At 70.5% G+C, this 89,175-nt stretch carries 67 protein-coding genes and 1 pseudogene; 37 read left to right on the top strand and 31 right to left on the bottom strand.

Going from position 1 to position 89,175, the window contains the following annotated elements:
* Nucleotides 1-96: 96 nt before the first annotated feature.
* Both ACFQV6_RS38140 and ACFQV6_RS38135 read left to right on the top strand, forming a co-directional pair.
* The gene (locus tag ACFQV6_RS38140; RefSeq protein ID WP_378032573.1) at nucleotides 97-621 is read left to right on the top strand and encodes an O-acetyl-ADP-ribose deacetylase; all 525 of its coding nucleotides are present in this window, start codon (nucleotides 97-99) and stop codon (nucleotides 619-621) included.
* Between the two features lie 514 nt (nucleotides 622-1,135).
* Entirely contained in the window at nucleotides 1,136-2,407 is a 1,272-nt protein-coding gene (locus tag ACFQV6_RS38135; protein ID WP_378032572.1) for an alpha-amylase family glycosyl hydrolase, read from the top strand.
* On the opposite strand, the gene ACFQV6_RS38130 is transcribed toward ACFQV6_RS38135, so the two are convergent.
* On the bottom strand, nucleotides 2,401-3,264 hold the full coding sequence (locus ACFQV6_RS38130) for a hypothetical protein (RefSeq protein ID WP_378032571.1): 864 nt from the start codon (nucleotides 3,262-3,264) through the stop codon (nucleotides 2,401-2,403). The two genes, ACFQV6_RS38135 and ACFQV6_RS38130, sit on opposite strands and share 7 nt — an antisense overlap.
* Nucleotides 3,265-3,453: 189 nt before the next feature.
* Here ACFQV6_RS38130 and ACFQV6_RS38125 point away from each other — a divergent pair, with 189 nt between their 5' ends.
* The 3 genes from ACFQV6_RS38125 to ACFQV6_RS38115 all read left to right on the top strand — a co-directional run bounded on the left by ACFQV6_RS38125 (nucleotide 3,454) and on the right by ACFQV6_RS38115 (nucleotide 10,182).
* A complete protein-coding gene (locus ACFQV6_RS38125; protein WP_378032570.1) occupies nucleotides 3,454-4,044 on the top strand; it encodes a TetR/AcrR family transcriptional regulator in 591 nt (196 codons plus the stop codon).
* Between the two features lie 19 nt (nucleotides 4,045-4,063).
* A complete protein-coding gene (locus ACFQV6_RS38120; RefSeq protein ID WP_378032569.1) occupies nucleotides 4,064-4,825 on the top strand; it encodes an MBL fold metallo-hydrolase in 762 nt (253 codons plus the stop codon).
* A 158-nt stretch (nucleotides 4,826-4,983) separates the two neighbouring features.
* A complete protein-coding gene (locus tag ACFQV6_RS38115) occupies nucleotides 4,984-10,182 on the top strand; it encodes a diguanylate cyclase (protein WP_378032568.1) in 5,199 nt (1,732 codons plus the stop codon).
* A gap of 233 nt (nucleotides 10,183-10,415) precedes the next feature.
* Here the strand turns inward: ACFQV6_RS38115 and ACFQV6_RS38110 are convergent, their stop codons facing one another.
* The 6 genes from ACFQV6_RS38110 to ACFQV6_RS38085 are packed head-to-tail and all read right to left on the bottom strand — an operon-like array spanning nucleotide 10,416 to nucleotide 15,831.
* Nucleotides 10,416-11,252, bottom strand: coding sequence for a M15 family metallopeptidase (locus ACFQV6_RS38110; RefSeq protein ID WP_378032567.1), 837 nt, complete (start codon nucleotides 11,250-11,252; stop codon nucleotides 10,416-10,418).
* A gap of 50 nt (nucleotides 11,253-11,302) precedes the next feature.
* Complete coding sequence (locus tag ACFQV6_RS38105) at nucleotides 11,303-12,598, bottom strand: FAD-binding oxidoreductase (protein ID WP_378032566.1); 1,296 nt, start codon at nucleotides 12,596-12,598, stop codon at nucleotides 11,303-11,305.
* A 52-nt stretch (nucleotides 12,599-12,650) separates the two neighbouring features.
* The gene (locus tag ACFQV6_RS38100; protein WP_378032565.1) at nucleotides 12,651-13,136 is read right to left on the bottom strand and encodes an RrF2 family transcriptional regulator; all 486 of its coding nucleotides are present in this window, start codon (nucleotides 13,134-13,136) and stop codon (nucleotides 12,651-12,653) included.
* A 42-nt stretch (nucleotides 13,137-13,178) separates the two neighbouring features.
* Nucleotides 13,179-14,102 (bottom strand): maleylpyruvate isomerase N-terminal domain-containing protein, encoded by a 924-nt coding sequence (locus ACFQV6_RS38095; protein ID WP_378032564.1) that lies wholly within the window; start codon nucleotides 14,100-14,102, stop codon nucleotides 13,179-13,181.
* Nucleotides 14,099-14,674: a sigma-70 family RNA polymerase sigma factor gene (locus ACFQV6_RS38090; RefSeq protein WP_378032563.1), complete on the bottom strand. Its 576-nt coding sequence runs from the start codon at nucleotides 14,672-14,674 to the stop codon at nucleotides 14,099-14,101. Before ACFQV6_RS38090 ends, ACFQV6_RS38095 begins: the two co-directional genes overlap by 4 nt.
* Nucleotides 14,675-14,697: 23 nt before the next feature.
* Nucleotides 14,698-15,831 (bottom strand): AI-2E family transporter, encoded by a 1,134-nt coding sequence (locus ACFQV6_RS38085; RefSeq protein WP_378032562.1) that lies wholly within the window; start codon nucleotides 15,829-15,831, stop codon nucleotides 14,698-14,700.
* Nucleotides 15,832-15,919: 88 nt separating this feature from the next.
* Here ACFQV6_RS38085 and ACFQV6_RS38080 point away from each other — a divergent pair, with 88 nt between their 5' ends.
* Entirely contained in the window at nucleotides 15,920-16,669 is a 750-nt protein-coding gene (locus ACFQV6_RS38080; protein WP_378032561.1) for an SAM-dependent methyltransferase, read from the top strand.
* Here ACFQV6_RS38080 and ACFQV6_RS38075 read toward each other — a convergent pair.
* From ACFQV6_RS38075 to ACFQV6_RS38055, 5 genes are all read right to left on the bottom strand, one after another.
* The gene (locus tag ACFQV6_RS38075; RefSeq protein ID WP_378032560.1) at nucleotides 16,666-18,204 is read right to left on the bottom strand and encodes a heme peroxidase family protein; all 1,539 of its coding nucleotides are present in this window, start codon (nucleotides 18,202-18,204) and stop codon (nucleotides 16,666-16,668) included. The genes ACFQV6_RS38080 and ACFQV6_RS38075 overlap by 4 nt on opposite strands.
* A 211-nt stretch (nucleotides 18,205-18,415) precedes the next feature.
* On the bottom strand, nucleotides 18,416-19,681 hold the full coding sequence (locus tag ACFQV6_RS38070) for a polysaccharide biosynthesis protein (RefSeq protein ID WP_378032559.1): 1,266 nt from the start codon (nucleotides 19,679-19,681) through the stop codon (nucleotides 18,416-18,418).
* The gene (locus ACFQV6_RS38065) at nucleotides 19,645-20,670 is read right to left on the bottom strand and encodes an NAD-dependent epimerase/dehydratase family protein (RefSeq protein ID WP_378032558.1); all 1,026 of its coding nucleotides are present in this window, start codon (nucleotides 20,668-20,670) and stop codon (nucleotides 19,645-19,647) included. Before ACFQV6_RS38065 ends, ACFQV6_RS38070 begins: the two co-directional genes overlap by 37 nt.
* Complete coding sequence (locus tag ACFQV6_RS38060) at nucleotides 20,667-21,449, bottom strand: glycosyltransferase family 2 protein (protein WP_378032557.1); 783 nt, start codon at nucleotides 21,447-21,449, stop codon at nucleotides 20,667-20,669. Before ACFQV6_RS38060 ends, ACFQV6_RS38065 begins: the two co-directional genes overlap by 4 nt.
* Nucleotides 21,446-22,645, bottom strand: a complete 1,200-nt coding sequence (locus tag ACFQV6_RS38055) for a nucleotide sugar dehydrogenase (protein WP_378032556.1) — start codon at nucleotides 22,643-22,645, stop codon at nucleotides 21,446-21,448. The genes ACFQV6_RS38060 and ACFQV6_RS38055 overlap by 4 nt, the downstream gene beginning before the upstream one ends.
* 173 nt (nucleotides 22,646-22,818) lie before the next feature.
* Between ACFQV6_RS38055 and ACFQV6_RS38050 the strand changes: the two genes are divergently transcribed.
* From ACFQV6_RS38050 to ACFQV6_RS38040, 3 genes are read left to right on the top strand one after another with little or no spacing between them, the layout of a single operon-like run.
* Nucleotides 22,819-24,687, top strand: coding sequence for a hypothetical protein (locus ACFQV6_RS38050; RefSeq protein WP_378032555.1), 1,869 nt, complete (start codon nucleotides 22,819-22,821; stop codon nucleotides 24,685-24,687).
* Nucleotides 24,684-26,336 carry a hypothetical protein gene (locus ACFQV6_RS38045; protein WP_378032554.1) on the top strand — a complete coding sequence of 551 codons (1,653 nt, stop codon included), beginning with the start codon at nucleotides 24,684-24,686 and terminating at the stop codon, nucleotides 26,334-26,336. The genes ACFQV6_RS38050 and ACFQV6_RS38045 overlap by 4 nt, the downstream gene beginning before the upstream one ends.
* 38 nt (nucleotides 26,337-26,374) lie before the next feature.
* Nucleotides 26,375-26,539 carry a hypothetical protein gene (locus ACFQV6_RS38040; RefSeq protein WP_378032553.1) on the top strand — a complete coding sequence of 55 codons (165 nt, stop codon included), beginning with the start codon at nucleotides 26,375-26,377 and terminating at the stop codon, nucleotides 26,537-26,539.
* Here the strand turns inward: ACFQV6_RS38040 and ACFQV6_RS38035 are convergent.
* On the bottom strand, nucleotides 26,524-27,705 hold the full coding sequence (locus tag ACFQV6_RS38035) for a glycosyltransferase family 4 protein (protein WP_378032552.1): 1,182 nt from the start codon (nucleotides 27,703-27,705) through the stop codon (nucleotides 26,524-26,526). The genes ACFQV6_RS38040 and ACFQV6_RS38035 overlap by 16 nt on opposite strands.
* Nucleotides 27,706-27,808: 103 nt before the next feature.
* Here ACFQV6_RS38035 and ACFQV6_RS38030 point away from each other — a divergent pair, with 103 nt between their 5' ends.
* From ACFQV6_RS38030 to ACFQV6_RS38020, 3 genes are all read left to right on the top strand, one after another.
* Nucleotides 27,809-29,518, top strand: a complete 1,710-nt coding sequence (locus ACFQV6_RS38030; protein ID WP_378032551.1) for a substrate-binding domain-containing protein — start codon at nucleotides 27,809-27,811, stop codon at nucleotides 29,516-29,518.
* Nucleotides 29,515-34,467 (top strand): alpha-(1->3)-arabinofuranosyltransferase family protein, encoded by a 4,953-nt coding sequence (locus ACFQV6_RS38025; protein ID WP_378032550.1) that lies wholly within the window; start codon nucleotides 29,515-29,517, stop codon nucleotides 34,465-34,467. The genes ACFQV6_RS38030 and ACFQV6_RS38025 overlap by 4 nt, the downstream gene beginning before the upstream one ends.
* A 78-nt stretch (nucleotides 34,468-34,545) precedes the next feature.
* On the top strand, nucleotides 34,546-35,604 hold the full coding sequence (locus tag ACFQV6_RS38020) for a DUF3068 domain-containing protein (RefSeq protein WP_378032549.1): 1,059 nt from the start codon (nucleotides 34,546-34,548) through the stop codon (nucleotides 35,602-35,604).
* A 294-nt stretch (nucleotides 35,605-35,898) separates the two neighbouring features.
* Here the strand turns inward: ACFQV6_RS38020 and ACFQV6_RS38015 are convergent, their stop codons facing one another.
* Together ACFQV6_RS38015 and ACFQV6_RS38010 are read right to left on the bottom strand one after the other, a co-directional pair.
* A complete protein-coding gene (locus ACFQV6_RS38015) occupies nucleotides 35,899-39,429 on the bottom strand; it encodes an SCO7613 C-terminal domain-containing membrane protein (RefSeq protein ID WP_378032548.1) in 3,531 nt (1,176 codons plus the stop codon).
* A gap of 116 nt (nucleotides 39,430-39,545) precedes the next feature.
* Complete coding sequence (locus ACFQV6_RS38010; RefSeq protein WP_378032547.1) at nucleotides 39,546-40,160, bottom strand: MarR family winged helix-turn-helix transcriptional regulator; 615 nt, start codon at nucleotides 40,158-40,160, stop codon at nucleotides 39,546-39,548.
* Between the two features lie 49 nt (nucleotides 40,161-40,209).
* Between ACFQV6_RS38010 and ACFQV6_RS38005 the strand changes: the two genes are divergently transcribed.
* The 5 genes from ACFQV6_RS38005 (at nucleotide 40,210) to ACFQV6_RS37985 (ending at nucleotide 44,864) form a co-directional block, all read left to right on the top strand.
* Nucleotides 40,210-40,665, top strand: a complete 456-nt coding sequence (locus ACFQV6_RS38005; protein WP_378032546.1) for a nitroreductase family deazaflavin-dependent oxidoreductase — start codon at nucleotides 40,210-40,212, stop codon at nucleotides 40,663-40,665.
* A 113-nt stretch (nucleotides 40,666-40,778) separates the two neighbouring features.
* Complete coding sequence (locus tag ACFQV6_RS38000; protein ID WP_378032545.1) at nucleotides 40,779-41,738, top strand: hypothetical protein; 960 nt, start codon at nucleotides 40,779-40,781, stop codon at nucleotides 41,736-41,738.
* Nucleotides 41,739-42,078: 340 nt separating this feature from the next.
* Nucleotides 42,079-42,768 carry a hypothetical protein gene (locus ACFQV6_RS37995; RefSeq protein ID WP_378032544.1) on the top strand — a complete coding sequence of 230 codons (690 nt, stop codon included), beginning with the start codon at nucleotides 42,079-42,081 and terminating at the stop codon, nucleotides 42,766-42,768.
* 83 nt (nucleotides 42,769-42,851) lie between these two features.
* Nucleotides 42,852-43,859, top strand: coding sequence for an intradiol ring-cleavage dioxygenase (locus ACFQV6_RS37990; RefSeq protein WP_378032543.1), 1,008 nt, complete (start codon nucleotides 42,852-42,854; stop codon nucleotides 43,857-43,859).
* A 126-nt stretch (nucleotides 43,860-43,985) separates the two neighbouring features.
* Nucleotides 43,986-44,864 carry an acetyltransferase gene (locus ACFQV6_RS37985; RefSeq protein WP_378032542.1) on the top strand — a complete coding sequence of 293 codons (879 nt, stop codon included), beginning with the start codon at nucleotides 43,986-43,988 and terminating at the stop codon, nucleotides 44,862-44,864.
* 429 nt (nucleotides 44,865-45,293) lie between these two features.
* Here ACFQV6_RS37985 and ACFQV6_RS37980 read toward each other — a convergent pair whose 3' ends face one another.
* Nucleotides 45,294-46,322, bottom strand: coding sequence for a LacI family DNA-binding transcriptional regulator (locus ACFQV6_RS37980; RefSeq protein ID WP_378032541.1), 1,029 nt, complete (start codon nucleotides 46,320-46,322; stop codon nucleotides 45,294-45,296).
* Nucleotides 46,323-46,437: 115 nt separating this feature from the next.
* Between ACFQV6_RS37980 and ACFQV6_RS37975 the strand changes: the two genes are divergently transcribed.
* The 6 genes from ACFQV6_RS37975 to ACFQV6_RS37950 all read left to right on the top strand — a co-directional run bounded on the left by ACFQV6_RS37975 (nucleotide 46,438) and on the right by ACFQV6_RS37950 (nucleotide 53,106).
* Nucleotides 46,438-47,733: an ABC transporter substrate-binding protein gene (locus ACFQV6_RS37975; protein WP_378032540.1), complete on the top strand. Its 1,296-nt coding sequence runs from the start codon at nucleotides 46,438-46,440 to the stop codon at nucleotides 47,731-47,733.
* Nucleotides 47,734-47,864: 131 nt separating this feature from the next.
* The gene (locus ACFQV6_RS37970; protein WP_378032539.1) at nucleotides 47,865-48,644 is read left to right on the top strand and encodes a carbohydrate ABC transporter permease; all 780 of its coding nucleotides are present in this window, start codon (nucleotides 47,865-47,867) and stop codon (nucleotides 48,642-48,644) included.
* Entirely contained in the window at nucleotides 48,644-49,450 is an 807-nt protein-coding gene (locus ACFQV6_RS37965) for a carbohydrate ABC transporter permease (protein WP_378032538.1), read from the top strand. The genes ACFQV6_RS37970 and ACFQV6_RS37965 overlap by 1 nt, the downstream gene beginning before the upstream one ends.
* Nucleotides 49,451-49,517: 67 nt before the next feature.
* Nucleotides 49,518-51,311, top strand: a complete 1,794-nt coding sequence (locus ACFQV6_RS37960; protein ID WP_378032537.1) for a glycoside hydrolase family 127 protein — start codon at nucleotides 49,518-49,520, stop codon at nucleotides 51,309-51,311.
* Between the two features lie 185 nt (nucleotides 51,312-51,496).
* Nucleotides 51,497-51,868, top strand: a complete 372-nt coding sequence (locus ACFQV6_RS37955) for a PadR family transcriptional regulator (RefSeq protein ID WP_378032536.1) — start codon at nucleotides 51,497-51,499, stop codon at nucleotides 51,866-51,868.
* Nucleotides 51,865-53,106: a hypothetical protein gene (locus tag ACFQV6_RS37950; RefSeq protein ID WP_378032535.1), complete on the top strand. Its 1,242-nt coding sequence runs from the start codon at nucleotides 51,865-51,867 to the stop codon at nucleotides 53,104-53,106. The genes ACFQV6_RS37955 and ACFQV6_RS37950 overlap by 4 nt, the downstream gene beginning before the upstream one ends.
* A 69-nt stretch (nucleotides 53,107-53,175) precedes the next feature.
* On the opposite strand, the gene ACFQV6_RS37945 is transcribed toward ACFQV6_RS37950, so the two are convergent.
* Both ACFQV6_RS37945 and ACFQV6_RS37940 read right to left on the bottom strand, forming a co-directional pair.
* Complete coding sequence (locus ACFQV6_RS37945) at nucleotides 53,176-53,670, bottom strand: VOC family protein (protein WP_378032534.1); 495 nt, start codon at nucleotides 53,668-53,670, stop codon at nucleotides 53,176-53,178.
* Nucleotides 53,671-53,739: 69 nt separating this feature from the next.
* A complete protein-coding gene (locus ACFQV6_RS37940; protein ID WP_378032533.1) occupies nucleotides 53,740-55,722 on the bottom strand; it encodes a putative bifunctional diguanylate cyclase/phosphodiesterase in 1,983 nt (660 codons plus the stop codon).
* 108 nt (nucleotides 55,723-55,830) lie between these two features.
* Here ACFQV6_RS37940 and ACFQV6_RS37935 point away from each other — a divergent pair, with 108 nt between their 5' ends.
* The 3 genes from ACFQV6_RS37935 (at nucleotide 55,831) to ACFQV6_RS37925 (ending at nucleotide 62,654) form a co-directional block, all read left to right on the top strand.
* Nucleotides 55,831-56,988, top strand: coding sequence for a branched-chain amino acid ABC transporter substrate-binding protein (locus ACFQV6_RS37935; RefSeq protein WP_378032532.1), 1,158 nt, complete (start codon nucleotides 55,831-55,833; stop codon nucleotides 56,986-56,988).
* Nucleotides 56,989-57,065: 77 nt separating this feature from the next.
* Nucleotides 57,066-59,852 carry an AbfB domain-containing protein gene (locus ACFQV6_RS37930; protein ID WP_378032531.1) on the top strand — a complete coding sequence of 929 codons (2,787 nt, stop codon included), beginning with the start codon at nucleotides 57,066-57,068 and terminating at the stop codon, nucleotides 59,850-59,852.
* 348 nt (nucleotides 59,853-60,200) lie between these two features.
* Nucleotides 60,201-62,654 (top strand): GH36-type glycosyl hydrolase domain-containing protein, encoded by a 2,454-nt coding sequence (locus ACFQV6_RS37925; RefSeq protein WP_378032530.1) that lies wholly within the window; start codon nucleotides 60,201-60,203, stop codon nucleotides 62,652-62,654.
* A gap of 192 nt (nucleotides 62,655-62,846) precedes the next feature.
* On the opposite strand, the gene ACFQV6_RS37920 is transcribed toward ACFQV6_RS37925, so the two are convergent.
* Complete coding sequence (locus ACFQV6_RS37920; RefSeq protein WP_378032529.1) at nucleotides 62,847-63,503, bottom strand: Tat pathway signal sequence domain protein; 657 nt, start codon at nucleotides 63,501-63,503, stop codon at nucleotides 62,847-62,849.
* Nucleotides 63,504-63,738: 235 nt separating this feature from the next.
* On the opposite strand from ACFQV6_RS37920, the gene ACFQV6_RS37915 reads away from it, so the two are divergent.
* From ACFQV6_RS37915 to ACFQV6_RS37905, 3 genes are all read left to right on the top strand, one after another.
* Nucleotides 63,739-64,488, top strand: coding sequence for a TetR/AcrR family transcriptional regulator (locus tag ACFQV6_RS37915; RefSeq protein WP_378032528.1), 750 nt, complete (start codon nucleotides 63,739-63,741; stop codon nucleotides 64,486-64,488).
* A 184-nt stretch (nucleotides 64,489-64,672) separates the two neighbouring features.
* The gene (locus ACFQV6_RS37910) at nucleotides 64,673-65,287 is read left to right on the top strand and encodes a DUF6230 family protein (RefSeq protein ID WP_378032527.1); all 615 of its coding nucleotides are present in this window, start codon (nucleotides 64,673-64,675) and stop codon (nucleotides 65,285-65,287) included.
* Nucleotides 65,277-65,807 (top strand): DUF6114 domain-containing protein, encoded by a 531-nt coding sequence (locus tag ACFQV6_RS37905; protein ID WP_378032526.1) that lies wholly within the window; start codon nucleotides 65,277-65,279, stop codon nucleotides 65,805-65,807. Before ACFQV6_RS37910 ends, ACFQV6_RS37905 begins: the two co-directional genes overlap by 11 nt.
* On the opposite strand, the gene ACFQV6_RS37900 is transcribed toward ACFQV6_RS37905, so the two are convergent.
* The 5 genes from ACFQV6_RS37900 to ACFQV6_RS37880 form a co-directional block, all read right to left on the bottom strand.
* Entirely contained in the window at nucleotides 65,804-66,502 is a 699-nt protein-coding gene (locus tag ACFQV6_RS37900) for a pectate lyase (RefSeq protein WP_378032525.1), read from the bottom strand. The genes ACFQV6_RS37905 and ACFQV6_RS37900 overlap by 4 nt on opposite strands.
* Before the next feature lie 478 nt (nucleotides 66,503-66,980).
* Nucleotides 66,981-67,805, bottom strand: coding sequence for a fumarylacetoacetate hydrolase family protein (locus ACFQV6_RS37895; protein ID WP_378032524.1), 825 nt, complete (start codon nucleotides 67,803-67,805; stop codon nucleotides 66,981-66,983).
* The gene (locus ACFQV6_RS37890) at nucleotides 67,805-68,614 is read right to left on the bottom strand and encodes an amidohydrolase family protein (RefSeq protein WP_378032523.1); all 810 of its coding nucleotides are present in this window, start codon (nucleotides 68,612-68,614) and stop codon (nucleotides 67,805-67,807) included. Before ACFQV6_RS37890 ends, ACFQV6_RS37895 begins: the two co-directional genes overlap by 1 nt.
* Complete coding sequence (locus ACFQV6_RS37885; protein WP_378032522.1) at nucleotides 68,611-69,588, bottom strand: aldo/keto reductase; 978 nt, start codon at nucleotides 69,586-69,588, stop codon at nucleotides 68,611-68,613. Before ACFQV6_RS37885 ends, ACFQV6_RS37890 begins: the two co-directional genes overlap by 4 nt.
* 89 nt (nucleotides 69,589-69,677) lie before the next feature.
* Complete coding sequence (locus tag ACFQV6_RS37880; protein WP_378032521.1) at nucleotides 69,678-70,622, bottom strand: hypothetical protein; 945 nt, start codon at nucleotides 70,620-70,622, stop codon at nucleotides 69,678-69,680.
* A gap of 109 nt (nucleotides 70,623-70,731) precedes the next feature.
* Between ACFQV6_RS37880 and ACFQV6_RS37875 the strand changes: the two genes are divergently transcribed.
* Nucleotides 70,732-71,679, top strand: coding sequence for a hypothetical protein (locus ACFQV6_RS37875; protein WP_378032520.1), 948 nt, complete (start codon nucleotides 70,732-70,734; stop codon nucleotides 71,677-71,679).
* Between the two features lie 161 nt (nucleotides 71,680-71,840).
* Here ACFQV6_RS37875 and ACFQV6_RS37870 read toward each other — a convergent pair whose 3' ends face one another.
* The 3 genes from ACFQV6_RS37870 to ACFQV6_RS37860 all read right to left on the bottom strand — a co-directional run bounded on the left by ACFQV6_RS37870 (nucleotide 71,841) and on the right by ACFQV6_RS37860 (nucleotide 75,724).
* Nucleotides 71,841-72,797, bottom strand: a complete 957-nt coding sequence (locus ACFQV6_RS37870; RefSeq protein ID WP_378032519.1) for a TIGR03885 family FMN-dependent LLM class oxidoreductase — start codon at nucleotides 72,795-72,797, stop codon at nucleotides 71,841-71,843.
* Between the two features lie 219 nt (nucleotides 72,798-73,016).
* The gene (locus tag ACFQV6_RS37865) at nucleotides 73,017-74,183 is read right to left on the bottom strand and encodes a monooxygenase (protein ID WP_378032518.1); all 1,167 of its coding nucleotides are present in this window, start codon (nucleotides 74,181-74,183) and stop codon (nucleotides 73,017-73,019) included.
* 86 nt (nucleotides 74,184-74,269) lie between these two features.
* A complete protein-coding gene (locus ACFQV6_RS37860) occupies nucleotides 74,270-75,724 on the bottom strand; it encodes a glycoside hydrolase family 43 protein (protein WP_378032517.1) in 1,455 nt (484 codons plus the stop codon).
* 186 nt (nucleotides 75,725-75,910) lie between these two features.
* Here ACFQV6_RS37860 and ACFQV6_RS37855 point away from each other — a divergent pair, with 186 nt between their 5' ends.
* From ACFQV6_RS37855 to ACFQV6_RS37845, 3 genes are all read left to right on the top strand, one after another.
* On the top strand, nucleotides 75,911-77,551 hold the full coding sequence (locus ACFQV6_RS37855) for a methyl-accepting chemotaxis protein (RefSeq protein WP_378032516.1): 1,641 nt from the start codon (nucleotides 75,911-75,913) through the stop codon (nucleotides 77,549-77,551).
* 70 nt (nucleotides 77,552-77,621) lie between these two features.
* Complete coding sequence (locus ACFQV6_RS37850; RefSeq protein ID WP_378032515.1) at nucleotides 77,622-77,942, top strand: PadR family transcriptional regulator; 321 nt, start codon at nucleotides 77,622-77,624, stop codon at nucleotides 77,940-77,942.
* Nucleotides 77,936-78,598: a hypothetical protein gene (locus ACFQV6_RS37845; protein WP_378032514.1), complete on the top strand. Its 663-nt coding sequence runs from the start codon at nucleotides 77,936-77,938 to the stop codon at nucleotides 78,596-78,598. Before ACFQV6_RS37850 ends, ACFQV6_RS37845 begins: the two co-directional genes overlap by 7 nt.
* Here ACFQV6_RS37845 and ACFQV6_RS37840 read toward each other — a convergent pair.
* Complete coding sequence (locus ACFQV6_RS37840; protein ID WP_378032513.1) at nucleotides 78,588-79,937, bottom strand: BNR repeat-containing protein; 1,350 nt, start codon at nucleotides 79,935-79,937, stop codon at nucleotides 78,588-78,590. The two genes, ACFQV6_RS37845 and ACFQV6_RS37840, sit on opposite strands and share 11 nt — an antisense overlap.
* A gap of 150 nt (nucleotides 79,938-80,087) precedes the next feature.
* Between ACFQV6_RS37840 and ACFQV6_RS37835 the strand changes: the two genes are divergently transcribed.
* Both ACFQV6_RS37835 and ACFQV6_RS37830 read left to right on the top strand, forming a co-directional pair.
* Nucleotides 80,088-83,825, top strand: a complete 3,738-nt coding sequence (locus tag ACFQV6_RS37835) for a BTAD domain-containing putative transcriptional regulator (protein ID WP_378032512.1) — start codon at nucleotides 80,088-80,090, stop codon at nucleotides 83,823-83,825.
* The gene (locus tag ACFQV6_RS37830) at nucleotides 83,777-84,112 is read left to right on the top strand and encodes a hypothetical protein (RefSeq protein WP_378032511.1); all 336 of its coding nucleotides are present in this window, start codon (nucleotides 83,777-83,779) and stop codon (nucleotides 84,110-84,112) included. Before ACFQV6_RS37835 ends, ACFQV6_RS37830 begins: the two co-directional genes overlap by 49 nt.
* Here the strand turns inward: ACFQV6_RS37830 and ACFQV6_RS37825 are convergent.
* Nucleotides 84,088-85,101, bottom strand: coding sequence for a hypothetical protein (locus tag ACFQV6_RS37825; protein WP_378032510.1), 1,014 nt, complete (start codon nucleotides 85,099-85,101; stop codon nucleotides 84,088-84,090). The genes ACFQV6_RS37830 and ACFQV6_RS37825 overlap by 25 nt on opposite strands.
* A gap of 278 nt (nucleotides 85,102-85,379) precedes the next feature.
* On the opposite strand from ACFQV6_RS37825, the gene ACFQV6_RS37820 reads away from it, so the two are divergent.
* Complete coding sequence (locus tag ACFQV6_RS37820; RefSeq protein ID WP_378032509.1) at nucleotides 85,380-86,768, top strand: hypothetical protein; 1,389 nt, start codon at nucleotides 85,380-85,382, stop codon at nucleotides 86,766-86,768.
* On the opposite strand, the gene ACFQV6_RS37815 is transcribed toward ACFQV6_RS37820, so the two are convergent.
* The gene (locus ACFQV6_RS37815; protein WP_378032508.1) at nucleotides 86,737-87,513 is read right to left on the bottom strand and encodes an SGNH/GDSL hydrolase family protein; all 777 of its coding nucleotides are present in this window, start codon (nucleotides 87,511-87,513) and stop codon (nucleotides 86,737-86,739) included. The genes ACFQV6_RS37820 and ACFQV6_RS37815 overlap by 32 nt on opposite strands.
* A 336-nt stretch (nucleotides 87,514-87,849) precedes the next feature.
* Here ACFQV6_RS37815 and ACFQV6_RS37810 point away from each other — a divergent pair, with 336 nt between their 5' ends.
* Nucleotides 87,850-88,638 carry a hypothetical protein gene (locus ACFQV6_RS37810; protein ID WP_378032507.1) on the top strand — a complete coding sequence of 263 codons (789 nt, stop codon included), beginning with the start codon at nucleotides 87,850-87,852 and terminating at the stop codon, nucleotides 88,636-88,638.
* Nucleotides 88,639-88,840: 202 nt separating this feature from the next.
* On the opposite strand, the pseudogene ACFQV6_RS37805 reads toward ACFQV6_RS37810, so the two are convergent.
* A pseudogene (locus tag ACFQV6_RS37805) lies at nucleotides 88,841-89,175 on the bottom strand (NDP-hexose 4-ketoreductase); the annotation flags it as partial.

The raw sequence follows: 89,175 nt of genomic DNA, 5'->3' as shown, positions 1-89,175 counted from the left end.
TCCTACAACGAAACGACCGCCTGGTCACACCGCACACAACCCGCCGCAGCTTGACATCCAAGAAGCTGGGGTGTCTGACGCGGGAGAGGATGGGTCGTGCGCATCGAGCTGGTCACCGGAGACATCACCGCCGAGCGGGTGGACGCCGTCGTCAACGCGGCCAACTCCTCACTGCTGGGAGGTGGCGGCGTCGACGGGGCGATCCACCGCCGGGGTGGCCCGGCCATCCTGGAGGAGTGCCGCGCTCTGCGAGCCAGCCAGTACGGGCGCGGTCTCGCCGTCGGGCAGGCCGTGGTCACCACCGCCGGGCGGCTGCCCGCCCGCTGGGTCATCCACACCGTCGGCCCGGTCTTCAGCCCCGACGTCGACCGCGGCCCGCTCCTGCGCAGCTGCTACACGACGTCCCTGACACTCGCGGCCGGCCTGGGCGCCCGGTCGGTGGCGTTCCCCCTGATCTCCTCCGGCGTGTACCGCTGGCCGAAAGACGACGCCGTCCTCCAGGCGCTGACGGCCCTGCACGCCGAGCCCACCACCGTGGACCTGATCCGCCTCGTCCTCTTCGACGAGCAGACCCGCCAGATCGCCGACCAGGTCTACCGAACCACCTTCCCCAACCCGTGACACCCAGCTGGCTCTCAGCGGTGCCTTTCGGGCGCGGAGGCCCCGCTGACGGCCAGCTGGGCGGGTCGGCTGGCGTTCAGGGGTGTGTTTCGGGCGGGGAGGCCCCGCTGACGGCCAGCTGGGCGGGTCGGCTGGCGTTCAGGGGTGTGTTTCGGGCGCGGGGGCCCCGCTGGCGGCCAGCTGGGTGGGGTGGCTGGCGTTCAGGGGTGTGTTTCGGGCGCGGGGGCCCCGCTGGCGGCCAGCTGGGTGGGTCGGCTGGCGTTCAGGGGTGTGTTTCGGGCGGGGAGGCCCCGCTCGCGGCCAGCTGGGTGGGTCGGCTGGCGCTCAGGGGTGTTTCGCTCTCCACCGCGGCCGCGGAGACGCCGTGCCCGGCGCACTGTTCACACTGCTGACCCCCACGCCGCATGATCCACCCGGCCATGACCGGCGAGACCCGGCTGGCTGTGAGTGCTGCTTCGGCGGCGCTGCCTCGGCGGGCGTGAGGGGATCGGTGGGCGGGGGCTAGCCTGGGGTGATGCCCTCCTGGACCGATCACGCCATCTGGTGGCACGTCTATCCGCTCGGCTTCACCGGCGCACTGCACGCCGGCCCCGCGCACCGGCTGCCCCGGCTGACCGACTGGCTGGACTACGCGATCGAGCTGGGTGCCAACGGGCTGCAGCTCGGGCCGATCTTCGCCGCTGAGTCGCACGGCTACGACACTGTCGACTACTTCCGGATCGACCCGCGGCTCGGTGACGACGCCGACTTCGACAAGCTGATCACCGCCGCACACGACCGTGGTCTGCGCGTGCTGCTCGACGGTGTCTTCAACCACGTCGGCAAGGGCTTTCCGGTGCCCGATCGGGAGAGCTGGTTGCGGCGTACGGGGACGGGACCCGACGACTTCGCGGTCTTCGAGGGGCACGGCAGCCTGCTCGCCCTCAACCACGACGAGCCGGCCGTCCTCGACCACGTGGTCCGGGTGATGAACCACTGGCTGGACCGGGGCGCCGACGGGTGGCGGCTGGACGCTGCTTACGCCGTACCCCCGAAGTTCTGGCGTGCCGCGCTGGAACGTGTCCGCCCACAGCATCCCGAGGCATGGTTCGTCGGTGAGGTGATCCACGGGGACTACGCGGGTTATCTGCGGGAGAGCACTCTCGACGGGATCACCCAGTACGAGCTGTGGAAAGCGGTCTGGAGCAGCCTCAACGACGGCAACCTCTTCGAGCTGTCGTGGGCGCTCGAACGGCATCAGGAGCTGCTCGCGGCCGGCACACCGCTCACCTTCGTCGGCAACCACGACGTGACCCGGCTGGCCAGCCGCCTCACCGACGAGCGGCACGTCGGTCACGCCCTGGCCGTGCTGTTCACCACCGGCGGTGTGCCGAGCGTCTACTACGGCGACGAGCAGGCCTTCCGCGGTGTCAAGGAGGACCGGGCCGGCGGCGACGACGCGGTCCGCCCGGAGTATCCGGCCGTGCCCGCCGGCCTGGCTCCGTACGGCTGGCCCGTCTACCGCCTGCACCAGCGCCTCATCGGCCTGCGGCGGCGGCATCCGTGGCTCGCGCACGCCCGTACCGCATCAGCGCACCTGACGAACGAGGCCGCCGCCTTCACCGCGACCGACCCGCACGATCCGTCCGCCCGCCTGGTCACGCTGCTCAACGTCGGCGACCAGCCTTACACCTTCCCGATCGACGTGACCGGTCTGCGCGCGGCCGAGACGTCGGCGGAGGGCGCGGACACGGCCACGGCCACGGTACCGGCACACGGCTGGATGATCCTGACCACCGCTCAGTAACCGGAGTCGCGGGGCAGGTCGGGACGGTCCGCTGCCGGGCCGTCGGCGGGCAGCCGTCCGGTGTCGGCCAGCCAGCGCTCGACGAGCGGCCAGTACCAGAGCGACGTACCCGTTTCGGGTGCCGGAAAGGCGGCGTGCTCGGCCCGCCACCGGTCCGCCAGGGACACACCGACCCGGGCCCGGTGCGCGATCTGATGCATGGTCACCAGTTCCGCGTCGTCCTCGTCGCGCTGCTCGGCGCTCGCCCAGACGCTCACCTGCGGCTCCTCCCAGCCGCGGCCGGCCACCCCGGCGAGCAGCGGTGACGCGGCCCGCATCCGGTCGCGCAGGGTTTCGCGGTTGGTCTCGATGGTGTCCCAGACCGCGGCGTTCGCGGCCCGGATGCTGCCGTACTCGCCGATGTGCCCGATCCCGTACGGCCGGGTGCCGACCTCGGCGGACCAGGTGCCGCGCAGCCCGGGTTTCACCGAGCCGAGGGTCATCGAGGTGAACTCGGGAAGCCGGACGGGCCGACCGCATGCGGCGGCCAGGCGGCAGGCGGCGACCACTTCGGAGACCGGTGTCGGCCGCGGCGAGCGGTGCAGGGCCGCCACGTGCACGGCGAGCCGGTCCTCCGGGTCGAGGCGCTGCCACCACAGCTCCCGCACCCGATCGAGCACCTCGTCGACCGCCGGCACGTCCACCGGGCCCGCGCCGTGCGGGCCGGGCCGCCGGGACACCACGCGTGGCGGATCCTGCCGGACCACCGCCGCGGTCATTGTCGTGATCAGATCGATCACGCGCTCGGACACCGTCTCCTCGTCGTTGCCACGTGGTCGCAGGTCAGCCCGTGGATCCAGCGGGGAGGTCATAGTCATCGATCCGCCTCAGTCAGTCACGCCCCCTGGCCTCAGCATGCCCGCACCCGGCCTCCGCGGGTGCCCCGCAGGTGTCGCGACCACTGTCAGGTGTCCGACCGTTCACTCAATGAGACGAGTAGCCTCACTGCTGCATTCGGACGGGGACCGAAGGTATGGACTTTCGGAGGGGACCGGGGGTAATGACGGGTGCCGAAAATCGTTGATCACGAACAGCGGCGCGACGAGATCGTCGAGGCCTATCTGACAGTCGTGGCCCGGGACGGGCTGCCCGCCGCGACGAGCCGCGCCATCGCGGCCGAGCTTGGTGTGGGTACGGGTGCGCTCTGGCACTACTTCGACGGCTACGACGCGGTGGCCGCCGGCGCCTATCAGCGGATCACCGAGCGGACGAACGCGCGGATCGCGGCCGCCACCGCCCAGCTGTCCGGCCTGGACGCGGTGTACGCGATGCTGCGCGAGATCCTGCCGCTGGTGAAGGAGACCGTCGACGAGGCGTACGTCGTTGTCGGTTTCTGGGGCCGCCTCGCGGCCAACGACAAGATCGCTGCCACCCGTGCCGACGTCGACGAGCACTGGCACGACCTGCTCGGACGGCATCTCACCGAGGCGGTGCGGGACGGCCGGCTGATCCCGGCCACCCCGATCGAGGAGGTGATCGACGTGCTCCTGTCCATCGCCGTCGGCCAGCAGGTGCACGCCATCATGGGGTCCGAACTGGCCGAACCGGATCGTCAGATGAAGATGATCGACCACTGTCTGCGACCTTGGCGAGGGTGAGATCGCGGAAGATGGGGTCATGAGTGACTTCAGACTGAACCGCAGGCTGCTCTTCACCGCCGGCTCCGGTGTTCTCGGCGTGACCGTCCTCAATACCGTGACCGGCTGTTCCACGTCGGACGCGACCACTCCCACCACCTCGGCACCCTCGGCTGCCGCGCCGCCCGCCTCGGCACCCGCCGGCGGCGGCAACGGGGTGGTCGGCGACTGGCAGCGGGTGAACCTCTCGTTCGTCTCCGCCTATCTGCTGATCCGCGGCGGCGAGGTCGCGATCGTCGACACCGGCACGCCCGGGTCGGAGACCGCCATCGAGACCGCGCTCAAGGCGGCCGGCACCGGCTGGTCGGCGGTGAAGCACGTCATCCTCACCCACCAGCACGACGATCACGCCGGTGGCCTCGCCGGGATCGCCCCGCTCGTCGGCGCGAAGCTGTATGCCGGGGAGGCGGACATCTCCGGCATCACCGCCGACAAGCCGATAGCCGGCCTGAAGGACGGCGACGACGTCTTCGGCCTGCGGATCGTCGGCACGCCGGGGCACACCCTGGGGCACATGGCGATCTTCGAACCCACGACCGGCGTGCTGGTGGCCGGCGACGCGCTGCGCAACCAGAACGGCCTCGAAGGCGCGGCGCCGGAGTACACGGCGGACATGACCCAGGCGGCGGCCTCGGTGAAGAAGCTGGCCGGCCTCGACGTCAAGGCGATCCTGCCCGGACACGGCGACCCGCTGACCACCGGCGCCGCCGAGGCGCTGAAGAAGCTGGCCGCGTCGCTCTAGGTGAAGGCTCGGGGGACGCGCGATCGTCGATCCGGCGCGTAGCCTCGGATCGAGACCATGTTCCGGTGGAACCGGATGTTCGCGGAAGCGAGTTCGTTCAGATCGGCACGCTTTCAGCCGATCAGCAGAGCGACGCCGGATGCGGAGTGAGTGTGTAGGTGACGGATACAGGACGCGCGCGGCCGGCGGAGTTGACCGACCTCGAGGTGGTCGAGGAACTCGGCCGCGGCGCTTTCACGATGGTGCACCGGGCCAGGCGCGGCGACGACTGGTATGCGGTGAAACGCCCCCTGGCCGACGCGGCCCAGGACCCGGAGGTCCGCGCCGCCTTCCACCGGGAGGCCGCGCTGCTGGCCTGCATCAACGATCCGGGTGTCGTCGGCGTGCACGCGGCGGGCGAGTTCGACGGCGCCCCTGCACTGGTGCTCGAGCATCTGTCCGGCGGTTCCCTCGCCGACCTGCTCGTGAGTGGCCTGATGAGCCAGGAACGGGTGGTCGAGCTGGCCGCCCAGCTCACCCGCGGCCTGGCCGCGGCGCACCGGCTCGGCCTCGTGCACCGCGACATCAAGCCCGGCAACATCATGGTCTCCGGCGGGCGTGAGGCCAAACTGATCGACTTCGGTCTGGCCCAGCTGGGCCGCGACGATCGGGAGAACTCCGAGGAAGCGGTCGGCACCTTCCTGTACGCGCCTCCGGAGCAGTCCGGCATGCTCAAGCGCCCGGTCGACGGGCGCTCCGACCTGTACTCGCTCGGTGTGGTGCTCTTCGAATGTCTCACCGGCCGCCTGCCGTTCGAGGCCGACGACGTGGGCGAGCTCCTCCGCCTGCACCTGGCCGCACCCGTGCCCGACCTGGCCCAACTGCGCCCCGGGATCGACACCGCGCTGGCCGCGGTGGTCTACCGGCTGCTCGCCAAGGACCCCGACGACCGCTATCCGGACGCCGCCGCGCTCCTCGCCGACCTGCGCGACTGCCCCGGCGGCGAGGCTGCCGTGCACCCCGCGGTCGCCGCCTGGCCACTCGTCGGCCGCGACGCCGAGGCCGGCCGGCTGGCCCGGCGCTGGGAACGGGTCCGTGCCGGGCAGGGTGGTGTGGCCGTCGTGCGCGGCGGCCCCGGCTCCGGTCGTACGCGCCTGGCCGCCGAACTCGCCACGCAGGCCGCGGCCGACGGTGTCCCGGTGCTCTGGGCCACCTGCCGCCCGGACGGGGCGTCACCGCTGGCCGCCGCGCGCGAGGCGGTCGAGAACTGGCTCGTCCAGGTCCGCAGGCTGCCCCCGGCCCGGCGTGCCGTCGTCGACCAACAGATCGCCGAGGCCTCGGCGGTCGCCGGGCCCGGCCTGATCGGCCGGCTCTTCGGCGACCTCGGCCCGATGCCCGCCGAGTCGGCCGCGCCGGCCGGCACTCCGGCCGCGGGCGGTGACGAGCACGTCCTGGCGGCGGGTGTGGCGTTCCTCGGCGAGCTGGCCACCCGGGCCGGCGGGCTGGTCGTGGTCATCGACGACGCGCACGAGCTCGACTCCGGCACCCGGCAACTGCTCGGCAAACTCGTTCCCGAGCTGCCCGCCCTGCCGATCCTGGTGCTGCTCACCGCTCCGGACGGAGCCGCCGACCCGGCCGGGGAGCTGGGCGGCCCGCCGTCGCTGGAGGTGACCTGCGGTCCGCTGCCGGCCACGGCGGTCGCCGACCTGATCACCTCCCGGCTGCCCGGCGCGACGGTGGGCGCCGACCTCTCCCGGCACGTCGCCACGCGTACCGACGGGACGCCGCTCGCGGTGGTCAGCTACCTGTTGCGGCTGCTCGACGCCGGTCTGCTCAGCCCGTTCTGGGGGACCTGGCGCCTCGACACGGCCGGCGCCGACCTGCTCCCGGCCACCGCCGGCCTGCGTGACCTGCTCGCCACCCGGCTCGACGGGCTCAGCGGCCAGGACCTCGACTGTCTCGCGACGGCCGCCGTGGCAGGCGCCCGGTTCCGCCCCGAGCCGCTGCTCACCATCGGCGAACCCGACCGGGTCGTGGCCGCGCTCGCCGCCGGTGTCGACCGGCACGTGCTGGAGGCCCGGCCCGGCGGCTGGTATGCCTTCGTCCACCCGCAACTGCGTGACGTGCTGCTGGACCGGATCGGTGAGCAGGACCTGAGGCGGTGCCACGCGGCCCTGGCGGGGGCTCTCGAGCAGCTGCCGGAAGATCTCAGGGACGAGGGTCATGCGTACGCGGTGGCGCGCCACCACCGTCGCGCCGGTGATGCCGTCCCGGCTGCGGACCGGCGTCGCAGTGCCGCCGCGGCGGGCCGCCGGGCGCTCCAGGACCAGGCACCCGCCGAGGCGATCGACTATCTGTCCGAGGCTCTGGCCGGTGATCCCGCGCCGAGCACCGAGATGCTGCATCTGCTCGCCCAGGCGTACCTGCGGGCGTGGCGGTTCGACGAGGCCGACGAGGTGCTGGACCGGGCGCTGGCCGGCGAACCGGACCGGTTGCGCCGGACCGAGCTGCTCACCACCCGGATCGAGCTGCACCACACCCTGTGGGACGACGAGAGCGCCCTGAAGGCGGCTCGCGCGGCGCTCGCCGAACTGGGCCGGCCGTTGCCGGGGCGGGGGCTGCTCGTCCTGCTGTCGACGCTGTTCATCGCGATGGCGGGTGGGCTCGTTCGCCGTACCAAAATCGGTTTTGGAACGGCAACGGGCCGGCGGCGGGAAACGCTCGCCGCACTCACCGCCGTGCTGGACGCCGGTGGCTACGCCGCAGGCGTGGGAATGCGCCTGCGCGAAGCCGGGACGCTCAGCCTGCGGGCGCTGTACGCGGTGAACCGGCTCGGGCCATGCCCGGAGTACGTCCGCATCTACTCGCTGATCGGTTACGTGACGGCGGTCATCAAGTTGCGCGGAACCTCCGAGCGGTGCCTGAACCGTGCGGCCGAGGTCGCCGCGGGGCTCGGCGATCCCGCCCTGACCGCCTACGTGGATTGGATGCGCGGTCTCTCGCTGCTGTTCGGCGGCTACGACGACGGCACCGCCTGGGAGAAGGTGATCACCCGCAACGTCCGCTGGTACTCGCCGGCCCAGCTGATCCCCGGCTACGCCACCCTCGGGCTGCGGTTCCTGTTGCGCGGTTACGTCGGCGAGAGCGAGCGCGAGTTCGAGAAGGCGATGGCGCGGCTGGAACAGCCCGAACAGGCCCTCGGCACCTCGCTCGGCATGCTCAGCGTGATGGTCCCGGCCGGTCAGAGCCGCTTCGGTGACGCGGCCGCGGCCCTCCAGCGGCTGCGCACCACGTTCCCCGAAGGGACCGGCACCCCGGTGCAGCGGGCCAACATGCTCACCGGCGCCGCCTGTCTCCTGCTCGAACAGGGCGAGGTCGGCAGCCAGCTCGAAGGGGTCCTCAACGAGTTCCACGGTCTTGGGCTGCGGACCGCCGACCTGATGCCGCAGCACAAGTGGATCTACGTCTACCAGGCGCACGCCCGGCTGATTCAGCTCCGCTACGCCTCCGACGAGGAACGCCCGCAGCGCTTCGAAGCCGCCCGCAAAGCCGTGCACGCCCTCGGCAAGGTCGGCGGCACCCCGCTGTTGAAGGCCGTACACCAGACCACCCGGGCGTCGCTGTACTACGTCGCCGGCGACTACAAGCGCTGTATCAAAGCCGCCGACGAGGCGGAACGGCAGCTGCGCGTGCTCGACGCCCCGTTCGTCCAGTACGAGGTGTGCCGCATCCGGGCCCGCGCGTTCCGGGCCATGGGCATGGCCAACGAGTCCGACCGGCAGGCCCGGTTCGCGCTGGGACTCGCCGTGTTCCACGGCTGGGAACAGCGGCGCCGGCAGACCCGTACCGAATTCGGTGTCGACGAGGGCGCGGGCACGCATCGGCGTACCGTCGCGGAACGCCGCCCCATCTCCGGCCGTAACCGTCACCTCGACGCGTTGCAGCAGGTCGGCACCGCCGCCGCCACCATCCTCGACCCGCAGCAGCTGGCCCAGGTCGCACTCGACGAGATGCTGCGCATCCTCGGCGCCGAACGCGCCCTGTTCTTCCTGCTCGACGACGCCGGCGAGCCCGTCCGCTACGCCGGGCGGGACGCGAACGGCGACCTCACCGACACCACCGAGTACGGCGCGACCCTCGTCCGGCGCGTCGCCGAGACCGGCGAACCGCTCGTCGTCACCGGCACCGAACAGGGCGCCGCCCTCGGCTCCCGCAGCGCCGTGGTGCACGGCCTGCGCAGCATCCTCGTCGCCCCGGTGCAGTTCAAGGGCCGCCTGGTCGCCGTCGTCTACCTCGACAGCCGCCTCGCCCGCGGCATCTTCACCGACGACGACGTCGCCGTGCTCACCGCGGTGACCAGCCACGTCGCCGTGTCCCTGGAGACCGCCCGCGCCGCACAGCTGCACTCGGCCGTACAGTCCGCCCGCCAGCAGCAGGCCCTCGCCGAGATGCTCCAGGCCACCCTCGCCGAGCTCACCACCATCCTCGAACCCGAACAGCTGCTGCGGCGGCTCGCCACCACCCTCCACACCCAGCTCGGCGCCGACGCCGGCTGCCTCCTCGGCCCCGACGGCGAAGTGCTCGAGGTGCTCGGCGACGCCCCCGCCGAAATGGTCGGAGCCGTGTCCACAGCGATCATGGACGACTTCTCCCTCGTCGAAGCCCCGGTCCTGCTCGACCCGGCGGCAACCGGAGCGCTCCGCGAACGGCTGCTCAACGGTGCACCGGCCGTCCTCGCCGTCCCGCTCCGCGCCCGCGACGAGGGCGCCGGCCTGATCCTGCTCGGCGGCACCAGCCTCGACGACACCAGCCGCCAGGTCGCGGCGGCGCTGGCCACCCAGGGCATGACGGCGTACGAGAACGCCCGCCTGTTCAGCCGCGTCCGCGAACTGGCGACCACCGACGAGCTGACCGGGCAGCACAACCGGCGCCACTTCTACGCCATCGCCGGCGCCCTGGTGCAGGCGGCCTCCCGCAACGGGCGCCAGCTGGCAGCGGCGATGCTCGACATCGACAAATTCAAGACCATCAACGACACGTACGGTCACGGCGTGGGTGATGAGGTCATTCGTACGGTGGCCGCCCGCATCCGCAGCCGGATGCGCCACTCGGACGTGCTCGGCCGTTACGGCGGCGAGGAGTTCGCGGTGGTCCTGCCCGATCACGAGGGCCACGCGGCTGAGCTTGCCGAGCGGATCCGGCAGGCGGTGTCGGCGGAGCCGGTGCAGACGGCTGCTGGTCCGGTGGCGGTGACGATCAGTGTGGGGCTGACGAAGCTCTCACCCGGCGACAGCACTCTGGACGAGTTGCTGGCGCGGGCTGATCACGCCCTCTACCGGGCCAAGGAGTCCGGCCGCAACCGCGTCGTCAGCGGCTGACCCCGCCACCCGGCTGGCTCCCAGGGGTGTCTCGCGGCGCCGGAGGCCCCTCTGACGTCCAGCTGGTTGGCTCGGCTGGCTTCCAGGGGTGTGTTGCGGCGCGGGAGGCCCCTCTGACGTCCAGCTGGTTGGCTCGGCTGGCTCCCAGGGGTGTGTTTCGCCGCCGGAAGCACCTCTCCCGCCCAGCCGGGTTGGGGCGGGCAGGGCTGGGAGACGTGCACGTCGGGAGGGTGTCAGCGGTCGTTCGTACTGAAATGCATGTAGTCCTTCAAGGTTGACCAGCGGCCGCCCCATGCGAACCCGTTCGCCGTGAAGGCGCGCACTGCACCCTTTGCGTGCATCATGCCGGGCCAGTAGTGCTTGCGGGCCAACCACGTCGCGCTGTTCGGTGGGTCCAGGTAGGTGCCGCGGATCATCGGGTTCTGGCGGGGGTTCACGTCGATAGCCCGGCCGTACGAATGCTGTGACCACGTCGTCGTGCCGGCCACATAACGGCACTCGTACCCGCTGGTCAGGACGCTCTTGTCGGTGAGGCCGGGCATGTTGACCGAGGCCGGCTGCATCACCAGGACCGGGAAGCGCCACCGGTAGAGGGCCGCGAACGCCCTCTGTGCGGGCACCGCCAGCGAGCGGTGCATGATCAGGTTGCCCTCGCGGGCGGTGCCCTGGAAGTCGATGTAGCGGACCCAGATCCGGCGGAGGTCGGCTGCCTTGACCGGACACTTCCTGGTGGCACTGCCATTGGCCTCGGTTGCGGTCACGGTCTCCGTGCGGGTCCGCCAGGCAGGCAGCGGCGCGGCCGGAGCGGTCAGCCGGAGCAGCCCGTCGACCTGCGGCCGATAGCCGGGGGCCAGGCCGTTCCAGCGGCGCAGGTCAGTAAGCGTGACGTCATGCCGAGCCGCGATCGTCGCCAGCGTATCGCCGGGCCGGACGACGTGCGCGACCTGCGCCGCGGCGGCAGCGGCAGCGGCGGCGGCAGCGGCGGCGACAGCGGCGGCGGCAGCGGCAGACGGATGGAGGAGGGCGACGCCCAGTAGACAGGCAAGGGCGGCGGAGAGGCGTTGACGCACGGTTAACCAGCGTCCGCGATCAAGCACCGCCCCGCTGCCGAACCACCAATTCAGCGGAGGGGAAGGTCACTCAGGGGAAAGTTGCCGCGCAGCACCGAATGCGGATCCCGCTGCCTCTTCAGCGAACGCAGCCGATCCATGGCCACCGCCCCAAAGGCGTCGCCGGCAGCCTCCTGCGCATTGAGGAAGGTAAACGGCTTCCGCCCGCTCACCGGCAACGCCTTCGCATAGGCCGCCTGCTTGGCCAGCACTCCGGCCGGGTCCGTCGGAAGGCCGAAAAGATACAGCGCGAACGGCTCGGTGAGCGGCCCATGCGGACTGTCGGACGGCTGAGCGAACGCACCGCCGAGATGCCGAATCTGGACGCTGAGCAGCGGCGCGATCGGCTCGGCGAGCAGGGTGGCGGCGACCTCGTCGTCGAAGGCGGTCAGTAGTTCGCAGTGGGAGAGGCCGGCGCTCGGGTCTGTCGGCTCCGCGGTGATCGAGCCGAGTTCGTCGACGGTCATGACACGGCGGGTGTCGGAGAGCGGGGTGGGTAGCGAGTCGAGCGGCGACAGCAACTCGCGGGCGGTGGCTTCGGGGCCCAGGTGGGTGGCGTCGATAGCGATCATGGGCGAGGCGCCGGGGAAGTGCAGCAGATCCAGCCAGACGGTGAGTTCGCTGGGGGCGGTGGCGACGATCCGCCGGTAGGCGTCGACGACGGCGGGCGCGTCGGCCAGGTCCCAGAGGACGCGGCCGCCGTACAGCGAAGGAGCAGCGTGGAGCTTCATCGTGAGGGCGGTGACCACGGCGAACTCGCCACCACCGCCGCGCAGCGCCCAGAACAGGTCGGGGTCGGAGGACACGGTGACCTGGCGCTGGGTGCCGGACGCATCCACCACGTCGAAGGCGATGACGCTGTCGCCGACCCAGCCGTGTGCGCGGCCGAACCAGCTGAGCCCTCCGCCGAGCGCCACTCCGGTGACGCTGACGACCGGTGAACTGCCGGGCAGCCCGGTCAGGCCGTGTGGGGCGGCGGCCGCCTGGAGGCGTCCGGAGGCGACGCCGGCGCCGATCCGTGCGAGGCGGGCGGTGGCGTCGATCGAGAGCTCGTCCAGGCGGCGGGTGCGGATCAAAATCGTGTCTTCGGTACGGCCGGTCGCGCCATGCCCGTTGGCCTGAGTGGTGACGGTGAGCCCGGAAGCCGCGGCGTGCCGGACGAGCGCGGCGACATCGGCGGCATCAGCCGCTTCGACGACGGCTGCCACCGGTTGTTCGATCGCGAGGTTCCACGGGCGCCGGGCGGTGTCGAAGCCGGCGTCACCGGGCAGCCAGACCTGGCCGCGGACGACAGAGGTGAGGTTCATTGCTTCCCCCTAGATCTGGACAAATAATGTCCAGGATTAAGTGCCGAAAAACTCACGAGCGCAGGGCCGTGAATCGATGAGCGGTGTTGCCCGGCGTGGCCGGGTGCTGCTCTTCCACCGACGCTTTGATGTCGGCGAGGGTCACGCCGGCGAGTTCCTTACGCCAGGCCAGGTCGGCTCGTCGCATCGCCTGCGAGATCCGGCAGGCCTGCCGGTAGTCCACGCCCGGATCGGCGCCCGGACCCTTCTTGAGCAGCTCGTTGCAGCGGAACGCCTCCTCCGCGCCCTCGATCGCGACGACCACGTCGAGCAGCGTGATCCGCTCCGGGCCGCGGGCGAGCCGGAAGCCGCCGCGCGGCCCCGGCGTCGAGGTGACGATGCCGGCGCGAGCCAGTGCCTGCATCTGCTTGTTGAGGTACGCGGGGGGCAGCTCGTAGAAGGCGGCGAGTTTCCCGGCCGGAACCGCCTGGTCATCGGGTGACCAGGTCAGGTTGAGGCAGGTGTGTAGCGCCCACTCGACGCCCTCGCTCATCTTCATAACCTGGACACTACATGTCCAGGTTAGTGGAGCGCCAGAGGATCAGGGGTACGGAGCGAGCGCCGGCACCGCGGCCAGCCACTCCCGCGCCAGCACGGGATCCCCGCTGATCTCCACATCGAGGAGCGAAGGCTCACGCCGGTCACCCACCAGCCGGCAGAACTCGACGACGTCGACGGTCACCCCGGCATCGGACTCCGAGACGACGGGACCGGCCGAGACAGGCACAGTCCACCTCCCGCCGCCTTCCCCGGTGAGGTGCAGGCTGATCGACCGGCCGGTCACCACTCTGCCGGTCACCGCCGGCAGCATCCGAACCGCCAGATCAGCCATCGGATGCAGGTGCGACGGCAGCGGCGTGACAGTGGGGCTGCCCGTCGCCCCGGCGATGTCCTCGGTGTGGATCCACGTCTCGAACGCCCGCGCCAGCAGCGCGTCCGCCACCGTCATCCGCCGGCCCAGCTTCACCGTCACCCCGTTGTCCGGCTCGTGCGGCAGGGCACGGCACACCGCTTCGGCCTGCTCCCGCCACGAATCCAGCGACGGTGTGGTCCGGACCGGCAGCCCGAGCGCCCCGGCGACCACCCCGTCCACCTCCATGAGGTGGGCCAGCAGATCACGAACGGTCATCCGCTCATATGCCGCGATCAGCTGCCACTCTCCAGAACCGAGAGCGGAGAGCAGAAGATCAAGGGCGGCAACCTGGGCGGCGTACGGCTTCGCGTAGCCCGGGGCCCGGGGAGCCGGCCGCCGCCGCAGTGGCATCGCCGCGTGCAACCGCTCGCGCAGCCCCGCCGGAGCCGGCGTGAGAAGCGCTGTCGCTGTGGCCCGGAGCGTGTGCGCCTCACCGGTGCAGATCGTGCAGCCGGGCAGATGGGCCTGTACGAGCGACGCCTCCTCCGGCGAGCAGGCGTCCACCGCCCACGCCCCGATGAGCTGGGAGATCGTCTCGTGGTCGTGGTTCATCGGTCCTCCGGGCCGGCAACGTGGTCGCCCATCGTCACCGTCAATCGGCGTAACGCCTCGCGCAGCCGCGACTTGGCCGTGCCCTCCGGCAGGCCCAACTCGGCCGCTACTTCACGGTAGGTCCGTCCCTGCAGATATGCCAACGTGATCGCGCTGTGCAGCGGCTCCGGAAGGGAACCCAGCGCCACCCGTAGCCGATGCGTGGTGTCCGCGTCGGTGACCTGATCGGCGACCGGGTCGCCGCCGCTCAGCGCGTCGGCGCTCAGCCGCGGCGACTGGGTGCCGCGGCGGTGCGCCTCCTCGCGCCGGACCAGGTCCACCGCCCGGCGGTGCGCGATCATCGCGAGCCAGCCGCGCAGGCTGCCCTTCGCCGGGTCGAACGCGAACGGCCGCTCCCAGAAGGAGAGGAACACCTCCTGGGCGACGTCCTCGGCGGCGCGGTCGTTGCGGGTGACCCGGACGGCGATGGTGTGGACGAGTGCGTTGTACTGCTCGTACACCTCACCGAACGCGTCCTCGTCGCCGAAGACGAGCCGATCGCGGAGCCTCGTGTCCTCGTCGGAGACATCCACGTGGCTCACTCTAACCGTGGCGGTCAGGCGACCTCGGGCTCATGTTGTGCCTTTTCGGCGACTTCGTCGGCCGGGTCCTCGCGCGGTGGCTCCGGCGAGTCGCTGAGCTGTTCACGCACATAGGTCCAGAGCACGGCGATCAGGGCCGCCACCGGTACGGCGAGCAGGGCGCCGACGATGCCGTACAGGCTGCTGCCCAGCGTCACGGCGAGCAGCACCACGCCGGCGTGCAGGCCCAGGCCGCGGCTCTGCACCATCGGCTGGAAGACGTTGCCCTCGAGTTGCTGCACCGCGACGATGATGCCGAGCACGATCAGCGCGTCCGTCCAGCCGTTGGACACCAGCGCGATCAGCACCGCGACGAAGCCGGCGAAGAGCGCGCCGACGATCGGTACGAACGCCGCCACGAACGTCAGTACGGCGAGCGGGAGCACCAGCGGAACACCGACGATCCACAGTCCGATGCCGATCGCGACCGCGTCCAGCAGACCGACGAACGCTTGCGACCGTACGAAAGCCCCCAAGGTCTCCCACCCGCGCGCCGCAACGATCGGCACGTCCACGGAGAGCCTGCCCGGCAGTTGCCGGCCCAGCCACGGCAGGAAGCGCGGCCCGTCCTTGAGGAAGAAGAACATCAGGAACAGCGCCAGGATCGTGGTCACCAGACCGTTCACCACTGTGGTGACACCGGTCAGGGTGGCCGTCGCGATGCTGCCGACACTGTTCTGGAGCCGTTCGACGGCGGCGTTCGTGGCCGAGTTGACCTCGTCGTCGCCGATGTTCAGCGGCGGACCGGCGGCCCAGTCGCTGACCGTCTTGATCCCGTTGGACACGCCGGTGGCCAGCTCGGGCGACTCGGACGCCACCGGCGCGACGATGCCGACCAGGATGCCCGCCGCCAGCACCAGGAACAGCACGGTGACCAGCGACGCGGCGAGCGCCGGCGGCCACTTGTGCCGGCGCAGGAACCGCACCGGCGGCCACGTCAGCGTGGTGATCAGCAGTGCCACGACGAGAGGCCAGACGATCGACCACATCTTTCCCAGCAGCCACACCGCCACCCACGCCATGAGCAGGACGAGGATCGTCTGCAGAGAGATGCTCGCGGAGGAACGCAGCGCGGACTTCGACTTCTTCGCGCTCAGAGTGGGGCCCATGTGATCACCCTAAGGAGGTAGGGCACCTGTGCGCGCGCTGAACCGCCGACCCTTGCCCTCCAGCGCCGAATTGAATAGAAATTGATCCATGACCGACCCTGGGTTGGAATCGGACGTGCCGCACGCGGCGCGCATGTGGAATTACTGGATGGGCGGCACCGACAACTTCCCCGCCGATCGGGCCGCCGGTGACGCGGTGGCCCAGGTCTATCCCGAGATCGCGCTGATGGCCCGCGAATCACGCCGCTTCCTGATCCGGGTGGTCCGCCATCTCTCCACCGAGGCCGGAATCAGCCAGTTCCTCGACATCGGCACCGGCCTGCCCACCATGCAGAACACCCACGAGGTCGCCCCCGGCGCCCGTGTCGTCTATGTCGACAAGGATCCACTCGTTCTCACCTACGCCTCGAAGCTCCCGGACCGTGCCACCTATGTGCACGCCGACTATCACGAGCCGGACCTGATCCTCACCGAAGCCGCCAAGACTCTGGACCTCAGTCGCCCGGTAGCCGTCATGTTCATGGGCGTCCTCGGTTACGAACCCGACCTCGACGTCGCCCGCTCCATCGTGTCCCGGACCGTCGCCGCCCTCCCGGCCGGCAGCCACCTGGTGCTCTGGGACGGCACCAACACCACCGCCGCGGTCGTCGAGGGCGCCGAACGTCTCGCGAACAGCGGCGGCGTCCCCTACATCCTGCGCGCCCCGACCGACCTCAAGTCCCTCTTCGGCGACCTCGCCCTGCTCGACCCAGGCCTCGTCCCCATCACCAGATGGCGCCCCGAAGAACCCGCGCCCTCCTACATCGACGCCTACGGCGCCACAGCCCGAATCTCCTAGAGGGCGAGCGCGAACTTCAGGAAGTCGCCGGCGCGGAATTGGCCCGGGACCGGGGCGATCGGTGCGGACGGGCGCCACCGCGGGTTGACGCGCAGGTAGCTGTTCCGGTCCAGGCCGAGGATGCCGATGATGACCTCGGCGACGATGCGCCCGCCGACCGGCCCGAGGCGTTCCCCGGCGTAGGACAACTCCGCCTCCTTGAGGATGTAGAACCAGAGCGGCGCCTTACCCTGCCACCCCGCGTTGTCCGGGTCGGGCAGGCCCAGCTGCGCGTTGGTGAGCGGCGTGACACCCATCCGGGCCGCGACGTCCTGGCCGGCCGGCAGGCCGAGGCGCTTGCCCCGGATCAGGTTGCGTTCGGCGAGCGACGGCGTTCCGTCGGGTACCACGCTGGCGGGCAGGTTGAACAGCGGCAGGGAGAGCTTGCCGTCGATCCGGCGGGCCTGGTTGCGCGGTGTGGTGGGCTTGCCGGGTACGTCGAAGAAGTGCCACCAGTCGATCTCGAGGCGGGACGGCAGCTGGCGGCCGCCGCGCAGGTCGCTGCCCTCGGCGCCGAAGATGGCGGCTGCCGCGGGCGGGGTGGTGCGCTGGTTCAGCAGGTAGCCGGCCCGGATCATGCTGTGCCCGAAGCGGTAGGCGGCGACCGAGTACTCGATCGGCATCATCGGCCGGTTCGGGTTCATCGGCCGGTAGAACTCCTGCCGCACCCGGCCGCGGGTGTCCAGGAAACGGCCCACCACCTCGGGTCCGACGACCTTCTCCAGGAAGTCGTGCACGATGATCCACTGGAAGTGCCAGCGGGTCAGGCGCTGGGCGTCGGCCAGGCTGCGGGCCAGCCGGGTGGACAGGCAGCGGTTGTGGAACTTTGCGAACGCCAGGTGGAGCTGGGAGACGATCAGGTTCTCGTCGTTGCGCGGGTCACCGAGGTAGGCGGCACCGTCGGCGTTGCGGGGCAGGTCGTCGACGCCGTTCGGGTTGCGGACGACCTTCATCCGGGTGCGGTCGGCCTCGTACAGTTGCGGGTCGAGACGCGGACCGCGACCGTAGAGCGAACCCAGGTCGAACTGGGGTGTGCCGAAGTTGGTCAGGCCGCGCGGGTCGGCTTCCTGCTCGGGGAGCGGGGTCCGGTCCAGGGTCATGTCGTGGTCGATGAACTGGCCGAGGAACGTGAAACCGGCCGGGATCCGCGGGTTGTCGAAGTCGGCAGGGTTGGGCCCGCTCGGCTCGCCCATCTGGGCGGCGAGCGACTTGATCAGCTCGTCCGGCGGCGAGAAGGCGGCCTCCCGCTTGAACATCACCCCGAAGCGGCCCTCCCGTCCGCGCCCGGACCGGATCGCGATGTCGTTGCCGCGCATCCCGTAGACCGAGTGTTTCCACTTGAACGGGAACCGCGGGTCGCCGGGGCCGGGGTGGGGAGCGGCGGCGGCGGGAAGAGCGCCGCAGCCCACTGCGCCTGCCGCGGCTACCGATCCGGCCAGCAGCGCACGGCGGCCGATTTCGGGGGTTTCGTCATCGTGCGCGGCCGTATCCACCATTATTGCTCCTCTGGCGTCGCTTGCCCGGTATGAGAAACCGGTGCCAGGGAAGTTAACGGCCGACAGCGCGGGTGCGGCCGGAGTGCGGGCCGTGGCGGCGAATCAGGCCTGGACGGCCTAACCCGTCCCGGCGGCAGACGGCCCTGAAGGGGGTAGTGGCCGCAACCGGCGAGGCGGTGAAACGTTGAAGCCGGGCCCGGACGGGAAAGGCTCAGGCCCGGCGGCTGCGGACCGTCGCGTACGCGGTGGTCGCCAGCGCCAGAGTCGCCGTACCCGCCGCACACCACATGATCGCCGCGAACGTGTGCGGCACCAGCCAGGCAGCCACGACAAGCACCGCTGTCGACACCCACAGCGGTGCCGACGGCCACTTGGCCCCGGCCGCCACCTGCGCGTTGACCAGCACGAACACCAGTGCGTAGAGCGCACCGGTCAGGGCGAACACCGGCGCGTACCGGCCGAGATCGACGTAGTCCTCACCGCCGGCGAACCGGAAGGCCAGCCCGCCGGCCAGCGCGGACGCCAGGATCAACAGGGTGCCGGAGCCGGCGACCAGCCCGATCGACACGGTCAGTGCCCGCTTGCTGCCCTGGGCGAGCCTGGGGAGGGCGAGCACGGTGACCACCTGCGGCGCCCACATCGCGCCCTTGGTGAGCACGGTGCCGACCGCGTAGGCCCCGGAGACGTCCGCCGTCAGCAGGGCGCGGGCGAGGAGCAGGTCGGCGTACGAGACGACCAGCATCGCCAGCGTCGCCGAGCAGGCGGTGATCACCTGTTTCGGCGAGACACCGCGGTCGCCGGGCACCGTGCCCGGTACCCGGGCCACGACGGTCAGCACGGCCGGGATCACCAGCGACACGACGGTGCCGATCAGCACCGAGCCGGTCAGCCCCGCGCCGAGCAGCAGCCCGGCAACCAGTCCGCCGTACCGTCCCGCCGCCAGGACGGCCATGCCGAGCGCGAGCCGCATGAAGCGCTCGTCGCCCTGGAGCTGGCCCAGCCAGCGGCCGGCCACCACGATCGCGCCGGTGTAGACGGCGAGCAGCAGCATCACCGTCGGCGGCAGGTCGAACGCCGGCCCGGCGAGCGGCGTCAGCAGCGCGACGAGGCCCGCGCACACGGCGGCGGTGATCCACCCGACGTGCCGCGCGGTCGAGCCCGGGTTCTTGGCCCGCTGCACGGCCACCGCGATCTGCAGGCCCATGCCGGGCACGCTGGCGATCGCGACGATAGCCAGCACCGTCGCGAGCGCGCCGAGGTCGGCGGCGCTGAGCGTACGGGCGCCGAGCACCGGCACGACGTAGCCGAAGGCGCTGGTGACCGCACTGGCCAGGGCGACCGCCGCACCGGCGAGCCCGATCCTGCGGCCGGCCGACGGCTCCGCGGCCAGCTCGGACAGTTCCTGGGCGGCCGCGGGCGGTACCGGTGAGGAGGACCCGCCTACAAGCGGCCGTCCGCCACTGCCTGAGTGATCCACGGAATCACCTCGTCGAGCATCGCGTCGAGGGTGGTCTCAGCGTTGAAGCCGAGGACCTCTCGCGCTTTGGCCACGTCCGGCACCCGCATCGCCACGTCGTGCGCGAACGGTTCGTCGCTGACGTAGCGGAACGGCACGTCCGGTCCCTTGATCTTGCGCCAGATCAGCTCGGCGAGCTGGAGAACCGTGGTGGACTCGGCCGTCGACAGGTTGAAGTCGTCGTTGCCGGCCGCCTCGTGCTCCATCGCGGTGATGATGCCGCGGGCGAGGTCCCCGCCGTACGTGTAGTGCCGCACCTGGTCACCGGCACCGAGGATGTGCAGCGGATCCTGACCCTTGAGCACCTTCTGCACCAGGTCCGGTACGACGTGCGACATGGCCAGCTTCACGTTGCCGGAGAGCACCTCGGCCTCGCCGAGCGCCCGGCCCTCGCCGACGCCGACGCAGTTGAACGGCCGCACGATGGTGTAGGGCAGCTTGTACTGGTCCCAGGCGGCGCGGGCGTAGTACTCCACGGCGAGCTTCTGGAACCCGTACGACGACTGCGGCGGTGGGATGAGCCGCTGGTCGCCCTCCTTGCTCGGCCACCTGTCGGTCGACTCGAACACCATCGACGACGACACGTAGGTGACCTTCTTCAGCGTCCCGGACCGGTGCGCCGCGATCGCCGCGTCGCACGAGGACGCCATGATCCGCTCGTTCGTGGCGAGCAGGTCGTACGCGTACGCGTGGAAGTAGGAGATGCCGCCGATCATCGCCGCGCCCGCGATGAAGTGATCGCAACCGGTCAGCAGGTCGATGAGCAGGTCGACGTCGCGGGCGTCCCCCTCGACGAACCGGAAGTTCGGGTGGTCGTCGTAGCTGTGCGCCACCGGACCGTACTTCGAGAAGTTGTCCAGCCCGACCACCTCGTGGCCGCGGCCGAGCAGTTCGGAGACCAGGTATCCGCCGATGAATCCGGCGGAGCCGGTCACCAGGACCTTCGTCATGCCGGGGTGCCTTCCTTGTCAGGAACCGGTGCCGTGACCGGCCTCCGGGCCGCCCAGCGGGCGGCGAGTTGTTCGTCCGACAGGCGCCTGCCGAACGCGAAAAAATACCAGCGGAGGTAGCTCGGCATGAACCGGCCCACGTCGAAGTGCGACTCGCCGAGCTGCCGGTCCAGCCAGATCGTGGGGATCTCCGCGACCGGGCGGTGCAGCCGGGTGGCCTTCGCGGTCAGCTCGATGCCGATCTCGAACCCGGTGTTCGACTCGATACCCACAAGACGAACAAAATCTGTGTCGTACGCCTTGAAGCTGTTCGTCGCGTCCCGGGTGCCGACCCGGGCGAACCAGCTCAGCGTGCGTCCCGCCCAGCGCGAGGCCATCCGCTTGAACCGCGGCCCGCCGACCTGCTGCCCACCGGGCATGTAACGGGATGCCGCCGCGACCACCACGCCACGGTCGACGAGCCGGGCGAGGTCGTCGATCTGCTGTGGGTCGTCGCACCCGTCGGCCATCGTCACGACCGCGACCGGTGCACGGGCGGCGTCGATACCGAAGCGGATCGCGTTCGCCGGGCCCCGCCCGTAGGTGTTGAGAATGGTGCGGACCCGCGGATCCTTGAGCGCGATCTCCTTCGCGTAGGGCACCGTGGTGTCCTCGGGCATGTCGTGCACGACCAGGATCTCGGCCGGCAGCAGCACCTCGCGCAGGATCCGCTCGAGGTGGCGGACCACGCCCTCGCCCTCGTTGTAGACCGGAATGACCACCGAGACCCGTGGAATCACACCAGCACGCCCTTTCCGGTCAGGCCCCACATGTCCACCAGCGGTTTCTCGGTCGTGAGTTCCGCGTAGTCCAGGTGCGGCGCCGCGATCACCAGCAGATCGGCCCGTTCGAGCACCTCGTCGAGCGGCAGCAACCGGTCGTCGGCCACGTAGGGATCGGTGCAGAGTGTCTCCCGCGCCTTGAGCGTCAGGATCTTCTTCAGCTTGTAGGCGAGGCTGTCGCGAGGATCGTCGCTGCCGCCCTTGAACGCCATCCCCAGGATGCCGACGGTCATGTCGGCGAGGTTGAAGCGATCCTCCAGCCGGGACACCAGGTAGAGCGGGAGACCCTCGTTGATCAGCATCGCCGAGTGGCCGAGCACGAAGTTGTTCCGGTTGAACGCCGCGAGCTGCATCGTGTCCTTGAGCAGGCACGGACCGGCGGCGAATCCGGGCATCGGCAGGTCGGCGGCGCGCGGGTACTCGAAGGTGACGGCGTGCCGGATCCGGGCGAAGTCGAGCCCGAAGTCGTTGGCCATCATCCAGAACTGGTTCGCCGCCGCGAACTTCAGATAGCGCCAGGTATTGGTGTACAGCTTCGCCAGCTCGGCCTCCTCCGGCTCCAGCCGGACGATCGAGCCGGTCAGGTTCCGGAAGAGCTTCTCGGCCCGGTCCATCGCCTGCGGAGTCCGCGCGGAGACGATCTGCGGCAGCGTGAAGAGCTCGGTCATCGCCCGGCCCTCGGCGATCCGCTCGGGACAGAACGCCACGTCCACGGTGAGGCCGTGCTTGACGAGCAGCTTCTCGGTCAGCGCGGTCACGCCCGGGTAGACCGTGCTGCGCAGCACGATCAGCTGGCCGTCGTGCAGGTGCTCGACGCAGCGCTCGATGGCCCGCGGCACCGCGCCCAGGTCGGGGTTGAGGTGCTGGTCAACCGGGGTGCCGACGACCACGACCACGGCGTCGGCGAGCCCGACGCTCGCGGGGTCGGTGGTGGCCCGCAGGCGGCCGGTGGTGATCGCCTCGGCGAGGGGCTCGGAGGCGCCCTCCTCGGCGAACGGCATGACCCCGCTGTTGACCCGGTCCACGGCCGCGGCGTCGATGTCGTACAGGACGACCGACAGGCCGCGTGACGCGAGCGCGACACCCAGGGGTAATCCGACCCGGCCGCAGCCCCCCACCACGCAAATGTCGACCGCGTTGCCGGGTTGTGTCATGTCGCCTCGCAATCGCGTTCTGGTGCTGGCCCGTGCGAGGTTACTGGCGAGAAACATTCAGGTCTAGTGCTCGTTCAGCCACATGCAGCAACGGGCACCGCAAGCCCCAGGCAAGCGGCACGGGAAGCAAGGTCATCTGCCACTCCGTCGCCAGGTTGTGGCACCCTGCTGTCGTGCCCTTGGCCTCACACCCCGCAACCGACTCCTCGACGCCGCCGGCGGACACCCGGGCGACGCCCTCCATCGGCGTCTCCCTGACGACCGTCGCCGCCGCGCTCATCGTGGTCAGTCTGGCGGCCCGCGCCGCGATCGCCCACCGTGGATACCTGTCGTACGACGACTTCCCGATGCTCTCGCTCGCCGACGCCAACGGGCTCGTACCGGACTACCTGTTCGGCCTCTTCAACAACCACCTGATGCCGGCCGGGCACCTGGTCAGCTGGTTGACGCTGCGGTTCGGCGGTTTCGGCTACGTCCCGTTCCTCGTGCTGCTGGTGGCCGGCCAGGCCGCGGTGAGCATCGCGCTCTACCGGTTGCTGCGGCTCATGCTGCTGCCCGGCTGGACCCTGCTGGTCCCGCTGACGGTGTTCCTGTTCAGCCCGCTGACGCTGGAGGCCACCTCCTGGTGGGCCGTCGGGATCAACATGCTGCCGATGCAGCTCGCGATGATCCTGGCCGTTGGCGCGCAGGTGAAGTACATCCGGACCCGCCGCCCCCGGCACCTGGTGACGCTCGGGCTCTCGGTCGTGCTTGGCCTCGCCTTCTTCGAGAAGGCCATGCTCACGGTCGCGCTGGTCTTCCTGATGACCCTCTGCCTGTACGCACCCGGCGGGCCGATCCGGGCGGTGTGGACGACGATCCGCCGCTGGTGGCAGTCCTGGCTGCTGCTGACGCTGATCTCGGTGAGCTTCCTGGCCACGTACCTCACGATCTCCATCTCGTCGCTGCGCCGCCCGTCCTCGGTCACCGAGGTCGTCGAGTTCGTGACGCAGATGTTCGGGCAGACGCTCGTGCCGGGCCTGCTGGGCGGGCCGTGGATGTGGTTCCCGGCCGGTGACGGCGCCCCGATCACCGCGACGACCGACGCCCTCCGGTGGGTCTCGCTGGCCGTGGTGGTGGCGTTCATCGGGTTCACCATCTGGCGGCGCGGCACCGCCGCCGCCCGCGCCTGGCTGCTCGTGCTCCTCTACACCGCGCTGGTCGCGGGCCTGCTCGGCGCGACCCGGATGGGCTCGGTCTACAGCGCGGTCGCCGGCGCGGTGCCCCGCTACATCGCTGACGTCATGGTGGTCGCGGCGATCGCCATCGGAGCCGCGCTGTGCGGCCTGCGGCGTGACGGGATCGAGGGCGAGGCGCCCGCGGTCCGGCCGGTGCCGGAGTTCCTGGCCCGGCTGCGGCAGCCGGTGCTTGTCGGCGGCCTCGTGGCGCTGCTCGCGAGCGCCGCCCTGACCGGGATCCGGTTCGGTGACGAGTGGTCGCTCAAGGCGGGCCGGGACTACCTGGCCAACGCCCGGGCCGACCTCGCCACGATGCCGGCCGGCACGGTCTTCATGGACGAGCCGGTCCCGGAGGAGGTGGTCGGGCCGCTGTCCGGGCCGTACAACATGCAGTCCCGGTTCTTCGCGCCGCTCGAGTCCGGTCCGGTCTTCGTCACGCAGGCCCGGGAGGTCTCGGTCTTCGACAAGGAGGGCCACATCCGCCCGGCCTGGGTCTCCGGTGTCAAGGCGCGACCGGGTCCGCTGACCGGTTGCGGTTACCAGGTGGGCAAGCGGACCACCCGGATCCCGCTCGAGTCGAGCGTCCCCGCGTACTGGCACGTGGTGCGCATCGCCTACCTCAGCGACCGGGACACCTCGGCGACGGTGCGGATCGGCGTGGAGAAGCCGGTCGGGTTCGACGTGCGGCGCGGCCTGAACGCGATCTTCCTGATCGTCTGGGGCAGCGGACCCGACGTGCAGGTGGACGTCCTCGACAAGAAGTCGAGCGTGTGCACCAACGAGATCGCCGTCGGTGAGCTGAACCCGGTGCCGGTCGGCGGGTGAGCGAGAGGCTGAAGCCGCACGCGATCGCCGCCGGTATCACCGCGGTGGTGCTCGCGCCGCTGGCCCTGCCCGGTTACGTCCTGCGCTACGACATGGTCTTCGTGCCGAGACAGGCGCTGAGCTGGGAGATGATCGCACCGGCCGACGCGCTGCCCCGGGCGGTGCCGCTGGACGCGCTGGTGTCGCTGGCCAACGTGGTCGCACCGGGCTGGCTGTTGCAGCGGATCGCGCTGATCGCCGTCGTGTACCTGGCCGCTCTCGGCGCCGCCCGCCTGGTGCCGTCCGAGCGGACGGTCACCCGTGCGGTGGCCGCGCTGGCGTTCGCCTGGACACCCTTTCTCGCCGAACGCCTGCTGCTCGGGCAGTGGGCGCTGCTTCTTGCGTACGCCTGCCTGCCCTGGCTTGTCATCGCCGCGCGCGACCTGCGCGACGGCCGTCCGCTGGTACTGCCCCGGCTGGTTCTGGCGGCCGCGCCCGCAGCGGTGACGCCGACCGGCGGCCTGATCGCGCTGGTGACGATCGCTGTCCTGCTCCCGCTGCGGTCGCGCGCGACCGTCCTGGCCCTCGCCGCCGTCGCGGCCCTGAACGCGCCCTGGCTGGTGGCATCGCTGAGCAGCGCGGCCGGTGGTCGTTCGGATCCGGAGGGTGTCGCCCAGTTCGCGGCGCGGGCGGAGAATTGGGCCGGCTCCTGGACGGCGCTGGCCGGCACCGGCGGCATCTGGAACGCGCAGACCGTGCCGGCCAGCCGCACATCGGTATTGGTCCCGTTCGTGACGGTGCTGCTGCTGGCGGTCGCCGTGGTCGGGTTGCGGGTGCTGCGCACCCGATGGGGAGGTGGCGCCGACCGGTTGCTGTTCCTGGCCGCGGGTGGGTTTGCGCTGGCCGCGGCCGGTGCCGGTCCGACCGCGCCCCTGCTGGAGTGGCTGGTCGCGCATGTGCCGGGCGGCGGCCTGCTGCGGGACGGGCAGAAGTTCCTGATTCCGTACGCGCTCGCGCTCGCCCTCGGGTTCGCCCTCGGCGCGGAGGCCCTCGCTGAGCGGCTGACCCGCAGGTTCGAGCCGGCCGCCGGGCACGTGCTGTTCGCGGGCGCGCTGCTGCTGCCGATCGTGGTGATGCCGGATCTGGCGTTCGGTGCCGCCGGCGCGCTGCGCCCGGTGCACTACCCGGCGGACTGGGACGAGGTGGCCGCTCGGGTGGCCGCCGCACCGGGCGAGGTGCTGTCGCTGCCGTTCGAGGGCTACCAGCGCTACGGCTGGAACCGCGATGTCGTGGTCCGCGACCCCGCACCCCGTTACCTTGACGCCCCGGTGCTGATGAACGACGCCCTGCGAGTGGGTGCGGTGACTGTCGACGGGGAGAGCCCGCGTGCCGCCACGGCCTGGGCACTTCTGAAGGCGGGCCGCCCCGCCGCCGAACTGGGGGTGCGCTGGGTACTGGTCCGCGGCGCGACCGAGCCCGGTGCCTTGTCCGGACTGCGCCTGGCGTACGCCGGACCCGCTCTCCAACTGTGGGAGAACCCGGCCGTTCCGGCGGGCGTGCGGCTCTCCGCGGCGAGCCGCCGGGTGCCCGCCCTGACAGCTCACATACTCGCCGGTAACATTGTGGTCATAGCTGCTCTCGCACTGCTGCTCGGACGCCGTAGATCGTGATACCGTCCGCGCACCCACGAGTCCGGGGAGGAACAAAAATGGCCAAGTTGGCCACGTTCGTCATCGCTGCCGTCGCCGGGGGTGTCCTCGGTGTCGTCGGTGTTCTTGCGACCGTCGGTGCGGTGAGCCCGTCGGCCGAGCACGTCGCCAGCACGACCGGCACCACGGCCGATCTGGAGAGCTCGGTTTACGGCACTCGCTGACCAGCCGGCTTCGGCTGATCACCGGCGAGTTGTCCGGCGACCACCTGGGAGAAGGCCTCTCCGGCTTTCTCCCAGGTGAATCGGCGGGCGTGTGCCGCGGCCGCCGATCCCATGGCGGTGCGCCGCCGGCGGTCCATCACCAGTGACCGCACCGCACGGAAGAACTCGTACTCGTCCTCGACCAGCACGCCGGTCTCCCCGTCGGCCATGGCATCGGCCACGCCGCCCGCGGACCGGAAAGCCACCGACGGCGTGCCCCGGGCACCGGCCTCGACGATGGTCAGCCCCCAGCCCTCCTTGAGCGAGGGCATCAGCAGCAGCCACGAACCGCAGAGCAGATCGTGCTTGTGCTCCTCGGACACGAACCCGGTGAACCGGACCCGGTCCTCGATCCCCAGGTCGGCGGCGAGCGTGGTGAGCGGCTCGTCCCACCAGCCCTGCCCGGCGACCACCAGCTCGATGTCGGGCAACTCGGTGGAGAGCAGCGCGGTGACCCGCAGCGCGATCTCGACCCGCTTGTGCGGCACCAGCCGGCCGAGCACCATCAGGCTCGGGTTCGGGGTCGGCGGAACCAGCTCGGCGGTGACCTCCGGTGTGCCGTTGTGCACCACCGAGATGCGGTGCCGATCGACGCCGAGGCCGACCAGCTCCTCGCGGGTGGATTCGGACACTGTTATGTATTGGCATCGCCGGTAGACCCGGATCGCCAGCCGCGACTCGATCCACCAGCCGATCCGGGCGACCCGCGGTCCGAACACGACCGGCCACTGCTCGCGGTGCACGTGGTGGACCAGCGCGATCACCGGGCGGCGGGCGTAGAGGCGGCTCAGGAACGGCATGCCGTTGCCGACGTCGATGATCAGATCCGGACGTCCGCGGTGACGGCGGGACAGCTGGCCGATGCCGAGCACGCCGACCAGGTAGACGAGGGCGGCGAACAGGTAGACGGTGTGCCGGCCGCCGCGTCGTATGATCCGCATTCCGTCAGGGTTGGTCTCTTCGGCGAGCGCGTTACCGTACGCCTGGCAGAGGAGGGTGACCTGATAGCCCTTGCCGATCAGTTCCGCGGCGATCCGTTCCAGGAACAGCTCGGATCCACCACCCTCGGGGTGGTGGGTGTCCCTCCAGTTCAGGAACAGGATGTGACCGCGGCATGCGTCCGTCATGGTCTACTCTGCACCCCTACTAGCGAGTACGATTCGCGGTCGCGTCACAGTAGGGCAGCCTTCGGAGTAACCGCAACGGGCGCGTAACAAATGGAGGAACTGCGTGAGCGAGGGGAGCCTTCGCGCGCGACCCGAGTTTTGGCCGGTTGCGCTGCTGAGCGTCGCGTTGGTCGCGGTTCTCGGCGGCTGGGTCGGCGTCACATATCTCGAGCGGACCCGTAAAGATCCGCCGTGCGCCGAGCGGACCACGCTGCGGGTGGCGGCGGCGCCGAGCATCGCCCGCCCGGTCCGCGCGGTCGCCGACCGGCTCGCCGGCCGGCAGCGCTGCCTCGACCTCATCGTCGAGGCGCGGGAGTCGTCGGAGGTACTGCGGACCGTGTCGCGCGCCGCACCGGAGACGCTGGCGGTCTCGTCGTCCGCTTCGGCGGATCCGTCGCCGAGTTCGAGCGCCGCGATCACCGAGGCGCCCGATGTGTGGCTGCCCGAATCCACGCTCTGGCTGCGGCGGGCGCGTGCCGTCGGCGCCTTCCAGGTGCCCGCTGACGGCGTCTCGGTGGCGAACACCCCGATCGTGCTCGCGCTCGACGAGCGCACGGCGACCCGCCTCACCGGCAAACGGGACCTCAGCTGGCCGGCCCTGGTCGCGGCCGGCAAGCCCCCGGTCCCGGTGCTGCTGCCCGACCCGGCGACCAGCCCGCTCGGGTTCGCGGCGCTGGTCGGGATCAAGGGCCTCGCCAAGTCCGACGCGGCCGGAACGGCGAAGATCATGCGGCGGCTCTCCAAGGACACCGTGTCCACGGCGGGCGAGGCCGCACCCGACCCGACCGGCCCCGGCAAGGACGAGACCGCCGTGGTCAGCACCGAGCAGCAGGTTCTGCGCGCCACCACGACCGGCGGCAAACCGCAGGTCGCGGTCTACCCGCCGGCAGCTGTGCCGGGACCCGACTACCCGTACGCCGTCCTGACCCCGGGCGCCGAGGGGCGGGAGACGGCCACGGCGTTGTTGCGCGCCATGCTCGCCGCCGACGGCGCCGCCACCTTCACCGGGTACGGGCTGCGTACCCCCGCCGGTGCGGCGCCGGAGAAGATCCCGGCCGGCACCCAGATCCGCAAGACCGACTACCCGCCCGCCGCCCTGCCCGCCGAGGCCGCGGTCGAGGACCTGCTCAACGCGTGGGGCGGGGTGCACATCAGCGCCCGGATGCTCGCCGTCTTCGACATCTCCGGCTCGATGGCCGCGGCCGTGCCCGGGTCCAGCGAGACCCGGATGTCGGCCACCATCAAGGCCGCGCAGGAGGGCTCCAACCTGCTGCTGGGCACCACCGAGCTTGGTGTGTGGGAGTTCTCCACCGACCTCGACGGCGGCCGCGACTACCGGGAGGTGATCCCGGTCGGCCCGCTCGGCCCGCGCCGCGAAGAGATGATCAAGACGGTGGGCGAGATGAAGGTCAAGCCGAACGGCGCGACCGGCCTGTACAACACGACGCTCGCCGCCTACCGGGACGGCACCCGCAACTGGCGGCCCGGCCGGATCAACATGGTCCTGATCCTCACCGACGGCCGGGACGACAACGCCGACGGCATCAAACGGTCCGAGTTGCTACGTGACCTGCGGAAGATGGTCGACCGGAAACGGCCGCTGCCGATCCTGTTCATCGGCGTCGGGCCGGACATCGACCCCGACGAGCTCAACCAGATCGCCAAGGTGACCGGGGGCCAGGTCGCCCTCACCGCCAAGCCTTCCGGAATCCGGGAGATCTTCTACACTGCGCTCGCCGAATTCAGTTGCCTGCCCCCGGAGTGCCGCCGATGACTGCCGCCCTCCGGGAGCGGACGCCCACCGTGGCTGCCACACCAACCGCCCCCCGACGCTCCTGGCTCGCCGCCGGCGGAGCGCTGCTGCTCGTGGTCGCCGCCTTCGTGCAGCGTCCCGGGGAGACCACGTTCGACACCAAGCTGGACCTCGTCCAGAACCCGCTCGGCTTCATGGCCCGCGCCCTGCACCTGTGGAACCCGTGGGCGACCTCGGGCGAGCTTCAGCAGCAGGCGTACGGCTACCTGTTCCCGATGGCGCCGTTCTTCGCGGCCGGCGACATGCTCGGCATCCCGCCGTGGATCACCCAGCGGGTCTGGTCCGCGCTGCTGCTCTGCGCGGCGTACTTCGGTGTCCTGCTGCTGGCCCGCGCCCTGCGGATCGGCAACGAGGCGGGACGGGTGCTCGGTGCGCTGGCGTACGCGCTGGCGCCCCGGATGCTCACCGAGATCGGGCCGCTCTCCTCGGAGATGCTGCCGGTGGTGTTCCTGCCCTGGGTGCTGCTGCCGCTCGTGTGCGTACGCCGCATCGGTTCCGCCCGCCGAGCCGCGGCCCTCTCCGCCCTGGCCGTGCTCTTCATGGCCGGCATCAACGCCGCCGCCGTGGTGATGGCGCTGGTGCTGCCCGGGGTGTGGCTGCTGACCCGGCGCTGGGACCGGCACCTGTTCTCGCTGATGTTCTGGTGGGGCCTCTGCGTCCTCGGGGCGACCCTCTGGTGGATCGTGCCGCTCCTGCTCTTCGGCGAGTACAGCCTGCCGTTCCTGGACTTCATCGAGTCCTCCGGTACGACCACCGCGGTGACCTCGCTCTTCCAGGCGATGCGCGGCACCAACCAGTGGGTCGGCTACATCGTCCAGGGTGAACCGTGGTGGCCGGCGGGCTGGATCCTCGTCGACAACCCGGGCCTGATGATCGTGACCGCGCTCGTCGCCGCGATCGGCCTCGTCGGTCTCGGCTCACGCGGGCTGCCCGAGCGGCGGTTCCTGGTGTTCGGCGCGCTCACCGGCCTGGCCCTGCTGACCATGGGGTACGTCGGCACGCTGGACAGCCCGTTCGCACCGCAGATCCGGGAGCTGCTCGACGGCCCGCTCGCCCCGCTGCGCAACGTGCACAAGTTCGAACCCGTGCTGCGCCTGCCGATCGCCCTGGGCCTCGCCTACGCCGCCAGCCAGGCCCTCTCCTGGCGCCGCTTCCGCTTCCGGCTGCCCGCCGCCCCCGTGGTCGCGCTGCTGCTGATCGCCGCCGCGGCACCCGCCTGGATGCTGCTGCTGCGCCCCGGTCCCGGCTGGTCGTCGGTCCCCCCGTACTGGAGCCAGGCCACCAGCTGGCTGGCCGACCAGGACGCGCGGGACCGCACGCTCGTCGTGCCGGGTTCCGGCTTCGCCCAGCACACCTGGGGCCGTACCGTCGACGAGCCGATCCAGCCGCTCGCCGACGCACCCTGGTCCACCCGCAACCAGATCCCGCTCGGCTCCGAGGGCAACATCCGGGTGATGGACGCCGTGGAGACCGTGCTCGCCCAGGGCCGCGGCTCACCGGCCCTGTCCGCGTTCCTGGCCCGCGCCGGCTACCGCTACCTGCTGGTCCGGCACGACCTGGACCGGACCGCTACCGGCGCGCCGCCGATTGCCGTGGTACGCCAGGCCATCGCCGGTTCGCCGGGCCTGACGCGGGCCGCCACGTTCGGCCCGCAGGTCGGCGCCGGCGGCACGGCGATCAGCCCGGCCGACGCCGGTGTCTCGGCGCCGGCGATCGAGGTCTACGAGGTAAGCCGGGACGTCCCGGTCGCCTCGGCGACGAGGCTCGCCGACGTGCCGGTGGTCAGCGGCGGCCCCGAGTCGCTGCTGGAGTTGCTGGACAAGGGCCTGATCGACAGCCGGCAGCCCGCGGTGCTCTCCGGCGACGCCGGCGGCAAGCTGGGTGTGCCCGAGGCCGCCGGGCAGACGATCGTCACCGACGGCCTGCGCCGCCGGGAGCTGAACATCGGCCGGATCCGCGACAACGTCAGCCAGACCCTCACCGAGGACGAGGAGACCAGGCAGAAACGCCTGCGCAGTGACCTGATCCCGTTCCCGGCCAAGGGGCACCTCACGGTTGCGGCCTATGAGGGCATCCGTACGGTCGAAGCGTCCAGCGGCACGAGCTTCGCCGACTCGCTCGGCGCCAACGACCCGTCCGCCCTTCCGTTCGCCGCGCTCGACGGTGACCCGGCGACCGCGTGGCGCGCCGACCCGTACCAACCAGCCGCCGGCCAGTGGCTGCAGGTCGAGCTGGAGACGGCGAAACGGGTCAACGCGGTGACCGTCGACTTCGTGGACGACCTGCGGATCTCGGCGCCGGTCTCGATGGTCCGGCTGGTCACCGACCAGGGACCGGTGGACCGTACGGTGCCGGAGACCCCCGGCCCGCACCGGCTCGCCACCCTGCCCGGCCTCACCACGTCGGTACGCGTCATCGTGCTCGCCCTGCGCCAGGGCTACCAGGGCAGCGTCGCTCTGCGGGAGCTCGGCATCCCCGGGCTCGCCGCCGAGCGCGGGATGCGGGTGCCGGCCGACACCTCGGCGACGACAGCGCCGTACTTCTCGTTCCGGCGTGCCCCGCAGCAGCGCGGCGCCTGCTTCCCGAGCGACGGGAAGATCCGGTGCGACCAGTTCCTCGCCCGCACCGGCGAGGAGCCGCTCGGCGTCGACAGGTACTTCACCGCGCCGGTGGAGGCCGCGTACGACCTGCGGCTCACCGCCGTGCCGAAGGACGGCACCCAGGTCCCGCTGGACCGCCCGGTGACCGCCGCCGCGTCGAGCACGCTGACCGGCGACGTCACGGCCGGTGCCCACGCGGCGGTCGACGGCGACCCGGCCACGGCCTGGCTCGCCGAACCCGACGACGACAAGCCGACGCTGCGGCTGGCCTGGACCGGTGCCCGCAGGCTCGACCGGGTCCGCCTGGTCACGCCCGCGACCCCGATCACCGGGCGGCCCCAGCACGTGCTGGTGAGCACACCCGGGCGGCAGGTCGAGGCGCCCGTGGACGGGGACGGCTGGGTGCGCTTCCCGGCGGTGACCACGAACCGGATCGAGCTGACGATCACGTCGGTGTCGAAGGCCGAGGCAGACCCCCGGGGCAACGGCTGGCCGGCACCGGCCGGGATCGCCGAGATCGAGGCGCCGGCCCTGTCCGGGATGCTCACCCCGGCTGCGGGGACCACGCCGCTCGCGGTGCCGTGCGGGCAGGGACCGGCCGTCGAGCTGGACGGCGTGACCTACCCGACCTCGGTGTCCGGCACGCTCGACGACATCCGCGGCGGTCGCGCGCTGCCGGTGACGATCTGCGACGACTTCGCGAGCGAGAACGTGCAGCTCACGGCGGGGGAGCACCACCTGCGTACGGTGCCGTCGGCCGCGTTCGTGGCGGAGTCGGCGACCCTGGTCCGCGACGGGGCGCCGACGACTCCGCCCGCAGTCACGCAGCGGGACGTGAGAATCGAGCGGTGGGAGGCGACCGAGCGCCGGGTCACCGTCGGTGCCGGTGAGGCGTCGCTGCTCGTGGTGCCGGAGAACCTCAACGCCGGCTGGGCGGCCACTCTGGACGGGCAGGAGCTGCGCGCTGTCCGGGTGGACGGGTGGCAGCAGGCGTTCGTCGTACCGGCTGGTGCCGGCGGGGCCGTGACGCTGCGGTTCACGCCGGACGAGCCGTACCGGATCGGTCTGGCGGCCGGTGCCGCCTGCGTGGCGCTCGTGGTGCTGCTGGCCCTGGTGCCCGCTCGCCGCCGGGTGGTGGTCGACCGGCCGCTCGGGCGGGTGTTCCGGGCCGTTCCGGGCGGTGGCGCCTGGATCGTGGTGCCGCTCATGGCGCTCGTGGTCGCGATCGGCGGTGCGGCCGGCGCCGTCTTCCTGCTGGGCGCGCTCATCGTGCGCCAGCTGCGGCCGGGCGCGCTGCCCGGGCTCGCCTTCGCGAGCGCCGGTATCGGCATCGTGGTCGCCGTCTCCGGGCGCCAGCTCGGGCACGGTCAGGAGTGGGCGTACGGGCTAGCCGTGCAATTGGCGATGCTGGCGGCGGTCTGCTGGGTGGCGGCGACCGTCGCGCCCGCGGCCGGCCGCCCCGACGAGAAGGTGCCAGTGAACGAACCGATCATCGAACCGGATCCCGAGCCGTACCGCGCCACACTGGGCCGGTCGGTCGCCCTGTTCCAGGCCTTCCTCGTCGAGCAGAGCGACCCGGACCGGTTCTACTCCGCACTCGCCGCCGACTCGGTACGCCAGCTCCGCTCGTACGTGTCCCTCAAGGGCGCCCGTGTGCTGGACGTGGGCGGCGGGCCGGGCTACTTCTCGTCCGAGTTCCGCAAAGCCGGTGCCACGTACCTCGGCATCGACCCGGCGGTCGGCGACTTCGCCGCGGCCGGCGCCACCGTCAGCGGGATGGTCCGCGGCAGCGGCACCGCCCTGCCGATCCGCACCGGCTCCCTCGACGTCACCTACTCGTCGAACGTCCTCGAACACGTCGCCGACCCGGAGGCGATGCTCGACGAGATGGTACGGGTGACCAAGCCCGGCGGAACGATCTACGTGTCGTTCACGCCGTGGTGGTCACCGCACGGCGGCCACGAGACCGGGCCGTGGCACCTGGTGATCGGCGGGCACCGGGCCCGGCGCCGCTACCAGCGGATCCACGGGCGCGAGCCGAAGAACCGCTACATGGAATCGCTCTTCCCGATCAGCGCGGCGCGCACCATGCGGTGGGCCCGGACCGCCCGCAGGGCCGGGGCCGTCACGGTGATCGATGTCCTGCCCCGTTACCACCCCGGGTGGGCGCGGTGGGTGGCCTCGGTGCCGATCCTGCGGGAGACCCTGACGTGGAATTTCACCGTCGTCCTGCAACGCACGGGTGAGCCCGTTTCAGCAGCCACTCAGGAAGATCTGCTCCAGGTCTCGCTTCCGGAAGTGACTCAGTAGTAACATCCCGCAAGCTCGGTTATTGAAACCCTCTCGAATTTTCTTCTTACCTCGTGTTAATTACCTCGTGGAGGCACTATGAGGTCCCGCGTCCTCGGCTCCGTGCTGTTCGGCTTCGGCGTCCTGGCGTTGGTGTTCGCAGGCGGTCTGGCGTTCGTCGTGGCACCCACGGCGGCGCAGTTGCCGTACGACATGCAACTCACCCAGTCGGTCGCCGAGGCGTCGAACGCACGTTTCCTGCAGATCGCCGACGCCAAGGCGACGGTCGAGACCGGCAACCTGCGCTCGACGGTGACCGTGCAGCCCGACCCGGCCGCGACCGCGAAGCTGGAGGGTGACCTGGACGGCAGCGCCCTCGTGTGGCTGGCCGGTCAGGAGGTCATCCGCACCGACACCAACGAGGTCGTCAGCGCGTACAGCACCTCGCTCGCTGTTGACCGCAAGTCGGGTGCCGCCCAGGAGTGGAACGGGCAGTGGCTGGACACCGGCAACGACCGGGAGGACATCAGCTACTCGGGCCAGGTCTACAAGTTCCCGTTCGGCACCGAGAAGCAGACCTACCAGTACTTCGACCGGGACATCCTGGCCGCGCAGCCGGCCCAGTTCGTCAAGACCGAGGAGATCGAGGGGCTGGAGACCTACCAGTTCACCCAGCAGATCACCGACGCTGAGCAGAAGCTCCCGGCCGACCGCGTCAAGCTCCTGCTCGGCCAGTTGATCCCGGGCGCGACCGACGGCAAGGTCGCCTACAACAACACCAAGACCGTGTGGGTGGAGCCGACCACCGGCCAGTACATCAAGGTCGAGGAGCAGCAGCGCAAGTCGCTCGTCGCCACCGACGGCCGGTCCGTGGAGATCCTCAACGCGGTCTTCACCTACACGAACGACACCACCAAGCGGGCGGCCGAGACGGCCAAGGACAACATCTCCAAGCTCAACCTGGTGGGCCTGTACGGCCCGATCGCGCTCGCCGTGATCGGCCTGATCCTGCTGATCGCCGGCGGCGTGCTGGCGGCCCGCGGCTCGAAGTCCGGCGGCGCCGGCGTCCCGGCCCAGGGCGGCCGTCACGCGGCTCCGTCCGGTGGCGCCAACGACCGCACCGAACCGATCGCCTCCGGCAGTTCCGCGGAGAAGTAACCCCCGCACCCCGCTCCAAAAGAGCCCGCGCCACCACTCGGTGACGCGGGCTCTCCCTTTCCCGGCGCCAATCCCAGCTGGCGCTGAGCGGTGCCTCTCGGGCCGGGACACCCCCCTCACGGCCAGCTGGCGCTCAGCGGTGCCTTTCGGGCCGGGACACCCCCCTCACGGCCAGCTGGTTGGCTCGGCTGGCGCTGAGCGGTGCCTTTCGGGCCGGGACACCCCCCTCACGGCCAGCTGGTTGGCTCGGCTGGCGCTCAGCGGTGCCTCCCGCCCCGAAACACCCAGCTGGGGTTAGGTCATGCGGCCGACGGCGTTGCGGAGGCGCAGGAGGTCGCGGCGGCGTTGCTCCATCGTGGTGGCGATGGCCAGCAGCAGGACACCGCCGAGGGCGAGCGGAACCCAGCGGGGCACCAGGTCCCAGAACTGGACGACCTCGTGCAACGCGATGAGCGCCAGGGCCCCGCTGCCCACCACGACCGGGGCCTGCGAGCGGGCACGCGCTCCGACGATGAGGACGATCAGGGCGCCGAGGCCGAGCAGCAGACGGCGGAGATACTCGGGCTCGTCGGAGGTGCTGTTGCTGATCACGGCGAAGGTGGGCAGGAAGGCGGCACCCAGCGCCGGGCCGTAGGCGACCCAGGACGGCAGGTCCGGGCGTTCGTGGCGGGCGTACCAGCCGACGAGCAGGGCCATCACCGCGGCCGGCAACGTGTAGACCTCGGCGGTCGTCACATCGATCGACTGCAGGAACAACCACCAGCCGATCAGGAGTACGACGGCGGCCGCCAGCGCGTAACGGAAACGGGCACCGCGACTCTCCCGGGGCAGCAACGCCCGGACGACGAGCACGACGGACCAGAGCGTGCAGATCACGGCGGCCTGCCCGGTGCTGCCGGCGAGCAGGAGCGCGACCAGTGCTGTGGAGTGGGCCACGGCTGCCACGGCCGGTGCCTCGCGGGGGCGGCTGCGGGCGAGGAACCCTTCGAGGGCGGCGGCCACGGCCGCGGCGGCGAGAACACTGCGAGCGGTTCCGCCGTCGGCCAGCTCGAAAGTGTCGGCGGCGGTGTAGGCGAGAACGGCCACGGACAGCGTTCCGGTCAACCACGCGGCGATCCGGGCGGACTCGTCCCGGCCGGCCACGCCGATCACGGCGGAGGCGACTACGAGCAGTCCGAAAGCGGCGAGCGTCGCGCCGTGGGTGGGCGTGGACCCGGCCAGCCCGATGACCGTGAGCCAGCCGGACACGGCCACGACCACCGGGAACCAGACGACGGCCGCGGGCAGCAGCAGAGCGGTACCGACCAGGCCGGCCAGGCCGATGATCAGGCTGGACATCGGTACGGCGGGCCAGGGCGCTCCGGCGGCCGCAAGCGCCAATGGAACCGCGACGGCGATCAGCGGCGCGCAAGCCCAGGCAGCGACCCGATAACGCCCCTTAGCACCGGCAACGACTGGAGCACCGGTGGTGAACAGCGCGGCCACCCCGGCTGCGAGAGCGGTGATCAGGACGGCGACAACCGTGGACCAGGCGATCGAGGACGTGGCCGGGACGTCGCCGGACCAGACCGTCCGCAGCTGTTCGAGCGGATCGAGCAGAACCACCGCGAGGTCCGCCCCGGCTGCCACGAACAGCATCACGGCCGGAACGGGAACCGCCACAGCCACCGCGCCGGCGATCCCGGCACGCACCGGCAGCAGTGCGGCGATCAGCAGTAGTGCGGCCGCAGCGTACAGGGCCACCGGATCGTCGCCCGCGAGCGACCACACCGGACTGACGGTGGCGAGCAGCAGGGTCACGGCGGCGGTCGGAATCCCGTACCCGGGAAGCACCCGGACCACCGCATGCGTGACCGCGCCGAGGAGCACGACCACCGCGAAGAGTGCGCGGACCTGCACGTTCGGAGAGGCGTCCGCGGCGATCAGCGCCTGCCACACGGCCGCCGGCACCGCGAGCAGCCCGGCCATCCAGCCGGCCGTCCCGACGCTGACCCGGCGCGGCCCGGAATGCGCGGCCACCGCGATGCCCAGGCCGGCGACGGCGAGCGCGGCGCAGACACCGGCGCCCACCCCCGGATGACCGAGTCCGATTATCAGCGCATGAACCGCCGCGACACCGGCGATGACAAGCCGCACCGCAAGCATCCAACCGGCGGCGGGCGCGGCAGGGGTTCGGGCGGCCAGCGCGAGGGCGACCGTCGCGACGATCACGCCGGCCACGGCGGCGGACCACCAGGTCAGGCCGAACGCCGCGGGCAGCAGGAAACCCAGGACGGCCAGCGTGATCAGGGCCAGGTCGGTGCGGGTCCAGGCCGGGAGGAGCATGAGGTACGCCCCGAGCACAGCGACCGCCGCCACCAGCGGTTCCCACCCCGTTCCGGAGACCGCGGCCGTCCACGACGCGCTGCCGAGCGGATCCGCTGCCAGGACGCTCTGACCGGCACCGATCACCGCCGCACCGGCCACACCGATCGCCGGGACGGCTGTCACCACGTGCGCCCCGATCCACGGGCCCAGGCTGACGTTGTCCGGGAGGCGACGGCGTACCGCCATGACGGCAGCAGTGAGCGCGAGGGCGATGACGGCCAGGGACAGCAGTTCCGCGCCCGGCCACAGCCGGAACGCCGGGCCCGCCAGCGAGACACCGGCCGCGACCACGAGGAACCCGCCGGTGACGGACTGGGCGACGCCGTTGCGGGCCAGCACGGCCACGCCGACGGTGAGCAGGCTGATCAGCATCAGCGCCAGGCCACCGGAGGCGGCACCGGCCGCGTTGGTCGCGGTCAGGACTTCGACGAGCGCCAGGACGGCGGCGAGGGCTGCCGCGGAGCCACCGCAGACGTACGCGACTGTGCCGATCACGTCCGCGGTGAACCGGGCCGTCCGGAGCCGGAGGACGGCGACGTTCAACGCGGTCACGGCGGTGAGGGTGAGGGACCAGCCGACCGGCTCGAAGTCGAGGGAGGCGGCGGCCAGGGGGAGTACCGGCTGGGCGACCAGCAGGGCGGCGATCCGCGGACCGGGCAGGCCGACGAGCCGGCCGTAACCGAGGGCGATTCCGGCGGTGATGGCGCACACCGTGGCGGCGTACATCCGCGGTGGTGAACCGGCGACGCCGAGGAAGTCGACAGCCCAGGCCGCGTACCCGTCGAGCAGGATCATCAGCAGTCCGACGACCGCGAGGGTTTCGGCGGCCGCCGTGAGGCCGCGCCGCACCGCGAACGGAGGCACCGCCAGGATCGCGGCGGTGGCCGCGCCGAGCAGCAGGGCACGCCCGGTGACACCGACCTGGGCCCAGGCCACCGCGGTGAACACGGCCGCCGCGACCACCAGCAGCAGGCCACCGAGCGCGAAAAGCACGTTCTGCACCGTGAGGGTGGTGAGCTTGGACTCGGCCCGGGGCGGCGCCACGGGGAACGGCGGCGCGGCCCGGGGCGGCGCCACGGGGAACGGCGGCGGCGGGGCCTGCGCAGCCGGGCCGGAGCTGGCCGGGACCTGGGCGACCGGGGCGGTCGGAGCGTGTGCGGCCGGGGCCTGCGCCTGGGTGCCCGCGGTCGCGGCCGTGTGTGCCGCGCGGACGGCGTCGTGGACTCGGAAGGCCGCGGCGTTGCGCCGGGTGGTGGAGTCGACGAGGTCCCGTTCGATGCCGGACGCCTCGGCGCGGACTGCCTGCAGGCGCTGATTCAGACCGGCGATCTCCGCGTCCAGCCGGAGCACCTCGAGCGCGTCGGCGTTCGGGCCGCGTCCGCAGGACGGGCACCCCGACTCCGCCGAGGCGACGGTCCCGCAGAACGGGCAGGGATATGTGGGTGGCGCGGGGGTCACGGCAGTCCAGGGGCTAGTGGGGCTGAGAAGACACAGTTTCAGCCACGCCCGCAACTTTTGGGTGACGGCACGGACACGCAATCACCCACGGTGCGCGGCTGGGCGGCTGGGCAGACCTAGGTGCGCAGGGTGCGGATGCGTTCGGCCTGGTCGAGTTGCATGCGGCGGCCGACGCGGAGGAACTCGGTGATCATGGTCAGGTCGGCGGGGGAGTAGGTGGTGAGCAGGCGGTGACCGGCCTCCCCGATCGGACCGTAGATGCGGTCGAGGGTCTCGGCGGCGGCCGGGGTGAGCGTGACGACGGCGCGGCGCCGGTCTCCGGGGTCGACGTCGCGGCGCAGGTGGCCGGCTGCGGCGAGCCGCTGGATGGCAGTCGTGGTGGCTGCGGGGCTGAGCCGGGCGGCCTCGGCGAGAGCTCCGGCGGTCATCGGTCCGGCGGCACCCACCAGTCCGAGGATGCGCAGGTCGGTGCGGTTGACCCCGAGCACAGCGGCAGCCGCGTCGTCGACCTCGTCGGCGGCCGCCCCGAACTCGGCCGCCGCGTCCGCGGCCGCTGAGCGAATCTCGGCCGCATCGGTCGACACCGGCTCCGCCGCGCCGGTCAGTGAGGTGCTGCCCGTGCCGGTTGCGGAGTGGAGGTCCGCGGTGCTGTCAGCCATGGCGGGGGACCAGCGGCCGGTCACCGGTGGCTGGGCCGGTGGGGAGGCCGAGGGAAGCGATTGCTTCGACACTCGAAGGAATATACCCTGCGATAAAGCTTCGATCGTCGAAAGGATTGTCATGGCAGGGACGACGCTGCGGTTGCCGGGGTGGCTGCCGTACGCCAACCGGGTGGTCCGCCTCCTGAACCGGCTGGGCCTGCGGCTCGGCACCATCCACGTGCTCACCGTTCCCGGCCGCCGCAGCGGGGTGCCGAGAGCGACGCCGGTCTCGCCGCTGACGGTGGACGGCCGGCGCTATCTGGTGGCGGGGCTGCCCGAGGGTGACTGGGCGCGCAACGTTCGCGCGGCCGGGCGCGGGGAGCTGGCGGCGGGACGGCGGTCGGCGGAGGTCGCGCTCGTCGAGGTGGCGGATGCGGCGGAGCGGCGTTCGGTGATGCGGGCGTTTCCGGTGGAGGTGCCGGGTGGGGTGCCGTTCTTCGTGAAGCTCGGCTTGGTGAGCAAGGGGGATCCGGACGAGTTCGCGGCGGCCGCGGACCGGGTCGCGGTGTTCGAGATCCGCCCGTCGGCCAGTTGACGCCGGCGACGAATCAAACTCCGGTCGAGGCAGCTTAATACCTGGTCACGGCGCCGGGGAGGGCATTCCTTCGATCCCCGGAATCGGCACTGGGGCGCACCTATGGTGAGGCGATGGGGATTCTGAAAAACAAGGTCGTCGCGTACTCCGCGGGTCTTCCGATCACACTCGCGCTGTCGATCGGCATGGCGCTGCCGATGGCGGTGGCCGACGTCGCGGTGCGTGCCCGTCCCGCCGCCGCGGCACCGGCTCTCCCGGCGGATCTGAAGGACGCGCTCCTGACCGTGAGTGATCTTCCGGAGGGGTACACGGTTCTCGATTTCGACCCGAGTGATTCGCTCGCCTCGTTCATCGATCCCAGCACGACGGGCACCGATCCGTGCCAGGCGCAGAGCGTTGCCGACGCGGAGGAGCCCGCTCCGGACGCCGACGAGATGCCGGCCCCGCCGATGAAGCCGGTCTGGCCCACCACGCCGGACAGGCCCGGCAAGCCCGACAGGCCCGGTAAGCCGAACAAGCCCGGCGACCACCACAGGGACCACAAGTCGAACAAGCCCGACAAGCACCACAAGCCCGGCGACAAGCTCGACAAGCCCGGTGACAAGCCCGGTGACAAGCCCGGGAAGCCGGGGAAGCCGGGAGACAAGCCCGGGAAGCCGAGGCCAGCCCTGCACATGGCCGTCCCGGACATCAGCGGCGCCGGCTTCATCAAGGGCACGGAGGGTCCGGTGCTCATGGAGACCCTCTACGACGCCGGCCGCAAGGAGGCCCGCTCCCTGGTCCGGAACACCCAGGAGGTGCTCGACCGCTGCCCGAACGTCGAGACCGACACCGTACGGATCGAGCAGGAGGAGCTGACCGAGTTCCCGTCGCTGGGTGACCGGTCCGTCGCTACGTCGATGGTCGTCACGGTGAAGAAGGAGGGCTACGAACTCTCCGTCGAGGGCAAGCTCGTCGCCATCGCGGTCGGCGACGTCTACGTCACCGTGGCCCTGGCCGGTCTCCCCGCGCCGACCACCGCCGAACTCAAGAAGATCGCCAAGACCGCGATCCGCAAGCTCGAGAAGGCGTAACGCAAGCGAACGACGAGGGCCGGGACCAAAGCGATTCCGGCCCTCAGTGCTGTCCACCCGACCAGCGGCCACCGGCAACCTTGTGATCAGGCGGATTGGCATCTAACACTCGCGTACTCCGCGCTGTTCTAGGTCTCGGGGCTTTTTGCCCACGGCGCTGTAGATGGCCACGTCCTGGCGTGGGTGCTTCCCTCGTCGCCGAACGGCCGGATGAGCCCGTTCGCACGGAGTCGACCTTACGTTGCCACCGCCGGGCCGGGAACCTAGGATTCGATGAGCATCGATGTGCCTTTCCGGAGTCGAAGCGCTTCGACTCCGGCATCCCCGAAAGGACCTCCGCATGCGCAAGTTCCGTCTTGCCCTGTCGCTGCTGGTCGCCGCAGTCCTGATCGCTGTCGGGCAATCCCCCGCCCGGGCCGCCGTCTGGGGCTCCTCCGACCAGTGGGCCACCTGGAACAACGGTGGCTACACGCTCTACAACAACATCTGGGGCTCGGGCGCCGGCCCGCAGAGCATCTGGGCCAACTCCTACAGCAACTGGGGTGTCTGGGCCAACCACCCGAACACCGGTGGCATCAAGTCCTATCCGAACGCGAGCAAGAGCGTGAACATCCGGCTCAGCTCGCTGCGCAGCGCCAGCAGCAGCTTCAACGTGACGGTTCCGTCCAGCGGGGCGTACACCAGCGCCTACGACATCTGGATGGACGGTCACACGTACGAGATCATGCTCTGGATGAACAAGCAGGGCGCGGTCGGCCCGCTCGGCTCGTTCCAGACCAACGCCACGGTCGGCGGGCACACCTGGGGCGTCTACCGCGGATCGAACGGTGCCAACCAGGTCTTCTCGTTCGTCCGGACCGGCAACACCAACGCCGGCAACGTCGACATCCGGGCGGTGCTGAACTGGATCCGCACCCGAGGCTGGTACGGCGACGTCACGCTGAGCACCATCCAGTTCGGCTATGAGATCACCTCTGCCAGCGGTGGCCTGAACTTCGTCACCAACAGTTACTCGGCGTCCGCGAGCTGACGGTTCTGTCCGGCCGGTCCGCCCCGGGACCGGCCGGACAGCAACTCATGCCGCGGGCACAGCGGGCCCATAGATTGTGGTGCTTGCATGGTGCGGTGAACGAGAACCAGCAACCCGCGACGTATCAGGGCCGGCGCCTTCCGAACCCCCGCGAGGAGGTGTTCGACCAGGGGCTCGGGTTCGACCTCGGCACGCTTGCCGGGCGCCGGCAGGTCCTGCGGGCGTTCGGGATCGGTGCCGTCGCGCTCGGGCTGGCCGCGTGCAGCGACTCGGGAGGCGGCGGCAGCATCGTCTCCGACGGGGAGATCCCGAACGAGACGGCGGGGCCGTATCCGGGTGACGGCTCGAACGGGCCCGATGTCCTGGAGCAGAGCGGCATCGTGCGCGGCGACATCCGGTCCAGCCTCGGCGGGGCCGGTGGTACGGCCGAGGGCGTACCGATGACCCTGGAGCTGACCGTCAAGGACCTGGCGAACGACGGGGCCGGGTTCGCCGGGGTGGCCGTTTATGTCTGGCACTGTGATCGGGCGGGGCTCTACTCGATGTACTCCGAAGGGGCCACCGAGGAGAACTACCTGCGTGGTGTGCAGATCGCTGACGACTCCGGGAAGGTCAGCTTCACCAGCATCTTTCCGGCCTGCTACACCGGGCGGTGGCCGCACGTGCACTTCGAGGTCTATCCCGATCAGGCGAGCATCACCGACTCCAGCAAGGCGATCGCGACGTCCCAGGTGGCGATCCCGAAGGAGTACTGCGACACGGTGTTCCAGCAGACCGGGTACGAGGCGTCGGTGACCAATCTGGCGCAGCTCACGCTGGAGTCCGACAACGTGTTCGGCGATGACGGCGGGGCGAGTCAGCTGGCAACCGTGACCGGGGATGTGAGCAGCGGATATACGGTGGCGCTCGGCGTGGGTGTTGACACTCGGACGCCTCCCGAGGGCGGCGCGGCGCCCGCCGGCGGGGTACCTCCGGGCCGCGGACCCAGCGGGGCGCCGCTGAGCGGTGGGCCCGGGGCGCCTGCGGGCGGTGGGCCCGGGGCGCCTCCGGGCGGCGGGCCTGGCGGGGCGCCTCCGAGCGGCGCGCCCTGATAGATTCTCGCTACGCCGTCGAGCCGGAGAGGAGGTCAGAACAATGTCCGATGTTCTGCGCCCCTTCCGCGTACCGGCGTCCACGCGGAACTGAGTCCGGGGCGCGCGCTGCCCGGAGGTTCCACCATGACTGATCTGGTCGTTCGCCCGCTCACCGCGGGCGAGGAGCAACTGTTCGACTCCATGCCCGACCCGCTGCCCGAGTTGCGGCAGATGAGCTATGCCGACGGTCTCGCCGGTGGCGGCTACCGGCCCGAGCACACCTGGGTGGCCCTGCGGGGCGGCCGGGTGGTGGCCCGGGCTGCCTGGCTGCTGCCACCCGGCGCCGTCGGTGAGCCGTGGCTCGAACGGTTCGAGCTGACCGCCGAGCCGGAGGTCGGCGCCACCCTGCTCGCGGCCGCCCACGAGGCCTTCGGCGGTCCGACGGTCTACTACGTGGCCGCACCTGCCCACTGGCGGCGCCGGCCGGACGTGCGCTCGGTACTCGACGCGCCGATCGCGGCGGCCCGGCTCGCCGGCCTCACCGAGGGTGTCGAACGGGTGCGGCTGAGCTGGACCGGCACGCCGCTACCCGCTCCGTCCGGCCGGTACACGTTCCGGCCCGCCGAGGACGACGAGGAGATTGAGGACCTGGTCGGCCGGATCGCCGTACCGGACGTGCTGACCGGTGCGGAGGTCGCCCGGCTGGTGTCCGGAATCGATCTGGCCCGCGACCCCCTCGGGTGGCTCGGCGGCAAGGGAACCTGGCGGGTCGCCCTCTCCGCCGGCGTGCCGGTCGGCCTGGCCGGCGCGGCGGGCGACGCCTGCTACCCGATGATCGCCTACCTGGGTGTACTCGACGCGGCGGCCCGCAGCGACCTGCTCGCCGACGCGGCCGCCACACTCGAGGCGGGCGGCGCCTACGAGGTGCTCGCCGACGCGGACGCACACCGTGTCGAGATAGTCGCCGACCTGGAACGCCTCGGCTTCCGCCGGGTGCGCTCCCGCGTCGCCTTCACCCCCTAGCCGTCTCACTCCCAGCCGTCTGGCTCCCAGCAGCCGCGCGTTCCGGTCGCGCCGGGCTGCGTTCCGGTCGCGCCGGGCTGGGTTGCGCGTTCCGGTCGCGCCGGCTGTGCACCCTGGCCGCGCCACGCCTGCGGCCGGCCCGGCTGGCAGTCATGAACGTAATGCGAGCGCCATTAGGTACATCGCTGCCAGCCCGCCCGATTCAGCTGGCGGTGATGGACGTTATGAGTGCGCTATTCGGTACATGGCCGCCAGCCGGCCAGCCGAGCGGAGGGCCGGGAGAGGCGGGAGGAGGCGGGGACGGCGGGAGGAGCGGGGACGGCGGGAGGAGGCGGGGACGGCGGGCGGAGGCGGGGACGGTGGGAGGAGGCGGGGAAGACGGGCGGAGCGGGAAGGTGGGCGAGGGGAAGGGGGGCGAGGGGAAGGGGTTCAGGTGGCTGTGGTGGATTCGCGGGGGATGAGGCGGCAGGGGAGCTGTTCGATGCCTGAGCCGAGGGTGCCGTCGAAGGCTGCGGCGAGGCGTTCGGCGGCGACTCGGCCGAGGGTTTCCAGGTTCATGTCGATGCTGGTCAGCGGGGGCCGTGAGCTGGTCGCGAAGATCTCCCAGTTGTCGAAGCCGATGACGGCGACGTCGCGCGGCACCTCCAGGCCCTCGGCGTGGAGGGCGTCGATGACGCCGCGCGCGATCTGGTCGGAGCCGGCGAAGATCGCGTCGATGGCGGTGCGCCGGCCGAGGAGCATGCGGGTGGCGGTGCGGCCCCACGCCTCGGACCAGGCGCCGAAGTAGACGCGGTCGCCGGCCAGTTGCAGGCCGCGGGCGGCGAGTTCGGCGAGGGCGCCGCCGGCCCGGTCCTGTGCCGCGCCGTAGGTGGCGTCGCCGGTGATGTGGGCGATGGTGCGGCGGCCCAGGTCGGCGAGGTGTTCGACGGCCAGGCGGCCGGCTGAGACGTTGTCGCTGACCAGGGAGAGGTCGGCGGGGTCGGCGGACGGGGCGTAGGCGTAGACGACGGGCACCGGCAGGTCGCGGCCGATGGAGGGGCGCGGGTCGGGGCGGGCGCCGACGACGATCAGGCCGTCGACGCGGCGGCTGAGCAGCGTACGCAAGTGGTGTCCCTCGCGGATCGCGTCGCCGCGCGCGTCGCAGAGCAGCACGCTCGTCCGGTCGGCGCCGAAGGCGTCCTCGGCGCCCATCAGGATCGGGATGGACAGCCGGCCCTCGAGGTCGTTGGTGAGCAGACCGACCATGCCGGTGCGCCCGGCCACGAGCCCGCGGGCGAGGGTGTTCGGTGAGTACGCCAGGAGCCCGGCCGCCTTCAGCACCTCGGCCCGGGTCGCGGCCGAAACGTGTTTCCGTCCATTGAGCGCCTTGGAGGCCGTGGCGATCGAGACGCCGGCCAGGCGGGCCACGTCGTGGAGGGTGGCGGGCCGGCCGATCGGGTGCTTTTCCGCAGAGGTCACAACGTTTTCCCCCGTCCCGGTGTGCCAGACACTCACCGTAGCGCCTACGGCACTATTGACCGTCGATGTGACCCGCGTTACCTTGCGGAAAGCGTTTTCGGAGGGGGGATCACCCGTGTCCAAGACCCGACGACTGATCGCCGTCGCCATGGCCGCTGTCCTCGCGGCCGGGCTCGCGGCGTGTGGCGGTGACGCCGAGGAGAACGGCGCCACCGTCGATACCGGTGGCATCGAGGGCACCGACGACGGCACCAAGCTCACCCTGTGGACCCGGGCACCGCTGGAGTCGCAGGCCAAGCTGCTCGTCGACGCCTACAACAAGAGCCACAAGAACCAGGTCGCGCTGACCATCACGCCCAACGACGACTACGTCTCGCGGGTCGGAGCGGCGGCCGGCAGCGGTGACCTGCCGGACCTGTTCGCCGCGGACATCGTCTACGTGCCGAACTGGACCGACGCCGGGCTGTTCGCCGACCTCACCCAGCAGATCAGCCAGCTGCCCTACGTGGACCAGATCAACAAGGGTCATCTGGACGCCGGGACGCTCGACGGCAAGCGCTACGTGCTGCCGTTCGTGCTCGACCTCTCGGTGATGTTCTGGAACAAGGACCTCTACAAGGAGGCCGGCCTCGACCCGGAGAAGGGGCCCGCCACCCTGGCCGAGTTCAAGGATCACGCGCTGAAGATCCAGAAGCTGGGCAAGAAGGACGTGCACGGCACCTACTTCGGCGGCAACTGCGGCGGCTGTGGTGTCTTCACCTGGTTCCCGATGATCTGGGCCTCCGGCGAGGAGGTGATGAACGCCGGCGGCACCGAGTCGCTGCTCGCCGGTGACGCCGCCAAGCAGGTCTACTCGACCTGGCGCGACCTGTGGAGCGCAGGCGCCGTCGACCCGGCCAGCAAGGACGAGACCGGCGCCACCTGGGTCGCCGGTTTCCAGGAGGGCAAGATCGGCGTGATGCCGTACCCGGCGACGCTCCTGCAGACCGCCGACAAGACCGTCAAGGTCGGCGTCGCGGCCCTGCCGGGCGTCAGCGGCGGCGGGTCCACCTTCCTCGGCGGTGACGGCATCGGCATCTCCAAGGACTCGAAACACAGCCCGCAGGCCTGGAACTTCCTCTCCTGGATGATGTCCGAGGATGCCCAGGTCAAGGTGCTCGCCGCCAACAACACCGTGGTGTCGCGGGCGGACCTCGCCGACAACGAGTTCTCCCGTAAGGACCCCCGGGTCCTGGCGATCAACAAGGTCGCGGGCGATCCGGCCAGCAAGACGCCGGTGGCGAAGAACTTCCAGCAGGCCTTCAACGCGGCGGGCAGCCCCTGGGTCAGCCTCTTCCGCGACCAGGTCTTCGCCGGCAACACCGATCCGGCGGCGGGCAACGCCGCGATCACCGAGGTCCTCGGCAAGTGACAACAACGCTCCAGAAGTCGCCCCCGGCGGTGCCGGGGGCGGCCCGGCGACCACCGAGGCGCCGGCGGCAGGCGCTGACGGGTTGGGCGTACGCGTCACCGACTGCTCTCTTTGTTTTGATCTTCTTTGCCGTGCCGGTGTTGCTCGTCGCCCAGATGTCCGTTTCCGATTGGGGTCTGTTCGCCGGCAACCGCGGCCTGAACGCCCCGGAGAACTTCACCGACGCCCTCGATCAGCGGCTGTTCTGGCCGGCCGTCTGGTTCACCGTCAAATACACGGTGATCACCACGGTCCTGCTGATCACGCTGGCGCTGGGCCTGGCCCTGCTGGTTCAGGAGTCGACCCGGTGGTCGGCGTTCCTGCGCACCGCGATCCTGGTGCCGAGCGCCCTCGGCCTGGCCAGCGCGTCCTTGCTCTTCTACGCGCTCTACTCCCCGCAGAGCAGCCCGCTCGGCTTCCTCGGCATCGACTCGTTCCTCGGCACACCGACTCGCGCGCTCTGGTCCACGGTCGCGCTGATCGTCTGGCGTTTCGCCGGCTTCTACATGCTCCTGTTGCTCGTCGCCCTCCAGGGCATCTCCGCCGACGTCTACGAGGCCGCCGAGATGGACGGCGCCGGCCGGTGGCGCGCGTTCCTCTCGATCACCCTGCCGCTGCTGCGCTCGTCGCTGGCGCTCTGCACGATCCTCTGCGTCACCGGGTCGATGCTGGCCTTCGACCAGTTCTACATCCTCACCAAGGGCGGGCCGGACAACAGCACGATGACGATCGTCCAGCTGATCTACAACGCCGCGTTCGCCGGCGGCAACAACCTGGGCGTCGCCGCGGCGCTCTCGATCATCGTGCTCGGCGTGCTGCTGCTGCTCAACGTGGGGCAGTTCCGCTGGCTGCGCGGGAAGGAGGAGAGCTGATGCGGCGGATGCCCTACTACGTCTTCACCGGCGCGTTAGCCGTGCTCTTCCTGTTCCCGCTGCTCTGGGCCGCCTTCGCCTCGGTCTCACCGCAGGGCGGCACCGCGCAGGTGGACGGCTGGGGCTTCGCCAACTACGGCACTCTCGCCGCCTATCAGGCCGGCATCGGCGTCTACCTGGGGAACAGCCTCGTCGTCTCCGGCCTGACCGTCCTGTTCACGCTCACCATCTCGCTGCTCGGCGGGTACGCGTTCGCCCGTTTCCGCTTCCCCGGCAAGAACCTGCTCTTCCTCGTCACCCTGGCCATCCTGATGGTGCCCTACGCGACCCTGCTCATCCCGCTCTACGTCCTGCTCAACCGCCTCGGCCTGCAGAACTCGCTCGTCGGGCTGGCCCTGGTGCTGACCATGTTCCAGCTGCCGTTCGCCACGTTCATGATGCGGATCTCGTTCGAGGCGGTGCCGGCCGAGCTGGAGGAGGCCGCCCTCGTCGACGGGTGCGGCTCGGTCCGTGCCCTGGTCAACGTGATGCTCCCGGCGGTACGCCCGGGCCTGATCACCGTCGGCCTGTTCGCCTTCCTCGCCGCCTGGAACGACTTCATCACCCCGCTCGTGCTGATCAGCGACGCCGACAAGGCGCCCCTGCCGCTCGCCGTCGCGAACCTCCGCCAGCAGGTGATGGGCATCATCGACTACGGCGCCACCGAAGCCGGCGTGGTCGTTCTCGCGCTTCCGTGCATCGTGCTGTTCCTCGCCCTTCAACGGCAGTACATCCGCGGCTTCATGTCCGGCGCACTCAAGGGGTGAAGAGATGAACCAGGACGGACCAGTACGCCCACACCGGCCCCGGTTTCGTCCGGTCGGGCCGGCCCGCGTGCGCATCGACGGCGGCTTCTGGGGTGAACTGCAGGAGCGCAACCGGCACGCCATCCTGCCGCACATCACGCACTGGCTCGACCGGACCGGCTGGCTCCGCAACTTCTCCACCAGCCCCGGCCGGCGACGGGGCCGGGAGTTCTCCGACAGCGAGATCTACAAGTTCCTCGAGGCGCTGGCCTGGGAGCTGGGCAGGTCACCCTCCGCCGAGTTGCAGGCCGTCTTCGACGAGACGGTCGCGCTGGTGGCCGACGCGCAGCTGCCCGACGGATACCTGAACACCCGGTTCGGCCGCCCCGGCCAGGAGCCGCGCTGGTCGGATCTGGAGTGGGGGCACGAGCTCTACTGCCTCGGGCATCTGATCCAGGCCGGTGTGGCCCGCGCCCGTACCGGCCATCCCGACGACCTGCTGGTTCAGGTCGCCTGCCGTGCCGCGAACCTGGTCTGCGACACGTTCGGCGAGGACGGCATCCCCTCGATGGACGGCCACCCGGTGATCGAACCGGCGCTGGTCGAGCTCTACCGGGTCACCGGCGATCGCCGCTACCTCGAACAGGCCCGCCTCTTCGTGGAGCGGCGCGGCCACGGGACGCTGCCCGACATCGAGTTCGGCCGGGCGTACTACCAGGACGACATGCCGGTCCGCGACGCCACGGTGTTCCGCGGTCACGCGGTGCGAGCCGTCTACCTGGCGGCCGGCGCCCTCGACCTGGCCGACGAGACCGGCGACGACGAGCTGCTCGACGCGGTGATGCGGCAGTGGCGGCGCACTGTGGCCCGGCGTGTCTATGTGACCGGCGGCATCGGTTCCCGGCATCAGGACGAGGCGTTCGGCGAGGATTTCGTGCTGCCGCCGGACCGCGCCTACTCCGAGACGTGCGCCGGCGTCGGGTCGGTGATGGTGGCCTGGCGTCTGCTTCTCGCGAGTGGCGATCCAGCCTGCGCAGATTTGATCGAGCGCACCCTTTACAACGTGATCGCTACGTCTCCGGCGGCGGATGGGAAGGCGTTCTTCTACGCGAATACTCTGCATCGCCGGGAGATCGGGGAAATGCCTGATCCGGATCGGCCCAATCCGCGTCCCACGGCGACGGTTCGTGCGCCGTGGTTCGAGGTTTCGTGCTGCCCGACCAATGTCGCCCGTACCATGGCCAGTCTGTCGGGGTATGTGGCTACTGAGGATGCGGATGGTATTCAGCTGCATCAGTACGTTTCGGGGACGGTTGCGGACCGATTCACCGTGATCACCCGTTATCCGGCTGAGGGCGAGATCGCTATTCGGATCGACCGGGAGATTGATGATCCTTGGTCGTTGTCGCTGCGGGTGCCGGAGTGGGCGGGGTCGGGGGCGACGCTGACTGTTGGTGGGCATACGTGGGAGGTCGAGCCGGGGTATGTGACTGAGCGGCGGCGGTGGCGGGCGGGGGATGAGGTGGTTCTTTGCCTGCCTATGGAGCCGCGGTTCACCTATCCGGATCCGCGGGTGGATGCGGTTCGGGGGTGTGTTGCTGTGGAGCGGGGGCCGTTGGTTTACGCCCTTGAGTCCGTGGATGTGCCGGGGGTGGGGAGTGTTGATGAGGTGCGGGTTGATGCTGGGCATCCGCCGGTGATGGTGGATGGGCGGGTTGTTGTTCGGGGGCGGCGGGTTTCTGTGGAGGAGTCGGCGGTTCCCTATTCGGCTCGGCCTTATCGGGTTGTTGGTGAGGATCTGGGGGAGATTCCGCTGGTGGCTTATCATTCTTGGGCAAATCGGGGGCCGTCGACCATGCGCGTGTGGGTTGCCGCCTGCTGAGTGGGTTTTTCTTAGGGTACGGAGATCGAGTTATCTCCTTTCGGATACTTCTTGCCTGTTGTGCCTTTGAGTTTGCTGGGGCTTGACGGGGTTGCTAGTCTGAGATCCAACTAGTTGGGTTTTGGTCATAGCGGGACTTGGGTCGTAGCGGGGCTTGGGTCATAGCGGGGATGGTGAGGACTCGGATGGATGCCGAATCCGGGTGGGTGCGGGCCACGCTCGAGCTTGCTGTTCTGGCTGCTCTCACCGAAGGCGACCGGCATGGTTACGCGCTCGGCAGGCGGCTTGCCGAGCAGGGGCTGGGGAGTGTGCGGGGCGGCGTCCTCTACCCCGTTCTCAACCGGATGGAGAGCGAGGCGACCGTCGTGGCCAGCTGGCATGCGGGGCAGGGCGGCCCGGGTCGCAAGGTCTATGCGATCACCGACACGGGGCGGGAGCGGCTGACCGGGCAACGGACGGCCTGGGTGCGCTTCGCCGCGACCATGAGCCACTTCCTGGAACAGACGTCGAAACAGACGACGGCGCAGGCAACGGAACAGACGACGGAGGCGGGATGAGCAGGTTCGACAGGTGGGAGCGGTCGGCCCGGCTCGAGCTGGCCGAGCGGGGGATCGGGTTCCACGAGGCCAACCCGCTGATCGAGGACGCTCGTGTCTTCCACGTGGAGAGCGGCGAAGATCCGTGGGTGGCGCTGGGCGGCCCGGCGGAGTTCGCCGCGGACGTCGCCGCCGCCTTCCCGGCCGAGACGGCCCGCCGCGACGTCCACGGCAAGACACCCCGCGACTATTTCAGCGACGCCGCGTTCATCCTCGCCTGCTTCGGCGTTCTCGGTGCACCACTGGGCGCTCTCTCGGCCGGCAGCCTCACCATCCCGCTGACCCTCGCCGGCGTGGTCGGAGCCACCCTGAGCGCCCTGTCCGTGCTCGCGGCCGCCATCCCCTCCGCCTCCCGAGCCGCCGGCCGTCCACGCCTGGCACCGTGGGGGATCGTGCTCAGCGGCGTCCTCATCATCGCCGGGGGCACCGCCTTCACCCAGCTGCCGCGCACTCGGGTCGGCGAGCTACCGGTCCTGCTCCTGCTGATCGTCTCCCTGGGCGCGTGCTGGCTACTCACCCGTCCCACTCGCCCATCCGCAGCGACCTCGCCCGGCAACGCCACAGCCCTGCCCGGCAACGCCACAGCCCTGCCCGGCAACGCCACAGCTCTGCTCGGGAGCGACGCGGCCCTGCTTGGGAGCGACGCGGCCCTGCTTGGGAGCGACGCGGCCCCGCTCGGGAGCGACGCGGCCACAGGCGCAGCGCCGGCCGGGAGCGACGCGGCCGCAGGTGCAGCACAGGCCGGGAGCGATCCGGCCGCAGGTTCGACGCCGGCCCGGAGCGGCTCGGGCGGTGATCCCCGTGAGCCGGGTCCATGGTTCGCTCGTCTGGAAGCCGTGCTGATCGGCCGTTTCGATGTGCCGCCATCCCGGGCGGCCGAGCTGGTCGCCGAAGCCCGTGCGCACGTGACCGAGGCGGGATCACACCCGGCCGACGAGTTTCCCTCGCTCGCGGAGTATGCCCGTGACCTGGCCGAGGGCGAACCGGTACGTCAGGGCCCCTGGTGGCGTGGCCCCACGGCAGCACTGCTCGCCACCGTCGCCGTCATCGCCTGGTGGTTGGTGCTCGTTGTCGACGCCGCCCTCGACGGCAAGTGGTGGGTGGCAGTCCTCGGCGCTGTGGCGGGCCCGCTGGCCGGCCGATTCCTCGTCGACCGCTACCGCGCGTGGGCCGGCCGGTCACAGCCGTCCAAGGTCTGAGCCGATCGAAGCCGTCCAAGGTCTGACCGGTGCGCGCGGTCAAGGATCAGGGGGTCAGGGGTCAGAGGGTCAGAGGACCTTGGTGCCGTACATCTCGCCGAGCGGGTCGGCGATCAGCTCGATGCGTGCGCCGTCGGGGTCCTTGAAGTAGACCGAGACGCCGCTGTGAACCGCGTGCTCGACTCCGGCTTCGGCGAGCCGCTTGACCAGCTCGTCCCAGCGGGCCGGGTCCACCGAGATCGCCATGTGGTGCAGGCCGCCGAGTACCTCCGCGTAGGGGCCCAGGTCCAGGCCGGGCAGGTCGAAGAAGGCGAGGAGGTTGCCGTTGCCGATGTCGAAGAAGAAGTGTGACGACCCGGGGTAGTCCCGGTTCTCGATGAGCTCGGTGAGGGGGAAGCCCAGGAGGTCCTGATAGAACCGGACCGTTGTTTCGACGTCGCTGCTGATCAGGGCGGTGTGGTGCAGGCCGCGGGCGGTGGAGGGCTGCCGTTCGCCGGGTGGGCGCAGGTAGGTGTCGCGGATCCGGTGGCGGGCGGCTTCGAGCGGGGTGAGGTCAGTGCTCATGGAGTCTCCCAATCTGACAACCGGCAACGGGTGAACCGGCAACCGGCACCGGCGACCGGGGCGCGGAACTTAATGCGTATCTGACAAGTCTCGGTCGGTCAACGCTGTGCGGGCGACCTCCTCCGCCTGTTCGCACGCGGCGCGGAGGCGGTCGGGCGGGACCGGGCGGCTCAAAGCGAACCCCTGCGCGTAGTCGCACGACATCTCTCGCAGGCGTAGCAGGGTGGCGACCTCTTCCACACCCTCGGCCACCACCCGTAAGCCCAGGTTGTGGCCCAGATCGATCGCGCTGCGGACCATGACCGCGTCAGGGGTGCCGGGTGTCAGGTCACCGACGAACGTGCGGTCGATCTTCAGTTCGCCGGCGGGGAGGCGGCGTAGTTGGGCCAGGGAGCTGAAGCCCGTACCGAAGTCGTCGACGGACACGCTGACGCCCTTGTCGCAGACCTTGTGCAACGCGCGGATCGCCCGTTCCGGGTCGGCCATGATGCTGGTTTCGGTGAGTTCCAGGCGCAGGAGGCCGGGTGGGAGGGCGGCGGCTTCCAGCAGGGCGAGCACATTCGGTACGAAAGCCGCGTCGGACAGGACGCCCGGAGACACGTTCACTGACACGCGCCAGGGGCGGCCGTCGCTGAGCCAGCCGGCCGCCTGCCGTACGGCGAGCCCTAACAGGTGGTAGGTGAGCCGAATCTCCAGGCCCCCGCGTTCGGCGGCCGGTAGGAACGCGGCGGGTGGCAGCAGGCCCTGCCGCGGGTGGTGCCAGCGGACGAGGGCCTCGACCGAGGTGACCTTGCCGTCCGAGAGGCGTACCTGGGGTTGGTAGTGCAGGACCAACTGCCCGTCGGGGTCCTCGCTGTCCAGCAGGTTGCGCAGGTCGCCGAAGATCTCGAGGCGGTCCTGCTGGAGGTCGGCATCAGTGTCGGCGTCGTACACCGACACCCCGCCGCCGTTGCCCTTGGCCCGGTACATGGCGGCGTCCGCGTGCCGGAACAGCTCGTCGCCGACGCCGTGCACCGGCCCGTACGCGACGCCCACGCTTCCGCCGATCGCGGCAGTACGCCCGTCCACCGGGAAGTCCCGCCGCAGCTCCGCGACGAGCGCCTCACCCAGGAGGGCGACTGCGTCGCGGGTGTGGCTGTGCACGAGCGGGATCAGGACAGCGAACTCGTCACCGCCGAGCCGGGCCACGAGCGCGCCGTCGCCGGCCGTCTCGGTCAGGCGGCGGCCGGCCTCCAGCAGCACCTGGTCGCCGGCGTGGTGTCCCATGGTGTCGTTGACGGCCTTGAACCCGTCCAGGTCGATCACCATGAGCGCGGTCTGGTGGCCACCGGTCTCCGCGGCGGCCAGTGCGGATTCCAGCTTCTTGGCGAACAGCGACCGGTTGGGCAGGCCGGTGAGCGGGTCGTGCAGGGCCAGATATCGGCTCTCCGTGGCGTGGTCGACGAGCCGGCGCTGATAGCCGAGCGCCATCTTGAGGATCATCGCCACGAGGATCAGGCCGGTACCGAAGCCGACGGACGTACCGATGAGAAGTTGCACCTGGGTCCGGCGCAGCGCCGCGACCTGGCTCTGCGCGTCGTCGTGGTAGGCGCGGGACACGTCGTCCACGTCGTTCTGCAGCGAGTAGAACGCCGGTGTCACCTCGAGCCGGTCGAGGGTGACCTGGTCGGGATCGCTGTCCGCGACCATGGAGATCAACCGGTCGGCGAGGAAGCGGTAGGTCCGCTGTTCCTGGAGCAGCCGCTGCCCGTCCCGCCGGACCGTGACGTCCGGACTGTGGGCGAGTTCGGAGAGGGTGTCGTCGGCACGCTGGGCGACCTGCTCGAAGCGCTGTTTGACGGCGACCGACGGTTCCACCTCGTAGTGCCGCAGGTTCACCTCCTGCATCGCGATGGCGATCCGCGCCTCGATGAACTGCAGGTCGACGGCGAGGGCCTGGCTCTGCTGGTCGGTGGCCCGGGTGGTGTGCAGGGTCCCCTGGATGACGTAGGCCGCCAGGGCCAGCAGGACGCCCGCGAGGGACGCGGTCATCACCACGCTGCGTCCGCGCATTCGCCTGCTCACGTCAGAGATTTCGGCACCTGCGCGGCTCAGTCAAGCAAAAGAGGCTGCCGGTAGGAGAGGGCTCAGATGACCGCCGGCCGGACCGATACAACTGGCATGCGTACCCGACGGGTGCTGTCCGTGACCGCCATCGGCGCCGTGCTCGCCCTGCTCACGGCGTGCGGAGCCGACGAGCCGGAGACACCCGGGCCGTCCGCCGATCCGGGCACCATCCGGCTGGCCGCGCTCGTACCGCTGACCGGCCGCAGCAGTCATTCCGGCGATTCGATGGTGCACGGCGCGAAGATGGCAGTTGACGAGGCCAACGCCGCCGGGGGAGTGCTCGGCCGGCAGGTGGAGCTGGTCATCGAGGACGACGCCTGTGACCCGGGCACCGCGGTCACCGCCGCCCACAACGCGGTGAAGCGGGACGTCGCCGTCTCGGTCGGCGGTTATTGCAGCAGCGCCGTGGTGCCCACCCTGAAGATCTTCCGCAACGCCGGTATCCCGATGATCATCGCGCAGGCCAACTCCACCGACCTGCTCGAACCCGGCTACGACAGCGTTTTCCTGATCTGCGGGACGGTGGCGGCCGAGGCGGAGTTCGCGGTCGGCTGGATGAAGCGGCTGGGTGGTGACCGGCTGGCCGTGGTGCACGACGGCACCAGCTTCCCGGTCACGCTGGCGGACTCCACAGCGAAGACCGCGAAGCGTACGAAGAAGATGACCGTCGTCGCCGAGCTCAAGCTGAGCCAGGGAGCGCCCAGCTATGCGCGGATCGCCGGCGCGGTCCGGGCCGCCAAGGCCGACATCGTCTACTTCACCGGGTACTACTCCGAGGCCAGCCAGCTGATCAAGGATCTGCGCGGCGAGGGTTTCACCGGCGAGATCGTGGTGGGTGACGGCGCCACCGACGGGCCGCTGCTCCAGGATCTCACCGCGGTCGAGGCCAAGGACGTGTACGGCACCGCGCTGATCTTCCCCGAGTTCATGCCCGGTCTCGCGGAGTGGTCCGGGCGTTATGAGAAGGCTGTCGGTTCCGCACCGGGCCCGTCGACCGTCGAGGCCTACGACTCCGTGAAGGTCGCCCTCGACGCGATCACCCGGGCCGGTTCCCTCGACCGCGAGGCCATCCGGAAGGCGATCGCCGCCACGGACTTCTCGGTGATGTCGGGACCTGTCACTTTCAACCCGGACGGTACGCGTACGAAGCCGACGTTCCTGATGCTGCGCGCCAACGGATCGGCATTCGAGCTGTTCAGTTCGGACTCTTGACAGTAACGGGTGTCGATGGGTGAATGTGTTCGACTCTGATCGGAGTCGTTCGCTCCCGTTCCCCCGTTAGGAGTCCGATGCGCCTCCTGATAGCCCGTACCCTCTCCGTTCTGACGCTGGCCGCCGCCGGCCTGGTCGCCACCACCGCGCCCGCCTCGGCCGTCGTCCCGAAGACCCCGCCGCTGACCACCCCCTGGACCAGCCAGGTCTCCACCACCAACCCGCTGCCGGAATATCCGCGGCCGCAGATGACGCGCCCGGACTGGCAGTCGCTGAACGGTGAGTGGCAGTTCCTCAACCCGGCGACCGACTCGGCCGGCAACGTCAACCGCAACGCGGCGCCGCCCATCGGCCAGACGCTGCCCGAGCGGATCAACGTTCCGTACCCGGTCGAGTCGGCCCTCTCCGGGATCATGCGCAACGACAACCGTGACCTGATGTTCTACCGGCGCACCTTCACGGTCCCCGCCGGCTGGAACAGCCGTCGCGTGCAGCTGCACTTCGGCGCCGTCGACTGGGAGACCACCGTCTGGGTCAACGGCACCCAGGTGACCGCGCACAAGGGCGGTTACGACCGGTTCGAGGTCGACATCACCCCGCAGCTCAACGGCGGCACCAACGAGATCGTCGTGCGCGTCTACGACCCCACCAACGGGCGTGGCGAGGAGCAGCCGTCCGGCAAGCAGGTCAACAGCCCGAGCGGCATCTTCTACACACCCACCTCGGGCATCTGGCAGACGGTGTGGCTCGAGCCGACCCCGGTCTCCTCGATCTACTCGGTCGACGTCTATCCGAACATTTCCAACAACACCGTTCGCGTACGGGTGTTCACGCGCGGAAACGTGAGCGGTCACAGCGTGTTCGCCGAATCTCTGAACGGCACCACTGTCGTCGGCTCCGCCACCGGCGCCTTCACCGACTTCACCGTCCCGGTGCCCAACGCCCGGCGCTGGTCACCCGACGACCCGTTCCTCTACAACCTCCGGGTCAGCCTGCGTAACTCGGCGAACGCCACCGTCGATCAGGTGACCAGCTACTTCGGCATGCGCGAGGTGGGCACGAAGCTCGTCAACGGCGTACTGCGGCCCACCCTCAACGGCGAGTTCGTCTTCCAGGCCGGCACCCTCGACCAGGGCTTCTGGCCGGACGGGCTCTACACCGCGCCCACCGACGCCGCCCTCGCCTTCGACCTCCAGAAGCATAAGGACCTCGGCTTCAACATGGTGCGCAAGCACATCAAGGTGGAGCCGGCCCGCTGGTACTACCACGCCGACCGCCTCGGCCTGCTCGTCTGGCAGGACATCCCGTCCGGGGGCGACGACACCAAGTCGGCAGCGCAGATCGCCCAGTTCGAGACCGAGGCGCGCGAGATCGTCGACGAGCACCGTGCCTTCCCGTCGGTCGTCACCTATGTGCCGTTCAACGAGGGCTGGGGCGAGTGGAACCTCGCCGAGACCCAGCGGATCACGCGCGACCTCAAGGCCTACGACCCGAGCCGCCTGATGAACGCGCACAGCGGCTTCAACTGCTGCGCCTCCAAGGGTGACCCGGGCACCGGCGACATGATCGACTGGCACGTCTACACCGGACCGGACGCGCCGAACCCGAGCGCCACCCGGGTCTCGATCCTCGGCGAGTTCGGCGGTCTGGGCCTGCGCACCCCCGGACACGAGTACAGCCCCAACGGGCAGTTCTTCGCCTACGAGCAGATGTCGAGCGCCGCTCAGCTCAACGACCGGTTCACCGGCATGATCCGCGACTCGGAACGGCTGATGACCCGCAAGGGGCTCTCCGGTTTCGTCTACACCGAGATCACCGACGTGGAGGGCGAATACAACGGGCTTTACACGTACGACCGGCAGGTTCAGAAGGTGGACACGAACCAGGTTCGCACCGCGCTGACCAACCTGATCCGGGCGTCGAAGAACCAGAACTCGGCGGTCCCGCTCACGCTCGGTCACACGCGATCGTTCCAGGTGACCACTGCGGGTTACACGAACCGGTATCTGCGGCACGCCAACTCGGTCGCCCGTACCGACGTGATCAGCGGTGACGGGCCGCGGCAGGACTCGTCCTTCCGTACCGTCGCGGGACTCTCCGACCCGCGCTGCTACTCCTTCGAGTCGGTCAACCTGCCCGGCCGTTTCCTGCGGCACGCGAACAGCCTGGTCCGGCTCGACGCCGACACCGGCGGCACGTTCGCCGCGGACGCGACCTGGTGCGCCCGCCCCGGCCTCGCCGCCGGCGGCATCTCGTTCGAGGCGGCCAACCAGCCGGGCCAGTACCTGCGGCACGCCAGCGAGCAGGTGCGGATCGACCCGAACTCCGGTGGCTCGTTCGCCGCGGACGCCACCTGGAACGTCGGCAACCCGGCGCAGTGGCGCAGCTCGGTGCTCCTCCCGTTCGACGTGCGGCGGTCGCTGCAGGTCACCACGTGGGGTTACACCGACCGTTACCTGCGGCACGCCGACAGCCTGGGCTGGACCGCGCAGGTCAACGCCTCGAGCGCGGCGCTGCTCAAGAGCGACGCCACGTTCACGCTGCGGCACGGCCTCGCCGACTCGTCCTGCTACACCTTCGAGTCGGTGAACGTTCCCGGTCAGTACCTGCGCCACGTGGCCAGCCGAATCCGCCTCGGCGCGAACGACGGATCGGCACTGTTCGCCGCCGACGCCACGTTCTGCGCCCGGCCCGGCCTCGGTGGCACCGGCGTGACCTTCGAATCGATCAACATTCCGGGCACCTACCTGCGGCACTTCGACTCCCAGGCCTGGATCGCCTCGGGCGCCGGTTCCGGTTTCGACCGGCCGCTCACCCTGTCCGCCGACAGCAGCTGGAACGTGGCCAACCCCTGGACACCCTGATCACGTGACGACACCCCGGACCCGCCGCACCCCGCGGCGGGTCCGGTTTTCGTCTCCCGGCAGCTCCGCCCGGCGGGCGCGGCAAAGGCTGGGGTGGGCAGGGGATCACGCTGACCCTCGAGAGCTGTTCGTCGGTCGTACCAAAAAAGTGGTAAAGCGTAAGAGGATCTCCTGGCCCGGCGGTTTTCGCGCCGGCTCCGAAAGTTGCGGCTGTTCGAACGGTTCCCCTGACGTGTCCGATCGGTAAAATGAGCGTGACATGGGAGCGCTCCCAAGGATGATGCGGGGGCGTTCCGCCGCCGGGCGGCCGCATGCCGGACCGGCCTACCCGCCACCGGGGAGGATCTTTTGCGCTACGGGCACTTCGACGATGAGCAGCGCGAGTACGTGATCGAACGGCCGGACACACCGCTGCCGTGGATCAACTACCTCGGCACCGAGGCCTACTTCGGCATCGTCTCCAACACCGGGGGTGGGTACTCGTTCTACCGCGACGCCCGGCTGCGCCGGCTGACCCGGTACCGCTACAACAACGCGCCGCTCGACGTCGGCGGCCGCTATGTCTACGTCCGCGACGACGAGACCGGCGATTACTGGTCACCGTCCTGGCAGCCGACGCCCGAACGGGAACTCGACTCGTACGAGGCCCGCCACGGCATGTCGTACACCAAGATCGCGTCCGCGCGGGGCGGTATCCACGCCGAGACGCTCTACTATGTCCCGCTCGGGACCACCCACGAGGTCTGGCGAGTCCGCGTCACCAACAACCGTGACACCCGCGCCGAGATCTCGCTCTTCTCGTCGATCGAGTTCTGTCTCTGGGACGCGCAGGACGACGCCACCAACTACCAGCGCAACTTCAACACCGGCCAGGTCGAGGTCGTCGACGGCGTCATCTACCACAAGACCGAGTACCGGGAGCGGCGCGACCACTTCGCCTACTTCGCGTGCTCGGAGGAGATCGCCGGATTCGACACGTCCCGCGAGGCTTTCCTCGGCGCCTATCGGGGCTGGGACCGGCCGGCCGCGGTGGAGCAGGGCTCCTCGAACGACTCCTTCGCGCACGGCTGGCAGCCGATCGGCAGCCACCAGGTGCGGCTGGCGCTGGCGCCCGGCGAGACCCGCGAGGTCATCTTCCTGCTGGGATACCAGGAGAATCCGCGCGACGCCAAATTCGATCCGCCGGGCTCGCAGACCCTGAACAAAACCCTCGTTCGGCCGATCATCGACCGCTGGCTGCGGCCGGAAACCGTCGAGCAGGGGTACGCGGAACTGCGCACCTACTGGGACACGCTGCTCGGCGGGTTCCGGGTGCGGACACCGGACGGTGACACCGACCGGATGGTGAACGTGTGGAACGCGTACCAGTGCATGGTCACGTTCAACATGAGCCGCTCCACGTCGTTCTACGAGTCCGGCATCGGCCGTGGCATGGGCTTCCGCGACTCCAACCAGGACCTGCTCGGCTTCGTGCACATGATCCCGGAGCGGGCCAGGGAACGGATCCTGGACATCGCGGCGACCCAGCTGCCGACCGGCGGCGCCTACCACCAGTACCAGCCGCTGACCAAGCGCGGGAACAACGACATCGGCCAGGGCTTCAACGACGATCCGCTGTGGCTGATCCTCGGCGTGGCCGGGTACCTGAAGGAGACCGGCGACCTCTCGCTGCTCGACGAGCCGGTGCCGTTCGACAACGAGCCCGGCAGCGAGGTGCCGCTCTACGAGCACCTGCGCCGATCCCTGCGGTACACCCTCGATCGTCTCGGCCCGCACGGCCTGCCGCTGATCGGCCGTGCCGACTGGAACGACTGCCTCAACCTGAACTGCTTCTCCGACACACCGGGAGAGCCGTTCCAGACCACCGAGAACGCGAGCGGCGGGGTGGCCGAGTCGGTCTTCATCGCCGGCCAGTTCGTGCTCGCGGCCAAGGAACTCGGCGCGATCGCCGCGGTGCTCGGGCTCGAGGGCGAGGAGGTGGTCTACCGGGCCGCCGCCGAGAAGATGGCGGGCAGCATCGCCGAGCACGGCTGGGACGGTGCCTGGTTCCGCCGGGCGTACGACTTCTTCGGCAACGTGATCGGCTCCGGTGAGAATGACGAGGGGCAGATCTTCGTCGAGCCGCAGGGCATGTGCATCCTCGGCGGGGTCGGCCTCGAGGACGGGCTGGCCGTCAAGGCGCTGGACAGCGTGGCGCAACGGCTCGCCACCCCGCACGGCATCGTGCTGCAGCAGCCGGCCTACTCGAGCTACCGCATCGAACTGGGTGAGATCTCCTCGTACCCGCCGGGATACAAGGAGAACGGTGGCATCTTCTGCCACACCAACCCGTGGATCATGATCGCCGAGGCGATCGTGGGCAACGGCGACCGCGCGTTCGACTACTACCGGCGGATCAACCCGTCCGCCCGGGAGTCGATCAGCGAGGTGCACCGCTGCGAGCCGTACGTCTACGCACAGATGATCGCGGGCAGCGACGCACCCACACACGGCGAGGCGAAGAACTCCTGGCTGTCCGGCACGGCTGCCTGGAACTTCGTCGCCATCACCCAGTGGATCCTGGGCATCCGCCCGGACTTCACCGGCCTGCGCGTCGACCCGGTGCTGCCGGCCGAGTGGACCGGTTTCGAGGTGACCCGCTCCTATCGCGGCGCGACCTACGAGATCACGGTGAGCAAGCCGGCCGGGGCACAGGGGCGGGTCTCCCACCTGCTGGTGGACGGTGAGCAGGTGGCGGGGAACCTGATTCCGGCTGCTCCGGCCGGCTCCGTGGTGCGGGTGGAGGCGGTGATCCAGGGCTGAGCCCTTGCCGGGCTTGGCTTGGCCTGGTCGCTGGGCGTCGCCGGTCGGGTTTTTGGCCTTTGGGGCCGGTGAACCTGCTGTGCGGCGGCGCCCGGCGGCCTTTGCTTTTACTTCTGCGCGATGGCGTGATGGCGTGATGGCGTGGGGCGCCGGCGGCGGCCGCGGGGGAGCCGCCGCCGGCATGTTCGGGGGTCAGTTCACGAACACCGGGGAACCGGCGTCGTCGGCCACCGGCGCGTACCGGGCGGTGAAGTACCCGGCGGTCACGCAGGCGGACGGGCCGCTGGTGCGGTCGAACCGCTGGTCGGCGAAGGAGATCGAGTTGTCGGTGTTGTCGGCGGTGCCGGTGATCGCGTTCCCGTTCGCGGTGAAGACGCAGGTCACCGTGCCGAGCAGGGTACGCAGGACCAGCGTGGCCTGAATCGCTGCCGCTTCGGTGCCGGTGACGCTCACCGAACCGTCACTGTTGACCGCTGTCGCGAACGGCTGGTTGTTGATCGTCACGCTGTTGACGCCGAGCACCCCGAAGATGCCGCTCACCGTGCAGTCCGACAGTGCGAGCGTGGAGCCGGCAGTGGCACTGCCCGGTGCGGCCGGGTTGTCGGCGATCAGGGCGCTGATGCTCGACGTCGTACAGGTCATGCCGCTGGTGGCTCCGGGTGCGGTGGCGAAGACGGCTGTCGTGCCGGCGGCCAGGCTGGAGGAGATGGTGGCCCCGGCCGCAACTGCGGCGCCGGCGACGCTTCCGCTGGTCAGGACCGTGTTGTCGGCGGCGAGTGCGGGGGTCGCGGTGAGCAGGGTGGTCAGGAGCGCGCCGGTGGTGGCGGCGAGGAGCCGGTGCTTGCGCATGGGGATGCCTTCCGGGAGAGGGACGGGTGACGCACGGCATCGCCGGACGGGGGTACGGCGATGCCGCGGGATCGGTGCACTTCTCGACCCGGTCGTCCGCAGTGGACCGGGGATCGGCGGGGTGATACTGGAACTCCGCCGTGGGACACCATCGAGATCCATGCCGAACAGCATGAAAACCTGCCGAAGTTATAAACCCGGCAGATTCCGCGTGTCAAGACATCGAGGGATGACGATGACGAGTCCGGTATTCGCCGCCGACGAGCTCCCCGTACCACTGCCCGGGGCCCGGACCGGCCGGGATCCGGCACGGGCGATCAAGCGTGGCCCGCGGCAGGTTCCGGCCGAGGTGGTGGCCGCCACCCAGCGGGAACGGCTCTTCGACGCGCTCGTGCACACGGTCGCGGAGAAGGGCTACGCCAGCGCCCGGGTCAGCGACATCTGCGCCGCGGCCGGTGTCACCCGGCCGGCCTTCTACGCGCTCTTCGCCGGCAAGGAGGACGCCTTCCTGGCGACCTATCGGCACGGCACGGGAGTGCTGCTGCGGCTCATGGACCAGGCGTACGCGGAGGCCACCGACTGGCGCGCCGGTGCCCGGGCCGCGCTCGGAGTCCTGCTCGACGTGCTGGCGAGCGTGCCGGCCTTCGCCGCCATGGCGGTCGTCGAGATCGACGCGGCGGGCCCGCTGGCTCGCGCGGAACGCACCGAGCTGCTCGGCCGGTTCGCCCCCTTCTTCGCCGGAGCACCCCAGCCCGGTGGCGCGCTTTCTGATGAGCTGGTCGGTGCCGTCGTGGGCGGCCTCTATTCGACGATCTACCGGTACGTGTCGGCGGGCCGGGTGGCGGAACTGCCGTCGCTGCTGCCGATGCTCAGCTACTTCATGATGGCGCCCTTCCTGGGCCGGGATGCCGCCGAGTCCGAGTTCGGGGTGCCGGTGGATCCGTCGGCGCAGGTCAGCGCGCCCTGTGCGGAGCCGCGGCGATAGTCGCATACCGACGGGGTTTTTCACCTTCCGGAATGCGGGTGCGCGGTCTTGACGGTCATGGTTACTGGGGCGTAACTTCCCGACAATCATCGAGATCGATCGATAGAACTTGTGCCGGGTACGCATCCGCAGTGCGGGCCCGGCGACATCAGCCGCCGCTCGTTCGCCGCCACCAGGAGCGTGAATGTCCACCGCCACCGTCACCCCCATCGGCCGGACCCGCTGGCGCCGGTTCGGCGCCATGATGGGCATCGTCATCGCAGTCGCCGCCGGTCTCATCCTGCTGACCGGCAAGGGCGTCCTCGCGGTGTCGTTCTCCATCTCCGGCATGCCGTTCACCGTCACCTCGCCCAGGCTGCACGGCTACGGGTTCGAGCAGTTCGCCACGCTCGACGAGATGGCGCCGGACAGCCCCAACTCCGGCGACACCGGCGGCCAGATGATCCTGATCGTCTCGGCGATCAACGACGCCGAGCTGAGCCGCCTCTGCCAGAGCATCAACCTCGGCGGCACCAACCTGCGGATCACCGCCGGCAGCGACAAGGTCCCGGTGACCGCCGAACGCCTGGTGGTCGACTCCGACCTGATCACCGGCGACGCCGAGTTCAACTCGATCGACATCGGCCAGGACTCGAGCACGCTCGACCAGGTACCGGGCATCAAGGGTGGCCTGGGTGTCTTCGGTCAGCAGGCCGACGAGGTGACCATCAACAATTTGCGGCAGAACAACTACGCGACCACGGCGGCCACCTTCCGCCTGCCCAACCTGCGCATGGGCTTCGACGACCGTGGCTGCTGAGCCGTCACCCGCCGAGCCTCACCGATCGTCACCGGCCCCGGTTGCGGCCTCGGCCCTCCGATCGTCACCGGCTCGGGTTCGCTGGTCGTGGCGGGCATGGCGGCGCTCCCGGCCGTTCTGGGGTGGCCTGTTCGTGCTGCTCGGCGGCATCGAGATCTTCGTGACCGTGTGGGCGCCGCTGCCGGTGATCCTCAAGGTCGGCATGCAGAATTTTCTCGGCTACCTGATCCCGATCCTGATCACCCTGTGTGGCCTGCTGCTCTGGTTCAACCCGGCCCAGCGGGTCTTCTACTCGCTGGTCGCCGTCCTGCTGAGCCTCAGCACCTGGCTCACCTCGAACATGGGCGGCTTCATAGTCGGCCTGCTCCTCGGCCTGATCGGCGGTTCCCTGGCTTTCGCCTGGACGCGGACACCCGCGGAGGCTGGTTCCGCGGATGCCCATGTCCAGGCTGGTCCCGCGGATGCCCATGTCCAGGCCGATGACGCCGAGCACGATCCGGCCCGAGCCGGCGGTGACTAGGGGCCGGTCACCCCGGTCGCCACGCAGGCCGTGCCGTCCGGGCCTTCACCGATCTTGGTCGGTTCGTCACCCGTGTCGTTGCCCTCGAACAGGTCGCACAGTCCGATGTCGTCGCCGACGAGCGTGACGCCGTCGATGGTGAGCCGGTCGCCCAGGTTGACGTTGATGCCGGCCAGGATGTCGCCCGGGGCGGTGGCGGTGATGTCCTGCATCGTCACCGTACGGGCGGCCTGCGTCGAGCAGTTCCCGCACGACCGGTAGAGCTTGCCGAAGTTCGAGACCTCGAAGTTCCGGATGGTCACCGAACCGCCGGCACCCCGGTTGTCCTGGAACACCTTGTCGTCAGCGGCCGTGGCGCTGCCGTTCTCGATCACCACGGTCGCACCGGTGCCGCGGAAGGTCGCCGCATCCTCACCCACGTCCTCCCAGTGCACCCCGCTCAGCGTGCAGCTCCCGGCGCAGTGCACACCGTCGGCCGCCGGGCTGCCCAGGATCACGTTGCGCAGCGTTGCGCCTGCCGCCAGCTGGAACAGCGGATCCTGCCCCTCGTCCTGCCCGCCGTCACCGAGGTCACCGCCACCGATGAAGCGCTTGTTCTCCCCGTCGAAGACACCGCTGACCTCGATCGTCTCCGTGACGACCTGCTCGCCGGTCGCGGGCGGCACGTCAGCCGCGGCGAAGTTGGTGAAGGCCACCGCTGCGACCATGCCAACCGCGAGGGCCCCCGCGGCGATCACTCTGCTTCTGGCTCGCGAGATGGAGCTCATATCGTGCCTTTCCCTAGCAGGTCGCCCGAAGGCATGTCTGGGAAGTAGCACGTACGCAGGAGGAAAGCGGTTTCTTAACAATTCTCGACTTAACCAAGACTTAAGCCACCCCCGCCTCACCCCGCCGTCCTCGCCGCCCCGCTCACGCCCAGCCGGCTTGACCAGCTGGCTGCCAGGGGTGCTTTCGCGGCCGGAAGGCCCCGCTCACGGCCAGCTGGGTTCGCCGGCTGGCTGCCAGGGGTGCTTTCGCGGCCGGAAGGCCCCGCTCACGGCCAGCTGGGTTCGCCGGCTGGCTGCCAGGGGTGCTTTTGCGGGCGGAAGGCCCCGCTCACGGCCAGCTGGGTTCGCGGGCTGGCTGTCAGGGGTGCTTTTGCGGCGGGGGGGTGCGGCTCGGGGCCAGCTGGGGTTAGCCCTTTACTACGCTGCGCTGGCGGCCCAGGCCGACGATCTCCATCTCTACTACGTCGCCGGCGCGCAGGAAGGGGAAGCGGCCGGAGAGGGCAACACCTTCGGGCGTACCGGTGTTGATCAGGTCGCCGGGTTCCAGGACGGTGAACTGGGAGAGGTGCCAGATCAGGAAGCCGACGTCGAAGATCATGTCCTCGGTGGTGGAGTCCTGGCGGGGGGAGCCGTCCACCCAGGAGCGCAGCCGCAGCGGGAAGGCGACCTCGTCCGGTGTGACGAGCCACGGACCGAGCGGGTTGAAGGTCTCGCACGACTTGCCCTTGGACCACTGGCCGCCGGACCGCTCCAGCTGGAAGTCCCGCTCCGAAACGTCGTTGGAGATCACGAAGCCGCCGACGTGATCGAGGGCCTCCTCCGGCGAGGACAGGTAGCGGGCGGTCTTGCCGATCACCACGCCCAGCTCGACCTCCCAGTCGGTACGTACCGAGTCGCGCGGCAGCATGATGTCGTCCTCCGGGCCGATCACGGTGTTCGGCGCCTTGTAGAACAGGATCGGCTCCTTCGGCGGCTCGGCACCGGACTCCTTGGCGTGCGCGGCATAGTTCTGCCCGATGCAGAGCACCGCACCCGGCCGGGCGATCGGCGGGCCGATCCGGCTTCCGTCCACCCGGGCCGGCGGCAGGTCGGCCGGGTCGCCCCGGAAGCCGCCGGCGGCGAGGAAGGCGCCGTCGATGTCGGGAGTCACGCCCGACAGGTCGAGCAGGGCACCGTCGGCGTAGAGCACCGGCCGTTCGGCACCGGGTGGGCCGACGCGCAGATACCTCATCAGAGCTCCAATCGATAGACGCGAGCGGCGGTGTCGCCGAACACGGGGGAGGGGCGGCCGCCGAGAATCGCCGTCAGCGCTGCGGTGACCTGCTCGTAAGTGGCCACCAACTCGCACACCGGCCAGTCCGAGCCGAACATCAGCCGGTCGGGGCCGAACAGCTCCAGGGCGGTTTCCACGTAGGGCCGCAGGTCCGATTCCGACCATCCCGGCCCGGCCTCCGTGACCAGTCCGGACAGCTTCGCCACCACGTTCTCGTGGCGGGCCACCGGTGCGATCAGCCGGCGCCAACGGTCCAGCCCGCCGGCAGCGATCGGTGGTTTGCCGAGGTGGTCGAGGACGAACGGCGCGTCCGGCAGGGCCGCGACGGCACGTTCGACGGCGGGCAGCTGGGCGGCGCGGACCACCAGCTCGTTGACCAGGCCGGCGGCGGCGACCCGGACCAGGCCGGCCCGGACCGCGGGCTCGTCGAGCAGGTCGTCCGGGCCGGCCTGGGCCTGGTCGCGGACCCCGGCGAGCAGGTGGCCGCCCGGCCCGGCGCGGTGTTTCGCGAGCACGTCACCGAGGGCGGGATCGGTCAGCGCGGCCCAGCCGACCACGCCGGCGATCTCCGGGGTGGCGTCAGCGAGAGCGAGGAACGCGGTGGTCTCGGCCGCGTCGCACCGGCCGGCTTCGACCAGGACGGTACGGCGTACGCCGGTTGCCGTGAGGTGGGGTCGCAGGTCAGCGATGGTGTAGTCGCGCCGGATCGAGCCGGTGAGCCACGGATAGTCGGCGGTCCAGAAGTGCTGGTGCGCGTCGATGATCACGCGACGGGCACTTCGGGGTCGAGCAGCCACGCGCTGACCAGATCACGCCACAGCCCGCCGGGGATCGGGACCTGGGCCATCGCCGCGGCGTCGGCGGCCTCCTCGGGGGAGCGCATGCCGACCAGGACGGCCGCAACCGCTGGATGTCCGAGGGGGAACTGCAGGGCGGCGGCGCGCAGAGGTACGCCGTACCTGTCGCAGAGCCTGGCCATCGCCTGTGCACGGGCGATCACCTCGGGCGGGGCGGGACGGTAGTCGTACGAGGCGCCGGGGCGCGGGTCGGCGAGGACACCGGAGTTGTAGACGCCGCCGACGATCACCGAGATGCCGCGGCGGTGGCATTCGGGGAGCAGGTCGGCGAGCCCGGACTGGTCGAGCAGGGAATACCGCCCGGCGAGAAGGAAACAGTCGAAGTGCCCGGTGCGCGCGAACTCGGTGAGCATCGCGGACTGGTTCATCCCGGCGGAGACGGCACCGATCGTGCCCTCGCGGCGCAGTTCCACCAGGGTCGGCAGGGCCTCGGTGACGGCTGCGGTGTAATGGTCGTCGGGGTCGTGCAGGTGCAGGACGTCGACCCTGTCCAGGCCGAGCCGTTCGAGGCTTTCGCGGTGCGATTCGCGTACCCCAGCGGTTGAAAAGTCCCAGACCGGGACCGATTTTCCTGGCTCGGCCCAGATTCCCGCCTGGTTCTCCGTGCCCGGCGCCAGCCGACGGCCGACCTTCGTGGAAAGGGTGAATGCCGCGCGGTCGCGCTTGCCGAGCGCCGCGCCGGACCGCCGTTCGGAGAGCCCGGACCCGTAGAGCGGCGCGGTGTCGAAGAATCGCACGCCGTGCTGCCAGGCAGTATCGATTGCCGCCATTGCGCAGTCGTCGCCGACCGCCGAATAGAGACCGCCGATCGGTGCCAGGCCCATGCCGAGGCGGGTGACGGTGACGCCGGTCCGGCCGAGCGGCACTCTTTCGAACGGGTCCACGCCGGGAATCCTTTCGTAGATCCTGCCGGATCTACGAACTGTTTAACGTCTGTCGATGGCTTAGTCAACCGGTTAAGTTGGACCTTCACCTAGGCACTCAGCAGCCTCTCGCGTTCGCCTTCGATGTACCGGAGACGGGCGCGGACCGACGCGATCCTGCTGTTCAGCGACGTCCGCACGTCGCGGACCTGCACGGCGACCCGGGCGATCCGCTCACGGCCCGCGTCGATCCGGCCGCGCACGCTCAGGTCGGTGAAGATGTTGTCCAGCCACACGTCGAAGAACCGGGTCGTCTCGTCCACCCCCGGGCCGGTGCCGAGCGCGCTGACGGCGCCGCGGTCGCCCAGCTCCTTGCGCAACGCGTCCAGCTGGCGTTCCGCGCCGGCGAGATGGGCGGACGCCTCGTCCATCCGCTCGTGCTTGACGTAGCTGCTGAGCACCCCACCGCTCAGGAAGGTGTCCGCGATGGACCAGGTTCCCGCCGACGCCAGGTACTCATTGGCCGCCCGCAACGCCTCCGCCGCACGCGCGGCTGCCTTCGCTGCCCGCTGGAGCCGTTGCAGGTCGGACCGGACGGCGTCGCGCTCGACCGCCAGCTCGGTGAGCCGGGTCCCGCTGGCGTGGCCGGACTCCCGGAGCTGCCGCTCCTTCTCGGCGATCGCGGCGGCGTAGGTCGCGGGCGCGGTGCTGGTCGCCGCCAGCCGGGCCTTCACCGCTGCCAGCTCGGCGGTCAGCGAGTCGAGGCGGCGCTGCGCATCGGCCGTCCGGGAGCGGGCCTGTTCGGCCTCGGCGCGCTCCCGGTCGAGTGCGCTGCCGTGGGTGCCGCGCAGGGTGGTCAGCACGCGATCCACCGAGAAGCCCTCCAGCCGATCGACGTGGCGCTGCTCAGCGGCCTGCTCGCGCCGCAGGGCCGCCAGCTCATCGGTCACCCTGGTGATCGCGGCCACGAGGCCCGCGCGCCGGGGTTCGAGCTGTTCCCGGTCCCGGAGCGCCGCAGCGAGCCGGGCGATCCTGGCATCGAGAGGCTCGTCCATGTCACCAGCAAAGCCCACCACCGCAACCGCCTGGACCGCACGCTCGGGTCGAGCCAGGTCGATCGGTCTAGGTAAGATCGCCGGATCCGCCGCGACTTCGAGGGGCATCATGTACGCGAGCGATCCCTATCGCCAGGCCTGCACCGCTCTCCAGCACGGCGACACGGCGCCCGCCCTGCACCTGCTCGCCGCCTCGCGGGGTGACGCGACGGCGCGGATCCACGCGATCGCCTGGCTGACCAAGGACACCACCTCACGGCTTCCCCAGCTGGAGGCCCAGCTCGGCCAGGACCCGTGGAACCCGGAACTGTGGCTTCTCGTCGGTGCGATGCAGTCGACGGCCGGGTTCGAGGCTCGTGGCGCCGCGCGGATCAACGACACCAGCTCCGAGCAGATCGACGGGCTGCTGCACCACACGACCCGGGCCCGCGAGTCGCTGCGCCGGGCCGCCGAGTTGCTGCCGGACGATCCCGCGCCGTGGTTCGAGCTGATGAGCTGCGCGCTGGGGGCCAGCTCCTATCAGGGCGAGGTGCACGACATGTGGAAGGAGCTGGTGCGGCGTGGCGGCGACGTGTCGTACCAGGCCAACCGTCTGCGGCTGGTGACGCTCACCGAGAAGTGGTACGGCAGTGAGGCCGAGTGTTTCGCGTTCGCCCGGGAGCGCACCAGGGACCTGCCGCCGGGTCACCCGCTGCTCGCGCTCATTCCGCTGGCGCACATCGAGGCGTATGTGGAACTGCGCAGCTCGGACAACGTGCTGAGGCGGGTCTGGGCGGCGCTGCGCTACCTGAGCAAGCGTTCCGTGCGCGCCGAGATCGACCCGGCGTCGGACCGGCTGCTGGCCGGGTCGCTGGACTTCGCGAGCCATCCCGCGTCGCCGGAGGCGCATCAGGCGTTCGCCTGCGTCTACGCGGACTGCGGCGAGCTGGAGCGGGCGCGGTGGCACCTGGAGCGCAGCGGTGACATCCCGACCTGGCCGTGGGGCTACTTCGGCGACGACGACGAGGGATTCGACCGGGCCCGCGAGCGCGCCGGCCTGCCACCCCGCCGGCGGTAGGCCGGCCTGCCACCCCGCCGGCGGTAGGCCGGCCTGCCACCCCGCCGGCGGTAGGCCGGCCTGCCACCCCGCCGGCGGTAGCGCCCCGGCTGGCTCCCAGGGCCGCCTCGCGGAGGTTGAGGCAGCACTGAGCGCCAGCCCGGGTCGGCCAGCTGGAGGGGTCAGCGGAGGCGGGGGAGGACCTTGGAGCCGAAGGCCTCGACGAACGGCAGCAGGTCCTGGCCGACGTGGTGGAGGTAGATGCGGTCGAAGCCGAGGTCGGTGTACCCGCGGAGCAGCTCGACGTGCTCCTCGAGGTCGGCGGAGATGTTGACGACCTTGGCGACCTGTTCGACGGTGACCTGCTCGGAGACCACGTCGAACTCCTCGGCGGTGGCCAGGTCCCAGCAGACCGGCGGCGGGAAGATGTTGCCGCGCCACTGGTCGTGGGCGATCCGCTTGGCCTCCTCGGTGCTCTCCGCCCAGCTCAGGTGCACCTGGAGGCAGATCGGCCCGCGCCCGCCGGCTCCCCGGTACGCCGAGATCATCTCGCGGAGGCGCTCCTCGGGGGCGTTCACGGTGACCAGGCCGTCGGCCCACTCGGCGCACCACGCGGCGGTCGCCGGGCTGACGGCGGCGCCGATCAGCGGGGGCGGCGTCTCGGGGCGGGTCCACACCCGGGCCCGGTCCACGGTGACCAGGCCGTCGTGCGATACCAGTTCACCGTTCAGTAGGTCGCGGACCACGTCGACGCACTCGCGCAGGCGGGCGTTGCGCACGTCCTTGCGCGGCCATACTTCGCCGGTGATGTGCTCGTTGCTGTACTCGCCGGAGCCGAAGGCGGTCCAGAACCGCCCCGGGTACATCGAGCCGAGCGTGCCGATCGCCTGGGCGATGATCGCCGGGTGGTATCGCTGGCCGGGTGCGTTGACCACGCCGAACGAGAGGTTCGTGGCCTGGAGCGCGGCGCCGAGCCAGGACCAGGCGAACCCGGACTGGCCCTGCCGGTGACTCCACGGGGAGAAATGGTCGGAACACATCGCGGCGTCGAAGCCGGCCCTCTCAGCGGCGATCACCGCCTCGAGGAGGGCGCCGGGCGGGATCTGCTCGTGCGAGGCGTGGATGCCGAACTCCGTCATGCCCTCTTCGTTACCCACCGTTCCCGGGTGGTGTAACAAAGCCACCGAAGATTGATGAGCATCGGCCTGGACCGCCACTTCAGCCCGGATGCGCGCGCTGCGGCCCGCAGTGGCACCCGGGTCGCGGTGTAGCCCGGGGACTTTGCGTGTCTCGTACGAGAAAAGCAAGCGTGCGAGAGCCGCCTGGCGCAACCGAAGTCGGCGCCAGGCGGCGAATGATCAGGCCTGGCCCGGCGACATGACCAGGATGCCGAGGCACATCTCGTCGCTGGTGCCCTCGCCCCAGACGACGTAGCGGGACGGCAGTTGCTTGAGCTGCGGAAGTTTCTGGCGCAGCGTCGCGTCGTGGGTGCAGGTGACCCGGATGCTGTCGCCCTTCGCGACCGGGATCGGTTTCTTGAGCGGGACCAGCGCCTGGTTGTCGAAGTTGTACTGCGGAACGTCGATGATGGTCTGCGCCTTCGCGGTGCCCGGGTTGAGCTCGACCTTGATGGCGCGGCCCAGCAGGTGCATGTGACCGGCCGCCATGTAGATCGTGCCCGGTTCCTCGATCGGCTGGTCGCAGCTCTGCGTGTTGCCGGGCTTCGGCTTGCCGCCGCTGCACCACTGGACGAGCTGGTCGACGGTCTCGCCGGATTCGGCACCGAAACGTTTCTCGACGTCGGCGACGGCGGTCTCGCGGTCGCAGAGCGGGCCCGTGCCGCCGGGCTCGCACGGCAGCTCGATCGGCGCCATCACCAGGCCGGTGGCCAGCGGTTTCAGGCCGGAACCGCCGGTGGCGAGGCGCATCTGCATACCGGACTGGTCGCCCTGCGCGCCGTCGCCGCCCAGCAGGTTGTAGTGGATCTGCATGACGAGCTTGCTGCCGGGCGGCATCTCGAAGCCGAAACCGTTCGGCATCAGGGTCTCGCCGGCGCCGGGTGCCCAGTGCGCGACCCAGGCGGTCTCGCCCTGCACGCCGGTGTCGCCGAAGCAGGTCCAGCCCTCGCCGGGTGTGTCGGTGTCCACCTGCTCGGCGGTCTTCGCCTGCTCCGGGCCGAGCCGGTAGAAGATCGCGTGGTGCACGATCGCCGCGTTCTGCGGGAGGAAGCGGCTGCCGGTCAGGTACGCCGGCTCGGTCAGTTTCGGATCGACGAGGAAGCATCGATATTCGTCGGTGCCGCCGTTCGGTGCGGCGGGCGTGTACGCCCTGTCGAGCCCGATGTCGACGAACCGCTCACCCTGCCGCAGCGGTGTCGGCGGCGGCGCCGAACCGCCACTGTGCGAACTGTGCGGGTCGGTGCTCGGCTCGCTCGCGGTGCTGGTGCCGGCCGGGTCACCCCCGCAGGCGGCGACGAGCAACAGAGCGGCAAGTGCGCCGGCGGTGCCGAGACGGCGGAATCTCATGACGGCCTCCCCAAGGCGTTGAGATTCGCCAATCATTCCAAGGGCACCACCGGCGCACTATCCGGGACAACCCGGAAGCACGACCCCTAATTGGTGATCCGGAAGGTGGCGTCACCCCGCTCGGTGGCGGTGCTGATCGGGTCGACCCGCAGCAGGTAGTTGTAGTGGCGCAGGTAGCGGGTCGGGTAGTTGTACGACTGGAACGACGACCACGAACCGTCGGCGAGCCCGGCGACCTGCTTGAACGTCGCGTCGGCGGCGAACGTGGTGGAGCCGTCGTTGGCGGCGAGGACACCGTCGTAGTCGTAGTGCCGCAGGTAGTAGCCCGGGTAGTTGACCGACTCGAAGGAGACGTAACCGGAGCTGTTGGCCAGACCGGGTACGACCCGGAACTGCGAGTCCTGCACGGGGCTGACCGAGGCGTCGATCCGGACGTCGAAGTTCGAGTGGCGTACGTAGCGGGTCTGCTGGTTGTACGACTGGATCCGCTTGACGGTGGCGGACGAACCCCACTTGCCCAGCACGCGGCTCTCCTCGGCGCCGGTCAGGTTGAGGATCGACCCGTGCCGCTTGCGGTTCGTGCCGAGGCTGTAATCGGTACGGGTGGCGAAGTTCTGCGTGCTGCCGAGGTTCGTGGACCGCACCGGCATGTAACCGCGGCCGGTGGCGTACTGGTCGAGCCACAGGTGCCACTCGTTGGTGCCGTTCGTCTGCGCCCACATCGGGCCCTCGACCACGTTGCCGCCGGTGGCGCCGTTGGAGATGCCGAGGCGCTGCAGGTCGCCGATCCGGGTCCAGGTGCCGAGGATCGTGTTGCTGCCCTCGACGGTGATCTGGCCGTCGGCCGAGGCCCGGTAGTACCGGTAACCGCCGAGGCTGCTCGGTACCTCGATGATCTGGGTGTCGATGACGCCCTGGCCGGTACCCCGGTCGATGTAGAGCTGCGGGGCGGTGACCGTGCGGAAGTCGCTGGTCCGGACGTACCAGACGCGGTGCTTGGTCACCCCGTTCAGAGCGGAGTTGGTGGCCCAGTAGATGACGTAGTCACCTGTCGCCGGGTTGTAGATGGCCTCCGGCGCCCACGCGTCACCGGCTCCGGAGATGCCGCCGGCCACGTTGATCAGCCTGGGCACTGACCAGTTGACCAGGTCGCGCGACTCCCACACGACGAGGGATTTGCTGCCGCGGTTGGCGGCGTCGCTCCAGGAGGTGCCGCTGGCGATCCGCAGGTCGGTGGCGATGATCCAGTAGCGGTCGCCGGCCGGGGAGCGGACGAGTGCGGGGTCGCGGACGCCCTGCGTACCGACGGTGGAGAGCAGGACCGGGCCGCCGCTGTTCAGGTCGGTCCAGTTCCGCCCGTCCTTGCTGTGGGCCAGGTAGATCTGTTCGCCGCGGGCGGACTCACCGATGAAGTGGGCCATCAGGTAGCCGGTGAACGGGTCGAGGGCGGCCGCCGGACGGGGTTTGGCGAACGACCAGGTGCTGAAGAGGAGGACGGCGAGCGTCAGGAAGGTGCTGATCCGGACGAGAGCTCTGGGCATCGGATCCTTCTAACGTGAGCGCTAACAACGGGGGATGGCATCGCTAGGCGTGGATTGTTTCGCAGTGTTGACGGCCGTAACTTGCTTGTCAAGATTGAGCCTTGCCGGACCCTTGATGTGAACGTTGCACCCGGGCATCCGCACGCTATCGCTCATCTGGGGCGGGAACGTGCCGAAAGAGATGTCATGAGAGCGAGCAACGTCCAGGTGACCGCGAAACGTAATCCGATCACCGGTTGGCTCGCCGACTTCGGGGTCGGCGCCAAGATCTACGTCTCGGTGCTCGCCATCGCGGTGGCCGCCCTCGCCATCGGCGTCATGTCGATCAACCGGATGAGCGAGCTCAACGACGGCGTCACCCGGATGAAGGAACGGCACGTCGACGCGCTGGTGCAGCTCAGCACCCTGCGCGGTGCCGCCGGCGACGACGCCCAGAACATGTTCGGCTGGGCCATCGTGCCGGACGCCGCCAGCAAAGCCGCCTCGATCAAGGCGCTGGAGGTCTCGGACGCGGAATTGATGACCGCGCTGAGTGCGTACCGCGAGCTGGCCGCTGACTCCACCGATCGCCTGGCCGCCGCGCAGAAGGTGGAGGAGGAATTCACCTACTTCCGCAACCTGCGCGCCGTCGCCCTCTTCCAGCAGAAGCCGGCCGCCGGGTTCGAGATGCCGCCCGCCGACCAGATCACCCCGGCCTGGCTCAAGACCCAGGCGAACCTGAAGGCCGCGATCGTCGAGCTGCAACAGGTCGAGGACGCGGAGTCCGCCGAGATGGCGGCCGCTGCGCAGGAGACGTACGAGAGCTCCCGTACCCGAATGATCGTCGTGGTGGCCCTTGCCCTGGTCCTCGGCCTGGCCCTGGCGACCTTCGTCTGCCGTGTCATCGTCCGTCAGCTCAACAGCGTCTCCGACTCGCTCGCCGCGGTGGCCAGTGGTGACCTCACGGTCCCGGCCGAGGTGCAGGTCCGCGACGAGCTCGGTGGCATGGCCGTGGCCGTGAACACCGCCCGCGACGGCCTGCGCGAGATGGTCAGCGCGCTGACCGCCAGCTCGCAGATCCTCAGCCAGAGCACCCAACGGCTGACCGGTGCCACCGACCGCATCGGCGAGTCCGCGCGGGAGGCCGCCACCCAGGCCGACGCGGTGGCTTTCGCGGCCGGGACGGTCTCCTCCAACGTGCAGACCGTCGCCGCCGGCAGCGAGGAGATGGGCGTCTCCATCCGCGAGATCGCCGAGAGCGCGAACGAGGCGGCCCGGGTCGCCTCGGAAGCCGTGACCGTCGCGGAGACCACGAACGCCACCGTGTCGAAGCTCGGCGCTTCCAGCGCGGAGATCGGCAACGTGGTCAAGACGATCACCGCGATCGCGGAGCAGACGAACCTGCTCGCCCTGAACGCCACCATCGAGGCGGCTCGGGCCGGTGAGATGGGCAAGGGCTTCGCGGTGGTGGCCAGCGAGGTCAAGGACCTGGCACAGGAGACGGCACGGGCCACCGACGACATCTCCCGGCGCGTCGAGGCGATCCAGTCGGACACCACGAACGCGGTGGCGGCGATCGGCGAGATCTCGCAGATCATCGCGCGGATCAACGACTACCAGCTGACGATCGCTTCGGCGGTGGAGGAGCAGACCGCGACCACCGGCGAGATGAGCCGCAGCGTCAGCGACGCTGCTCAGGGCAGCACCGATATCGCGGGTACGATCAGCGGGGTTGCCACCGCCACGCAGAGCACCACGGCGAACCTGGTTGAGGCCAGCGGGACCGCTGTGGAGCTGGCGGGGATCAGCACCGAGTTGCAGCGGGTGATCGGCCGGTTCCGGATCTGATTCGATTGCTTGCAGCCCAGGCCCGCGCCTGGGCTTTCACCCCTATATAGAGTTCAGATACAGTAACTGGATGCGGATCACTGTTCCGACGGCGCGGGTACTGGCCGCGCTGTTGGCTGAGCCTGACGCCGACCGCTACGGGTTGGAGATCATGCAGACGACGGGTCTGGCCAGCGGCAGCCTCTACCCGATTCTGCACCGGCTGCAGGAGGCCGGCTGGGTGGACGCGCGCTGGGAGCAGATCGACCCGTCGGAGCAGGGGAGGCCGGCGCGCCGGTTCTATCGGCTGACTCCCGACGGCGCGGTTCAGGCGAGGCACGTACTCGCCGAGCTGCGCGCTCAGACCGCGGTTCCGGGTGCGGCGGCCGGGACGGTCAACCCGGCATGGTGATCTCGTGGGTGCGGCTGAGTCTGCTGGCGCCGCTGTTCGCTGCCGCGCTCGGTGTCACCGCGCTCTTCGTCTCGGTGCTGCCGATGGGTCTGGCGCCGGAGTCCCTGCTCTTCACGTTGTGGACCGCCGCCACGGTCGGCGCGGCGGTGCTGCTCGCTCGGCTGGGGAGCTGGTGGACCGTGCCGGAATCGCGGATCACCACGCTGGCCCTGGCCGCCACCGTGCCGTCGTTCCTGGCGTGCAACCTGATGTACCTGCTCAGCAACAGCGCCCCGAAGATCGACAGGCACGGCCCGGCCTACGCGGTGTTCTTCGGCGGCCTGGCCGTGCTGCTGCACCTGGTCCACCGGCTGAACGTCAGCGGCCGGCGGCGGGCGGCCTGGTGGGCCGGTGCTCTCGGCGCCCTGGTGCTGGCCGATGTGGCGGTGGCGGTGACTGTGCTGATCGCCGGGAAGCTGTCGGCGGTGTGGGCACCGCTGTGGCTTCCCGGCGCGCTCATCGAGAGCGGATTCGGCGTGCCGGCCGTGGACACCGTGCTTCTCCTCGACATCGTCGAGCTTGATCCGCCGATCTACATCCTGGCCACCGGTCTGGCCCTGGGCGTGGTCATGGCCAGGCGCCGAAGGGGTCGGAACGTGGTGGAGGTCAGCCGCTGACTGTCCAGTCCTGGACGTCGATCTGGCTGCCGCCGTACCGCGGGGCGAAGATGCTCAGCGTCCCCAGCGACTTCAACCGCTGGTGGTCGATCAGTGGGTCCGAGTAGTAGACCGCCCCGGACGTGTACCGGATGACCCAGTCCGTCCAGCCGGACGCCTTCGACGCGGTCTGGATGTGCAGCTTGCGGGTGGTCGAGTCGCCGCTCGCCACGTACAGGTTGTCCCGGGCGTCGACAGCGATGTCGCCCCGGGCGCTGCGCTCCAGGAACGGCGTGAAGGTCTGGTGCCACACCTTGCTCGCCTTGTCCCGCCAGTAGTGCACCAGCACGGCGGAATCCCGGGCGCTGGTGAAGTTGCTGTTGTTCGCGGCGGAGGCGGGCAGGTGTGAGGCGAGCACGTGTACGACGCCGCCCGCGTCGACGACCTGCGATTCCTGGTTGATCAGGCCCCGGTTCTGGCCGATGCCCCACACCTTGAGGTTCGCGGCGTCCGAGCGCAGCGGGCTGGAGCCGGTGGTGGCGATGACCGTGCCGGCGTTGTTGCGCCAGGTCCGGCCCTTGTCCTTGCTGTACGCGTAGTAAAGATCATGGTTGGTGCTGGCGTCCGAGGTCTCCCGCACGGTCCAGGTGACGTGCAGCAGCGGTGCGGCCGGGTCGTAGTTGTCGTACTCGATGCCGAACAGGTACGCGTTGTTGCCGGCCGTGGTCCCGTCGATGAACTCGCCGACGTAGGTCCACGTGCCGGACCGGTACTCGTACAGCACCTCGTCGCCGGTGCCGCTGTAGCCGGTGCGGATGGCCAGTTGCAGTGTCCCGTCGGGGTGGGCGAAGAACTGCGGGTAGGTCACGACCGCCATGCTCGTCCCGGTCAGGCTCGTCGTGACGGCGCCGAAGCTGCTCGCCGACCATGCCGTGGACGTGGCGAGACCGGCGACCGACCGGCGGTACCGGAACTGCGACGAGTGCGTGTCGAAGGCCAGGTGGATGGTGCCGTCCGAGGGGGAGATCCCGATGCTGATGGTGTTGTGCGAGTCGGTCGACGAGGTGACGTAATCGGTCAGCCGCAGGTTCTGCCAGGCGCCCGAGGGCAGCTGCCGCCGGGAGATGTTGACGTAGCCGTTCTGGTCCCAGAAGGCGGCGTACTGGCGGTTCGCGTGGGTGACGATGCCGTCCTGCTGGAAGCTCTCCCCGTTCATGTAGCCGGTGTAGGTGAGGGCGGTCCGGCCGTTGGTGGTGAGCACCGTGGTCGAGGAGAGGGTGACGGTGGGGGCGGCTGCCACCGCGGCCTGGGGAGCGGCAATCACGGTGAGTGCGACCAAAGCCGCTATGAATCGTTTCATCGAAGCCTCCGAAGAAAGGCGACAGGGGGATTGGGGACGGCGGGGAGAAGGAGACGGTAAGCCGGGCATCAGCATCGACACAAGTCGATCCTGTCGGGCTTTCGATATCGCCGGACCCCGCGCCGCGGTCAGGATGGGGCAGGGGGCCAGATGGAGTTCCGCATCCTCGGCCGTCTCGAGATCGTCGACGACGGTGAGTTCTTGGAGATCGGCGCCGGTAAACCGGCGGCGCTGCTCGCTGTCCTCCTGCTCCATCCCGGCGAGACCGTCCCGGCCACCAGGCTGATCGACGAACTCTGGGGTGAGGCGCCGCCGGTGAGCGCGGCCAAACTCGTGCAGGGCTACGTGCACACCCTGCGGCAGACTCTCGGCGGCGGCGTCATCAGCACCCACGGCCGGGGGTACGCGGTGAACGCCGCCACGCTCGAAGGCGCCACACTCGACGCCGCCGACTTCGACCGGATAGCCGATGACGCCGAGAAATGCCTGGTCAGCGACCCGGCCCGGGCGGCAGGGCTGCTCCGGCAAGCCCTGCGACTGTGGCGAGGCGAGCCGCTCGAAGGTCTCGACCTCCCCGGCCGGGCACGCCACGAGGTGTATCGGCTCGGCGAGCGTCGTCTCGCCGTACAGGAAACGCTGTTCGACGCTGGTCTGGCCCTCGGCCGGCACGCCGCTCTGGTGCCTGAGCTGCAGCGCCTCGCGGCCGCGCACCCGTTCCGTGAGCGCCTGTGTGCCCAGCTGATGATCGCGCTCTATCGGTGTGGCCGGCAGGCCGAGGCGCTCGCCGCCTATCGTGACGCGCGCCGCCTGCTCGACGAGGAGCTGGGTCTGGAGCCGGGCGCCGGGCTGCGCGATCTGGAGAGCCGCATCCTGGCGCAGGCGACCGATTTGGATCTGCCGTCGGCCTCCGCCCCGGAGCCGGTGGTGGTTCCGCCCGCGCCGCCGGCGATCGGCCATCGGCTGGTGACAGTGGTCGCGGCCGGGCTCACCGGTGAGATCGCGGTGGCGGAGCAGTTCGACGCCGAGGTCGCCCACCGGGTGCTGACCCGGCACGCGCGGCTCTGCGCGGAGATCATCGAGCGGCACGCGGGCGCGGTGCAGCCGGGCGGCGGCGAGACCGTGGTGGGCGTGTTCGGGCTGGTCGAGCTCCATGAGGACGACGCCGTGCGTGCGCTTCGCGCGGCACAGGAGCTGCGGACCGCGCTTGCCGCGCTGGCCTGCGAGACCGGGGGAGACCTGGCGGCCCGGCTCGGCGTGGATGCCGGGCCGGTCTTTGTGGGAGCGGACGTACGCCTGGAGCCGCTAGCCACCGGCGAGGCCGTCGACCATGCCGTACGCCTACGCCTGCACGCCGACCCAGGTCTGATTTTGATCGGCCCCGGCGTTCACCGGCTCGCCGGTCCGGCGCTGCGCGCGACGCCCCGCGGCGAGGTCCGGGGCAGGCCCGTCTGGCGGCTCGACCGGGTGTGCACGCCCTCGCCGGCCGTCCCGGACACCCCGTTCGTCGGGCGGGAGGAGGAGCTGGCCCATCTTCGCTGCGCCCGGGACACCGGTGCCCGGCTGGTGACCGTGACGGGTCTGCCCGGCATCGGCAAATCCCGCCTGCTGCATCGATTCACCAGCGGCTTCCGCGGTCAGGTGGTCACCGGCCGGTGCCTGCCCTACGGCGAGGGGATCACCTATCACGCCCTCGCCGAGATCGTGGCGCAGCTGGACGGCGGCCTGGAGAGAGTGCTGCGCGGTGCGGACCGCGCCGGGCTGATCTCCCGCCGGGTGCTCGGCGCGATCGGCCCGGCCGGCGAACCGGCCGGTGCCGAGGAGACGTTCTGGGCATTCCGGCGCCTGTTCGAGCACGCCGCCCGGCAGCGGCCGCTCGCCGTCGTGATCGAGGACCTGCACTGGGCCGAGCCCACCCTGCTCGACCTGGTGGATCACCTGGCCGCGCTTCTCGGTGACGCGCCGGTCCTGCTGCTCTGCTCGGCCCGCCCGGAGCTGCTGGAGACCCGTCCGCAGTGGGCGGTGCCGCAGCGCGGCCGATCGGTGATCCCGCTGGACGGCCTGGGCAAGGCCGACACCCGGCAGCTGGCGGGCGTGCTGGCCGCGGGCCGGCTGGAGCCGGCCGAGGTGAACCGCGTGGTGGCGGCGGCCGAGGGGAACCCGCTCTTCCTGGAGCAGCTGATCGCGGCCCGGCCGGACGCCGGCGGTGCGCTGCCGCCCAGCATCCAGACGCTGCTCGCGGCCCGGATCGACCGTCTGGAGCCGGCCGAGCGGCAGGTGCTGGCCCGCGGTGCGGTGGAGGGGCAGCGTTTCCACCGGTCGGCGCTCGCCGAGTCGCTGCCCGAGTCCGCGCGGGCGGGCACGGGGGCGGTGCTGATGGCGTTGGTGCGCAAGCAGTTCCTGTACGCGGATCGGCCGCAGTTCGCCGGGGACGACGCCTTCCGCTTCGCGCACGTGCTGATCCGCGACGTGGCCTATCGGGCGCTGCCCGGTGAGGTGCGGGCCGGGCTGCACGAGGGGGTCGCGCGGTGGCTGGCGGGGCAGCCGGGTGCCGCCGACGAGCCGATCGGGTACCACCTGGAGCGGGCGGCGCGGCTGCGTACCGGGCTGGGGCTGGCGGGCGCCGGGGTGCTCGCGGCGCGGGCGGTGGCCCGGCTTGACGCGGCGGCGCGTACGGCGCTGCTGCGAGGTGACGTACCGGCCGCCGCGCGCCTGCTGGAGCGGGCGGTCGACCTGCTGAGCGCGGACGATCCGGCGCGCCGGGCACTGCTGCCCCGGCTGGGTACCGCGCTCTTCGAGGCGGGACGGCTGGCGGACGCGGAGAAGGTTCTGGACCTGGACGGGTCACCGCTGTGCCGGGTGGAACTGCAGCGGGTGCGGCTCCAGGCGGATCCCCGGCGCTGGCTGTGTGAGGCCGACGAGGTGGCCGTGCAGGCGCTGGGAGTGCTGCGGCGGGACCGGGACGCGTACGGGCAGAGCCGCGCCTGGTCCCTGCGCGCCACCGTTCGCTGGATGCGCGGATGCGCCGCGGACGCCGACGTCTGCTGGCGGGAGGCGGCCGGCCACGCCCGCCGGGCCGGCGACGACCGGGAGCTGTTCGAGATCCTCAGCTGGCGGGCCTCCGCCGCCGCCTTCGGCCCGCTGCCGGTGCCCGAGGCGGTGCGGTGCTGCGAGGAGATCCGGTCCACTGTCGCCCGCAATCCGGTCGCGGTGGCCGCCACCCTGCACCCGCTCGGCCTGCTGTACGCCCTGCGCGGCGACTTCACCCGCGGCTCGGCCCTGATCGAGCAGGCCAACGGTATCCTCGGTGAGCTGGGCCGGCTGGAGTCCGCCGTCTCGCACCACGAGTGCCTCCTCGCGTTGCTGGCCGGCCGCCCCGAGGTGGCCGAGCGGCTGCTGCGCGGCGGCTACGAGCGGCTCCAGGCGATGGGCGAGGGTGCCCTGCTCGCCACCACCGCCGCGATGCTGGCCCGGGCGCTGCAGGCGCGGGGCCACGACGACGAGGCCGAACAGGAGTGCGCGGTGAGCCGCCGGTACGCGGCCCCGGAAGACCTGCCCACCCAGGTGATGTGGCGCGGCGTCCTGGCCCTGGTGCTGGCCCGGCGTGGCCGGCTCGACGAGGCCGCCGGCCTGGCCTGCGAGGCCGTACGCCTGGCCGAGCCGAGCGATCTGCTGGTGATCCGCGGTGACGCCTGGCTGGACCTGGCCGACGTCCGGTACGCCGCGGGCCTGACCGGGCCGGCCGACGAGGCCGCCCGACAGGCTCTCGCCCTCTACGAACGCAAGAGCGCCGCGGTGCCGGCGGCGCAGGCCCGATCCCGGCTCACCGATGGAGGCTCGCGATGTCCCTCTCCCAGATCGACCGGATCAGTCTTTCCGCGGACGGCCTGACCGTGACCGCGGGCGGCCCCATCACCAGGGCCGACGCTGACGCCGTCGAGGTGCACATCTTCGTGCTGGTTGTCCAGGAGGACGCCGTGGCACGCGGAGTCGGCGTCTCCACCGAGGACCGGTGGAGCGCCGAACTCCGCATCGAGCGCGGAACCTTCGGGACCGGACAGGTGCTGGCTTCGGCGTTGTCGGTGACCGCGGTGACCGATCCACCGAGGACGCAGACGCAGATCTGGAGCCAGTCCCTGACCGTGACACTCGGTCAGACGGTCAGCTGCCAGTCGTAGACCACCTCGTACGCTCCGCCGTGCCCCTTGTAGCTCAGCGTGTAATCGGGGCTGTCCAGCTTGCCGCCGGGGAACCGGTGGCTCGCGGTGGGCAGCTTCAGGGACAGCGTCCGGGGGCTGAAGATCTCGTCGCCCCAGAGCGTCTTGAGCCAGGCGAAGACCTTGTCCATCACGTACGCCAGCCCGAGCGCGATGAGCATCTCGATCGGGCCTTTGCTCCCGGCCTTGATCAGCTCCTGGCGGAGCCGGTCGCGTACCGCGTCGGCCACCTTGTCCAGGAAGCCGGCGATGTCACCCATGTCGTGCTCGATGAGGACGAGCACCACCGAGTACGACTTGGGGAACTTGGTACCGCCCTCGCGGACGTTGAAGTAGGTGAACCGCTTGGGCGGGTTGTAGGCCTGTACGCCGCCGGTGGAGAAGCTCTTCACCTTGAACGCCGGCACGGTCTTGGTGTCCGCGTCCTCGTCGACCGAGGTGCCACCGAGGTAGATCTCGTCCTTGCCGAGCTCGCTCGTCTCGTCCTTGCAGGTCACCTTGTGGATCCGCAGGGCCAGTTCCTTGTTCGGCGGGGTGGCGGCCGCCGCCGCGGCGGCACTCATGGTCATCGCGTCGTCCCCGATGGCCCGCAGGCTCGACAGGTCGACGGGCTTGAGCTTCGCCACCTGCTCGTCGACCCCCGTGGCCGACGTCAGGTCCACCACTGCCACGTCGCCGAACTCCTTCTTCCACGCCGCCGGGTTCCCGGCCAGCGCCAGCACGTTCGTCTTCGACTTCGGCCGGGCGGCGGCCGGCATGCCGCCGATGCTTCCCCGCAGCACCCGCTCCAGGGCCGTCGCCTGTTTGGGCAGCGGAAAGCGGGCCGGCTCGACCAGGTTGGCGGTGGCCTTGGTGGTGGCGGCGTTGACGGTGGCGGCCACCCGGTTGGCGAGGGCCCGCAGTGCGGGGTCGTCGATCTTGACCTGGTCGGAGACGGTGATGTCTGCCATGTCGGCTCCCTAGTTGCGCCGGGGCCGTGTGTCCCGGCTGTGAGAAGAGCCTGTGGCGGTCCGGTTCAATACCGGTTCAGCCGTGGTTCAGCGACGGTATTTCGGTGAATTGCTGTCTGTGCTTTTCAGCGGCCCCGGGGCGCGTTTCGGCAGGCGGTCACCGCTTTGACCGGCGACGAAGGGGCGGTAAGGTCTCGCGTTGCCACAATTTCACGGCCTGTCGCAGCACCATTTAAGCCATTCCTAATAAAGACTTAAACAAACCGGGAAAAGGAAAGATGCGAACTCGGAAGATGTTCGCGGTGGCCATGGCCGCCGTCGCCGCCCTAGCGGTGGGAGCGTGCTCGAAGGACGAGCCGGAAGCCGCCGGTGACACCAGCCAGGTCGCCGCGGAGTCCTCGGTCGTGCCCGGCTCCTCCGCGGCCGCCCTCCCAGGTGGGCCCGCCGCAGTCTCCCCTTCCGCCTCCGCCTCCGCGTCCGCCTCCGCCTCCACCGCGCTGAAGCCCGCGAGCGGGCCCTGCGGGCGGGCCGCGTCCGCCAAGCCGGTCGCCAAGGTCACCGAGGTCAAGCTCGGTGCGAAGGTGACCGGGTACGGCTCCGAGGGTGACACCGAACCGCTGCCGTTGGCGATCGCGGCCCGCCCCGACGGCGGTTCGTGGCTGGCGTGGCGCGGCACCGACGGCAAGGTCTACCTGGGCAAACTCGACTGTGCCGACAAGCTGGTCGGCAAGCCCACCAGCTTCACCGGGATCGACCTGCAGGACGTGCAGGCGGACAAGAACGGCGGAGTGCTGCTGCTCACCCGCAAGGGCAACTGCGGCACCGGCAAGCTGTGCGGCGGCGAGTCCAGCCCGTGCAACACCATGCACATGATCCGGTTCGACAACGCGGGCAACGAGGTCTGGCAGCGGCAGGTCACCAACCTGACCGGCGGGCGCACCGGGTACGACGACGGTGCGCGTTTCGTCTGGTGGTACCAGCATCACGGGCGGCTGGCGACGGACGGCAAGAACTGGGCCGCCTACTTCGGTACCGCCATCACCGTGAAGAACGGCAGCTGCGTGGACATCCACCAGGGCGACCGGATCCAGATCGTCAACGCGAGCGGGAAACTCGTACCCGGGCACAAGGACGCGGCCGAGGTGGGATGCAGCCACGCCTGGACGTCGCGGATCGTCTGGGACCCGAGGACGAAACGGTTCGTGGCGGTGTGCGCCACCGACAACAACTGCCGGATAGCGAGGCCCAACCCGTACCGGACTGTGGCGGCGGGCACCTGCGACGGGACGCTCTTCGGCGGGGACCTGGTGCCGGCCAAGAGCAAGGGCTTCTGGACGGCGTGGAGCCAGGGCGGCTCGGTACGCCTGGAGCACTTCACCACCGGAAAGTCCGACACCACGATCAAGACCGGTGCGTCGTCGGCCCATCCGCACCTGGTGTCGTACGGCACCGGGCGGATGCTGCTCACCTGGCAGTCGGGTTCGGCCATGTCCGCACAGGTCTACGACTCGGGCACCGGTAAGGCGGTCGGTGGCAAGTTCACCGTCAAGGCCAAGGACCACGCCTACCAGGCGTTCAAGGCGTACCCCGACGGCAGCGCCGCCTACCCGGCCGCCGGCAGCGGCAGCGGCTCGATCAGGATCGCTCGGGTACTGCCGATGAGCTGATCGGGACCCAGCTCAGGTATTTGCCGGTCCGGTTGTCGCCCGACGACCGGCCGGCAAGCCGGCGCTGGATCCACGGCAGCACGTGCTCCCGGTAATACCGCGCCTCGGCGAGCAGGTTCCGGCTCGCGGCCGGGCCCGGGTCGATCACGTGGGCCTCGGTCGGGTAGCCGAGCGCGTCGAGCACCCGGCTGGCGACCCGGCGGTGGCCCGCCGCGTTGAGGTGGAGCCGGTCCGGCGACCAGTACTCGCGGCGCTGGATCTCCTTGTCGTTGAACATGTCGACGAACACCACGTCGTATTTATCGGCGAAACCGCGGACCGCGTCGGTCAGGGCCGCGCCCTTGGGGCGCATGCGGCTGCCCAGGGGCAGGTGACCGGACGGGTCGGCGCCGCTGAGCAGCAGGACGCGTACGCCCGCCTCGTTGCACCGCCGCACCGCCCGCTCGGTCAGGTGCACGAGGCGGGCCAGGTCACCGCCGGGGCGCAGCATGTCGTTGCCGCCGCCGTTGAGCGAGAGCAGGGTGGGCTGCGGTGACAGGGCGAGCGCCGCGTCGAGCTGTTCGGTGACGATCGGTTCGAGCAGCCGGCCGCGAATGGCGAGATTGGCGTACTCGATGGTCTTGCCCTCACCGGCGGCGATGCCGGCGGCGACCAGATCGGCCCAGCCACGCTCGGTGCCGTCGGGCTGGGTGTCGCCGAGACCCTCGGTGAAGCTGTCGCCGATCGCTACATATCGCGTTGCCATGAGCGCTCCCGTTCTCCGTCGAGGAGACGTTACCCGGCGGTAGGGCCGGTTCGCGCCCTCACGTGGGCCACGCGACACTCAGATCCGTCAGCGACCGCTCCGGCGGGCCGGCGCTTTCCGGGGAAAGCGCCGGGCGCTTTTCCGGGGCATGCGTGTGTCCGCGGGCGGGGATATCATCCGCTGTGGGCGGTGCGCCTGCCCGTGCCCATGGAGGGCCACCACGCCTGGCTCTTCGGTCAGGGCCAAGGGTCACCGACCCAGCGCAGCGGACGATCAGGTTCCGGCGTGTGCGCACGCCGCCGTTCGGCGCAGGGGCGTGGGCTGCCCGGAGGCATCATGACTGACCCCAACGGACGGCGGACCCCGCGGCGGGGCCGGGCTCGGAAACGGGCCATCCGCGCCCAGGCCGCACGCGCCGGCGTCGCCTACTCGGTGGCGGCCCGCCAGCTGGACGCCATCGGCCTGCGCCCCGGCGAGACCCTCGCCAGTTACGGGCGCACCATCTATCCGGCCGGGCACGACCCGCACCGGCAGCGCCTGCTCGACGAACGGGACCGGCGCCCCTTCGAGCAGCGGCGCGACGACACCCGCCGGGCCGCGGTCATCCCCGACGGGCGGGCCCGCCACCTGGTGGACCGCTTCCCGCCGACCCGGGGCCGCCCCGGCTCCCGGGTGGGTCTGCTCTATGCCGGTGAGGGCCGCGCGGAGCTGCTGGCCCTGATCTACCGTGCGGTCGAGACGCGGGCGCCCGGCCTCGTGCCGGAGGTCGGCGCCGTGACCTGGGCCGCCGAGATGGGCGAGGAGAGCGCCGTCGACCTGGAATGTGCCTCCCTCGACTGGGCAGCGCGCGACCTCATCGAACACAACCCGGCCGACGTGCTGGACGAGCCGTTCGACGGCGTCCGGCAGATCCTGGACGCGTTGCTGATGGTCGCCCACGACGGCCATGCCCCCGGCACCCGCGTCCGCATGCTGACCAGCCCGTGGGAGGACCACACCGCCACCATCGTCGGCGCGGTGTGGGGTACACCCGGGCCGCCGGTCGCCTACCGCGTGCGTGTCGAAGTCTCGGGTGCCGGGCTGGCCGTGGTGCCCGGCGAACTGGTGGTGCTCGCCGGGCAGTGACTCATTCGGCGGCCGGCACCGTCTTGTCGGCCGCCGTCTCCCCTCCACCCTCGCCTTTCTTCCCGCTTTCCTCGTTCTTCCCGCCGGCGGCTTTCCCCTCGGGGGCTTGACCCTCGGCGGCTTTCCCGTCGGCGCCGTTGTCACTGTCGGTGGTCGTCTCGGCGTCGTTCTCCCGGGCGGCGTTGCGGAAGACCAGCTGCTCCGGCGTACCCTCGCTGTCCACCACCACGGTCTGGCCGGGGCGCAGCTCGTTGAAGAGGATCTGCTCGGAGAGCGGGTCCTCCAGGTCCCGCTGAACCGTGCGGCGCAGCGGCCGGGCACCCATCACCGGGTCGAAGCCCTTGGTGGCCAGGAACCTCTTCGCCCGGTCGGTCAGCTCCAGGCCCATGTCCTTGTTCTTCAGCTGCGCTTCGATCCGGGTGGTGAAGATGCTGACGATCTGGAGGATCTCGTCCTCGTTCAGCTGGTGGAAGACGATCGTGTCGTCGATGCGGTTGAGGAACTCGGGGCGGAAGTGCTGCTTCAGCTCGTCGTTGA

The organism is Actinoplanes sp. GCM10030250 (assembly GCF_042666575.1).
GTDB lineage: Bacteria > Actinomycetota > Actinomycetes > Mycobacteriales > Micromonosporaceae > Actinoplanes.
Note: the sequence above shows the minus strand (reverse complement) of the source record. Positions and strands in the feature narration are given on the sequence as shown.

Coding starts and splice junctions, on each gene's coding strand:
- ACFQV6_RS38135 (WP_378032572.1), top strand. CDS start 1,136: ATGCCCTCCTGGACCGATCACGCCATCTGGTGGCACGTCTATCCGCTC.
- ACFQV6_RS38130 (WP_378032571.1), bottom strand. CDS start 3,264: ATGACTATGACCTCCCCGCTGGATCCACGGGCTGACCTGCGACCACGT.
- ACFQV6_RS38120 (WP_378032569.1), top strand. CDS start 4,064: ATGAGTGACTTCAGACTGAACCGCAGGCTGCTCTTCACCGCCGGCTCC.
- ACFQV6_RS38105 (WP_378032566.1), bottom strand. CDS start 12,598: ATGAACCTCACCTCTGTCGTCCGCGGCCAGGTCTGGCTGCCCGGTGAC.
- ACFQV6_RS38100 (WP_378032565.1), bottom strand. CDS start 13,136: ATGAAGATGAGCGAGGGCGTCGAGTGGGCGCTACACACCTGCCTCAAC.
- ACFQV6_RS38095 (WP_378032564.1), bottom strand. CDS start 14,102: ATGAACCACGACCACGAGACGATCTCCCAGCTCATCGGGGCGTGGGCG.
- ACFQV6_RS38085 (WP_378032562.1), bottom strand. CDS start 15,831: ATGGGCCCCACTCTGAGCGCGAAGAAGTCGAAGTCCGCGCTGCGTTCC.
- ACFQV6_RS38080 (WP_378032561.1), top strand. CDS start 15,920: ATGACCGACCCTGGGTTGGAATCGGACGTGCCGCACGCGGCGCGCATG.
- ACFQV6_RS38075 (WP_378032560.1), bottom strand. CDS start 18,204: ATGGTGGATACGGCCGCGCACGATGACGAAACCCCCGAAATCGGCCGC.
- ACFQV6_RS38065 (WP_378032558.1), bottom strand. CDS start 20,670: ATGACGAAGGTCCTGGTGACCGGCTCCGCCGGATTCATCGGCGGATAC.
- ACFQV6_RS38055 (WP_378032556.1), bottom strand. CDS start 22,645: ATGACACAACCCGGCAACGCGGTCGACATTTGCGTGGTGGGGGGCTGC.
- ACFQV6_RS38040 (WP_378032553.1), top strand. CDS start 26,375: ATGGCCAAGTTGGCCACGTTCGTCATCGCTGCCGTCGCCGGGGGTGTC.
- ACFQV6_RS38035 (WP_378032552.1), bottom strand. CDS start 27,705: ATGACGGACGCATGCCGCGGTCACATCCTGTTCCTGAACTGGAGGGAC.
- ACFQV6_RS38025 (WP_378032550.1), top strand. CDS start 29,515: ATGACTGCCGCCCTCCGGGAGCGGACGCCCACCGTGGCTGCCACACCA.
- ACFQV6_RS38020 (WP_378032549.1), top strand. CDS start 34,546: ATGAGGTCCCGCGTCCTCGGCTCCGTGCTGTTCGGCTTCGGCGTCCTG.
- ACFQV6_RS38005 (WP_378032546.1), top strand. CDS start 40,210: ATGGCAGGGACGACGCTGCGGTTGCCGGGGTGGCTGCCGTACGCCAAC.
- ACFQV6_RS38000 (WP_378032545.1), top strand. CDS start 40,779: ATGGGGATTCTGAAAAACAAGGTCGTCGCGTACTCCGCGGGTCTTCCG.
- ACFQV6_RS37995 (WP_378032544.1), top strand. CDS start 42,079: ATGCGCAAGTTCCGTCTTGCCCTGTCGCTGCTGGTCGCCGCAGTCCTG.
- ACFQV6_RS37985 (WP_378032542.1), top strand. CDS start 43,986: ATGACTGATCTGGTCGTTCGCCCGCTCACCGCGGGCGAGGAGCAACTG.
- ACFQV6_RS37965 (WP_378032538.1), top strand. CDS start 48,644: ATGCGGCGGATGCCCTACTACGTCTTCACCGGCGCGTTAGCCGTGCTC.
- ACFQV6_RS37955 (WP_378032536.1), top strand. CDS start 51,497: ATGGATGCCGAATCCGGGTGGGTGCGGGCCACGCTCGAGCTTGCTGTT.
- ACFQV6_RS37950 (WP_378032535.1), top strand. CDS start 51,865: ATGAGCAGGTTCGACAGGTGGGAGCGGTCGGCCCGGCTCGAGCTGGCC.
- ACFQV6_RS37945 (WP_378032534.1), bottom strand. CDS start 53,670: ATGAGCACTGACCTCACCCCGCTCGAAGCCGCCCGCCACCGGATCCGC.
- ACFQV6_RS37940 (WP_378032533.1), bottom strand. CDS start 55,722: ATGCGCGGACGCAGCGTGGTGATGACCGCGTCCCTCGCGGGCGTCCTG.
- ACFQV6_RS37935 (WP_378032532.1), top strand. CDS start 55,831: ATGCGTACCCGACGGGTGCTGTCCGTGACCGCCATCGGCGCCGTGCTC.
- ACFQV6_RS37930 (WP_378032531.1), top strand. CDS start 57,066: ATGCGCCTCCTGATAGCCCGTACCCTCTCCGTTCTGACGCTGGCCGCC.
- ACFQV6_RS37920 (WP_378032529.1), bottom strand. CDS start 63,503: ATGCGCAAGCACCGGCTCCTCGCCGCCACCACCGGCGCGCTCCTGACC.
- ACFQV6_RS37915 (WP_378032528.1), top strand. CDS start 63,739: ATGACGAGTCCGGTATTCGCCGCCGACGAGCTCCCCGTACCACTGCCC.
- ACFQV6_RS37910 (WP_378032527.1), top strand. CDS start 64,673: ATGTCCACCGCCACCGTCACCCCCATCGGCCGGACCCGCTGGCGCCGG.
- ACFQV6_RS37895 (WP_378032524.1), bottom strand. CDS start 67,805: ATGAGGTATCTGCGCGTCGGCCCACCCGGTGCCGAACGGCCGGTGCTC.
- ACFQV6_RS37880 (WP_378032521.1), bottom strand. CDS start 70,622: ATGGACGAGCCTCTCGATGCCAGGATCGCCCGGCTCGCTGCGGCGCTC.
- ACFQV6_RS37875 (WP_378032520.1), top strand. CDS start 70,732: ATGTACGCGAGCGATCCCTATCGCCAGGCCTGCACCGCTCTCCAGCAC.
- ACFQV6_RS37870 (WP_378032519.1), bottom strand. CDS start 72,797: ATGACGGAGTTCGGCATCCACGCCTCGCACGAGCAGATCCCGCCCGGC.
- ACFQV6_RS37865 (WP_378032518.1), bottom strand. CDS start 74,183: ATGAGATTCCGCCGTCTCGGCACCGCCGGCGCACTTGCCGCTCTGTTG.
- ACFQV6_RS37860 (WP_378032517.1), bottom strand. CDS start 75,724: ATGCCCAGAGCTCTCGTCCGGATCAGCACCTTCCTGACGCTCGCCGTC.
- ACFQV6_RS37855 (WP_378032516.1), top strand. CDS start 75,911: ATGAGAGCGAGCAACGTCCAGGTGACCGCGAAACGTAATCCGATCACC.
- ACFQV6_RS37850 (WP_378032515.1), top strand. CDS start 77,622: ATGCGGATCACTGTTCCGACGGCGCGGGTACTGGCCGCGCTGTTGGCT.
- ACFQV6_RS37845 (WP_378032514.1), top strand. CDS start 77,936: ATGGTGATCTCGTGGGTGCGGCTGAGTCTGCTGGCGCCGCTGTTCGCT.
- ACFQV6_RS37840 (WP_378032513.1), bottom strand. CDS start 79,937: ATGAAACGATTCATAGCGGCTTTGGTCGCACTCACCGTGATTGCCGCT.
- ACFQV6_RS37835 (WP_378032512.1), top strand. CDS start 80,088: ATGGAGTTCCGCATCCTCGGCCGTCTCGAGATCGTCGACGACGGTGAG.
- ACFQV6_RS37830 (WP_378032511.1), top strand. CDS start 83,777: ATGTCCCTCTCCCAGATCGACCGGATCAGTCTTTCCGCGGACGGCCTG.
- ACFQV6_RS37825 (WP_378032510.1), bottom strand. CDS start 85,101: ATGGCAGACATCACCGTCTCCGACCAGGTCAAGATCGACGACCCCGCA.
- ACFQV6_RS37820 (WP_378032509.1), top strand. CDS start 85,380: ATGCGAACTCGGAAGATGTTCGCGGTGGCCATGGCCGCCGTCGCCGCC.
- ACFQV6_RS37815 (WP_378032508.1), bottom strand. CDS start 87,513: ATGGCAACGCGATATGTAGCGATCGGCGACAGCTTCACCGAGGGTCTC.
- ACFQV6_RS37810 (WP_378032507.1), top strand. CDS start 87,850: ATGACTGACCCCAACGGACGGCGGACCCCGCGGCGGGGCCGGGCTCGG.